Raw genomic sequence first — 109,931 nt, 5'->3', positions numbered from 1 at the left:
GTTCTGCTGTCTGATACAAGAGGATAAATTGAATTGATAGAACTCACCTTAAAAATATATAAGAAACAAGTAAACAAGCGTATTTTTTACACTTTTGTCGATATGGCATATCATTCCGTAGATAACCGGAACTGCTTTCCGACTATCTTCCCGTCTCGCCTCATCCAAAATGAAACGAAGAATCCCTTTTTCATCAGCATGGACAGAAAAAGAGATTCTTTACAGAAGAAAAATATATCCGTAGGTAAAATTCCCGGATTAAAAGCCTTCCGGCTTACCGTATGCCTTGAAAAGGCGTTTTATTTCTTTTTGAGTAACCGGCATGACAGTACCGTGGCGAGGATGAAAATCCATGCTGACGGCATGGTCTATTACCTTGAAATTGTCCAAATCGGAACTTTCCGTAAACTGGTATTTTCCTTTCATATAAACATCATACATCAGGATGTACTTATCCGTCCCTATTAACGGGAAAATTCCCGACCCTTCCACCGCTTCTTTTGTCTGCTGCTTATAGTCGTCCGACTCTGTCCATTGACCGGCAGTGAGGGAAGAAGCCGTGGCTTTCTTGATACCGTTTCCATTTCCCTCCGTTTTATAGAACAAATGGTACAGCCCGTCCTTATAGATAATGTCTCCATCGATGCACGACTTTCCGTTTTTCGGAAGGAATAACGGTTTCGGCTCGCCTTCTATATCCGTGAAATCCTTGTTCGCGTAGGCGTAATAGATGACATCCGGACCATTGGCATATTGCATTGACCAGTAAACCATGTATTTCCGGGCTTCTTTATCATAAATGGTTTGCGGAGCCCACACCCGTTTCAGGTTTTCCTGATTCGGATATTTCTTCTGGATATTGACAATATTGGACGTCCAGTGTATTAAGTCTTTCGATTTCAGTAACACCATAGCACGGTTGGAATCCCAGCCATTACCGGATACCATATCGGTAACCACCATATAAAATGTTTTCCCGTCCTCACCGCGCAGAATATGAGGGTCGCGTACCCCACCCGTCGAACTGATTACGCGGGAATCAAGCACCGGTCGGTTACCGTTCAAGGCTTTGTAATTATAGCCGTCAAGGCTGACAGCCATCCGGACCGCCTCCTCACTCATCCGGTTTCCGGTGAAATAAACAAAAAGATAACCTGCATACTGGCCATATCCGGCCGTTACTCCCACAAAGAGGAGTACTAAAAGGAATGCGTATTTTTTCATGTTCGTCCTTGTTTTCATCTTTTATTCTTTATCTGATTAATACTTGAAATCAACGGGTTTTACATATATGCGATATTCGCGAATCATACCCGGATACCCTTTCTCTGCACGGGGAAGATAACGGAATCCCGTTACGGTCTCTTCTTTGTTCAAATCAATAACTAACTGGTGAGGATAGGGCACATTGTCCACTGTCATCCAGAAGGTGGATTCCTGCAGGTCGAAAATCTTATCGGCAGTACGGTTACCGCTGCGCGTCTCTTCACTGTCGGCATAACGGATTTTCCAATGCTCGCGGGAAACCGGCTTACCGTCAGCACCTAGTACGTCCAGCTCCGCAACAGCCGCGATATTGTCATTTGTTTGCGGAGAGAGCGCTTCGAGGCAGAAATAACGTCCTTTCACCGGGGCGTCGAAACAGACCTCTTGCCATCCGTTCCCTGGAGTAAAGATGCCTTCGCACACCACTTTTTCACCTTCCAGCTTCAATTTCTCCCCGTCTTTACGGTGAGTTTTCGGTGCTTTCTCACGTAGCAGGTCGAGAATCGGTTTCTTCAAGCCTTTAACAGAGGTTTCTTCAGGGCCCTTCAAATCCAGAACCAATATTTCATTTTCTCCTTCTTTCAGCCAGCAACCCGGCATAAAAAGTGTCTGTTGAGGACCTATTTCCCAAAAACGCCCCATCGCATGGCCATTTACCCAGACCATTCCTTTTCCCCATGTACTCATATCAAGAAAGGTATCCCCAGTCTTATTAAGTTTGAAAGTACCTTTATAATAAGCCGGCATGGCAGACGGAGCTTTTATTTCATCGTATTTTTTATCTTTGGCAAATGAATAGTCTACCGGGAAATTATATACCGTCCAGTTTTTCAATTCCTTTGCCCGGTTTCCCGAAATGAGTTCCACTTTTTCCGTGACACCTTTACGGTCATGGATAGACTTGTCAAAATTTACACGTCCCATCGCTTCTACGAGAATATCCAGCCGTGTTCCTTTTTCCAGAGCGGGTAAGGTTAAGGTAAACTCTCCCTTGCGACGGTCTAAACGCGCCAATAGCTTGCCATCGGCATATACCTGTGCCCAATCATGCACTTCTGTAATTTTCAACGTGCTTCCTGCAGTAACGGCGTCGGATAAAACGGTCCGGTAAAGGATAGTTCCCCAACCCTGATTGAATTGTTCCATCGGCTGGATGTCTACCGTCTGCCGGGACTCCGGCAGGTTTGAGAAAAGCGGGGCAACTTGGGTCAAACGGAATTCGGGAATCTCGATTACAGGTAAGGCAGCAGGCACTTCCGGCAAAGTGTCACCCGAAGGGAGATAGTTTTTCAACAAATCGCGGAGCAGGAAGTATTTTTCCGTGGTCCATCCCGCCTCGCTTATCGGGGCATCATAATCATAGGAGCTGCACATCGCAGAATATGCCGGATTATTGGCGCCTCCCCAATGCCCGAAGGTGGTTCCTCCGTGGGTCATATAGAGGCTGAATGAGATATTCCGATCGAGCATATCTTTGATGCCTTGTACCATATCTTCCGCAGGGCGGGTTTCATGCTTGCGTCCCCAATGGTCGAACCATCCGCTCCAAAATTCGCTACACATCAGTGGAGTTTCAGGACGAATTTCTTTCAGTTTCTTGAATTGCTGGTCAATATTGGCACCTGTTCCGAAATTAATCGTCCAAATCAAGTCATCGAGCGCGTTATTCGTGAAGTTGCTGCTCCAATCACACTGGAACAGGGGTACACCGGTAAAGCCCGACTCGCGGACCAAATCGCGTACGGCAGCCACATAAGGCTTATTAACGCCGTAAGAACCATATTCATTCTCTACCTGTACCATGATGATGTTTCCTCCTCTGTTTACCTGCAAGGGAGCCAATTGTTTACCGACTTCTTTCATAAAGATACCGACCCGTTCCATATAATAGGGGTCGAGTGTCCGAAGAGCGATGTCTTTTTTCTTCAGCAGCCACCAAGGCAGTCCTCCCATCTCCCATTCCGCACAGACATAAGGTCCGGGACGGACAATAACATACATCCCGTGTTTCTGTACGAGTTTGCAGAATGCGGCAATATCATTCTGACCGGAGAAATCGAACTTCCCCTCTTCCTGCTCATGGATATTCCAAAAGATATAGATGCAAACGGTATTCATTCCCAACGCTTTACACATTTCTATCCGGTGTTCCCAATAAGCTTGGGGAATACGGGTATAATGCAACTCCGCCGCCTTCACGACAAACGGTTTTCCGTCTAACAGGAATGTATTCTTACCGACCTCGAATTTACGGGCTATGGCCTGCGCATGCACACTAACACTACTAAAGAAAATAACAGTAAAAAGTACCAGTAAAGCAATAATTTTGTTTTTCATGGTTTATCTCTAAAATAGAATTTTAATTATATACGGCAAAGGTAGGTGATTCACCTAAAAGAGGAGGGCTAATTATCATTCAAAAAAGGATGGAAATAAAGCAAAAAAAGGCTCGAATGAGCCTTTTTTTGCTTTATACTGTTCCCGGAATCAGGGACAACGGGTTTACAATGAATCAATCTTCTTTCACTAACAAACTTTCCAACTCTTCCGCATTCAAACGGAGATAGAACTGTCCGCGATAGGCTACGGAAATGGCTCCTGTTTCCTCCGATACGATAATGGCATGGGCATCCGACTGTTGAGAAATCCCCATCGCTGCCCGATGGCGCAAACCAAGTTCTTTCGGAATATTCAAATCGTGGGAAACCGGCAGAATGCAGCCGGCCGCCTTAATCCGCTTCTTGCTGATAACCATCGCCCCGTCATGCAAAGGACTGTTCTTGAAAAAGATATTCTCTATCAGGCGCTGGTTGATAGCAGCATCGATTACTTCTCCCGTACGGACTATTTCATCCAGAGGAGTATTATGTTCTATCACTATCAATGCACCGACTTTTTGCTTTCCCATGCTCAGACAGGCCATCACCACAGGCATTATGTCATCATGCTTCAACTCTTCTTTCTTTGACCCGCTAAAAAAATGGGCAAGCGCACTGATATGCCGGTGAGAACCCAGAGTCAACAAGAAACGACGGATTTCATCCTGGAACAAGACAATCAACGCAATTACCCCCACATTCATCAAGGTGTCGAAGATAGAACCCAGCAACTTCATTTCCAGCACTTGGGTTACCACCAGCCAAATCAGGATAAAAACCAGAATGCCGGTGAATACCTTGATGGAACCGGAAGCCTTCATTAATTTGTATGTATAATACAACAGAAAAGCAACCAGCAGGATATCAATAAAATCTTTTATGCCAAACTCAAAAAACACGGTAACAGTTACTAATTACAAATTACTAATCACGAACAAGAAATACCGGCAACCAATATCCGCCTCCTCTTCTCCTATTCGTCATACCCACTCTCTTCTTTTATTTTTTCCGTAATCCGGACAGCTTCCACCGCCTCACGCACATCATGCACCCGCAAGATATTCGCTCCTTTCATTAATGCAACGGTATCCAATACGGTTGTCCCGTTTAAAGAATCCTGCGGAGTTCCTCCCAATAATTTATAAATCATCGACTTTCGGGACACTCCGACCAGCAAAGGGAGCTCAAATATACGAAACTCTTCAAGATGCGCCATCAGCTCGTAGTTATGCTCCAATGTCTTCCCGAAACCGAATCCCGGATCAAGTATGATGTCTTTCACCCCCAAATCACGCAATTGCTGGACTTTACGGGAAAAATACAGGAAAACTTCCTTTATCAAGTTCTCATAACGGGGCTCTTTCTGCATGTCCTGAGGAGTTCCCTGCATGTGCATCATGATATAAGGCACCCCCAGCCTTGCCACCGTCCGGAACATCCGGTTATCCATCTCGCCGGCGGCGATATCGTTAATGACGGCAACACCGTATTCCTTCACACACCATTCGGCTACATCGGCGCGGAACGTATCTACGGAAATTACGGCATCCGGATGATTACGATTCAGAATCTCCAACCCCGTACGCAATCGTTTCATCTCTTCCTCCGCCGATATGTGTTCCGCATTCGGACGTGAGGAATAGGCGCCTATATCAATAATGGAAGCACCTTCGGCAATGATTTGGCGGGCACGAGCGGCAATGTCTTCCTCCGTCTGCATCCGGCTGCCGGCATAAAAGGAATCGGGAGTTACATTCAGGATACCCATCACCTTCGGGACGGAAAGGTCGAGCAACTGCCCTTTTACATTAATATAAGTAGGAAACATCGGTCTCATCATTGATTGTATTCTTTTAGATTGTTGCAAATGTAGAGAAATAATCCGAAAGAATAATCTATCTTTGCAGCGTTTTTAAATAAAAGAAGGCCTATGGAACTTTCTGCTCTCTACCAAATTTTTCTGGATTGCCAATCGGTAACCACCGACAGCCGGAACTGTCCGGACGGTTCGCTGTTCATTGCCTTGAAAGGCGAATCATTCAACGGCAACGCATTCGCCGAGTCCGCATTGCAGAACGGTTGCGCATTCGCTGTTATCGACGAGCCCGAATACGCCATAGAAGGCGATTGCCGATATATCCTTGTAGACAATTGCCTGCAAACCATGCAACAACTGGCGAACTATCATCGCCGGCAACTCGGTACACGTATCATCGGCATTACCGGAACCAATGGAAAGACCACGACCAAGGAGTTAATCTCTTCCGTTCTCTCCCGGACATACCACATACTTTACACTCAGGGAAACTTAAACAACCACATCGGTGTGCCCATGACATTGCTGCGGCTGAAACCGGAACATGAGATTGCCATCATAGAAATGGGCGCCAGCCACCAGGGAGAAATCCGGTTTCTCTGTGAAATCGCCGAGCCGGACTATGGCATCATCACCAACGTAGGCAAAGCACACCTGGAAGGTTTCGGGTCCTTCGAAGGAATTGTCAAGACTAAGGGAGAATTATACGACTTTCTCCGAAAGAAGGGTAATTCCACGATTTTCATCCACCACGACAATCCGTATCTGACGAGTATAGCCGAAGGACTCTGCCAAATACCTTACGGAACTCAAAACAATCTATATGTCAATGGGCACATCACCAGCAATTCTCCTTACCTGACTTTCGAATGGAAAACCGGCGGAAACGGTGAGCCTCATCAGGTACAAACACAGTTAATCGGGGAATACAACTTTCCGAACGCTCTGGCAGCCGTCACAATAGGATGTTTTATGGGAGTGGAAGCCGACACGATAGATAAAGCGCTGGCCGGGTATGTCCCCCAAAACAACCGTTCCCAACTCAAGAGAACCGAGGACAATACACTTATCATCGACGCATACAACGCCAATCCTACCAGTATGACAGCCGCCTTGGAGAATTTCCGGAACATGGAAGTTCCTCACAAAATGCTGATATTGGGAGATATGCGCGAGCTGGGTTCCGAAAGCCTGAATGAACATCAGAAAGTGATTGATTACATACAAAAGAATAATTTCGAGAAAGTGTGGCTGGTTGGGGAACAGTTTGCCGCCGCCCGCCATTCTTTCAGGACTTATACAGATGTGCAGGAACTGATAAAAGACCTGAAAACCGGCAAGCCTAAAGGACATACCATTCTCATCAAGGGTTCCAACGGGATTAGGCTAAGTTCCATAGTGGATTATTTGTAGAAAAACACATCCGCAGGAACGGCCCTTCCGACACTTACCGCTGATTTGATTTCATCATACGGGGACGGACAACGTAATACGCAATCAGGCTCGCAAGTATCGCCCCCGTGGAATTAGCGGCAAAATCCAGCCAGTCTCCCCCGCGGTAACTGGTGCAATATTCCTGCAACAGCTCTACACAGCCGCTGAACAATACGGGACAAAGAAACGCGCCTACCCATGCATGCCACAAAGGCGCTTCATCACGACGGTGCGCACGTAAAAACTCCAGCCATAACATCCCCGACATACCGAAATACATGCCGATATGGACCAATTTGTCAAAGTTGGGAATCTCGCTCAAATCCGTTTCAGGCGGTTTAAAAAACGAAAGATAGATTACTGTCAGGATTATAAAAAGTGAGACAGGGTATTTCTTAATATACGATAGCATATCTAAATAATATTACAGATTATGTGCAAATATAAGTATCATTTTCTATATTTGCACAATTATACGTACATTTTATAACGATTTGTAAGAGAAAACAAGATTTATGGCAAAAAGTGACAGAGCAAATTTCGGAAGTAAATTAGGCGTAATACTTGCTTCTGCCGGTTCGGCAGTAGGATTAGGCAATATTTGGCGGTTCCCCTACGAAACCGGAAACCACGGAGGCGCCGCCTTCATACTTATCTATCTGGGATGTATCTTTCTGCTGGGGCTCCCCATCATGGTTGCCGAGTTCCTGATAGGACGCCGCTCAAGAGCCAATACGGCAGGAGCTTATCAAAAACTGGCTCCCGGCACTCATTGGCGTTGGGTAGGACGAATGAGCGTACTCGCCGGATTCCTGATTCTCAGTTATTACACAGTAGTGGCAGGCTGGACGCTCGAATATATCTTTGAAGCTGCCACTAACGGTTTTTCGGGGAAAACGTCCGAAGAATTCATCACTTCTTTCCAAGCATTCTCCAGCAATCCCTGGCGACCGACCGCTTGGTTGGTCGCTTTCCTGCTGCTCACTCATTTCATCATCGTGAAAGGGGTGGAAAAAGGCATTGAAAAGTCTTCCAAGATAATGATGCCTACACTGTTTATCATCATAGTCATCCTGGTTGCCTGTTCGATTACCCTGCCGGGAGCCGGCGCAGGTATCGAGTTCCTGCTGAAACCCGATTTCAGCAAAGTGAACGGGAATGTATTTTTAAGCGCTATGGGACAGGCCTTCTTCTCTCTGAGCCTGGGAATGGGATGCCTCTGCACATACGCTTCCTATTTCAGTAAAGAGACTAACCTGACAAAGACTGCTTTCAGCGTGGGAATCATCGATACCTTTGTCGCGGTACTAGCTGGATTCATTATTTTTCCAGCGGCTTTTTCCGTCGGCATACAACCGGACTCCGGTCCAAGCCTTATTTTCATTACCTTGCCCAATGTATTCCAGCAAGCATTCGGGGGAATACCGGTATTGGCTTACCTGTTTTCCGTAATGTTCTACGTATTGCTGGCAATGGCTGCATTGACTTCCACCATATCCTTGCACGAAGTAGTGACCGCCTATCTGCACGAAGAGTTTAACTTCTCCCGCGGGAAAGCAGCCAAACTGGTTACCGGCGGATGTATCTTCCTCGGCATTTTCTGTTCGCTGTCACTCGGAGTAACCAAAGAATTCACAGTCTTCGGGTTGGGCATGTTCGACCTTTTCGATTTTGTCACAGCCAAAATCATGCTTCCGCTCGGTGGGCTCTGCATCGCCCTCTTTACCGGATGGTATCTCGATAAAAAAATCGTCTGGTCGGAAATCACTAACGACGGTTCAATAAAAGTGCCCGTGTACAGGCTGATTATCTTTATTCTAAAATATGTTTCCCCGGTTGCTATTTCACTGATATTCATCAATGAGCTGGGATTAATCAAATTATAATGTGGAAAGACTTTTTTTATTTCACTAAAACAGAACGACAAGGAGTTATCGTCCTTGTCGTTCTTGTTATAGGGGTATTTTCAATTCCCCGCCTATTACAAACAGATTCTGTTTCCTCAAAAGACCCGTTTGAGGAAGACGAGAAATTCAAGCAAGATTACGAACAGTTCATTTCATCCGTCAATGAGTTGAAGTCCCGGAAAGAGGCTGCCGGAAACTCGCTGCAAACTCGTACGTTCCCTGAAACCAAGCTCGTACGGTTTGACCCGAATACCGCGGATTCTCTGACTTTCCTGTCACTGGGATTACCTCCCTGGATAATTAAGAATATCCTGCGCTACCGCAACAAACAGGGGAAATTCCGCCATCCGGAAGACTTCCGGAAAATATACGGCCTTACAGAAAAACAATATCAAAAACTATCTCCTTACATCCATATTGCCACACATGCCGCAACCAAAGATACGGTACGGTTATTAACCGTAAGAGAGGTGCCGCGGGATACGGTTTTCAAATATCCGTCCGGTACTGTAATCGAGCTCAATGAAGCTGATACCACCGAACTTAAAAAGATTCCCGGCATCGGAAGCGCCATCGCCCGGATGATTGTAAATTACCGGAAACGCCTGGGAGGCTTTTACCGAATAGAACAGTTACAGGAAATTCATCTAAAAACGAATATATTGCGTCCCTGGTTTTCCATCAATCCCGGACAAATCCGCCGTATAAACGTCAACACGGCAAGTATAGAACGAATGATGCATCATCCGTACATCAATTTCTACCAGGCCAGGATTATCGCAGAATACCGGAAGAAGAAAGGAAGACTGAAAAACATGAAGCAACTATCATTGTATGACGAATTCCTTAAGACTGATTTTGAACATCTCGAACCTTATATTTGTTATGATTAATAAAAAAGATGCATTCCTATCACACCAGACAAGAATGCATCACACACAAACAAAACAAACACTCTACTATCATCTTCACAGACTTCTGTAGAGAAGCGACTATAAATATATAGCTAAAAGGCAGAATACATACAAGCATCTCCCTCTTTGGTATATATTTTTAGAAGTTCCGTTCTTTTATTAATCTTTTTTAATCATGCCGTCTACGATATGCACCGTCCGGTCGGTAATCCCTGCAAGTCCCTCATCATGGGTCACTATCACGAAAGTCTGCCCCAGCCGGTCACGCAAGTCAAAAAACAATTGGTGTAAATCTTCTTTATTATGCGTATCCAGGCTGCCGGAAGGTTCGTCCGCCAGAATAACGGCCGGCTCATTGATGAGGGCGCGTGCCACCGCCACCCGCTGTTTCTCGCCTCCCGAAAGCTCGTTCGGTTTATGGGAAGCCCGATTGGCCAAACCCATAAAATCCAGTATTTTGACAGCACGTCCATTGGCCTCTTTTGAAGAGATGCCTGCTATGAATGCAGGAATCATCACATTTTCCAAAGCTGTAAATTCCGGCAGGAGCTGATGAAACTGAAAGACGAAACCGATATTCTTATTGCGGAAAGCGGAGAGTTCTTTCTCTTTCATCCGGCTGACGAGGGTTCCGTCAATCTGTACGCTGCCGGTATCCGGCTTGTCCAACGTCCCCATTATCTGCAATAGGGTAGTTTTGCCTGCACCGCTCGGTCCGACAATACTGACTATTTCACCTTTGTTTATCTCCAGGTCAATACCTTTCAAGACCTGCAACGTTCCGAAACTCTTCGTTATTCCTTCTAATTTTATCATGGTAATCTACAATCGTTTAATGACGTATTCGGCCAGGTAACAGCCAAACACTGCCGGCATATAACTTACTGTTCCGCAGGTCGACTTCTTATTCTGTTCATCATCGGTCAGCAACACAGCCGCAGCATCCGCCTGTTCCGTGCTGAATACCACCGGTAGTTTCCGTTTCACGCCCATCTTCTGCAAACGTTTCCTGACGGCTTTGCTAAGACCGCAATGGTACGTATCCCAAATATCGGCAAAGCGGACCTGAGTAATATCACTCTTCGCCCCCGCCCCCATGCTGGAGACAATCCTGATATGCCGCTTCATCGCCTCATATATCAGAAAGCACTTCGGGCTGATTGTATCAATCGCATCTACGATAAAATCATACCTGTCCGCATCCAGTAATTGCGGTATATTCCCGTCTTTCAGATAGACAGGCAAGACGTTCAGTTCGATATCCGGATTGATATCCTTATACCGGACAGCCAGGACCTCCGTTTTCAGCATTCCCAACGTAGAGTGCATAGCGGGTAACTGCCGGTTTATATTCGTGGGTTGCACAGTATCGGCATCCACAATGGTCATTCTGCCGACTCCTGCACGGCAAAGCATCTCGGCGGCATAAGCTCCTACTCCGCCGAGTCCGGCCACTAATACATGCGCCTTCCGGATACGGTCCGCTTTTTCTGTCCCCAGCAGGAGTTCCGTTCTTTGTCGCCAGTTTTCTTCCATCAGTTTTTCTTCAACCATTTGTAGAACCATTTGCCGACCTTCTCATAATGCTGAGACTCGTTATACCCGCGCGGATCGGAGAAAGACACAATTTCCTGTGGTTCTCCGAACTGGTCCGGATACAAGATTATCAGGCTGTTGTTCGAGAAATATTTTCCAAGTTGCGAGGGCAGACGCTCAAAAGAAGTATCATAAGAAATAGAACCGCGACGGGCGGAGATAATGACCAGCAAATGGTCGTAGTTCACTTGCCCCGTTAACAACAGGAGGTCGTCCCACTCATCCAGAAGAGTAAACTCCGTAGGGGTTCCCGCATACTTTTTCTTTACCAACTGCTGGAGGCGCGCCAATGTACGTTCGTTCGCAAAAAAGTGCACGCGGCATCCCAGAATACTTCCCATCCGGCAGAAATGTTCCACCCATTTGGAGAAACCGGTCTCATATTCGGCTTTCGGGGGAACAGCAATATTTATCCGTCGTAACGTATTGACCGGCATCAAGAATTTGGCTATCATAACCTCCCGATGCGTCCCCTTCAACAGGCTTTCCGCCAGATGCCCGAAAAAAGAATCGACAATATTCGCTTTCCGGTGCAGACCGATTACTATATCCGTAGCCTCATATTCCTTAATGGTATGGATAATCCCCGAAGCAATGTTCAAATCATAACGGCTCACCATATTTACCGGCACATCGGCAGCAGCGGCAATCATCGCGGCTTTTTCGAGGTTGCGTTTTCCCTGCAGTTCTTTCTTTTCCGAACTGTTGCTGTCATTAATGACATTCAACGCTATCAACCCGTTCTTCTGCTTGGAATCCTTTATTACCAAGGCCAGATTAATCAAATCCTCTATTGTATCCGGATTAGCGACCGGAATCAATATCTGCTCGACAGTTTTCTTGCCGCCTTGCTCTTCCGGATGGACGTCTTCATCCATAGCGAAACGACGGGCGGAACGTTCCGTTACCAAAGAACTGATAACACAGGTGAAAAGAATCATCACCACAGTACCGTTCAGCACGTCATCATTCAGCAACCGTTCGCCGTTTTCCATTATTATCTCGTGCCCAATCAATACCGCTGCAAGCGTAGCGGCCGCCTGTGCGTTACTAAGCCCGAACATCATGCTCCGCTCGTTAGGCTGCATGCGGTAAATTTTCTGCGTCATCCAAGCAGCCAACCATTTGCTTAGGGTAGCTACTACCGTCATGACAACGGCAACTTTCAACGCTTCCCCTTCGGTAAACAAACTCCTCACATCGATAATCATCCCGACTCCGATAAGAAAATAAGGAATGAACAAAGCATTCCCGACAAATTCCAGCCGGTTCATCAAAGGCGACACGTGGGGAATCAAGCGGTTCAACACCAACCCGGCAAGAAAAGCTCCCAGAATCCCTTCCATTCCGACAAACTCCATCAATCCGCCTCCAAGGAAGACCATCGCCAACACGAAAACGAACTGCATGACGTTATCATCGTACTTACGGAAAAACCAACGGCCGATACGAGGGAAAAAGAAAACGATGAGGAAGCCCAAGAAAGCGACTTTCACCACCAGGAACAACCAGAAAAATCCATCGACCGTCCCTTTGAACATCCCCCCTATGACAGCAAGGATAATCAGGGCAAGGGTCACGGTAACCGCCGTTCCTCCAATCGTTATGTTGACGCTACGCAGACGGGACAACCCATATCTGCTGATGATAGGATAAGCAATCAATGTATGGGAAGCATACATGCTGGCTAACAAGACCGAAGTAAGAAAACCGTACCCCAGCATGCTCATACTGCTCCAGACTCCCAACACCATAGGAACCAAGAAGGTGAGCCAGCCGAATACGAAACTTTTTGCCCGGTTTTTCTTAAAATCCTCCATATCCATTTCAAGTCCGGCAAGGAACATGATATAATAGAGCCCCACCTTGCCGAATAATTCGAAACTGCTGTCTCGGTCTAACACGTGAAAACCGTATTCACCGATTACCACACCCGCCAGAATCATACCTATAATATGAGGGATATGAAGACGCCCTAAAATCATCGGAGCAAAAAGGATAATAATCAATACCAAAAAAAACACCCAAGTCGGATCGGTTATTGGTAACGTAAAGTCAAAGTCAAACAGGTTCATAGGCTGTATTTTTAGGAATTCCCTGCAAAGGAACAAAAAAGTTCTCATACCTCCAATATATTCTAAGCTTTGAGCTTATAACTTTTTTCTCCCAAAATGCTAATTATATGGCAAAATGTTATAATTTTGCAGCCAAGTCTTTTCTATTCGACAGAATAAGGAGAGTATTACATTATTCACATTATAATAAAAGAAAAAGATGAAAGTAGCTATTGTTGGCGTAAGCGGAGCCGTAGGACAAGAGTTCCTGCGTGTGCTCGACGAGAGAAATTTCCCGTTGGACGAGTTAGTTTTGTTCGGTTCCAAACGTAGTGCCGGAACCACATACACTTTCCGCGGTAAACAAATCGAGGTCAAACTCTTGCAACACAACGATGACTTTAAAGGGGTAGATATCGCTTTCACTTCCGCCGGTGCGGGAACATCGAAAGAATTCGCGGAAACCATCACCAAGTACGGCGCTGTCATGATTGACAATTCCAGTGCATTCCGCATGGACTCCGATGTGCCTTTGGTAGTACCGGAAGTAAATGCAGAAGATGCGAAGATACGTCCGAGGGGCATTATCGCCAACCCTAACTGCACAACCATCCAAATGGTAGTCGCATTAAAAGCCATCGAACAGCTTTCTCATATAAAAACCGTGCATGTGTCCACCTACCAGGCAGCCAGCGGGGCAGGCGCGGCAGCTATGGACGAGTTGTACGAACAATATCGCCAGGTATTGGCAAACGAGCCTGTGACCGTAGAAAAGTTCGCCTACCAACTGGCATTCAACCTGATTCCGCAGATTGACGTATTTACGGAGAACGGTTATACGAAAGAAGAGATGAAAATGTATAACGAGACACGCAAAATCATGCACTCCGACATCAAAGTCAGTGCAACGTGCGTACGTGTTCCCGCATTACGCGCTCACTCTGAAAGCATCTGGGTAGAAACAGAACGTCCGATTTCCGTAGAAGAGGCACGGGAGGCTTTTGCCAAAGGAGAAGGCCTGGTACTCCAGGACAATCCGGCGGAAAAAGAATACCCGATGCCATTATATCTGGCCGGTAAAAATCCGGTATATGTGGGACGCATACGCAAAGACCTCACTAACGAAAACGGACTGACTTTCTGGATTGTAGGCGACCAAATCAAAAAAGGTGCTGCATTGAATGCCGTACAGATTGCGGAATACCTGATTGAAGCGAAAGATATTTAAATTTTTCAACCCGTTGCCGGTAAAATAAAAACCGGGGTCTTTTACTCCGGCATCCGGAATAAATTAAAGGGACCGTATTAAAAACGAAAAGGAATAATGAACCTGCCGTTTTTTAATACGGTCCCTTCATTTGAATCGCCTTTTTAAAAAAGTCTCCCGTCTCCAAGGAATCACCTCTACGGAAAAGCACCTGCCTACTTTAGCCTGTTCCCCTTATTTCTATCAAGATAAAGTAACAACCAAAGTACTTTTCCTCTTCTGGAAGCATGGAACAGAATCCCCTATATTAGGTATTTTCCTCTCGTAAAATAACAATTTATTGCGATTGCCTATTTGCAAATTAATAATGACTTTTGCACAAAAGTTTTCTATGAAGTTTTGTTTGTTTAACATTATATTTTTAGGACTGGTATTCAGCAATTTACCTAAACTGTCCGCCCATCCGAATACTTACACAATCTCTGGCCGGGTAAGTGAATCCCAAGACAATACTCCTTTGCCCGGTGCATCCATTATTATAAAAGGTACCTATTTATGGGGAGTATCCAACCAAAAAGGAGAATTTACGATAGAAGGGGTACAAGAAGGTGACTACAACCTTGAAGTTTCTTTTCTCGGTTACATGCCTGCTACAATTTCTGTCAGTGTCCGCAAAAATATCAAAGGGCTTCATATCCGGTTAAAAGAAAATACGCTTGCATTAGAAGACGTGGTAATCACAGCACAGGCTCCTAAAAATGAGCTGAATACCAAACTCGTGATTGGCAGCAATGCGCTGGAACACCTTCAGGTTTCCAATGTAAGTGACATATCCGCCTTACTCCCCGGAGGAAAGACGCAAGTGCCGGACCTGACAACCAACAACGTATTCTCATTGCGCAATAGCGGTTCAAGTGTTGGCAACGCAGCTTTCGGAACCGCTATTATGGTAGACGGCATGCGCATCGGGAATAATGCCTCATTCGGTACCATGAGCGGTATAGACACGCGCAGCATATCCGTTGCCGATATAGAATCGGTAGAAGTCATTACCGGAGTCCCCTCGGCAGAATATGGCGACCTGAACAGCGGTATGGTTAATATTCGTACGCGAAAAGGCAAGACACCGTGGAACATCTTATTATCCGTCAATCCACGTACAGAACAGCTTTCTTTCCTGAAAGGGCTGGATTTGGGCAATGACAGAGGGATTCTGAATATCAGTGGAGAATGGACAAAAGCAACCCGGAAACTATCTTCTCCCTACACTTCTTATACCAGAAGGGGATTTTCCGTCGGCTACAACAACCTGTTCCGGAAAAACCTTAAATTCGAGATAAACGCTTCCGGAAACATCGGGGGAATGAACTCCGAGGATGACCCGGACGCATATACCGGAGAATATACAAAGGTAAGGGACAATGTATTCCGGGCAAACACCGCACTGGCATGGTCGCTCAACAAGCCTTGGATTACCAATCTGAAATTTGACGCTTCCGTCTATTACAACGACAATAAGTCACATGCGCATACCCCCTACTCTTATGCATCGGAGCAACCGGCCGTACATGCCGAACAAGAGGGTTATTTTCTCGCCGGCAAACTGCCGTACTCATATTTTGCCGACCAAATCATAGATTCCAAAGAACTGGATTATGCCGCTTCCTTGAAATACGAATGGAACCGCCGCATCAAAAGCATAAACAACAATCTGAAAGCGGGCATACAATGGAAAGCGACAGGCAATGTAGGAAAAGGCGAATATTACCAAGAACCTTCCCTGGCTCCGAACGGCTACCGCCCCCGCCCGTACACATCTTACCCGTACATGCACAATATCTCGCTTTACGCAGAAGAGAACCTGGCATTACCGGTGGGCAACACGACCTTGAGACTGATGGCCGGTTTACGATGGGAACACCTTTCCATCAGCGGAACGCAGTATAAGAACCTGAATACGCTGTCGCCGAGGTTCAATGTCAAATGGGAATTAAACAAATACATATCTGTCCGCGGCGGATGGGGAATAACCGAAAAACTGCCGTCTTACTATGTGCTCTATCCCCAACAGGAATACAGGGATATACAAACGTTCGGATTCTCCTATAACAACAATGAGTCTTCCTACATTTACTATACGCAACCATATACAATGTTGCAAAATGAGAATCTGCGCTGGCAACGTAACCGGAACGCGGAAATCGGGATTGATATCGATATAGCCCGTACCAAAATTTCATTGGTCGGATATTTCAACCGTACAAAATACCCGTATAAATACAGCAATTCCTATACTCCGTTCTCGTACAATGTCCTGCAATTGCCGGAAGGATTCAGCATGCCCGCCAATCCGCAAATCAACGTAGACAACCAGACAGGCATGGTTTACGTCCGAGAAAACGAATCCGCCTATTGGACACCGATGGATGTGCTGGTGACCAACCGGACATTCGTCAATGCCATTTCACCGGACAACGGCCCGGACATCACCCGGAGAGGAGCAGAAATGATTATCGACTTTCCGGAGATTGAACCCATCCGCACACAACTACGCCTCGATGCCGCATACGGTTATACCAAATATATCGACAACTCGTTATCATCCTATTATCAAAACGGATGGTCACACACCAGCCTTCCGAACCGTTCCTACCAATATGTAGGTATTTATGCCAACGGAGGAGGGTCGTCCGCGACAGCCAACGGCAAACGCACGCATTCATTGGACGCTAACCTCACAGCTACCACCCATATTCCGAAAGCGAGGCTAATCATCTCGTTCAAGCTGGAGGCATCATTGCTGAAACGTTCGCAGAATTTGTCCGAATACAATGGAAAAGAATATGCTTTCAATGTCAGTGAAGACAATAACACCCCGACAGGAGGAAGCATTTATGACGGGAACTCTTATACCGCTATCTATCCTGTAGCATACCTTGATTTGGACAACCAGGTGCACCCGTTCACTGAAAAAGAAGCGCAGGACGAAACCTTCGCCCACTTAATACGCAAATCGGGAAATGCCTATACATTTGCCGCCGACGGATATGACCCTTATTTTTCCGCAAACATCAATATCACCAAAGAAATAGGGAATCATGTTTCACTGGCATTCAACGCCATCAATTTCACAAATTCGAGGAAATACGTTACGTCATACGCAACGGGGATAAGCACCATCTTCATACCCGATTTCTATTATGGTTTAACTTGTCGCATCAAATTTTAGAATTATGAAATATACCGCTTACATATTATTCGCTATTAGCCTCCTCACCATAGGAAGCTGTACGGACATCGACAACGGGAATCCTTACGACAACCAATTATACACCCTGAAAATCAATACGATATATCCGGATGACTATACCGATTATCTCCGTGAAGGGGTTACCGTTAAAATTGAGGATATCGACCGGGGAAATTCCTACTCGGTACAAACCGACGGGAAAGGTTCCGCACAATTTCACTTAACGAGCGGCATCTACCGCATACAGGTCAGCGACAAAGTAGACAAAGAAATATTCAACGGCCTGGCAGACAAAGTGAGAGTGTCTGACCAGAACATTTCCCTGGACCTCCCCTTGCAACATTCCAAAGCGGGAAGCATCATCATCAAGGAAATTTACTGCGGAGGATGTACCATGTTGCCGTTTGAGGGAAATTACCAGTCGGATAAATACATTATCCTGCACAACAACGATTCCGAAGTGCAATACCTGGACAGCTTGTGCTTCGGAACACTCGACCCTTACAACTCGCAGGGAACTAATGTATGGATTTCACAGGACGCATCAACGGGGACAACCATTTTCCCGGAATTCCTCCCTATCGTACAATGTATCTGGCAATTCGGAGGGACCGGCAAATCGTTCCCGCTCGCACCGGGTGAAGATGCCGTACTGGTCGTTTGCGGCGCTATCGACCACACGGCACAATACCCCCTGTCCGTCAACCTGAATAAACCCGGTTATTTCGTCTGTTACAGTCCCGTATATTTCTGGAATACCCGCTACCATCCCGCACCGGGCGACCAAATCACTCCTGACCATTACTTGAATGTTGTCATAAAAACCGGACAGGCAAACGCCTACACATTCTCTGTATTCTCTCCCGCCACCGTGATATTTAAAGCACAAGGGACTAGCATACAGGATTATATACTTGAAACAGGCAATGTCATACAAAAACCGGGAAGTACTGTCGACCGGATTGTCAAAATTCCTCTCGAATGGGTATTAGACGGTGTGGAAGTGTTCTACGGAGGTTCCTCCAACAATAAAAAAAGGATTCCTCCAACCATCGATGCCGGCAACATCACTCAAAGCGCGCTTTACGACGGACGAAGCATGTACCGCTACGTAGACGAGGAAGCTACGCAAGAAGCCGGTTATGAAATCATGGTGGATACCAACAATTCTTCAAACGACTTCTACGAAAGAGAAAAACAATCTTTGCATGAATAGAATGAAAACTCTATATATAATAGGTGTAGCAATAACGGTTATCCTGTCTGAAACCAAAGCGCAAACTTATGAGCTTATAGAAAGGCGGAATCCGTGGAATGCCGGAAGCAATGTAACCGGCATCCTGACGGACAGTACGAGTATATCTTATGCCGAAGCTTATGGGGAAAACGGGCACGGAGATTTCCGCAATTACTACGAAGCAGATAAGACATGGAGCGCCGGAGCGCTGGCCAAGTCCGTCACTCACCTGAAACGTTACTCACTGACCGGTTCATTCTCATTCGACCATACGTCAGGAAACAATATGAGCGGCTCAATGTTTATCCGTCCGGGATTCTATCCTGTGGACATACTCGAATTCACTCCCGGGCGTAAAGACTTGCAGAGCTACTCCTTTATGGGAGGAATAGCGGCGGACATTGATTCCCGTTGGCGCGTAGGCGGAAAGATTGATTTCACTTCCGCCAATTATTCCAAACGTAAGGATGTGAGGCATACCAATTACCGGCTGGAATTAAGCGTAGCCCCCAGTGTGATGTATCATTCGGGCGACTGGAGCATCGGGTTCTCCTATTTATTCAACAAAAATAGCGAGTCCGTCTCAGCGGAGGTGATAGGAAGCACAGAAGCGTCTTACTATGCCTTTTTAGACAAAGGGTTGATGTACGGTGCTTATGAGACATGGGACGGTAGCGGCATCCACCTGAATGAATCGGGTGTCAGCGGTTTTCCAGTCAAGGAACTGTCGCATGGTGGCGCCTTGCAATTGCAATGGAAAGCATTTTACGGCGATATTGAATATCTCCGTTCTTCGGGTTCTGCCGGTGAAAAGGAAACCATCTGGTTTAAATTTCCGGCAGACCGGATTCAGTCGCATTTGAGTTACCGTTTCACAAAAGGCGGGAATGAACACTTCCTGCGATTTCACTTGTCATGGCTGCATCAGACCAACAATGAACAAGTCTTGGGAAATGAAACCGAAAACGGTATCACCACTACATATATTTACGGTTCGAACCGGATATTTGAAAGAGATATTTTCTCCGTCCGTCCCGAATACGAATTCGTATCTCCCCGCCAGGAAATCCGGACCGGAATAGAAATGGTATTTTTCAAACGGCAGGCTACCCAGATGTATCCTTATATATTCTCGGAAAAAATGCATCAAGGGAAAGCTTACGTATCAGGGACATTCCATCTCGGAGCATTCGACCTGAAAGCAGGAGGAAGTTTCTCTTTCGGAGATTTCACCGAGGAAGACAGGATGATAGATACCGACATGGAAGCGGGAGCCCCTCCATACCGTCTGACGGAATATTACCTTCTGCAAAACGAATACGCTACAGCTTCACAAATTAATATACATCTGGGAATACGCTATAATTTCCGGAACGGGATTTATACGGAACTGGCAGCGGAATACACACATGGTTTTCACTTGAAATACATTACAGGAGCAGACCGGTGGAATGAAAACATAAAAGTGGGATATTATTTTTAAATAGACATTACATTGATTTAATTAAAACAGTTAGAAAATGAGAAAGTTTTTATTTTTTATGCTGGCAGCGACATTTATGGCATCCTGTCAGCAGGAAGAAGAAGGAACGCCTTCGGTAAGCAACAACAGAGTGACTATTTCCCCAATCGTCACCCGTGCCACAGAAGTAAACTTTGAAAATGAAGATGTTATCGGTTTGACCATCACAAAAAGCGATGAAACGGTTTATGCAAATAACGAAGCCATGACATTCAAAGACGGTGTATTTTCCGGAAATGTGCTTTGGTACCCGGAAGGTACGGAAGAGTCAACCCTAACCGCTTATTATCCTTATGCTTCCGAAGGAACTCCAAGTTCATTCACAGTGCAAGCCGACCAGAATGCCAATAAAGGATACGAAGCATCCGACTTCATGGCTGCCAATAAAACGAATGTGACGCCTTCAACAAGTGCGGTTACAATGATTTTCAAACACATGTTCACCAAACTTCTCCTTAATGTAGAGAACGAAAGCGGTTCGGATATTTCTTCCATCGTCCTGCAAGGTAGTATTCCGACAGCCGATATCGATTACAGCACACTGACTACAACCGCCAACAGCAGTACAGTGGCAACGGATATCACTGCCCAACAGGTTACGGCAAACGAAACCTACCGCGCCATCATCATCCCGCAAACCGTTGCCTTTAATCTTGTAGTAACGACGGCAGACGGCAATACGCTGGAACAAAAACTCGCATCCACAACATTGAAACAGGGAGGACAATACGAAGTAAGCGTACGGATACTGCCAGATGGCCTCCAAGTGTTATTAAGCGGAGAAATAGAGAACTGGACAGATGAAGGCAATATTCCGGCAGCTCCCGCCGAAGTAGATTTTGAAGAACATCTCGAAGAGAATTATTTCATCTATGACGGCGAAACATACAAAACCGTAAAACTTGACAACGGAAGCATCTGGATGGCTGAACCACTTCGTTACGTACCTGAGGGATATACTCCGTCCGATGACCCGACTGCAGATGCACATATCTGGTATCCGTATAAATTGATAGATAACGACGGCGTCATTAACACCGTAAGCGCCGATGGTGCAGAAGCGTTAACAGATTCGGAATCTATCAAAAAATTCGGTTACCTGTACGATATGTCCGTAGCGCTCGGCGGTGTAAAAATCACAGAAGAAAACATTCACAATTACGAAGGAGTGCAAGGGATATGCCCGAAAGGATGGCACATTCCGACTCGTGCAGATTTTTATGCCCTTTGCGGACTTTCCAATAAAGACGATTCCGGTACAGAAACAGGAAACCAAGTTAATGAAAACGCCCTCTTCTACGATGAAGAATATCAGGGAGGGAAATGGACCAAGTATAACGATGCAGGTTGGAATTATGTAATGTCCGGTGTTAGAATGAAATCCAACAAAGATGCAGCACCCAGATATCAATTGACAAGATTCTATTCAGGAAATACCACTGCAGCCATGTTGGAAAAATACGAGGGAACACCGGCACTAACCTATATGATGTCTTCCACAGGTTACGTATCAACAACCAAGAATCTTCAGTTCTTCGGACAAATGACAACTTTCAGTAGCGCATATCGTGAAGGACGCATCAATGTTGCATATTACTACAATGAATGCGGAGTACAAATCCGTTGTATAAGAGACCAGGCTGACAACTAAATGCCGTTTGTTCTATTGCCGTGAAGCCGTTTGTTTCCCGGTAAGGAACAATCAATTTCCCGTTATGAAACGATTTGTTTCATAACGGGAAACCAAAAACTCAAGCAAGGTCGGGAATTACTCTACCCAGAGTGACTGACGATTAAAAAACAAACCGTAACTAAATTACAAACCATAAAACGAAGCTATAAACAATGAAAGTAAGAAAACTGACAATTGCGATTGCCATCACAGCAATAACCGTTACCGGAACTTCATGCGGTAACAAACAACCCCAAAATACATCGGAAGCGACAACGGAACAGTCCGCATCTTCCGCTTTGGAAATCGACTCTCTCCTTGCAAATGCAGAAAGCCTTGCCGGACAAGAAGTTACCATAGAAGGTGTTTGTACGCATACCTGTAAACACGGCGCTAAAAAGATTTTCCTGATGGGCAGTGACGATACGCAAGTAATCCGTGTAGAGGCAGGAACATTGGGAGCATTCGATACCAAATGCGTAAATTCGATTGTCCGTGTAACCGGAACATTGAAAGAACAGCGTATTGATGAAGCTTACCTTCAAAACTGGGAAGCGCAGCTCAAAGCACAGGTTGCCGAAAAACATGGTACGGGTGAAGCCGGATGTGATTCCGAAAAAAAGGCACGTGGCGAAACGGCTAGTACCCCTGAAGCCCGCATTGCCGATTTCCGGGCAAAAATTGCCGACCGAAAGGAAAAAACGGGAAAGGACTATTTATCTTTCTATTTTATGGAAGCCAGCTCCTATGAGATTGAACAATGAAATTCGTAAGTGGAGCCGGACGATACACCGTGACCTTTCATTCTTCTTTTCCGGAATGGTTTTAATTTACGCCATTTCCGGAATTGTCATGAATCATCGGGATACTATCAACCCCAATTTCTCCATCGAACGGAAAGAATACAAAATCAATGAGAAATTGCCGGATAAAACCGGCATGGACAAGAAGAAAGTACTCACATTGCTGGAGCCGCTAGGGGAGACGGATAATTATACCAAACATTATTTCCCGCAAACAGATGTAATGAAAGTATTTCTGAAAGGCGGTTCCAATCTGCTGGTAAATGTAAAAACCGGAGAAGCAATCTATGAATCCGTCACCCGCCGCCCGCTCATCGGAGCCATGGCGCGTCTGCATTACAATCCGGGCCAATGGTGGACCTACTTTGCAGACATCTTTGCGGCCGGTCTCGTTGTCATTACACTTTCCGGCCTTGTAATGCTGAAAGGGAACAAAGGCATTACCGGCAGAGGAGGGATAGAACTTGTCGCCGGAATCCTGATTCCGGTTCTTTTCCTTTTCTTCTTTTGAACAGAATAACAGATAAAACAGAATGGAACAAATTATAGAATGCAGTAACCTGACGCATTACTACGGCAAACGGTTGATTTACGAGAATCTTAGTTTTACAGTTCCCAAAGGGCGTATCCTGGGATTGCTGGGAAAAAACGGTACGGGAAAAACCACAACTATAAATATCTTAAGCGGTTATCTGAAACCACGCTCAGGAGAATGCCGCATCTTCGGACAGGAGATACAAACCATGTCGCCGGCGTTGCGCCGCAACATCGGATTATTAATCGAAGGGCATGTGCAATACCAATTTATGAGTATCACGCAAATAGAGAAATTTTATGCGGCTTTCTATCCCGGCCAATGGAAAAAAGAAGCATATTACGAACTGATGGACAAATTAAAAGTCGCTCCGGGACAACGTATCTCACGCATGTCCTGTGGACAACGTTCGCAAGTGGCACTCGGATTAATCCTTGCACAGAACCCGGAACTGCTGGTACTGGACGACTTCTCTCTCGGACTGGACCCCGGTTACCGCCGCCTTTTTGTAGACTATCTCCGTGACTATGCCCGTTCCGAAGGAAAGACCGTTTTCCTGACATCACACATCATCCAGGATATGGAGCGTCTTGTAGACGACTGCATCATCATGGATTACGGGAAAATATTAATCCAGAAACCGGTCACCGAATTATTGGAAAAAGGACGCCGCTATACATGCAATGTCCCCGAAGGTTACGAATTTCCGGTATCCGATGATTTCTATCATCCTTCCATCATGCGAAACAGGCTGGAAACTTTCTCCTTCCTTTCACCGGCAGAAGCGGAAGCCCGATTAAAATTAATGGCAGTGCCCTATACAAACCTCATTTGTGAACAGGTGAATCTGGAAGACGCCTTCATCGGACTGACCGGCAAATATTGATTCTGCAATCCGAAATTCATAATTCATCAATCGTAACTATTCAAAAATGTACGCTATATTTTACAAAGAATGGATAAAGACACGGTGGTATTTCTTACTTGCCGTAATTACTACACTCGGTTTTACGGGTTATTGCATGCTCCGCATCAACCGTGTCATAGAAATGAAAGGAGCCGCACATGTATGGGAGGTCATGCTGCAACGGGACACCATCTTTATCGACATGCTCCAATATATTCCTCTGATAACCGGAATTCTGATGGCAATCGTACAATTTGTTCCTGAAATGCAACGTAAATGCCTGAAACTGACTCTTCATCTTCCCTATCCCGAATTGAAAATGACAGGCAATATGTTACTTTCCGGCTTCATTCTGCTTTTAGTCTGCTTTGCTTCCAATTTCTTATTAATGGAGATTTATTTAGACGGCATACTCGCCCATGAATTGAAAAACCACATATTGCTTACTGCCCTGACCTGGTATCTTGCCGGCATATCGGGGTATCTGCTGATTGCATGGAGCTGTCTTGAGCCGGCATGGAAACGCCGCATCATAAACCTAATCGTCACGATACTGTTATTAAGGATTTTCTTTCTGTCGCCCACACCGGAGGCTTACAATAAATTCCTTCCTTATTTATTGCTCTATACCTTACTGACAGCCTCTTTCTCATGGCTCTCCATTGTACGTTTCAAAGCCGGGAAACAAGACTAGGCAATCAGGAGCCTTATCACTAAACATAACCAAGAAATGATAAAATAAAAATGAAACGTTTCAGTACAATATTGTTATATGTAACTATCGCATTCCTGCTTCTTTGGCAAGTTCCCTGGTGTTACAACTTTTTTGCCGTAAAACCGGCAAAGACTCCTTTCACCTTATATAGCTCCGTTATCGGAGATTTTACAATGATGGGACAAGAAGAGGGAAAGACTATTCGCCGTGACCTTGCCGGGAATATTTACTCCGAGGCCGCTTTCGACAGTATTCTGCCGATGTTTTATTTCCGCCAGTTGATGTCCGACGAACGTTTTCCCGATACCATTAACGGAATCGCCGTCACTCCCAAAATCGTACAGACAGAGAATTTCAATTTCCGCAGCGTCCCTTCAGACATCAACACCCCTTCTATCGGACTATATCCCCTGATGGAATCCATGTCCGGCCGTGTGGATTTGAAAATGCCTGACGATGTACTCCGTATCACCGCCCAAGGCATCGAGTTTATCGACATGGCTTCCAATAGCGTGAAGACTGAAAAAAGCCTTTTATTCACCGAAGCCATGACTAAAAAAGGATTCCGCTTTCCCGCAAGGGAAATAGCGGGAAACCCGACCGTGAAGAAAGAGTATGACGAGGGGTATCTCCTGCTGGATACGGACTACCGCCTATTTCATCTGAAACAAGTAAAAGGCAGGCCATACGTCCGCGCCATCGTTCTGCCGGAAGGGCTGAAAATAAAACATCTGTATCTGACAGAATTCAGGAATAAGAAGACTTTAGCTTTCATGACTGATACCGACAATGCTTTCTGGGTTCTGAAAAGTCGTACATACGACATCGTCAAAAGCGGTATTCCCTCATTCAATCCCGAAACGGACGCACTGACTATCATCGGCAACCTGTTTGACTGGACAGTCCGAGTGACAACTCCGACCCACGATAACTACTATGCATTGGATGCCGGCAACTATTCGCTAATAAAAAAGTTAGAAAACGAGTCGGACGTTTATTTCATGCCGGGTATCACTTTCACCTCCTATTCGGACAAATATGTAATGCCCCGCTTTGAATAAGCATTTAAATTCATATATAAATATGGCAAGAAACTGCCGAGAACGGCGTATTTACCGTTCTTCGACAGTTCCTTGCCATTATTTCCTCCACCCGCAAAAACAAACGGCGATAAATTTCATTTATCCGGCAATTAACCATATCTTTGCCACTGTAACAGATTGAGAACAAACCGCAATTGTCCCTGCGTCATACATAAACAAATACGGTTGAAAAAACAATTATATCCGGAACCGTATGGAAACCTGCAGAACATTTGCATTCATGAGCCTTCTCTTTTTCCTGCTTCATAGTTGTACAATACCCGCGGACAATGAAGACGGGAGCAACGAAGGAGACGACAATATGACCTCCGAACTCCCGTGGGAAGGAGAAACAGACAAATTCAAGATTAGTTCCAAAGAAGGAGTACGCTTAAATGATTTACAGGAAGATGCGGGAACCGCCTACATTGCCTTTCCATCCTCTTCCGTAAAAAATACCCGCTGGGAATTCGGGGTCCGCCTCACATTCAATCCTTCCGCCAATAATTATGCGCGTTTCTATCTGGTCTCATCCTCCAACGTACTTTCCGGCAATTTAAACGGTTATTACCTTCAGATAGGAGGAGTCAAAGACAATGTGGCCCTTTACCGGCAAAACGGGAACCAATCCAAGCTGTTAGCTTCGGGCAGAGAAATCATGAAAGGAAACAGTTCTCCGAAATTGTATATAAAAGTAGAATGTGACAATGACAATAACTGGACTTTCTGGACACGGCCGGAATCAGAAAACGGATATACTCTGGAAAAACAAGTAAAAGACAACAGCATTCCGGATTCCCGATATTGCGGACTCTATTGCGTCTATACCAAAAGCCACTGCAAAGGTTTCACATTCCGCCATATACAATTGTCCGACGATGTAGGGACTACCGTCAATCCCGACATAACACCCGATAAACCGAAAACCGACATTCCGGACACCCCTGAAATTCCCGATTTGCCGGAAGATGTCAGAGGCATGCTACTCTTTAACGAAATAATGTATGACAATGCAACCGACGGAGCCGAGTATTTGGAAATTTACAATCCGGCCAAACAGGAAATCACCATACAGTCCCTTTATCTGTACAAAATGTATGAAGACGGTACCATATATGGCACTACGGCACTTTGTAACGAAGACTTCGCCACACCTCTTGTTTTCCCTGCCGAAGGTTATCTCTGTTTCACCAAATATGCCAACAAGGTCATTCAGAAACATCAGGCGGACGAAAAAAACCTGATAGAGATACCCAAATTCCCCACCCTCAACAATAAAGGGGGATATCTGGCTCTCTCCTGTAGCGAAAAACCGGGCAAAGGCCATACGTTTGATACTTGCCGTTTCAGAGATGAAATGCACGACAGCACTTCCCAAAAGACCACCGGGGTTTCGCTTGAGAAAAAATCACCGGAATTACCCTCCCTTAACAAAAACTGGCGTTCGTCCCGGCACGCCACCGGAGGAACACCCGGAATAAAAAATGAATAGAAGCCGTATCAAGATAAAACCCGGTTTATCATCTCCCACATTCAGGCCAAGCGTTTTCCCTGTCTGCAAAGAGAAAAGATTTCCGCTTGCCCCCGAATCATAGTTATCAGATCGGTTCTTTACCTTTGATACGGCCTCTGCTATTTACTCAAACTACCTTTTCCTAAAAAGAATAGCGTTCATTAACGGACATCGAAAGCAGCATCAATCAATGCCTGTAAATTCAAATAATGGCTTTTAACAATACCGGTGGAAGCATTCGCCATCCTAGCCAACTCTTTCTTCAATTCAACCAATTGCCCCCGGGCAATAGCCGGTGCTTCCGAAGGGAACTCAAGAGAAACCAACGAATATCCTCCAAGGCTGCCTAATGAACCGGAACCGCTTTTGGGTTTGTCAAGCATCGCAATTAACGCATTTACATACGTCTTTTGCAAGCTGCGTTGAGAAGCATCCGGCCTTTTTCCTCCCTGCAGGTCACTCCAAATACTCTTTTTCAAATCCCTGAACAAATCATTGGCCGTATAAGCATTCGTTCCGTTTGTCAACTCATTATCCATCATCTTATCCAATGTACGACGGTTGAGCAGTTGCTTCAATATGCTGCTTTGCACGCGATAAATCGAGTTGAAAGTATTAATGCCTGTCTTTTCCGACAGTTTTTCATCTTTCAGCCAAGTCGGAGTAGTGAACAACTCCTTATTCAGAAAATCGACCGCTCTTTTCTGGATTTCTTTCGGCACGTATTCCACAGCCTTCATTTCAGTCTGTTCCACTGAGATAGGATTATGATAGATACCGGCTATGTTAGTAGCGACATGTCCCATATACAAATCGAATTGTCCAAGCACATTCTGATACAGGCGGACAGCTTTCATATAGCCTTCATTCGGTTCATAAGTCCAATTCATGATTTCAGGCATAATGCGTTTCAGGTTCTTGATACCGTACTTGCTCGCCAACATCGCATCATCTCCCAAATCTTCACTTTGATTACGGGGATCATTGCTGTCGAGTTCAGTACCAAACGTATAACGCTTGTCCTCACGCAACTTCTCTACAATCCATTTATTCAAATGAGGAATCTCCTCTTCGGCTGTCTTATATTCAGGCATCCAACGATATCCCCATTCAATCGCCCATTTATCGTACATTCCGATACGGGGGAAAATGCCGGCACGCGAGATGCTGTCTTCCGGTTGCGCGACGTAATTGAAACGTGCATAATCCATGATAGAAGGAGTGTGCCCGTTGGCTTCCACCCATGCCTTATCCCTCAATTTTTCTACCGGAACCGTATGAGAAGAACCGAAATTATGTCGTAATCCTAACGTATGTCCGACCTCGTGAGAAGACACAAAACGAATCAGTTGTCCCATAAGTTCATCGTCAAACATAGGTTTACGCGCTCCCGCATCAACGGCTCCCGCTTGTACCACATACCAATTGTAAAGCAGGCTCATTACATTATGATACCAGTTGATATGTGTCTCCAGGATTTCACCGCTACGCGGGTCATGCACATGAGGACCGCTCGCATTCGGTATATCGGAAGGCTTGTACACAATGGCCGAGTGACGTGCATCTTCCAGACTCCAAGTAGGATCGTCCGTAGGCGCTTCCTTACCGAAAATCGCATTTTTAAATCCGGCTTTTTCAAAAGCGGCCTGCCAGTCATTCACTCCCTGAATCAGGTAAGGCACCCATTTCTTAGGAGTGGCAGGGTCAATGTAAATGATAATCGGTTTCTTGGGTTCAACGAGTTCTCCTCTCAAGTATTTTTCAACATCTTCCTCTTTGGGTTCAAGACGCCAGCGGGTGATTTTTGCCTTATATTCCACTCCTTGCGGGTTCTCGTCGAAATCTTTATAACTGACAGCAAAGTAGCCGACTCTGTCGTCATGCATCCTCGACTTCATCGGTTCTTTAGGCAGTAAAAGCATAGAGCTGTTCAGCTCATAAGTCAGCGGAGACGTGGAAGTAGCGAACAAAGCTGCCAATAATTTTTCCAAACCGGTCGCCATTGACTTCTTTCGCTGGTAAGTACGCACTGTGCGAATCTCGATATTCTTCGGAAAAGCTTTCAGCGTATCGATATAACTTGCATCATCCACCATACTGCCGGCGCCGACATTGTCTTTTATGCGGCTCGTAAATGAAAACATTTCATTATCTTTACGGATATAATCCGTCATGTCAACCACATAATTGTTTGTTCCGGCTTCCTTACGGACCGATTTCAGAGGGAAAGTAGCCACAATAGGCTGCACGTTCGAATTCAACACAGCCTGATACATTCCCAAAGTGTCTGAAGAATGTTCCAGATAAGAAATCTCGCGTACAAACAACTTATTTCCGCGTCCCTTCTCAAAACGGATAACTTCATCACTTATATAGTCTCCGGGATAACCGACCTTACGTTTCTGCATATCCGCCGGAGCCTTCACAATTCTATTCACTATCAATATATCACGTCCGAACAATGAATCCGGAATTTCAAAGAAATATTTACCTTCTACATAATGTACCTTGAAAAACCCGTTCATCGTCTTGGCCTTACCGGTGATGACCTTTTCATAAGGCTGAAGAGCGTCTTTCTTTTTGTTAGCAATAGAATCGGCCTTCGCCTTGCTTACCGCTTCCGTCTTGCTTTTCTTTTTCTTCCTCTTGAAAATGTCTGTAGATTGGGCCTCAATGGACGGTACTAATACCGCCAGAACTGTCAGAATTGAAATTAATTTTTTCATGCTTTTTATTTTTTACGGTATATATTTACAAATATAATACTCATTCGCCAATACCTGCAATACCATACATATTTAAATTATTGAAAGGAAACGACATTCCTTCATTCGGTTTCCCCGTAACGGAATACTCTTCTCCGTCAATAACGAAGGTAAATTTATAGGTATAAGTCAGTCCCAGGTCAAAAGGAACGGCAATCACAATAAAACAAGTCTCTACGGAAGCACCGAGAAAACTGGAAGTTACCTCAAAACCTTCAGGGAAATTATAAGTGATACTATACAAAGGAGTACCGGTAATCTCACCTGTGGACAAATCGACGGTAGCCCCTTCTTCATAAGCTATCGGATGCTCACAAGAAACAATCAATTTAGTATATTTTTTCCCTACCAGATTTTCCGGGCAACTTACGCTCGGCAAAGTAATCTGTGAAAACAAAGGTTCGAACTCGCCCAATGAAAGCGTAGCGGCTGAATAACTGGAAATAGTTGCCGAAGCATATGCAAAAGTATAATCTCGATAGGGTGTAGATTCCAACGCATTATGTTCCTGTACGGAAATATCAGGCAAGACCACGGTTTTATAATCCTGCGAAGCAGCATTATAAGGAGAATATGCATAAATTGTATGATCACCGCTTTTAAATCCTGCAGATATTTCCGTAGAAGGCTTTAAAGTCGCATCAGTCACCTCCTCGTTGTATACAATCATCGTCTTGCCTCCAACGTCTACCGTAGAAGGTTCCGCAACTTCCGAAGGCACATATAACATATTATTTTGAGGCTTGCCGTCAGACAACACATATACCCCGACTTTATCTTCTTTAATCCAACCCTGAGTTCCGTGTGAATATGCATTATAAATTCCGGAAATCGAAATTTCTCCGACAACAGGTACATCTACATCTTCTTCGACGTCATCATTACTGCAACCCGCGGAAGATAATGCCAAAGCCACGCATGCGGCTACATAAAACAGTCTATTCTTCATACTTTTCTTGATTAAATGATTAATTGTTAATTATAATATTCAATATTCTCCCTGATAGTTAGTACACCAAACAACCCCTTTGACATTTCCGAAACCACTGAAAGTTTTCAATTCCAAATCGGGAGCAAACCCCTCAAACAGCCGCACCATTTTGGTTTTGTCCACATCAATCACGGTTATGTCTCCGTTCTCCTGCGAAAGCGTAAGACGATAGTTCGGTTCTGTGCTATTGCCTCCGTAACCGTAAAATTCACAGACCACCGGACTCCCGCTAATATGAGTAATCCGGCTTCCGGCGGTATAAGCAAGTACATGTTGCCGCATTTGCATACTATACACATACAAGTTATTCCCTCCATCCGTAAAATAAAAATACGGGTTCTTCTCAAAGTTGGAAGACATCTTGATGACGCTCTGCGGAGTCAACAACGGACCGCCGCTAAATTCATACTGCTCCGTAGCGGTTATCAAATGAGACTTAGCACTCATCCCCTTTACTGAAAACTCATGTATATTATAAGTCCCCGTTCCCTGGACGTCAATCACCGATACATAGTTCGACCAATGGGTCAATCCGCCATATTCCGGGTCAACATCCGTCTTTTCATAAGCTCCCAATGCCAGACAATATTTTTCACGATTCTTCCGGACGATGATTTCCCACAACCGCGTCATCATCCATTTACCGGGACATAAAGCGCCCCGTTCCGGTTTGCCAACATGAAAACAAACACGAAGAAATGTGAACGGACGCTTATTTCAAAGAAACACGGCAAAATCCCATTATAACTTAGGATTATCCTATAAAAACAGTTATATTTGCTACTCATTTGTCGGAAACAGACGGAACTCCTGCATTTGGCAGATATGAAAATAAAGTAGAAACCCCATTTCAAACAAATAAAAACAGCAGACATGAGCCCGATTGTTTTATCTATTACTATTGTGGCATACTTTATAATCCTGTTCGCTATTTCTTATTTAGCAGGGCATAAAGCAAACAACGAAGGGTTCTTTGTCGGAAATCGCAAGTCGGTATGGTATATCGTCGCTTTTGCCATGATTGGTTCCACGATTTCCGGAGTGACTTTCGTTTCCGTTCCGGGTATGGTACAAACCGGTAATTTCTCCTATCTTCAAATGGTATTAGGTTTCATCGTCGGACAGATTATCATAGCATTCGTACTCATTCCTCTTTTTTACCGTATGAATCTGGTATCCATTTACGAATACCTGGAAAACAGGTTCGGAAGTTCATCCTATAAAACAGGAGCCTGGTTTTTCTTCATTTCAAAGATGCTGGGGGCAGCCGTCCGGCTCTTTCTGGTTTGCCTGACCCTGCAATTGCTTATTTTCGACCCATTTCACCTCCCGTTTCTGTCGAATGTCATTCTCACGGTACTTATCGTATGGCTCTATACCTTCCGCGGAGGCGTGAAGTCATTAATATGGACGGACGTTCTGAAAACATTTTGCCTGATTATATCAGTAGTACTCTGTATCTATTATATGGCTTCCGGCCTGCATTTGGATGCCAGCAGCCTGGCAACGACAATCTCGGACAGCGAGTTCTCCAGAATATTCTTTTTCGACGATATCAACGACAAGCGATATTTCTTCAAACAATTCCTGGCAGGAATATTCACGGTCATTGCCATGAACGGGCTCGACCAGGACATGATGCAACGCAACCTCAGTTGCAAAAACTTCCGGGACTCCCAGAAGAATATGATTACCAGCGGAATATCCCAGTTCTTCGTCATTCTGCTCTTCCTGATGCTGGGAGTATTGCTCTATACGTTCACTGCCGGGCAGGGTATCGAAAATCCGGAGAAAAGCGACGAACTGTTTCCGATGATTGCCACCGGCAACTACTTTCCCGCCATCGTCGGAATATTATTCATTATCGGACTGATAGCCTCCGCCTATTCCGCAGCAGGTTCCGCCCTGACAGCCCTGACGACTTCCTTTACCGTAGACATCCTGAAAGCCCAGAACAAAGGAGAGACGGCGTTGCGCAAAACACGCCAACAAGTACACATCGGTATGGCAATTGTGATGGGAGCGGTCATTTTCGTCTTCAACCTGTTGAACAACACCAGCGTAATCGATGCTATCTACACATTAGCCGCCTACACTTACGGTCCCGTCTTGGGATTATTCGTTTTCGGCATTTTCACTCAAAAACAAGTTCATGATAAATATATCCCATTAATAGCGATTGCCTCTCCCATACTCTGTTACATTCTGCAAAGAAATTCCGAGACATGGTTCAACGGCTATCAAATCAGTTATGAATTACTGATAATCAATGCCCTGTTCACTTTCCTCGGCCTTTGTGCGCTCACCAAGAGACAACGTAACAGCCAGTATGAATGCATGCACTAAATAAAAAACAATCATGAAAACAACCATCAATTGCTTCCTTCCTTTCAGTACAATGGAAGAAACGGCACAAACAGTCAAAGAGTTAAGGACATCGGAATTAATCGATAAAATCTATTTACTGGCGCCGTCCGCCGCCAATGTCTGCATCTCCGGCTGTGAATTTATCCCAGTACAAAAAATACAGTCTACGCAGGCAATGCAATCCATCGCGGCCTATTCCGACAGTACGTACATTTTGCTCTATACAAAACATACCGTACTGAAATTAGGGATGTTCGCTTTGGAAAGAATGGTCCAAATAATGGAAATGACCGGTGCAGGCATGGCATATGCAGACCATTACCAACAGACAGACGGGATACAAAAACCGGCTCCAGTCATCGACTACCAACCCGGCAGCCTCCGGGACGATTTCGATTTCGGTTCGGTATTGCTGTTTGATACCGCCATTTTCAAGAAAGCGGCAAAAACACAAACAGAACAATATCAATACGCCGGCCTGTACGATTTGCGCCTCAAGATTTCCCGGACAAGCCAACTGATACACATCAACGAATATCTGTACACAGAAATAGAAAACGACAAACGGAAAAGCGGCGAGAAACAGTTTGACTATGTGGCTCCTGAAAACCGCCGAATACAAATAGAGATGGAACAGACTTGCACCGACCATCTGAAAGAGATTGGCGGATACCTGCTCCCGCCATTCAATCCGGTGGACTATTCCGATTCATCCTTTGAATATGAAGCCTCCGTCATCATCCCTGTACGCAACCGTGTCCATACCATTAAAGACGCAGTCTGCTCAGCCTTAAACCAACAAACGGATTTCTTATTCAACGTCATAGTAATCGACAACCATTCAACGGACGGAACCAGCGAAATACTCCGCGAGCTAAGCACGGACAAACGGCTGGTCCACGTGATTCCCGAAAGAGACGGGCTCGGCATCGGCGGTTGCTGGAACGTAGGCATCCATCATAGAAAATGCGGGAAATTCGCCGTACAGTTAGATAGCGACGATATATATAAGGACGAGCACACGCTGCAAATAATGATTCAGGCATTTTACGAACAAAACTGTGCTATGGTTATCGGCACTTATATGATGACGGACATCCATTTGAAAGAAATAGCTCCCGGCATCATCGACCACAAAGAATGGACACCCCATAACGGGCACAACAACGCCCTGCGTATCAACGGGCTCGGAGCCCCAAGGGCATTTTACACCCCTATCCTCCGGAAAATCAACATGCCCGACACAAGTTACGGAGAAGACTACGCACTCGGATTAAGGATTTCACGCGATTACCGGATAGGACGGGTATATGATGTGGTTTACCTTTGCCGCCGCTGGGAAGGAAATTCGGACGCCGCACTGTCCATTGAAAAAATCAACCAGAACAATCTATACAAAGACCGGTTACGTACCTGGGAGTTGCAACAAAGGATTCAATATCGAAAAAGAATGCAGCTTTCTCCCGAAACCACACTCGAACAACTGATTGAGAGCCAAATCAATTCATGGGAACTGGCCGGAAAGAACTACGAAGCCCTGGAAGAATACCGGGAACGGACGAAAAAGGTGGAAACATGGAACAAAAGCCACAGCTTCTATATGAAAGTCCTCACATACCTGAACCCGAACCGCATTCTTTCCGTTACCGCACAAACAGACGCCGCATCCATCCAAACACGGCCCTGTTTCCTCTGTCCCGACAACCGTCCCGACGAACAGAAATTTATCATCCATAAAGAGTATCAGATATTACTCAATCCCTATCCCATCTTCAATCCTCACTTGACAATTGCCGACAAGAAACATTCGCCGCAAGCCATTGCCGGCCGTTTTGAGGACATGATAGACCTTGCAGACAGGATGAGAGACTATTTCATCATGTACAACGGACCGGAATGCGGTGCTTCCGCTCCCGACCATGCCCATTTCCAGGCTACCAGCAAAAAAGAATTTTTAGACGGTGCGACAGGACACATCGACTGGCATGAAAAAACATGCGTCGAAAAAGACAATCTGGAAGTCACCTATATAGATGAGCCGGTCAGCGCAATCTATATCCGGACAGCCGGCAAAAAGAACATGTCACGCACATTCAAGCAAATCTACGGCATCCTTGCAACGGGCAGCAACGGAAAAGAACCGATGATGAATATTATTTCCTGGAACGGGGCCAATGAGCCCCTGGAGTCCCTTCACGAACTATACGATGAAAATGAGATTCAGGAAATGGCATCGGAATACCACTGTCTGATTTTCTTGCGCAGCAAGCACCGTCCGGATTGTTATTACGCCCAAGGAGACGAACAGATTCTTGTCAGTCCGGGTATTGCCGAGATGAACGGAGTATTCCCCGTAATCCGTGAAGAAGACCTGCCCAAGCTGACTCCCGAAAAAATATATGAAATCCGAAAAGAAGTATCCATCTCAAAAGAAGAACTGCAAAATATAGTAAACCGCATCAGAACTGTGTTATGCAAGAACCTCAAATAACAGTCGGCATCCTTTCCGGGAAAGAGATTGAATTCTTTTTTCCGGAAAGATTCATTTCCTCCGACGGGACGGAAAGCTCCGGTGTGCAGAAAGCAGTTTGCCGGAACGGTAAAATCTGCTGGCAGGAAAAAGAATACGCCGAATTATCTTTCATCCCCCGGCAAGAAACCGCCCGCACTTTCTTTGAACTGAAAAACGTCACAATCGGCATCAACTTCCATTGGGAACGCAAAGAACCCCAGAAATTCAAAGGGAAACTAAAGATTATCGTCGAAAAAGAGCAACTGACCGCAATCAACGTGATTCCGGTCGAAGAATACCTTACCAGCGTGATTTCATCGGAAATGAGTGCGACAGCCTCATTGGAACTATTGAAAGCCCATGCCGTCATTTCCCGAAGCTGGTTGCTTGAAAAACTGAAACCGAAAGACGGAAAAGGGAAAAACAAAGAACTGAAAACAAGAAATGAAGAACCGGCAAAACCTTCGTCCGCCCGCAACGTAACCGATATCCCGCCTTCAATCCCCGGTTCCCAAATCATCAAATGGTACGGCCGGGAGGCACACACCCACTTTGACGTATGTGCCGACGACCACTGCCAACGCTATCAGGGAATTACGCGAGCCTCAACGCCGCAAGCCGTCGAAGCAGTCACCGCTACCAGGGGAGAAGTGCTGACGTATGAAGGTACGATTTGCGATACCCGGTTCTCCAAATGTTGCGGAGGAGCTTTCGAAGAATTCCAGAATTGTTGGGAAAACGTGAAACACCCATACCTCGCCGGACAACGGGACAGCCAGACAGAAAAGCAACTTCCCGACCTGACCGTCGAAGCAGAAGCAGACAAATGGATACGCAGCTCGCCCGTCGCGTTCTGCCACACACAGGATAAGAAAATCCTAAGCCAGGTATTGAACAACTATGACCGGGAAACAAGCGATTTCTACCGTTGGAAAGTCTGTTACTCCCAACAGGAGCTTTCAAGACTGCTCCGCCGGCGTTCAGGAATCGATTTCGGACAAATCACAGACCTAATCCCCGTAGAACGGGGAACTTCCGGACGCCTCGTCCGGTTGAAAATAGCAGGAACCCTGCGGACGCTCACCGTCGGGAAAGAACTGGAAATACGCCGTATCCTGTCGGATTCCCATCTTTACAGCTCCGCTTTCGTCATCGACAAAGAATACGGCGAAAAAGACGAAAAAAGAATACCGTCCCGGTTCATCCTCACCGGAGCCGGCTGGGGACACGGGGTAGGACTCTGCCAAATCGGCGCTGCCGTAATGGGAGCGCAAGGCTATAAATATGAAGAAATACTGTCCCACTATTATCCCGGCAGTACCTTGGAAAAACAATACGAATAAAATCCGAATGAATGACATGGCAACACACCCTATAAAAAGAAATCCCTGGAGCTGGATTCCGACCCTCTACTTCGCGGAAGGATTACCCTATGTAGCCGTAATGACTATCGCCGTTATCATGTATAAACGCCTGGGACTGTCCAATACCGAAATAGCCCTTTACACCTCCTGGCTCTATCTTCCTTGGACCGTCAAACCGCTTTGGAGCCCGTTCGTCGACTTGGTAAAGACCAAGCGTTCCTGGGTTATCGCCATGCAAGGGTTCATCGCCGCCGGATTTGCAGGCATAGCCTTCTTTATCCCCACCGCACATTACGTACAGTTCACCCTTGCCTTTTTCTGGCTGCTCGCATTCAGTTCAGCCACACATGACATCGCTGCGGACGGATTCTACATGTTCGGGCTCAACAACAAAGAACAATCTTTCTTCGTCGGCATCCGGAACACATTCTACCGGCTTGCCAACATCTTCGGACAAGGCATTCTCGTCATGCTGGCAGGATGGTTGGAAACATCCCGGAACAATATCCCCCTTGCCTGGAGCGTCACCTTCTATCTCCTTGCAGGATTATTTCTGGCCCTTACCCTCTATCACCGGTACATCCTCCCCCACCCCGATTCCGACATCAAACGTCCCGGACTTACGGCAAGCAAGCTATTGGAAGACTTTCTCCTGACCTTCGTCACATTCTTCAAAAAAGGGAATTCGGGCCTTATGCTCTTTTTCCTGCTCACCTACCGGCTGGGAGAATCGCAATTAGCCAAAATCACCTCCCCGTTTTTACTGGATACACCCGAAAAAGGCGGGCTGGCACTATCAACTTCGACAGTCGGAATGATTTACGGCACGATAGGCGTCATAGCCCTGTTAGCCGGCGGAATCATCAGCGGCTTCCTCGTTTCGCGCGACGGGTTCAGAAAATGGATATTACCCATGGCACTGGCTATCAACATCCCCGACCTGCTATACGTATGGATGGCCGCCGCCACTCCGGACAATGCCTTATTCATAACTATCTGCGTAGCCGTCGAGCAGTTGGGCTACGGTTTCGGCTTCACCGCCTACATGCTCTACCTGATTTATATTGCAGAAGGCGAACACCGGACCGCCCATTATGCCATCGGAACCGGATTTATGGCACTCGGCATGATGCTTCCGGGCATGCCCGCAGGATGGATACAGGAATACCTCGGATATACCGGTTTCTTTATATGGGTTTGCATCTGCACCCTTCCCGGCATTGCCGCCTCATTAATGATTCGCAACCGGTTGGACGAGTCTTTCGGAAAGAAACAATAAAACCTACTTACCGATTCAACACACTAAAAAATAACAGTCATGAATGTAACAAGCAACAAACGTTTACTGGCACTCGACGTAATGCGGGGCATCACCATCGCCGGAATGATTCTGGTCAACAACCCAGGGTCATGGGAATATGTATATGCACCTCTCCAACATGCCCGGTGGAACGGCCTGACCCCCACAGACCTGGTTTTCCCTTTCTTTATGTTTATCATGGGAATCTCCACCTATATCTCACTTAGAAAATATGATTTCATATTCAACACCCCCGCCGCCCTGAAAATCATCAAAAGAACCGTCGTCATTTTCTGCATCGGAATCGCCATCAACTGGTTCGCCCTGTCTTGTTACACCCACGACCCGTTTCCGTTGGAACAGATACGTATTCTGGGAGTGATGCAACGGCTCGCGCTATGTTATGGCGCAACGGCTTTCATCGCCTTACTCCTCAAACACAAATACATTCCTTATTTAATCATTGCGCTTCTGGCAGGCTATTTCATCATTCTCATTACCGGCAACGGATTCGCCTATAATGAAACCAACCTACTTTCCATCATCGACCGCAGCATCTTGGGAGACGCGCACATGTACCAGGACAACCACATCGACCCGGAGGGATTGCTAAGTACCATTCCTTCCGTCGCCCATGTATTGATAGGTTTTTGCGTAGGCAGACTACTGATGGAAACAAAAGACATAAGAGAAAAGCTGGAACGGCTTTTCCTCATCGGAACAGTCCTCACCTTTGCCGGTTTCCTGCTCAGTTACGGATGTCCGTTCAATAAAAAGATATGGTCTCCTACTTTCGTTCTGGTCACTTGCGGATTGGGTTCCAGCTTTTTAGCCCTGCTCGTATGGATAATCGACATCAAAGGATATAAGAAATGGAGCCGTTTCTTCGAATCATTCGGAGTAAATCCCCTCTTCATCTATGTACTGGCAGACGTGCTCGCCATCCTACTCGGCATCATCACCGTCACTAGCCGGGGAGAAAGCCTCTCTTTACAACAGGCTTTTTATGCAGGCGCCCTCCAGCCCGTTTTCGGAAATGCAGGCGGTTCTCTTGCCTACGCTTTATTATTTGTCCTGCTCAACTGGGTAATAGGATACTTACTATATAAAAAGAAAATATACATTAAGATATGATACTCATCGCAGACAGCGGTTCTACCAAAACCCATTGGTGCGTCATACTCAATAATACGCCCGTCAAGCAAATCCGGACGAAAGGAATTAACCCTTTTTTCCAGTCGGAAGAAGAAATACGGCAAGAACTGGCACATGCCCTTTTGCCTCAGTTACCGGAAGGAACCATCCATTCAGTCCATTTCTACGGTGCGGGATGCACACCGGAAAAAGCGCCCGTCCTCCGGCGGGCAATTTCCGGCAGCCTGCCTGTTACCGGAAATATCAAAGCTCATTCGGACATGTTGGCCGCCGCCCGCGGACTATGCGGCCGTGAGGCGGGTATCGCCTGTATTCTGGGAACCGGTTCCAATTCCTGCTTCTACGACGGAAAAGAAATCGTGAACAACATTTCCCCTTTGGGATTCATACTAGGCGATGAAGGCAGCGGGGCAGTCCTGGGGAAATTACTGGTAGGAGACATTCTGAAAAACCAACTTCCGGCCGCCGTCAAAGAAGCTTTTCTGAAACAGTTCGGGCTGACACCCCCCGAAATCATAGACAGGGTTTACCGTCAGCCCTTCCCTAACCGCTTTCTGGCGAGCCTCTCCCCTTTTCTGGCGCAACATCTGGAAGAACCCGGCATCCGCCGGTTAGTCCTCGACAGCTTCACCGCTTTCCTGCGAAGAAATGTGATGCAATATGATTATCTGCATTATCCCGCCCACTTCATCGGCTCGATAGCCTACTGTTACAAGGAAATATTGCAGGAAGCCGCCCAAGAAACCGGGGTCATGACCGGCAAGATTCTCCAAAGCCCGATGGAAGGATTAATCCGGTATCATACCGGTCTAACCGGACAGCCATAATCAATAATCGGTAACCACCAACGTGCTGACAACCGGGCAAGCGTCATTTTACAGACAAATAAGGGGAACGGAAGTTTCAACGGCGAGAAACTATAGTTTCAACAGTTAGAAACTGTAGTTCCATAAGCAAGAAACTGTAGTTTCCTCTTAAACGAAACTAAAGTTTCAAGCGCATGAAACTCTAGTTTCAAGCTATTGAAACAAGTGTTTCATAGAATAGGATAAAGTGTTCCAACAGGATGAAACAAAATACGGTCCACAGCAAAAGCGTTTTTCAGTGCAGTGCACCGATTAAGGACGGCTACTTGCCTGTTAATAAGAATCTCCTTGCCTAATCCCGGCTCATCATAATGCCGGAAACAGACAAGGAGACTTTATCCTGAAAAAGCAAGCCGTAAGATTTTTATCCTCAAAATCCATTCGAGCCTTCCTTTGATGTATTAATTCAATAATACACATCCAATCACAATCCGCCGCTTTCCCAGAGGCGTCTCAAGTTCAGCACATTTGCCCCGCTTGAAACAGACGAATCAGAATTCCACCAAAATACGGAACACTTTTCCCGGATTGGCAGTCCACTCTTTCATGGCATCCAAGGCGTTCTCCGGCTTTACAATCTTCGATATCAATTCTTCTACCGGGCAATTTCCTTCTTTCATATAATGAATGACCGCACGAAAATCTTCCGGCAACGCATTTCTGGAACCGCGGATATCCAATTCTTTCTGTACAAAGAGCTTCGTTTGAAAAGCCACTTCACTCTTGGCATAACCGATACAGACCACACGTCCCGTAAAACCGGCTTCATCTACCGCCATTACGTAAGTCACCGGGCTGCCGACAGCTTCAATCACGACATCGGCCCCCAATCTTTCCGTTATCTCCTGCATTCGCTCATGCACGTTCTCCGTTTTGGAATTAATCACATAAGACGCACCGACTCTCTTCGCCAGTTGCAGTTTCTCATCATCCAAATCGACAGCAATCACCGTTGCCCCTCTCAAAGCGGCACGCACAATCGCACCGATGCCAATCATGCCGCAACCGATTACCATCACATACTCATTATCGACCACCCGCGCACGGGAAACCGCATGAAACCCGACACTCATAGGCTCAATCAGCGCACAGTCACGCGAAGAGATATCGCCGGCCGGAATAATCTTCGTCCAAGGCAAGACGGCATATTCACACATGACCCCATTCCGCTGCACCCCCAACGTCTCATTGTGCTCGCACGCATTGACACGCCCATTCCGGCAGGAAGCGCACTTGCCGCAATTGGTGTACGGATTCAACGTCACACTCATCCCTTTTTCAAAACCGGCCGGAACACCCGGTCCGACCTCCTCGATTACCGCACCGACCTCATGTCCCGGAATCACCGGCAACTTCACCATCGGGTTACGTCCCAGAAAAGTATTCAGGTCGGAACCGCAAAAACCCACATACTTGATTTTCACCAACACTTCACCGGAACCGGCAACCGGTTTCTCCAGCTCAACCACCTTCATCTCGGAGGGATTGACAATTTGAACTGCTTTCATTTTATATGTCTCAAATAAATTTAATTAATCAACAACTTTATAGCCTTTCCAACCGTAAAAAGCGCAAAAGGCAAAACAGACCATCGGCACACCATACGCCACATAATAAACATGTTCGTTAGCGTGCATGAAATAAGCCGTCAACTGGGGCAAACAAGCATTGCCGACAATAGCCATCACCAGAAAAGCCGAACCGCTCTTCGTCTGGTTCCCCAATCCTTTCAGGGCCAATGAAAACTGCGTGGGATACATGATAGACATGAAAAAAGAAATAGCCAACATCGCATACAGCCCGACCATACCTCCCCATGCCATTACGACTCCGCACAAAAGAATATTCATCAAAGCATAAACCAGCAACATATCCTGCGGACGGAATTTCACCATCAGTCCCGTACCTATCCAACGCCCCAAAAGGAAAGCAAGCATATACAATCCGAAGAAAGTGGTTGCCGTGTCTTCCGGCAACCCGGCATAAGTACAGCAGTAAACCAGAAACAGGCTGTTTATCGCCGTCTGCCCTCCGTTATAAAAGAACTGGGCAATCACTCCCCAACGCAAATGCGAGCGTTTCAACACATTAAAATCAATCAGTTTTTCTCTCTTCCCGGCAAGTTCCGCCCCCTCCGAAGCATCCGTCCCTTCATCTCCAATCTTAGGCAACTTTGAAAAGACGAACACGACGGCGATGGCGATAAGCAGCAAAGCCAGTATCAGGTAAGGAAGCTTCATGGCATCCGTTTCCAATTGAATATAAGCCTGCCACCCGCCCGGATAATCGGCAGGAAGCGTCTCACGTGTATAATGGTTCCCGCTAAGAATCAGTTTACTCAGGAACATGGCGGCTATAAAAGCTCCCAACCCGTTGAAAGACTGCGCCAGGTTCAACCGGCGAGGGGCTGTTTCGGACTCCCCCAAGACCGTAACATACGGATTGGCAGCCGTTTCCAGAAAACACATTCCGGTAGCGATAATGAAGAAAATGCCGAGATAAGCCCAGTACTCTTTCAAAATGGCGGCCGGGAAAAAGAGCAAGCCTCCGATAGCCGCCAGGATAAGCCCGAAAATAATCCCCGCCTTATAACTGTAGCGTTTCATAAACATGGCTATCGGGATGGGAAAGATGAAATAGGCAAGCCAATAGGCGGTTTCCGTGAAAGAAGCCTCAAAAGTATTCAGTTCGCAAGTCTTCATCAATTGCCGTATCATGGTAGGAAGCAGGTTGCTGCTTATCGCCCACAGGAAGAAAAGGCAGAAGACCAAAGCCAGAGGTATCGTATATGTATTTTTTTTCATGGTATGACGGTATTCTTCTTATTCAGACATGTTTTTGATATAAGGAAGCACGGGAAGTTCTGCAAACCCGTAGAACTTCCGGGCATTTTCTCCCAGGAAAAGGCTCTTCTCGCCTTCCGTCAACTCGGAAGACTTCACCACAAAATCGTAAGACATCTTATAAGTGATAGCCGTAATCGTACGAGGATAATCCGAACCCCACATCAGCTTTTCCATTCCGACCAGTTCCGCAGCCTCACGAATCGCCCGTACCGCTCCCTTAAAAGGATAGAACTCGTCATTGAAAAGCCAGGTGATTCCGCCGGATTCAATCCTGACATTGGGATGGCGCGCCAAACGGATTTGTTCTTTCCAACCGGGACGTGTCACCATGCCAAAATGCCCGACAGCAATTTTCAACCGGGGACACTCCTGGATAATTTCCTCCATCTCAGAGACCTGCGTAGCTCCATCCGCCAAATCGATGGAAAGCATGACGCCTTTCTCTTCCATATAGCGGAACATCTTCATCATTTCTTCATTATTCAGCATCACCCGCCCTTCTTTCAATAAAAGACGCTGTGCGGGGATTTTGATGGCTTTAAAGCCTTTTGCAATAAGTTCTTTCGCCTGTTCCAGAAATCCCGGTTTGCGGAACTCGCACATCCCGCAAACAAAGAAACGGTCAGGGTAACGGGCAACGACTTCCGCCAGATAATCATTCTGAATACCGTCGATAAACTCTTGCGTTATCACGGCGGCAGCTACCTGCGCATAGTCCATGTTCGACAGAAAGATTTCCGCGCTATTCACTCCGTCTGTCATAAAAGGCGGAACCATCTGCCGAATCTCTCCCATAAATTCCGAACGCCCGTTTTCCAGCGTACGGACAGGCAGCCCGTCTACGACCGTATCTTGCCGCAGCCACAAATGGGCGTGTGCATCAATAATTGTGTAGTCCATACCAACGATTCCGCTTTATGAGTTCGCCCAGCTTACCCGTTTCTGTTCTCCGATTATTTCCTGTACCTCCCGGACAAGTTCCCAATCGACAGGTTCTTCGATGAAAGCGACGTTTTTCTTCACATTCTCCGGACGGGTCGTACTAAACAAGGTAGTAGCGATACGGGGATTGCTGACAGAGAATTGCATAGCCAGCTTCTCAATCGGATAATTTTTCGCCTTGCAATGCTCCATGGCTTTACGGCAGGCTTCTACCAACGGTTGGGGAGCCGGATGCCAAGCCGGGACGCCGCGTTCGCTCAACAACCCCATTGAAAGCGGAGAAGCGTTAATCACGCCGATTTCTTTGGATTCAAAGTAATCCAGGAAATCCGTTAACTTATCGTCACACAAACAGTAATGGCAGAAATTGAGCACGGATTCAACCGTACCGCTCGGCGAATGGTCGATTACCCATTTCAGATTCTCCAGTTGCAAGTCTGTAATCCCGACATGTCCTACCACTCCTTTCTCGCGCAACTCCACCAGAGCGGGCAAGGTTTCGTTCACGACTTGGCTCAAATCGGCAAACTCAATGTCGTGCACATTTATCAGGTCGATAAAATCTATATTCAAACGTTCCATGCTCTCATACACGCTTTCTGTGGCGCGTTTTGCCGAATAATCCCATGTATTTACGCCATCCTTTCCGTAGCGTCCCACTTTGGTGGAAAGATAATAACAGTCGCGAGGGAGTTCTTTCAACGCTTTCCCCAATACCGTTTCCGCCTTATAATGCCCGTAATAAGGAGAAACGTCTATAAAGTTCATTCCCGACTCAACGGCGGCAAACACAGCCTGGATGCCTTCTTTTTCTTTCAAATCATGGAAAACTCCTCCCAAGGAAGAAGCTCCGAAGCTAAGGGACGAGACCTTCATCCCTGTCTTTCCGATTTCATGGTATTGCATACTTTTAGGTTTTAAATAGTTTATATGCGGCAAAAATAGGACAGGAACGATTTCCATATAGCAGGGAAGCCCTTAAAAAGCGACGTAACGGTTTACGTAAAAAATATTGCTCCGGATGCTTTTATTTACCGGGGAATGTACTTTCTTTGTAAAAAAATCAAAGTTGGAGACCTTCAAATGGAATACCGGAAACATACCTCACTCAAAGACCTCGCTAAAGTATTGGGGGTTTCGATTCCCACCGTGTCCAGGGCATTGAAAGACAGCCCGGAAATCAGCCGCGAACTTTGTGCCAAAGCAAAAGAGCTGGCTAAGGAAATGAACTACCGTCCCAACCCTTTTGCCATGAGCCTACGGAAAAACGCCCCGCGCATCATCGGGGTGGTTGTTCCGGATATCGTGACTCATTTCTTCGCTTCCATTCTGAACGGAATAGAGAACATGGCCATCGCCAACGGGTATTTCGTGATTATCACCACATCGCACGAGTCCTACGAACATGAGAAACGGAACATCGAGAATCTGGTAAATATGCGTGTCGAAGGCATCATCGCCTGCCTGTCGCAGGAAACCACGGACTATTCCCATTTCGCCGCCCTGAAAGACATCAATATGCCGCTTATCTTATTTGACCGTGTCTGCCTGACGGAACATTTTTCGTCGGTGGTGGCGGACGGGGCGCAATCCGCACAGATGGCGACACAGCATCTTCTGGACAACGGCAGCAAGCGGGTGGCCTTTATCGGCGGAGCCAACCATCTGGACATCGTAAAAAGAAGAAAACACGGTTATCTGGAAGCCCTGCGCGAGAACCGGATACCTATTGAAAAGGAGTTGGTGGTCTGCCGGAAAATCGATTATGAAGAAGGCAAGATTGCCACAGAGACTCTGCTGGCACTTCCACAGCCTCCCGATGCCATCCTCGCAATGAATGACACACTGGCTTTCGCCGCTATGGAAGTTATCAAGAGCCACGGGCTCCGCATTCCGGACGATATTTCCATTATCGGATACACGGATGAGCAACATGCCAACTATGTGGAACCTAAATTATCCGCCGTATCGCATCAGACGTACAAAATGGGGGAAACCGCTTGCCGGCTGCTTATAGACCGGATAAAAGGGGATAAGGCTGTCAGGCAAGTAATCATTCCCACCCATTTGCAGATTAGGGAAAGCAGTATCAAGCGGCAGGGGTAATTACGGTTTATCCATAACTACGGTATATCCAGCAGTTCCTCAATAAGGGATTTCAATTCTTTTACATTTACCTTTTCCGGCTTTTTCCACCGAACCGGCAGGTAGATTGCCTCACTGTCCAGGGATTCTTCGGGTTGGATAACGCTTCCCTCCGACCAGAAAATATTCTTCCGAAAACAGGCATCATTCTTGGTATGGTCTCCCGTAATATAACACTTCCCGCCGTTAGTGAGACAAAACCGGTTATTCTCGAAACGTAATCCCTGCGAATAACCCGTCTCAAAATGAACCGCCCCGCCATAACTGCTTATTATTTTATTTCCATAAACCCGCGTATTACGCAAAGGCTCCGACGTATAACTTTCCTCACACCAGACAAAAATACCGGCATGGGAATTCTTAGAACCATCATCAATACTGATATTGTATCTTATCTCATTATTGTTCCATACACCGCCACCTCCATATTGGAATAGTCCATAACCGGCTCCCTCGTTATTCATAGACAGATTATATTGCAATACACTGTTGGTAATACCGCCGTCAAAATCGAAGCCGCCTCCATCTTTGCCTGAGGCGGAAGTTTTATTATCATGGGAATAACAATACTGAATCGTTATGCAATCAGCCTCATATGCCCAGATTCCCACAGGACCATTCCCGCCGCGAGGCATCGCCCAACCATTATTCATGGCTTCACAATATTCTACCGTAGCAGATGTGACCTGTCCCAGAAGAATACCGCTGCCGCTATGATTGTCCGTAATCTGGTAACAACCGGGATTGTTCTCAGCGATACAAGAACTTATATGAACATTCCGGGTCCTGTTCTTCGAATCGGGAGCCGTGACAAGAATTCCGCAATAGCCATTCTCATGGGCATAAACACGGGTAACCCGATAATCGCTCCCGCCCTCAATAAGCAGGCCATTCCAGAGAAATCCGTAACATTCCAAACGGTCAACCGTAACAAAGCGACAATCTTTACAATGGAGGCCAGAACCGTTATTTGCATCCTCTTCCCGATACCCGTTACCGTAAATAATCAAATCATGAACATTCACATGTTCGGAATTTGCAATCAAAATTCCCGTACCTTTCCCCGCATGCAGGATAGCATTGCCCGTTCCATACGAAGTAATAACGAAAGGACGGGACTTTTCAGCTTTTACTCCTTCGATAGAGAGAGTTCCCCGATGTTCCACACCACCTGCCAAAAACAACGTATCCCCTTTTCCCCATGTCACCCGTTCTAACTTTGAAAGACTTTTATAAGGATGTTCCCGGCTTCCGTCTTCTACGAGTGACCGGCTTTCCGGATTGACATAGTAATTAACGCCGTTTTTTGCCGGATAACCCTGCAAATGAACGTATGATATCAAAAACAACAGAAAAAACAACTTTCTCATAAATCTTATTTCAACATAAGTTTATACTCAGGAAATACCTCGAACGTTTTCACTTCCGTCCGGTTATATCCGGCTTCACCCGGTACTATATCAAAATAGATTTTTGTTTCAGGAGAAAGAGGATAGAGCACCAACCGCATCTTATGTCCCTCGACAGGGGTCTCCAAACGATTTAGCCCGACAGTCCATGTCGTATTATTGTTAAAATCGTCGGCCTCAAGCCTGTAGTTTGAATACAGTTCCGCACGGTCACCGATATAACGGGTACGCATATATATATTATTCACATCCTTCAAAACACCGAAAGGGATATCCAACGACCACTCATTAAAGGAATGAACGGATATAAGATTCGCATTCTCCGGCGCATCGACAACGACCGGTGCCTCCGGACGGTTATAACCGCGTGTCAGTGAGGGATTCGTGTACATATCTGTCGCTAACCAGGAACTATCGGTAGCAAATTCGACCCTATCATTATTATAGTACTCTACAATAACCCGTGCTGCCATTTTCTTCTGTCCCTCAACGAAAGGGAAATCAATGAAAAGCATATTTTCTCCCTTCCGCACATAGCCTGTCAAGTCAATGGTATTCAATATGCCAGGAGTTATTTCCTGACGTATCCAAGTGTCATTCAGATTCAATTTACAATCACTTTCCGGATATAGATAAAGCATGACTCTACGGAAACGGGAAGGATTGTCCAGACTGAACTCTTTGAAAAAGAACCTGTGATAACATTGCATGTAGGGTTCTATATTCTTAAAATTGGCGGTTTCCAACCATTGGGCATTTGCCAACAACGGAACCGGAGTCAACCTGATTCCGCTGCATTTTGCGGAAGTGGCGACACACAACTCTTTAAACCCTCCTTTTTCAGGTTCGAACAAACGTGCCCTGACCTCCGGCTGCAAGGAAGTCCCCCATACATGTCGCCCGTCATGATACAGAGCTGAGGACGAAAGAAAAAAAGACGGATCCGTATCCCCAAGCAACCAGCAATCATCCGCCTGTTTCTCCGTCAATACAATGATTCTCTTTTCAACACCTGCTTTATCCGTCAGACGAATGACACAATCTTCTCCGGAAATCAACTCTGAAACGATAGTCATCCCTTTACAAGTATCGACTTTTCCCTTCAACGCCTCAACCCGGTCTACCGTCTTTGTATCAAATGCGAACTCCGCTGCAATCTCGCCGTTCTGAAAAAAGAATGTGGTATTTCCTACGGTACAGATTGGTTGTACTGTGGCATATTTTATTACAGCACCGCCTATCGGCAGGTTCAAGGGCCATACAAATACCGTACTGTCGGGAATATCCAGTTTACTTTTTACCGGCAAATGAATTTCTTCTCCCTGGAATTTTACGGAAAACCGTACATCGGAACGCTTTTTCTTGGGAGCAAAACGGCAATAATTAATGCCGAACAAGTATCCCTTTTTATTATCGGAACGGACGGCAACCTGCATATCATCCTCCGTAGAAGAAGCCACGACAGACATCATAGGCGCCAGTTTTTCAGCAGATTCAGTTACAAAATAGTGAAATTTTTTCAGTTTACGATATGCTTCCGAAACTTCTCCCGATTCACGGATACCAGCTTGAAAGTCATAAGATTTTGCAGTTACACGGCTCCAATACCCGGTCAACTCCTGTTCTTCCTCCATCGAGGTCAACAGTCCTCTGGGTTGTGTGGCTCCGGCAAAAGGATAGTACCCAAGCAGGTTGCTGCCGGACCCCAGTCTGGCTACAATCATTCCCAAGCCGTCGATATTGCTTATCTTCAGCCGCCGATGATACGTTGTCTGCACTCCTATTCCCATTTCACAGGTAAAAAACGGGTAGAGCTCATAACTCATATATTCCCCTTTATGTTCAATCTGGTCGTTTCCTATATGCTTATTGTCCCGGAAAGGATTAAATCTAAAGTTCTCCGGCTGATATTCCACTCCTACATGTTCCACCCAGGGAGCGTCCGGATAACCGCCCCACAGAGGTATCATTTCCAATGGAGGAACAGAACCGCCTCCCCATCCGGTAACGGTGTACATCGGAACATCAGCCCCCAATTCTTTTACCAGACTTTTCAGCCATGCCATGTGGGGTTCTCCTTTTTTCGCATACCAGTATTCATTTTCAAGCTGAATGGCTACGATATTTCCTCCGTCCTTATAATATAAGCCTTCAAACTGATGAATCATCTGGCTGAAATAACGACGGACATAATTCTGATAAACGATATCGTTAGAGCGGTCTACCAGATATTTTTTCCGGAGTATCCAATCCGGCGTTCCTCCATTACGCGCTTCTCCATGTACCCAAGGGCCGATACGCAGGCACACAAAAAGGCGATGCCTGGCACATAACTCGATAAAAGCCCGGATATCTTTATTACCCGTCCAATCGAACTGCCCTTCTATCTCTTCATGATGATTCCAAAACAAATAAGTAGAAATGATATTCACGCCTCCCGCTTTCATCTTTAAAATACAGTCTTCCCATGCAGAACGTTTGATACGGGAAAACTGCATTTCTCCCATAATCGGCAACACAGGCTTCCCTCCTACGGTCATATAGAGGCTGTTTATCTCTATTTTTCGGTTGTCAGGCCCCGGATTTCCCATTTTCAAATGCCCCCTTACGGGTTCCATCATCACATCAGAGGCGTCTATCTCATAAGTTTTTTGAGCAGATACTCCAAACACGAACATCATCCCCAAAAAGGTAAAAAATATCTTCTTCATCAAATCTCTGTTTTTATCGTATATATTTAATCTGTCAAATCCGTAATCTTCCAACTATCACGCCACGGAATTTCAAACGTTTCTGCAGAAGTAAAGCAAACGGGAAGCCACACATAGGAAGAGTGCATCAAATCGGCTTTATTCCAACGGTCGAACATCGCTATATATTTTCCCGGTTTACCTGCAACAGGCAATACGTAAGTACTTTGCGAATAGAATGTTTTCTCTGCACCGGGGCCCGTACAAGGGTTACCTATGACGGTCCATTCTCCCAGCATGGAATCAGCTACCGCATACTCCGCCACATTCGGGTCCCAACCGGTACACCCGGAACTAATCAGATAATATTTGCCCTGATGTTTAAATACCGCAGGAGCTTCTCGCGACTTATTTATAAAGTTTCGTTTGAAAACGCCTGTATGTTTGGTATAAGAGTCATCCAGCAGGCTGATATAAAGTGTCCTATTCCATTCTGACGAATAGATATGATAAGCACGTCCGTCATCATCTTTAAAAACTGTCTGGTCCCGGCTATCCTGTCCGTTAGGCCTCATCGACCCCAGATACTTAAAACGTCCGGTAGGAGAATCGCATATAGCGACTCCCGCATGGGCTTTCTCATAATCCGGGCTTTCTATATGCATCCACATTACAAATTGAGAATCTTTTTCATTATAGATTACTTTCGGGCGTTCAATCACTTGTGAAGGATGCAATTCGGACGAATCATTTTCAGGAGTAGAAGGAAGGACAAGCCCTTCAAATTTCCAATTCACTAAATCTGCAGAAGAATAGCAACTGACCCCGCCGGCTTCCGTACGCCAACATTCCCAGGAAGTGACCCAGTCAAGACGATAGGTCGAATCGCCTTTATATTCTCCATACCAGTAATAAGTACCGTTGTAAAAAAGGATTCCTCCTCCGTGGGCATTTATCAGATTTCCGTCAGTATCCATCCATGAAGTGCCAGGCACGATAACTTTCGATTGCCGGGAATTTGTGCAAGCCATTGCAAACATCAGGATAAAAACAATCGGCAAAATATGAAGTCGTTCCATATATCTTATTCTTAATTTATTCATTTTTTATCAAAACCAACTACGACGGCACACGTTCCATCTCTCCGCCCTAAACAAAAACCAACAATTCCTTCTTATTCCTCAAGGTGTATATGTGTCATCCCAAAAACAATCTGTTTTACCCTATTGATAAATCGGATTCTGTATTAACGCCGCATTTTTCTGTATCTCGCTGCGTTTAATCGGAATCAGATAATGCGAATCTTTCCATGCGTGTTTTTCAAAGGAGAAAGACGAATAGGTCCCGGACTCCGCATCATACTTCACCCCCATTGCATCCGTGTAAGCGGAAGGAGCCACCAACCAACGGCGGACATCAAAGAAACGGTGTCCCTCAAAGGCAAGTTCCACCCTACGTTCGTTCATATAGCGTTTCCAAAGGGCATCTCCCGTTTCCGAATCAGGGATTGCAGGCATACCTGCCCTCAGACGTATATCATTCATTTTTCTACGGGCAGATTCCTCATCTCCCAAACCCAGGCATGCTTCCGCATAATTCAATAAAACTTCCGCATAACGAATCTGGATATAAGGTTGCGGCTGGCGGAGAGAACCGTAATAACCGTCATTCTCTTTCGGAGATATAAACTTCTTCATGTAATATCCTGTCGTAACTCCCTTATTATTATCTTCTCCATTAATATCTATGTAAATATCTTCAAAGTAAGTTCCCCAATATTTATTGGCATACCACGGTGAACCGTGATGTAGAATAATTGCATCAAAACGAGGGTCACGACCGATATACGGGTCATTCTTTTGCGCCACAAAATCGAAAACGGTACCATCGATATTTTCAAAAGCATCCGCCAGATTAGCAGTCACCTGATTCAATCCGTATCCGCCATAAGAAGGCGTTCCGCATACCCAAGCCACCCAATCGGTCATATAATCAGGCGTATTAATCTTATCATACGTAGATATGAATATTTGTTCCTGCGAATCCATCTGCAAAAACAAATCCTGATAATTCTTTACTTTATCCGCATCTACATCATAAAGGGCATACCCCAGTTCCATACACTTTTCGGCAGCCTCTTTAGCGTCTTCGTACAGTTGGGTGCGTTCACCGCCGACATACCCGATTAATTCGGGGTATTCATATCCGGCAGCCCATGATAAATCATGATGCATTTCACTGGCTGCATAAAGCAATACACGGCTTTTAAGAGCATAAGCAGCCCCCAAAGTCGCACGATGTTTATCCGATTGCGCTTGAATGCGTTCATTATTGATGGCTGCATCCAAATCCTTAACAATGAATTCGACCGTCTCTTCAAAAGTATTACGAGGATATTCATATCCTTTTCCCAAATCCACAGGTTCTTCCAGCAAAGGCACTCCTCCATACTGAGCCATCAGCATAAAATACATATAGGCACGCAAAAAGTGTACCTCGCCCACCAACTGCTCTTTCTTTTCAACATCTGTGAATAAGGTTGTCCCTATATTCTTAAAGAACGTGTTACAGGCACGGATATTCGTATAGGCACTCTGCCACCACCAACCATCCATACAGGCTCCCCAGTTACTGGAAAAAGCTCCTAACTCATCTGGAGTCAACAACGAAGATGTCACATTCGTAATCGTCCCGTCGCTCTGGATGGGAACTTGTTCGTCAACCAATGTTCCACTCATATACCATTGATAAGGATAAGGGATGCCCAAATATATTTTATACACAAACTGCTCTACCAGAGTCGGATTAGCCCAGAACGTGTTATCATCATATTTATCTCCAGGTTTCGTATCCAAAAAGTCGCTGCACCCTTCAAGTATGAATACGGAAATTAATGCTAATGTTACAGTATATATTTTCTTCATATCTAGTTTGATTTAAAATTGAATGGAAACGCCTAATGTCAACATCTTCTGAATCGGATAAGCTTCACCGGCATATCCGCCGTCAAAATCAAGTTCCGGGTCAAAATCAGGCATGTCAGGAGCAAATGTAAACAGGTTCGTCGCCGTAAAGCTTAACCTTAAATTCTGAAGGCCGATTTTCGATACAGCCTGAGCCGGCAATGTGTACCCTAACTCGAGATTCTTTAAACGGATAAAGTCTGTTTTCCGAAGCCAAAAGGTATTCGATCCGGACGAACTCATCCAATATTCCGTATCACGGTCAAATGTTCTGGGATAACTGGCATAAGGATTATCTTCCGTCCAACGTTTATCGTAGAATGACTTGAAATAATTAATTTCAGCCGTAGCGCTTCCCAAAGGTTTCACATATCTAACAGCGCCTGCCTGTCCCTGGAACAAAGCCGATAAATCCAATCCTTTGTATTTAAAATAAAGATTCAAACCGCCAGTCCAGGTCGGAACGCTGCTTTTATGGATTCTTACCATATCCTCCCCATTAATCTGTTTGTCGCCATTCACATCTTCAAAGATAATATCGCCGGGACGGGCATTCTCCATGTGCGGATACTTGTCTATATCTTCCTGTGTATGGAAAATCCCAATAGCTTTATAATACAAACCGGAATGCATCGGATGTCCTGTATTAGTCTGCCAAGGAAGTCCATTAGGAGCCTCATCGAAAAAGATGACCTTATTCTGGGCATGCCCGCCATTAAGAGTTATACTATACGTAAAATCCCGATGCGTATCCATCCATCCCAACTGGAAATCAAACCCGCGATTACGTACTTTACCGAGATTAATATCCGGCAAAATTCCTGTCAGACCTGTAAATTCAGGAACAGAAGAAGTCTGCGGAATCAAAATCTTCGAACGGACATTATTAAAATAATCCGCAGTCAGAGTCAACCGCTTATTTAAGAAAGACATATCCACACCGATATTAAATTGGTTAGCCTCCTCCCATTGGGCATATTTGTTAGGAGCCAGGCTTTCCATGTATGTCGGATTATTTCCGCTGCCTGTTACAAAATTCTGGGTAATATAATTTTTCTGGTAAAGATCATATTGGGCCAGAAACTGATACGGTTCAATCAGGTCATTACCTGTACGTCCCCAAGAAGTACGAAGCTTAAAATCATTCACGATTTCAGACACCTTGCTGTTTTGCCAGAAATCTTCTTCGGATATACGGTAAGCCAACGATACTCCGGGGAAAAATCCCCAGCGTTTGTCCAAAAACTTACTGGAACCTTGATAACGCCATACAAATTCAACAATGTATGTATTGTCCAACGTATAATTCAAACGTCCGAAATAGTTCAACCAATGGTTTTCTCCCGGATTAGAACCATTGGCGTATTGTTTGGTCGGATCACCGAAGTTCATTTCATCCGGAAAGTTAGTTGTAAAATTACGTCTTTCGGCACTATACCAGTTAGACGTTTCCTGAATACCTTCGACACCCACAACCCCGCTTACATTATGGATTCCAAAAGTGCGGTTATAGTCCAGCAATGCACTTAACAGACTTCTTTTGCTAAAAGTCGTAGACTGAGTCAGGGCAGGCGAACCGCCATAGATTCCCTCTGTCAATACCGGAATGCCATTTTCCATGGTAGTGCCATCCCAACTATAAAGCGTATATTGCTTGCTGAATTTCTTCGAATAGTCAATTCCCCGGTCAAATGCCGCCTTACCTGTCAGTTTCAGTCCTTCCACCCACGGAATCCGGATATCAAGTTTGCCGTTTACATTAAACACATAACTCTCATTGTTATTATATCCGTTCGCTTTTGTTCCTTGAATGACCGGACTACTTTTGGTCTGAAGGTCCAACGGAGGACCTATACGTCCGTCAGGCCAATAAGCCGGCAACGTTGGATTCGCCATCATAATGGAACGAAAGATACTGGCAGAATTAGTGGAAGGGGCATCGGTTTCTCCCAAGCTGAAACTGGCATCTACCGATAAACTTATATACTTGTTTATCTTTCCGTCAATATTAGCACGTATGTCATGCTGCGCATACTTGCTGGCACTGTCATAGAAAACCCCATCCTGGGAACGGGTGGATAAAGAGACATAGGCTTTCAAACGTTCATTCCCGCCAGACATCGTAACATTCGCATTATGCTGCAAATTCCAAGGTTTAAGTATTTCATCGAACCAATCCGTATCGGGATGTCCCCACGGGTCACTCCCGTCAGCATATTTTCTGATATCTTCGGCCGAGTAACGGGCGTACTTGCCCTCTCCTTTATATTCATGGACTTCATTTACCAACGTAGCATATTCCGAAGCGCTTGTCAGCTCAGGAATACGTGTCGGACGCGCCCAAGTGGCACGATAACTTGCATCGATTGTAAGTTTTCCTTCTTTTCCGCGCTTGGTCGTTACCAAAATGACGCCATTAGCAGCCTGTGACCCGTAGATAGCCGCAGAAGCATCTTTCAAAACACTGATACTTTCAATCGTAGACGGATCGATATGGTCCAATGAACGGTTAGGTACTCCGTCAACGACAATCAACGGACTGTTATCATTCAAACTGCTTTGCCCACGTATGTAAATAGTAGAACCGTCTTTACCCGGTTCACCGCTTTTTCCTACCACCACCAATCCCGGCATTGTACCTGCCAGCGAATTGGAAATGTTCATTTGAGGCGATTTTAAGATTTCACTTCCTTTTACTGAAGTCACCGAACCGGAAAGAGTCGCTTTTTTCTGTGTACCGTATCCTACTACTACAACTTCATCCACCAATGTCCGTTCTTCCTGCAAGACTATTTCCAGTCCTTTTACCATACTCCGGTCTACAACACATTCATGTGTCTTATATCCTATAAAAGAAATACTCAACGTGCTTCCTAACGGCACTTCAATAGAAAAAGCACCGGATAAGTCAGAAGTAGTCCCCAATGTAGCCCCTTTTACAATCACGGTAGCACCTGTCAACGGTTCTCCATTAACATCTTTGATGTTGCCGTTTACTTTGATTTTCTTCTGCTGCATTATTGTCCGTTCTCCACCCTGCACCGTATCCCCTGCATACACAAAAGATAACGGAACTGTAACCAACACAAGTAACAGCAACAAGCAGTTTTGTAATTTCGAATAAAGTTTCATCATACTAAATTAGAATTTGAATGTTTAACAAAAGGTATTTTCGCCTGTTTCACGGAAGCAAAAATAGACTATCGTCCCTCAATGGAATAGCACAATACTACCATTTCATAACAGAATCATTCGTATTAACATTGTGCTATAAGACACCGCAAAAATGCTATCATATCCGTTCCCTCAAACTTCAAATACGGTAGTGGCGACGAATGAATATATACCGCTATCTTACAAAAAATAAAGGAGAGCTTTTAGCTCTCCTTTCCCATCCTCTTCCTGAAATTGTTGGGAGTTTCATTGTACTGCTCCTTGAAACATTTTATGAAATAATGAGATAGATTAAATCCTGTCAGATAAGCAATCTCGGCAATTGTCAAATCGGTAGTCTTTAACAAATGGGCGGCCTTATATAAACGGATGTTCCGGATAAACACATTCGGAGTATCTCCGATTAACATCTTAAACTTGCGATGCAACACTGTTTTGCTCACATTCATTTCCGCTGCGAAATTATCAATCTTAAAACCGTCATCCATGAGATGTTCTTCAATAACTTTCACTGCCTTACGTAGAAAATCATCTTTAGCATCGACTTCGATTCCTTCATTCTGCGGAGAAAACAATTCTGTAATGATTTGCTTTTTACGTTTCTTACGAGTTTCGTACACATTCATCACATGATTAATAAGAATCTCCATATCAAAAGGTTTCTTCAGATAGAAATCAGCCCCGGCTTTATATCCCGCCAACTCATCTTCCGGAGACGACTTGGCGGATAACAAGATGACAAATATATCAGAAAGCAACGGTGTCCGCTTAATTCCCTCACACAATGCCAACCCGTCCATTTCAGGCATCATAACATCAGAAATCACCACTTCCGGCAATACTTTCTGAATGATATTCAACGCCTCCCGACCGTTAGAAACAGCAATTACACGGAAATTAGCAGAAAATTCCTTTCGCAAATAATCACATAACTGGACATTATCCTCTACTATCACAATTGTAGGATTTTCATCCATTTCAGCAACCTGTTCATCATTGTCTTCTACAGAAACGACCTTTTCCGGAGATTTTAACGGAAAACATACCTGGAAGGTTGTCCCTTTACCCAATTCAGAATCGACACGTATTGTCCCGCCTAATATCTTCACGAACTTTTGCACAATGTACAGTCCCAATCCCAGTCCTTTCATCCCCTCTTCTTCGGGCCTGGCTTCCTGATAAAACTTACCGAAAACCTTATCCAGATTTTGTGGGGCGATTCCACTTCCCGTATCGCTGATTTCCAGTGTATAACTTCCGGTATCTCCCTGATAAAGCTTCACCTGCACACTCCCTTTCGACGGTGTAAATTTCACAGCATTGCTCAACAGATTGTACATAATACGTTCCAGTTTCACCGAATCAACCAGCACATCTAATCTGGAAAGTCCGGTCTGGAAAGTAAGATGCAATTCTTTCGTTTGGGCAATGTAAGCGAAAGAATTGACTACAATACGGATAAATGATACCAGCTCTATATTTCTTTCCTTCAACTCCACATTTACCGCCACAGTACGTTTATAATCCAATATTGTAGTAAAAATGTCCGAAAGGAAGTTCGCGTTCTTACCGATAATCCCCAATTTGTCCTGCAAATCTTCCGGTAAATCCTTTCTCCGGAGCAAATCATTAACCGGAGCTATAATCAAAGAGAAAGGAGTCATCAAATCATGTGACAAACTGACAAAAAAACTCTCTTTCTCTTGCAGCAGTTCTTCTTTTTTACGTTTCTCAATAACGTCGGTACGTTCCAACTGCCGTTTCCTATAATAATTACGGATATAGAAGATTGCCAGAACTATCACAAACAGAGTTCCCAAAACCTCAACCGTATGAAACCAAACCGTTTTCCACCACGGGGGGAGGATAGTCATATCCAAATGATAACAAGGGACATTATTTTCAGCTCCCAGTTGCCGAATCTGAAGAACATACTTTCCCGGTTGCAATTGTGAGAAAGTAATCGGTTTATCTATATCAATATATTGCCAGTTATCGCTGAACCCCTTGATATAATACTGGTATTTATTACGATAGTTGCCCAGGCCAATTTCCTTAAATGCCAAACTAATCCACTTACTCTGGTAAGGTAGCGTCAATGCCTGAATATATTCCGATGCTTTATCCAAAACCACTTTTCCCCCAATCTCATCTCCCACTCTCACCTGCCGGTGATTTATTTCCAATCCGGTCAACAACAATCGGGTTGCCTGTGATTTGTTGAGTACAACAAGCGGTTCTACCAACAGCAACTTATCCGTTCCGCCAAAAGCTACCATCCTTTTTCCATTTTCGCTTACGATTCCGGCACAGGTGAACACCTGTTTCCCATAGGACAAGACATTGAGTTCCTGCAATTTTTTACTCTGGCTACGCAAGCAATACACCCTGTCGGCAATAGAGAACCACAAATTATTGTCCGAGTCCAATATCAAAGTATGAACGGCACCGGACGGAAGCAGATTAGAAGGGAAATAAGGTTTTACCGCTTTATCCCGGTAACCGACACGTTTCAATCCTGTCGAAGTTCCTAACCAAAGACACTCATTCAGAGGATCATCCACCATCCTATAAACCATATCAGAGACATGTTCTTCCTCAAATGTCTCAACTTTCCGGGTCACCGGATTGAACAAGTACAACCCGCTGTGTGTCGATATCCACAAACGCCCGTCCTGGGCTTGTGCAAAACCTGTTATCTCATCATTCTGACCGAAAGAGTTGTAGTACGTTATATGTGAAAAGACACCGCCTGCCGGTTTATTTTGATAGCGTAAGGAAACAAGCCCGTTTTGCTTCGTTCCAATCCAGAAAAGAGAATCACGATCACGGTAAATAGAAGTAACTTTACCTAAACGCTGGTCAGGTTGGAAAGACTTTAATTTAAAATTCATCCTATTCTCATAAGGATGTTCCACATAACAAAAGCCTAAATGGTCATGCCCCACAATCAAAAGTTCTTTATCAAGATATATCGTTTGGATGTAGTTCAGATTAGGGACTTGTTCCGAATCACTCATCGGTTTAGGAAACAATTCCCCATTTTTCTGATTGCATACAAAAAGCCCATTTCCCTGAGTACCAATCAACATCTTATCTTCTCCCAGCTCATGCAATACCGTCGCGGCAGAAATATTATCCTGATTAATCGGAGCAATCTGTTTGATGCCGCGTTTTTCATTGTCGAAACAGAAAAGGCCATTGCCATAAGTGCCAATCCAAAGACGGTTATATTTATCCCGAAAAAACGACTCGATGGCTAATGCCTTCACCTGCGGGTCGGTGACCGTAATCAAATGATTCCCATTTTCCGCACACGCAAGCTCGGCCTTCCTCATTCCTCTTCCCCAAGTACCTATCAAAATCTGATTGTCCGCATCAGAAGCGAGGCTGTAAATATCACCCGCATCGGTAGTAATGAGTTTTTCTTCAAATGCTGTCAACTCATCATTCCAAGTTATCTTAAAAAGTCCTTCCGACCAGGCAGAATACCATAACGTATTCTTCTCTCCTCTATCAAGAAACTGGGAAATAGTATGCTCATTATGTCTCGTCTCCACATTGCATTTCTTATGAATATCATATAAGTAATAGCCGTAATAAGTGCCAATCCAAAGATAACCTTCCGGTTTCTCCACTAAAGTAGAGACAATAGTGCCGGGATAATGTTTCAACACTTCATATTTTCCTTCTTCCTTTATTGAAGGAACCAACTGATAAAGTCCCGAACGCCAGCTACCAAGCCAAATAGAATGTTGTGAATCCTCAAAGATACAAGTCACCCGTTGAGGATAATCGTCTGCTAACTCACTAATATGGGTAAACCGGTCCTTGCCGGGATTATAAATATCAACACCACCCGTCTTCAGCCCAATCCAAAGAAGTCCTTTAGAATCAAACATCAGACTCTCGATATTATTCTCGCTCAAACTATTGTCTGAATTACTGCCTTTCCTATACGTTTTAAACTCATGCCCGTCAAATCGGCACAATCCCTCATTGGTAGCTAACCAAAGAAAATACTCATTTTCACAAATTGCAGTCACATCACTTCCCGGAAGCCCGTCATTAACGGTATAATGGCGATATTCCTGCCCTTTCACGGATTGAAACAGAAAAAAGAGTAAAAGACAAGTGAAATATCTCATCATAAGAATCATTTAGAGAACAAATATAAATAAAAAACTTCCCAAAAAGAATTTGGGAAGTCCTTTTAACAAGGTGCAAACCTTACTTCCTCATCCTCAATTCCGGAATGGTTCTTGTCGGTTGTAATGCTTTATGACATAGTTCCGCAATCACGGTTTTCTCCAGATTAAACTCCGAAGAAACCCGTATATCTGTAGAAGATGCTCCTATATTCACCGTATAACGCCCTGCATCAGCAACCCAGCCGGACAAATCCTCATCATAAGAGGCCAAGCTCTTCAAATCCAACGTCCAAGCCAATGTTTGTGTTTCTCCGGGCTTCAATAATTTTGTTTTGCCAAATGCTTTCAACTCATTTACCGGTTTATCCAGCTTTCCTTCCGGCGCACCTAAATACAATTGCACCACTTCTTTTCCGGCAACCTTGCCCGTATTTGTAATCTGTACGGAAACCGTAATCGAATCATTGAAACTATCAGAACTAAGTTTCAAACCCGAATAATCAAATTGCGTATAGGAAAGACCGAAGCCAAACGGAAAAGAGGTTTTTATACCAAAAGTATTATAGTACCGATAACCGACATAGATTCCCTCCTCATACAAAGAAAAAGTCGGTTTTACAGCGTTTTTAGGAGTTCCCGGAAAATTATTATATGAAGGCACATCCTTATAGTCCACAGGGAATGTCGTTGCCAGTTTGCCGGAAGGATTAACATCACCGCAAAGAATATCGGCAATTGCATTTCCTCCTTCCTGACCGGGTTGCCATGCCAACAAAACCGCATCCGCATAGTCTATCCAATCAGCAGTCTTGATAACATTGGATATATTAAGTACGACCACGACCTTCTTACCTTTGGCATGAAACGTTTCGCTCACTAATTTCAGCGTAGCCAATTCCTCTCCGGAAAGCTTGAAATCTGCTTCTTTCCTATCAGCACCTTCTCCCGCATTCTTTCCGATTGTAACAATTGCCACCGCAGCCTGTTCCGCCATCTGATTCACCAAATTAGCATTGAGCTTCATTTCAGGCATGGCCGGAGGGGTCACCAAGGGGTTATTTACCGTATATTTATGTTTGAAATCAGCAACATACCGTTCATAATTGCCTTTCATCTTATCATTCAAACGATATCCTACATTACGCAACCCTTCGCTCAAAGATATGCTATAAGCCTTATTTACCCCACCGCTACCGGAACCACCGGCGATATTATCATAAGAAGCAGCGCCAAAAAGCGCAACATAAAGATTCTTTTTCAGAGGAAGAGTCGAATCGTCATTCTTCAAAAGTACCATGCTTTCAGCCGCTGCCTTCCGGACAAGCTTTCCATTCTTTTTTAATTCAGGAGCATTCGAATAAGGATATCTTTTAAAAGAAGGACATTTTACTATCAAATTTAAAATCCGTTCCACATTCTTATCCAATACGGATTCTTCCAGCTTGCCTTCTTTTACCGCATCAATAATAGATTGTGTCTGTTCCGCCCATCCCGGCATCAACAAGTCATTGCCAGCTTTCATCATGGCAATGGCATCTTTGCCGCCGAACCAGTCAGTAACCACTACTCCTTGAAATCCCCATTCATCACGCAAAATCGTTGTTAACAATTCCCTGCTTTCAGCGGTGTAAACACCGTTGATTAAATTATAGGAACTCATTACCGTCCAAGGCTGAGCTTCACGCACTGCAATTTCAAATCCTCTCAAATAAATCTCACGTAAAGTACGTTCCGTAACCTCACTGCTTACTTCCAACCGGTTGGTTTCTTCGTTATTTGCAGCAAAATGTTTGATTGACGTGCCTACGCCATTGCTCTCAATGCCATTAATCATGGCGGCAGCAATACGTCCGGAAACCAAAGGATCTTCCGAATAATATTCAAAGTTGCGTCCTCCCAAAGGATTGCGGTGAATATTCATGGCCGGAGCCAGAAGAATGTCTACTCCATATTCATGCGCTTCATGTCCAAACGCTTTTCCGACTTGTTCCACCAGCTCGGTATCCCAGGAAGAGGCTAGCAGAGTGGCTACGGGAAAAGCCGTTGCATAATAAGAACGGGACATATCGTTATTCCGGTGGACATCAATACGTACTCCGGCAGGACCGTCTGCCAAAATCAACATGGGGATATTCAAATGCGGAAAAGGATTTGTCACTCCCGCAGCTCCGGGAACTCCTATTAAAGTATGTCCGACAACAGGTTCGGGATTTACCCGCAACTTTTTATCAATTCCTCCCATTCCTCCTGCCAAAGTGGCTTTTTCCTCTAAAGTCATTGCGGCAAGGACTTCTCTGACCGAAGCTTTTCCTAATTGCGGATATTCTTTCTCTTTTATTTGCGCCACAGAAAACAAACAGCACAAAACCGACACTAAACAAAATGTGAATCGTTTCATTTCTTTTATTTATTAGATTTATTTAGAGCAAAAGTAGTGTCCGGGTTATAAATCCAATAGCATAATCCTGCCAAATAATAGCATAATCCCCCGGAGACATGAATAAATAAAAGATAAACTGAACCCGACCCACACATGCAGAGGCATGAGAGCCACAATATCGCAAGAAAGGATTCTTTTCCTCACTCCCCTACCGACAAAGGAATTCCTTTTTTTGTTCCCTTATGAATTGCCCTTTCTTCTCCGTCCAGCAATACATACCGGGAGTATCCGCCACCAACGCCTTACCTTTTACAGCGATTGTACACGGATGATAAACTGCCGCCCAGCACTGTTTTTTTTCAGGAAGAAACAATACCTGGGCAATGCTGTCATTTTGTATGGCTTCTACCGATTTCAAATCGAAACTGCTGACAAATCCCTTATCAACTGCCGGACATACGATATAAAGATATTGCTTCTGCGCAGGACGTACCCCGTGACACAAATATAACGACGCCACTTCGCCCGCCACTTCCTCCGGCCGATACATCTTCATAAAATCAGACCACCTTCCCGTACGCCTTTCGGTACCCGCCACACAAGTATCTCCGCTCAAAACGATATATCCGGTCCGGTTATGGAAAAAACGCAAATCTTTTCCCGTATATGCATGACTTCCGTCTTTCTTCGCCCAGTTATTTCCGTTCCATACCTCGAAGTCTCCTTGTTTCAGGCTTTGTTCGATAGACGTCGTTACCGCAAGTGACGTATCGGCAGCGATGCCTGCCCCCATGCATACCACGAAGCGGTCTGTAAAAAGCCATGATTTATAGGCATGCAGCTTATCACGTTTCAGTTCCATAGCCGACATGCCGTTACGCCCGTCAGTCACTCCCCCCACTTTATAAGTGCGGTTCTGGGAATTTACACGGGCAATATCGGGAAGCGGAGCAGCGGCAGAATAAGCGGTCACACCGGGTATCTTCCGCCAGTCCCAAAAAGGAAAGACATTCAAATATTCATTTCCGTTCCTATAATAATATGTAGCCCCGTCCCCCAAGTAATACCCTTTCAGATTATCTTCATTCACCCGCTCGGTATTGATTACCCGACGCGAAGACATGCGGACGGAAGCCATCCATGAGGCGGTGCGGTGTACCGTATAATCGGAATAATCGAAATGCTTGTGCCCTATTAACAAATTGCCGTTTAACGGAAAAGCGTCTCCCAGTCCCAGAGTCGCCGCAGCAAACGCCAGCCCATAGGCCTTATGAAGCTGGGCATTATGAAAAAGCTGCCTGCCCAATGCATTGACATCCATACGGAGGTTCCAGATCACCCATTGATAACCGTCTTTCACCAGAGAAAACAAAATATCCGCTTGCGAAGAAGAAAAACGGTAATCGGTTTCCCGGAACAAACGGTAATAGAAACTCATACTCGTGACAAACGAAAGCCCGTAATTGCCAAACTGCATTTGCGGACCGTGCTGATGGAAACTCCAATCCGGCTGGATGCCTTCCTTACGTCCCAAAACCACCTCGGAGACAATTGCATCACGCGCCTCTTTCACCAATTGTTCATCCTTGTCGAGCAACGCGCGTATCAATACGTTTCCGGCAAGCCAGACCTTATTCTGTCCGGTCATGCCTATCCGGGCTACCTGCATAGCCCGGATGGCTTCATTTTTTTCTTCCTCGCTAAGTTGTTCCTCCAACAAAACAAAAGCTTCTCCCAACGCTTTAGGGACCCCAATCTGATTATACCACCAGTTTTTACATTGCAAACCTGCCTTAAACCAATACTGAAGTGCCCGGTGGATACAAGCTTTCACCTCTTCCGAACGGAAGTATGGAGTAGCCTCGGAATAATATAACTTGGAAAGTTCCAGAATACGGTCGACATGCCGTTTCGGCTCCCATCCCGAACGCTTCGTATCTTTGTAATTTATATCTTTCCATCCTCCTTCTTCCGTTTGCGAAGAAAGATAAAAAGATATCTTATCAAGGTCGAACGGATAACGTTGATGAAGCTCTATCACCACTTGGTCAGACATCTGCGTTTCAGGCGGCACCCGGATAAAGTCCTTCCATACGGCATCTTCCTCATTGCCGACAGTGGACAATAATAACAGGCGATACGTCCTTTTCAGCGAATCTAACTGCCCGCCATCCATTGCCTGGCAACACAACACGCTACACAGCAACAAGCAACCGCTTACAAATGTCTGTTTCAGTGCCATACACCCAATAAAATTATTTCTTATTTTTCTTTCCGAAGTGATGTCCCTCTCCATTATCTACCGGACGAATGCAAAAATCGGGCGATGTACCTTCAGGATAAACAACCATTGCTTCCCCTTTCCGCAAATCCACCTTCCAGGTATTCTCCCCGCAAGGTTCAACGTTGAATTGCCGCTGTCCCTTAAACAAAGGATTAGGAATATCCGTCACCAACACGCAAGGTTCTCCTGCAAGGCTTTTTATCTCTATAAATTCGGTTTTTCCGTCTTTTCTCTTTGCAGAAACCGTAAAAGCTCCTTCCGTCAGCATATTGCCATAAGCCGCATTCCGCCATGCATCCGGCATAGCAGGAAAGACACGTATTTTCCCTCCCCAACTCTGCAATAACATATCGTGGATGGACTGTGCGCCCGATAAAGGAGTTTCTATCACCGGCCCCGATTCACGATATAAAGTATTGACGCTCAAGAAACGTCCGAATAATTTATTCAGATAAGCCAACGCATCATTTCCCTTTCCCAGTGCGGACGAGATGGAAGAAGCGCCTGTCAATGAATACCCCTGGTGCGCTCCGGTCTTCTCCTGCCAAAAACGAAGGGAGTTTTCTATCAGTTCCACATCCTCCTTACGTTCCTTATTCAAAAGATACAAGGGATACGCGGCCAGCAGATGGGAATAATGGCGGTGAGAGAAAGCATAAGGCGTGTTACGTCCTATAAACAACCCGTTTTCATCCTGCGGATAAGGCGCCAGCTTTTCCAAAACATTCTTCCATGCCGGGAGAAGCGGGTCGTCCACATGCAGACGTCCGGCAGACTCTATCAATGTCCGGCAACCCCACCTCAACAAAGCGAGGTCGTAATTACAATCTTCGGCGCTACCGTATTCCGGCGAATAAGTAGCAGGAAGGTGAAGTTTGCCGTCCGGTTCTTCACGCAGGAAATGCAGATAATAGTTGACCGCCCCTTTCAACAGGGGAAAGAGCTTTTCGCGAAGCAAAGTATCGTCCATCTTGTGACGGTAAATCAGCCACAGGCTATGGCAGGCCCATGTCAGATTGCCCACTTCCGCTTTTTCGTCTACTCCGGGAATCCCGACCTGCTGTGAAGCACAATGGAAATTAGTGGTACGTCCCAGTCCCAAAGCGTCATGGCGATAGGCCTCCGGCAGATTGTTCCGCAACTGTTCGATATTGTTATACAATGCATTTTCCAATGAACCCGCCAGATGGAGGCGATTGGCGGCATTCAGCGGCCAGTATGTCAACTGCACATTCAAATTCCACCAGGCATTAGGCCAGGGTGTGACTGTCAGCCAAGGCCCGGTACAATCTATCAACGCCCTATCCCCTCGTGTGGCGGAAGCCAGTTTGTACATCTGTATCCAATAGAAATTTTCTTTCACTCCTTCGGGCAACGTAACGAAACTCTCCGGATAATAGGTATTCCACCATTTACGATGCGACTGCTGCAATTTTCCATAACCTTCCGACAAGGCTTCCTGCAATTCTTCGCGACAAATATCGGTCGCATTGCTTTGCGGATAAGCATGCGTCAGATTTACCCACAAGATTCGTTCGTTTCCTTTTTTCGTTTCTTTCCATCCCACGGCCGTTTCGCCTCCCGCCTGCAACTTCTGGAGAGACAGCCCTTCCACATCGGTCCCCGTAATTTCCGGTTCAGGGTTAAGGGGATAATTTTCAGGAACTTTAATCCATTTTCCAACGGTCTTGGCAAAAGTATAACGGGGGCTCACCGATGAAGCAGGAATCCATTTCCACGTGAAATCTTGTTCATCTCCTTCGGCCACAGCTTTGGTGACAATCACCATCTTGTCACTGTGTACAAAACTGCGCAAGTGTATTTTACCGCGAGTGGTTTTAATTTCGGCCGTTGTCTCGGCGTTCCACAAATCCAGCCGCATTGTTCCGCCCGTGATTTCACCTTTAGGATACAGAGCGAAATGCCCGGTCAGCAAACGCCCGATACTGAACAAATCATTATCGCCTTTACGGTGGTCGTGCACATCGCAATCTCCGGTTTCCAACCGGATGTAATTCTTGCCGGGTTCTTTGTAAATCATCAGTCCCAGCCTTCCGTTCCCCATATAAGCGGATTCATACCAATACTCAGGCAATGTTTCCCATATCATGTCTTGCCTGCCTATGAACTCTTTCCAGTTTATATCCTGTTTGACTGATAGAGGACTGGCAATTGCCGATGTAACAGCAAACACAACTCCAACTGCCAGCATACACATATATCGAAAAAATTTATTCATCTTTTATCCAGTTATCAATAAGAACTATTAACAGACAGTATTCGTCTATCCGGCGAATGTTCCATCAACAGATGCCAATCCACACAACTGTCAATTACTTTATTTTATAAATCTCACATCCTGCCATCAGGAAAGCGCCCACTCCGTACACTTCGCTCATTTCGCGAGTCACCTTACGGGGGTCAGCTCCTACCGGCTGTACGTAACCCAGCCTTCCGTCCGGTTCCAAAGCCGCTATCAAAGCCTTCCATCCCTTCTCTACTACCGGCAGATAAGTCGCTTTATCCAACAGGCCTTCGTTAATGCCGTAAGCCAGAGCATAGACGATGAAACCGGTAGCGCTCGTTTCGGGAGACGGATAAGACGCAGGGTCCAGCAGGCTGGCGTGCCAATATCCCTCTTTTCCTTGCAGGGCGGCGATACGGACGGACAATTCGATAAACAAATCTTCATAAAACTTACGTGAAGATTCACCCTCAGGCAACGCTTTCAGGATTTCCGCCAGCCCTGCGACTACCCATGCATTGCCCCGTCCCCAAAAGACTTTCTTTCCGTTGGCTTCGCGCTTTGTAAAATACCTCCAGTCCCGGTAAAACAAATGTTCGTCTTTATCGTACAAATAATTATACGTAACGTTGTATTCCTTATTCATGAAATCCAGGTATTTTTTATCTTTTGTCATGGCATAGAGCTTGGCATATACGGGAGGGGCCATAAACAACGCATCACACCACGACCAGCGGTCCAGTGTCTCCGCCTTCCCATAGTCCAACTCCAAAGAAGTGTCCAAAGGATGTTCCACAATCCAATTGGCGCGTGCCATTACCGGCGCAATCATCCGGCGGTCTTTATATTTCAGATAAAGTTCTATAAACGGTTGTCCCACCGCAATATGGTCTGCATGATACATCCATTTATCCATCTGGTAATGGTTACGCCAACCGATACGGTTCACCCATTTATAGTATTGGCTGTCACCGGTTTCCTTTTCCGTCAGTTCCGCCCAGTCCAGCATTCCCATATAAAGCGGGGCATTTGTCCAATTTAAATCATAGTAGTGTTGCGGTTTTTCGAAATGTTCGATTTGCCAGTCGGCCACACGTTTCATTTCACTTTTCACGGCATTCTTGTCGAATGTTTCTCCCATAGCACAGAAACAAATGCCACAGGACAACAGAACTGTTAGTGCGATTCTTCTCATTCTAAATTTTTCTTTAACTAGGTATGCAGATATATTTGATAAAAAACAAAGTACCTGCGAATTTACATAAACTATATCAAAATATTATACCCTGCTCATATTTTAACATTATCTTCCGACCGGAAGTCCGGTTCGGAAGACCGGCTCATAGCCGGCCGTTTCAAGTTTCTTCCCTGAAAACGGCCAACTATGACAATCTACCGGCATATTATTCAGAAACATCCCACAAGGGATTTTGAACGGTCAACTCGCTCTTCTGCATCTCGTTATAAGGTACAGGATAGAACAACATGGCTTTTTTCCACGGGAACTTATCCAACACCACGCGGTTGTAATAAGAACCTTCGCCAATTTTGTCATTGAAGGTTTTGGCCACTTTACGTGACGTATCGGTAAACTCTTCCACAGTGACATAGTCGATATCCATACCTCTGCGAATCAAATCCTTATCTTCATTGTCTTTAATCAAATTTCCGGACTCGTCGCGTGTCCATCCGGCACGCATCCAGCGGTGCATATCGAAATAATAATTGCCTTCGCCGAACATCTCGATGATGCGTTCGCGGTAAATAGCCTCACGCTGTGCATCCTGGCTACCTATGACATCCGTCTTTGTCCCGGCGTTTTGCAGTTCCTGATATCCCGGAATACCGGCACGTTCACGAACCATATCGAGATATTTGATAATGTTCGGGTCTCCCGGATTGATTTCATTACATACCTCCGCATAGTACAGATAGAAATCCGCCAGACGGAAATAAATCCACGGACGCCTCCAGGAAGTGGAATAGCTGCCGCCTTTCATCAAATTACGGTTATTGAACTTGTACAACAGATAACCTGAACGGGCATAGGTATCCGTACCTTTATAAGAAGACTTCTCGCTTTTTGCGAAATATGCTCCCCAATCGGCATAGCCCACCGGTTGTATATGCCAGCTTTTTCCCTGATAAGTGATGTCCGCATAGAAACGGGGTTCACGGTCAACATACATATTAAAGATATGCTTGTCGACATGTTTCTTTGAAATATTCCCCTTCTTCAGATTCGTACAGGGATTTTCAAAATTAGTGAAACCGTCTTCATTATATTCCGGGTCTTCATCAATCGGCAGGCCGTTCTTGGTAAAGAACAAATCCACCAATTCCTGGTAAGGGCCTACATTACCGCCGATAGAAGAGGCATATCCCAACGAATAAGGGGCCGTACGCGCTTCCATCAATGAACTAATCGAGGAATAATCGTTATTGGGATTCGCCCAGATAATTTCCCGGTTCATTTGCTGGAACAGTTCATAAACGGACAAATGCGGATTCAATGTACCATCGTCATCGTATGACTTATAAAGTTCCAATCCGTTTTGTCGGGCAAACTCCAGCAAATCTTCCAAGCGTTCTTTAGCCGTTTGCCATTTGCCCGCATCGTAATCGGGGAACAGCCGTTTTCCGCTTTTATCGACCAGCGATAATGCTTCCTCAAAACCGCCGTTATACAAAGGCGAAGCCGCATATACCCACAAACGCGCACGCAATGCCATTGCCGCGATTTTAGAAGGACGAAGCATTTCTTTATAATAATAGTCGGCGCCGTCGTCTCCATAAGTATAAGTATCGGGAAGAGCGCCGGCATATTCGCCGCTAATCACCGATTCCAGCAAACCGTCGATATATTGTACCATTTCATCGACAGACGCACGGGCATAATCCAGGTTTTCAGCCTCAGGGTCTGCAACCTCCTCTATAATCGGGGTAGGCCCGTACAACTCAAACATCAAGAAATAATTATAAGCTATCAGGAACACAGCATCCGCTTTATAACGGCGCATTGTCGCCTCGTCTTTATAATTGGTACGGTCACTGGGGTCTCCCACCGTATCCGGGCATCTATCCAGAAATATCATAGCCTGACGTATTTCCTTGTAACAGCTTGCCCAACGGTTGAATGGCGTATTGCTGGGGGTAAACGTATTCGTTCCATAGCTCAGCACACTGGGATGGGCGCAAACCAGCTCGCCGGAATAGATAGCCCACGACCCGACAAAACCACCCTGGGTTTTATACACATCCAATCCCGTTTCCGAATAGTTGGGCATTGTATTGTAAATTTCCCCATACCATTGTTTCAGATAATCCCAATTGGAAAAAACCTGGTCTTTGTTCAGATTTTGCGAAAGTTCCTTTGACACGTCCAGATAATCATTGCAGGAACTGAACGAAATACCTGTCACGGCAGCCAACGCTGCGGTATATATAATTTTTGATAGTTTCATAATTCTTCCTTTTCTTAATTGTTAAAACGTCACGTCCAAGCCCAAAGTCCATGTAGCATTAATCGGGTAGCGGGAACCGCTGTTTCCCACTTCCGGGTCCCAATACTTCACTTTATCAAACAACATCGCCACATTGGTACCCTGCACGTAAATACGCAAATTCTCCATCCTCATCCTACGTACTATCTTCTTGTCAAACTGATAACCTAATTCGACATTTTTCAGACGCAGATAATCTCCGCTGCGATACCACCACGTACTTGCCAAATTATTATTGTCGTTTTTGGTGGTATGCAAACGCGGGTACAGTACATCGGTATTACCCGGATTGCTGGCGTTCCAGTGGTCCACAGCTTCTATTCGGGCGGATGAAGCGTCTACTCCGTTGATGAACGGCATAAAATAGGCTGTCTGATAATTCAAGTTCAGCGAACGTTTGCCCACTCCCTGGAAGAACAGGCCGGCATAAATGCCTTTATACTGCACATTAATACCAAAACCATATACAATCTGCGGATTATTGGGGTGGTTACCCGCATAATAAGTCTGGTCATATTGGTCGATAACGCCGTCTTCATTCAAATCCTTATATTTGATATCTCCGGGCATTACATTTTTCGTAAAAGTCGGAATACCGTCTTTCAACTCATAACTATGGCTTCCGTCCGCATTGGTCGTAATATTAAAGTCGTCTTCGGTAAACAATCCGTCCGCCACATATATCTTATTCACTCCGATAGAAGAACCCGTTTGCTGTAACCAGGCATATTTTTGCGGAATTTCATCCTGTTCCACAATCTTATTCACGGCATAAGTGATATTTCCTCTGGCCGAAATCATCCAATCTTTGCCGATGTTGTGCTTGAACACAAGGCTTGCGTCAAAACCTTTGTTCGTCGTCACACCAAAATTCTGCCACGGAGTCTCGCGGAATCCGGTAGCCGAAGGAAGAGTAATACGCTGTATCAGGATATTCTCACGGCGATTGGTGAAATAATCGGCTGTAATGTCAACACGTCCGCGGAACAAACCCAAATCAATACCGAAGTTGGCTTTCTTTTCTATCTCCCACGAAAGATTGGGAGCGGCGAACGTACTCTCATATATTTTACCGTAATTATCAGTCAATGAGCCGCCGGCACCGGTCATTCCCAAATATTTATCTCCGCTGTCCGTCAACACTTCGCGGTAAATAAACCGGTCTTGTCCCGTATCGTCATTTCCGGTCAAACCGTAAGACGCCCTCAAACGCAGTTTATTGATAATATTCAACACGTTGTCTTTTTGCATAAATTTCTCGGCATGCACATTCCATGCGCCACCTACTGCAGGGAAAATACCCCAACGATGGCCTGAGGCAAAGTTTTCACTGCCTGTCGCACCAAAACTGGCTTCCAGGATATAGCGGCCGTCATAAGTGTACGAACCGCGCATCACGACATTCTGTTTACGGTAAGGCAACAAATCATCCCCTGATATGCTGGCTTTTCCGGCGGAAGTCCAAGAACCCTGTTTTTGCGTTTCTTTCTGGTTATAGACCAATACCCCCGTTACGGCATGTTTCTTGTTAAAAACACGTTCATAGTTCAACTGTGCTTCGATATAAATCTTTTTCGAACCGCTCGGAGTCCCCGCTTTGGGATTGCCCAAAGCTGTCTCATCCCCTATTTTTTCCTTAATCAGACTTCCGTCTTCATTACGGCCGGTAGCATTGTATTTAGCGGGAGTCATGGCACGCGAATAGCTGGAGGTGAAATTGGCGTCAAAGCTGATACTTCCCTGCACGGACAATCCTTTAGTGATAAAATCCAACTTTTGCCTTAAAGTGGCTTTTGACTGCAAGGCAGCGGACCATGATTTGGAATAACCGGAATAATTCAACAATGTGTACGGATTGTAACGCCCGTCTCCCTCACCGCTCATGGCAGAAGCCGAACCGTCCGAGTAGTAAAACGGAACCACATGTGTCGGCACACGGAGAATATGCGCAAATATCGTTTCCGAAGAATTTCCCGGATTGTTCTTTGTCCTGTACTGGCCGCTGATATCAACAGACAATTTGGTCGTAGGAGTCAAGTCCATATCCACATTGGAACGAAGATTATAACGCTTCAACCCGATATTGGCATTATAGTCTCCCAAAGGATTTGATTTGAAAATACCATCTTCACTGTAATAAGCGCCGGATACGAAAAACTTCGTTTTTTCCGAACCGCCGCGGAAGTTAATCGTATAACGCTGGTTCTGCGTATGTGATTTCAACATATCGGTCCAAATAGCATTCGGATACAAATCCGGGTCTGCTCCCGAACGGTATAAATCCAATATTTCCTGACTGTACGGGGCATCATTCGACATATAGGCATCCCAATCCGGATTTCCCGCGTCGTTCCATGCAGCCTCATTATACATTGAAAGGTAATCCCATGAATTCATCAGTTCAGGCATGCGAATCGGAGTGGCGATACTGTACTGGGCATTGAACGAAACTTTTGTTTTTTCAGCACGCCCGCGCTTGGTCGTAATCAGAACTACGCCGTTCGCACCTTCCGAACCATACACCGCCGTAGCGGCAGCATCTTTCAGTACGGTAAAAGATTCTATTTCATCGGTATCAAGGTCATTCATGCTACGCGGCACACCGTCTACCAATACCAACGGGCTGGTTCCTCCCGCATAAGAACTTTGTCCGCGTATCCAGAAACTGGCATCATCGTTACCCGGTTCGCCGGAAGTCTGAATGGAAATCACACCGGCTATCTGTCCTCCAATCATATTGGACAAACTACGGGTAGGCATGGCAATGTCCGCAACCTTGATGGAATTGACGGAAGATACCACACTCTCCTTTTTCTGTGAGCCGTAGCCGATGACCACGACATCGTCCAGATTGACATTGCTTTCTGCCAAAGCGACATTGATGACACTCTCTTTTTTTACTTTCTGTTCCACTCCGTTATAACCGATGTAACGGAATTCCAATGTCTCGCCCTCTGCGGCCTGGATTGAGTATTTACCGTCAAGATCGGTCAAAGTTCCGTTCACGGTTCCTTTCACCATGACGGTAGCTCCGATAACCGGTTCGCCGGCCTCGTCAGTTACCATTCCGGTCACAGTCTTGGCTTTCCCCTTCTTCACAGCAGTGACCTGTTTGGGTATTAGAAGAATCTGTTTTTTGGAAAATTTAAACGATAAGTTGGTCGGCCCAAACATACGGCGTAACGCCAGACGTATTTCTTCATTATTGGCCGTCAGGCTCACATGTTGTTCCAAATCGGTTTCCGTCGCATCATAAAAAAACGTATAAGCGGATACTTCCTCTATCATAGGCATAGCTTCTTTCAAAGAGATGTCCTTAAAAGAAACAGTGATTTTTTCCGTTCCGCTTTGTGCATATATCCCTACAGAAATAAAAGTCAGGATGGCTATTAAATAAATTCTTTTTAAATAATAATTCATAAGAGTAATTATCTTTATTGAGTTTTCAGTATTAGATACATATTTCCCTCTCAATGTGGCATTCTTCGTCCGTGAACGCACACAAGCTTTTTTCTATTGCTATACTTTCTTCTTATTTATATTCATGGCAGTTACATTTAAAGGATTAATTCTCTATTTTGTTACAACGATCGTTCCATCATTTTTCAAAGAATAGCGGATAGAATGGATGCTTGAAATCATCTCCAAAATCTCAACAATATTCTCATCATGCAAAGTAAATGTATAGGTATATTGGTCGCCCACTTCCGGAGCCACCTCGACATGAATGTCAAATCGGTGAGAAAGCACCTCACACACCTCGCGCAGCGTTTGTCCGGAGAAACGTACTGTAGGAGTCGCCCAAGCCGCATTCATTTCCACTTCATCCTCCGTAATCAGCACTTGGCGGCTTTTTTTGTCATAAGTGGCCCTTTCTCCCGGTTTAAGAAAGAACTTTTTATCTTTCGTCCGGGTGGTAAGCGCTACCGAGCCTTCCAACAAACTGACATTGACATTATCCGAACCGGGTATTGAAGCGACATTGAATTTCGTTCCGTACACCGTAATGTTCACATCTCCCGTATGGACGACAAAACGCTGTTCCGCGTTCTTCGCAACCTCAAAATAAGCCTCTCCTTCGAGATTGACAGAGCGGTCTTTTTTCCAGGAAGCTGAATTATACGTCAACTTAGTGCCCGAATGTAGCCAGACAACCGTTCCGTCCGGCAATTCGACCTTAGACTTTCCGCTGACATTCGTATAGCACTGTTCCAGCAACTCCTCCTGCATAAACAATTTCACACCTCCGTAGAAAGAGAACGAAAGCACTGCCAATACAGCAATACAAGCCGCCATCCGATAGAAAAGCTTCATGGAATAAAAACCCTGTTTCTTATGCGATGCAGGTAAATCCAGACGATTAGCCAAACGTTCCCAATAAAGTTCCGCACTGGGAGCATAGCTGCCCGAACGCTGTTGCGCCTTTTTCCATAAATCGGAAACTTCGTCAAACAACTTACGGTGTTCTTCCTCTTTCAGCCATTCTTCCAACTTACAATCCTCTCCGGAAGTAATCGTATTCTCCAGGCGGGCTATTATCAGATTCCACATTTCTCTTTTTTCCATATCTTTATTCCTTTTTAGAGGCTTTCACATACATAACACCTACACATTACGAATACCCTACGCTAAAAACGGAATTTTTTCAAAAGAATTTTAGGATACGGTTTTAAAACAGTGCCCGAACAGTCCGTTTTACCGTTTTTTCATTTCCTGTTTAGTTCCGGAATCCTGTTTTATATCGGAAGTTGTCTCAAACAGCAACCAAACAGTTGGAAGAAGATTGAAAAAAGAAAAGACGAAGATGTCAATCTCCGGAAGAGAATAAAAAGGCGCCGTAATTCCCCATCCAGTCCGGGAAAGAAAGCGCGAACCGGGAACGACAAGGAGATATGAAAACTGCATGCAAAGGAATCATCCGTTCATGCGCACTCCTCCCAAATGCAGGTTTACCCCGCTTACAACAAAAAGAACAACAGGTAATAATTATCCCCCAACACTTTACGGATGATTTTCAATGAACGGGTGATGTGTTTTTCCACCGTCTTTATCGAAATATCCAGTTCCTCGGCAATCTCACGGTTACTGAGATTTTCGTTCCGGCTTTTCAGGAATATTTCACGGCTCTGCACGGGGATGGCAAGAATAGCCCTCTGTATCAGTTCGTCCAGCTCTTCCGCCTCTATCAAAGCAACCGTGTCTATGCTCTCCTGTTCCTGCACATCATCCAGCGAACAAGTATCCTGCTTGCCCCGTATCAGGTTGAGGCATTTGTTACGTGCGGATTGAAACAAATAAGACTTTATAGACAGGTCAGGCTGTATTTTATCAGGATGCTCCCACAGATATATGAATATGTCCATCACCGCTTCCTCGATTTCCTGCTTATTATCCCAGTAGGCATACATATACCGGCACAAGGGGGTGAAGTAGGTATGAAAAAGATATTTCAATGCTTCTTCTCTACCTTCCTTGCACGCCAACGACGAACCGTTCCGAATCAATTTCATATCCTTTATTATAACAAGCTACATTCAAAGTACAAAATAAATACATTTATGATAAAATAAACCGTTTTCCTCCTTTTTTATTTCAAGAAAAAAGAAAAAGCAGTTCAGAGTGCCGATACACCGCTGAACTGCCTGAACTGTCGGAAACCGCATATTTCTCTTAATATTCCGGAATCCGTTTAAGTCAATGCTTCACGATATTTCTCCGTATTTCCTTGCGTATTTTCTATTCTCAGTTTGATGACAAACGGCCCGTCGGGACGCCGTTCCGGCACTCCCACATTATATTCGTTCCGAGTCGTCTCAACCACTTCCGCTTTCCCGCCGTCCAGCAAGGCCGCTTCCGTTACCCGCATCCCTTTCGGAGTCTTGACTGCCAGCCATTTTGAGTAAGGCACATTAAAAACCACCATATAGATATCGTCGCCTTTACGGGTATAATACCCCCAGTCCTGTTTTTCCAACCCAGCATAATCACAGGCATAAATACATTCGCCATTCTTCTTCATCCATTTTCCGACGGTTGCGGCAAGTTCCTTTTCCTCCGGACGAAAATCGCCGTCAGCCTGCGGTCCGAAATTAACGACCATGTTGCCACCCATAGATACGGCGTGAACGATACGCTCCAGCACCTCCACCGGATTCTTCACATAACTCAATGACCAGTCTTTATGATATCCCCACTGATTTTCCGGAATAGTCATACAAGCTTCCCAATCCCATTTTGTCACTTTCAAATCCTTTACCGGGTCGGGCAGACGGCGTTCATATCCCGATTCATAATCCCCCATCAGATGCCCGTTACTGTCGAAATGACGTTTTCCGTAATCGTCGGCACGCAAACGGCTGTTTATCGTGACGCCCGGAACCAACTCTTTCAGCATACGTTCGGCATGCGCCGTCCACCACGCATTCTTTTTCACGCTGGCATCCCAAGTCCCGTCAAACCAGAAATCCTTCACTGTAGGATAGCGGGTGGCAAGCTCCTTCAACTGGTTGTCCGTAAACTCCAGAAAACGCCGGAAAGCCGCTTCATCTTCAGCAGTCTTGATATCATACCGCCAGTCGGGATGGCTCCAGTCCATTACGGAAAAATAAAAATGCACATCAATCCCTTCATCGTTATACGCCTTCACCAGCTCCCCCAACAAGTCTCTCTTACAGGGCGTCTGCATGACCGTGTACCGGCTATACTTGCTGGGCCACAGGCAGAAGCCCTCATGATGCTTGGTTGTAATCTTCACATACTTCACCCCCATCTCTTTCGCCATTTTCGCCCACGTCCGGGCATCAAACCGTTCCGGATTCCACTGTTCCATCAATTTCATCCACTCGTCGCTGGAAACCTTCGCCCAGCTTTTCAACCATTCGGCCGCCCCTTCATACACCTTTCCGTTCCATTCTCCGCCCGGAATGGCATACAGTCCCCAATGAATAAACGCGCCCAGCCGGTTCTCCCGGAATTTCCGCATGGCCGCATCGTGACGCTTGCCCAGCCGGTCCGCTCCATAGCGCAACTCAATTTCCTGTTCAGCCGGCAACACCTTTCGGGGAGACTGTGCCGCCACCCCCAAAGCCGGCAATAAAAATAACACCAATACGTTTAAAACCTTGTTTTTCATCTATTGATTATGATTAATAAAAATAAGACAGCACGACCTATACAGCCAAAAGCATTCAAAAAAAATAACAGGCGCTATGTCCGCCCAGACATAACACCTATTATCTTTTATCATGTTATTATCAAAATTAACGTTCTACAATCTTAACCAGTTTAACATTATAAACCAATGCCGAATAAGGCTGCAGCGAACCGTCGCTGCCAGTACCGGAACCATACCCGCTTTGATAAGGAATATATAAAGTCCAATATTCCCCCTCCGTCATGTGCATCAGCGAATATTGCCAGCCGGAAATCAACTCACTCACAGTAAATTCCGACGGTGAATCAAAATACCCCGGTTCCGTCCCGGAAAAATTCTGCTGAACGACATCGCCGTTAAAATAAAACATGCGATAATACGCACTTATCGTAGAAGTATAAACAGGATATTTATTTATATCCTCTTCCTCTATGGGTATTATCTTCTTCACATATATCCATTGGTCATTCGTTTCATCCTTCAAAGCATGAATCTTTTCCGGGTCATCATCAGCTAATGCCTGATTCGCAGCGCTGTTACACACATTTGCGATGGAATCAATGAACGCTTCGCTGCGTGCCTGCCAGTTGTCGTAACGGCTTACCTCTTCGGTCTCGCTACAGGAAGCAAAAACCAAAGCCAGTAATACAAAGGAGAATAAACAGATTTTCTTACTCATTCGTCAAAGGTTTATTGTAAAGTTTTCAATAGAGAAGTAATACTTACTCTGTCCGCAATGATATTGTTCAGTTCGGAAATGGCGACACGTTCCTGCTGCATGGTATCGCGATTACGCAAAGTCACGCAGTTGTCTTCCAAAGTCTGGTGGTCTACCGTCACACAATACGGAGTGCCGATTGCATCCTGACGGCGATAACGCTTGCCGATACTGTCTTTTTCATCATACTGGCAGTGGAAATGGAACTTCAGGGCATCGATAATCTCACGGGCTTTCTCAGGCAGGCCATCTTTCTTCACCAACGGCATCACCGCCAGTTTCACCGGCGCCAAAGCGGCAGGCAATTTCAGAACGACACGGCTTTCCCCGCTTTCCAGTTGTTCTTCACAATAAGCCGCACTCATCACGCTAAGGAACATACGGTCTACACCGATAGAAGTCTCGATTACATACGGAGTATAAGACTCGTTCAGTTCAGGGTCGAAATACTTGATACTCTTGCCGGAGAATTTCTCATGCTGCGACAAATCGAAATTCGTACGGGAATGAATGCCTTCCACCTCCTTGAAGCCGAACGGCATCAGGAACTCGATATCCGTTGCCGCATTGGCGTAATGCGCCAGCTTGTCATGGTCGTGATAACGGTAGTGGTCGTCGCCGAAGCCCAGCGCCTTATGCCATTTCAAACGGATTTCCTTCCACTTTCTGAACCAGTCAAGCTCAGTCCCCGGTTTTACGAAAAACTGCATTTCCATCTGCTCGAACTCACGCATGCGGAAAATAAACTGGCGGGCGACAATCTCATTACGGAAAGCCTTGCCAATCTGGGCGATGCCGAAAGGAACCTTCATACGTCCCGTTTTCTGCACATTCAGATAATTCACAAAAATACCCTGCGCCGTTTCCGGACGAAGGTAAATTTTCATGGACCCGTCGGCGGTAGACCCCATTTCAGTCGTAAACATCAGATTAAACTGACGGACCTCCGTCCAGTTTTTCGTACCGGAAATAGGACATACGATTTCTTCATCAAGAATAATCTGCCTGAGCTCTTCCAGGTCATTATCATTCAAGGCTTTTGCAAAACGTGCGTGAAGAGCGTCCCTCTTTGCCTGATGTTCCAACACGCGCCCGTTGGTAGAGCGGAACTGCGCTTCGTCAAAAGCATCCCCGAATCTCTTGGCAGCTTTCGCCACCTCCTTATTAATCTTATCGTCGTATTTAGCCAGTTGATCCTCAATCAGGACATCTGCACGATACCGTTTCTTAGAATCCTTATTATCAATCAACGGGTCATTAAATGCGTCAACGTGTCCGGAAGCCTTCCAGATAGTAGGATGCATAAAGATGGCAGAGTCGATACCGACAATATTTTCGTGCAACAGCACCATGCTGTCCCACCAATATTTTTTGATATTATTCTTCAATTCAACGCCCATCTGACCATAATCATATACAGCGCCCAGTCCATCGTAGATATCGCTTGAAGGAAATACGAAACCATATTCCTTACAGTGCGATACAAGCTTCTTAAAAACGTCTTCTTGTGCCATTTTCTTATCTATATCTATTAATTTGAATTTGCTTTTTCCCTAAAAAGTGCCACAAAGATAGAGATTTATCTCATAAATAAGACAGGTAGGGTATTAATTTATCTTATTCCCTGACTTCTTCGCCGGTTTCCGGCTCCTTGCGCAACAAGTCTTGCCGCCCCGTTTCCTCTCTTTCTCCCGCCCATGCATTCCCGGACACATGGAAGCATGCCTTTTTTCTCTTTCTCCGGGAGAGGTTATACCCTTTTTAACATTCGGAATATTCCCCGTTTTTCGTCCGAATCTCTTTTATTTTTGTATTTTTGCGTGCGTATGCATTAAAATATAGTATATACGAATTTATGAGTGACGAAATCAACGAGATAACCGAAGGACATTCAGACTATAAACCGGCGGACGCACGGGACGAAAACGTAAAACATCAGCTTACAGGCATGTACCAGAACTGGTTTCTGGACTACGCCTCGTATGTTATCCTGGAACGGGCCGTTCCCCACATCAACGATGGCCTGAAACCTGTGCAACGCCGCATCCTGCACTCCATGAAACGCCTGGACGACGGACGATATAACAAGGTGGCGAACATTGTGGGGCATACCATGCAGTTCCATCCTCACGGAGACGCCTCCATCGGCGACGCCCTGGTGCAATTAGGGCAAAAAGACCTGCTGATTGACTGCCAGGGTAACTGGGGCAATATCCTGACCGGAGACGGCGCGGCCGCTCCCCGTTACATCGAGGCACGCCTTTCAAAATTTGCGCTGGATGTTGTTTTCAATCCCAAAACGACCGAATGGAAATTGTCATACGACGGACGGAACAAGGAACCGGTCACTCTTCCCGTAAAATTCCCGTTGCTGCTGGCACAGGGAGTTGAAGGCATCGCTGTGGGACTCTCGTCCAAAATATTGCCGCACAATTTCAACGAACTTTGCGACGCATCCATCAGCTACCTGCGCGGCGAAACGTTCCAGTTGTATCCCGACTTCCAGACAGGCGGTTCCATCGACGTATCCAAATACAACGACGGCGAACGCGGCGGAGTAGTGAAGGTACGCGCGAAAATCAACAAACTGGACAACAAGACACTTGCGGTCACGGAAATTCCTTACGGGAAAACCACCTCCACTGTCATCGACTCCATCCTGAAAGCCGTTGACAAAGGAAAAATCAAAATCCGGAAGGTAGACGACAATACGGCCGCCAGCGTAGAGATACTGGTCCACCTGGCTCCCGGCACTTCATCAGACAAAACGATTGACGCCCTATATGCCTTTACCGACTGCGAAGTCAGCATCTCTCCCAACTGTTGCGTGATTGACGACAGGAAACCTCACTTCCTTACCGTCAGCAAAGTCCTGAAGAAATCGGCGGACAACACAATGGCACTGCTCAAACAGGAACTGGAAATCAAGAAAGGAGAAATACTGGAAGCCCTGCATTTCGCCTCCCTCGAAAAAATATTCATCGAAGAACGCATTTATAAAGACAAAGAATTCGAACAGTCCGAAAATATGGACGCGGCCTGCGAACACATCGACGAACGCCTGACCCCGTTCTATCCGCAATTTGTCCGTGAAGTGACCAAGGAAGATATCCTGAAACTGATGGAAATCAAGATGGGGCGCATCCTGAAATTCAATTCCGACAAAGCCGACGAACAGATTGCCCGGATGAGAGAAGAAATAGCCGAAATAGACAATCATCTGGCAAACATCATCGAATATACCGTCAACTGGTATCAGATGTTGAAAAACAAATACGGCAAAAACTTCCCGCGCCGCACCGAACTGCGCAACTTCGACACCATCGAGGCTACCAAAGTGGTGGAAGCCAATGAAAAACTATACATCAACCGTGAGGAAGGATTTATCGGGACAGCTTTGAAAAAAGACGAGTTCGTAGCTAACTGCTCGGACATCGACGACATAATCGTCTTCTTCCGCGACGGGAAATACATCGTCACCCCGGTAGCCGACAAGAAATTCGTAGGCAAGAACATCCTGTACGTCAACGTATTCAAGAAAAATGACAAACGTACCATCTACAATGTCACCTACCGCGACGGAAAAGAAGGAACGACATACATCAAACGGTTCGCAGTCACTTCCGTTGTCCGCGACCGCGAATACGACGTCACGCAAGGCACTCCCGACTCGCGCATCACTTATTTCAGCGCCAACCCGAACGGAGAAGCTGAAATCATCAAAGTCACCCTAAAACCGAATCCGCGCGTGAGGCGTATCATCTTCGAACGCGATTTCAGCGAAATCAGCATCAAGGGACGACAGGCGCAAGGAGTAATCCTGACCCGGCTGCCGGTACACAAGATTGCCCTGAAACAAAAAGGAGGTTCCACGCTCGGAGGACGCAAAGTATGGTTCGACCGCGACATCCTCCGCCTCAACTATGACGGGCGCGGCGAATACCTGGGCGAATTCCAGAGTGACGACGCCATACTGGTTGTTCTGAACAACGGTGACTTCTACACCACCAATTTCGACCTGAGCAACCACTACGAAGACAACGTGAGCATCGTCGAAAAATACGACTCCAACAAAGTATGGACAGCCGCTCTCTATGATGCCGACCAGCAGAACTACCCGTACCTGAAACGTTTCTGCCTCGAAGGTTCCGGCCGCAAGCAAAACTATCTGGGCGAGAACAAAAACAACCGCCTCATCCTTCTGACCGATGAATACTATCCGCGTCTGGAAGTCATATTCGGCGGTCACGACAGCTTCCGGGAGCCGCTGGTTATCGATGCCGAAGAATTCATTGCCGTGAAAGGGTTCAAAGCCAAAGGCAAACGCATCACCACCTACTCGGTGGATACGATTAACGAACTCGAACCGACCCGTTTCCCGGAACCGGTACAAGAGACGCCGCAAGAGACGGAAGAAGAACCGGAAAATCTGGACCCGGACAGCAACAAGAGCCAAGGAGATATTATTGACGAGATTACCGGACAGATGAAGTTGTTCTGACGAGCATCTTCCTGCGGTAAAAAAACATCCCATGTGCCAATGAAGAAACAATTAATCCATCTGGGACTTACAGGTTGCATCCTGTTCGCCCTCTGCATAAAATCGCAAGCGCAGATTGACAGCCTGCAGACCCATCGTTACCTGACACGGGCCATCATGTACGGTATCGGGTTCACGAATGTGTTCGATACCTACCTTTCACCGCAGGAATACAAAGGAATCGATTTTCGCGTTTCCCGTGAAACCATCCGGATGACGAAGTTATTCGACGGAAACATCTCCGTACAGAACTTCTTCCAGGCGGACATCGGCTACACGCATAACCGGGTAGACAACAACAATACATTCTCCGGACTTGTCAACTGGAACTACGGATTACACTACCAGTTCCGCCTGACCGAGAATTTCAAATTGCTGGCAGGAGGATTGATAGATGCCAACGGCGGTTTCGTCTATAACCTGAGGAACGGCAACAATCCGGCCTCCGCACGCGCATACGTCAACCTGGACGCCTCCGGCATGGCTATCTGGCATCTGAGAGTGAAACGCTACCCGATGGTATTGCGCTATCAAGTCAACCTGCCGGTCATGGGAGTCATGTTCTCCCCCCATTACGGGCAGTCTTACTATGAGATTTTCTCATTGGGAAACTCCGCCGGCGTCATAAAATTCACCTCTCTCCACAACCAGCCCTCGCTCCGGCAAATGCTCTCCGTCGATTTTCCGATAGGATATGCCAAAATGCGTTTCAGCTATCTGGCAGACCTGCAGCAATCCGACGTGAACAAGATAAAGACCCATACTTATTCACACGTATTCATGGTGGGCTTCGTGAAAGAACTCTATACCATCCGGAAAGCCAAAGGAGCCTCTCCTTTACCTTCGTCGATAAGAGCATATTAAAAAGAAACGGAAACAAAAGGTTTGCCATCATATATAATAAATAAGAGATTCGAAAAATGGGAAATAAACTGATACATATATTGGGGTTGCTTTGCTGCCTGCCTGTACTCGCCGGATGCATCAGAGAAGAAGAGTACGCCAATGACCCCGTAGGAAACTTCGAGCAACTATGGAAAATCATTGATGAAAGGTATTGTTTTCTGGAAGAAAAAGGAATCGACTGGGACGCCGTCCATGACACATACGGCAAACTGGTAAAACCCGGTATTTCCAACGACAACCTGTTCGACATACTCAGTGAAATGTTATACACCCTGAAAGACGGGCATGTCAACCTTTCTTCCGCCAGCCGCATCTCCTATTACGATGCCTGGTATCAGGGATATCCGTGGAATTACAGGGAAGACATCCTTTACAATTACTATCTGGGAAGCGCCAGTTCCGGTTACCGCACTTCCGCCGGCCTGAAATATAAAATATTCGACAACAACATAGGATACATCCGTTACGAAAGTTTCAGTGACGGAGTCGGAGAAGGCAATCTGGACGAAGTTCTTTACTATCTCCAAATCTGCAACGGCCTCATTATCGACGTCCGTGACAACGGAGGAGGGAATCTGACGAATTCCACACGCATCGCCTCCCGTTTCACCGAAGAAAAGACATTGACCGGATACATCAAACATAAAACCGGACCGGGGCACAACGATTTCTCGGAAATGGAACCGATTTACCTGGAACCCTCCAACAGCATCAGATGGCAGAAAAAAGTCGTGATACTAACCAATCGCCGCTGCTACAGCGCCACCAACGATTTTGTCAACGCCATGCGCAGCATCAACAAAGACGACGGGAATATCCGGGATAAAAAAATCATCCAGATAGGCGACCGGACCGGAGGAGGTTCGGGACTGCCCTTCTCATCGGAGCTGCCCAACGGATGGGGCGTCCGCTTCTCCGCAAGCCCCCATTTCGATAAAAACAAGAATCCTTTGGAAAACGGCATTGAAGCGGACATCTACATCAATATGGACCAGATTCTGGAAGACGGAATCAAAGCAGGAGACGAAGAATCACAGAAAAAAGACCCGCTTATCGAAGAAGCTTTCAGAGTCTTAAACGAATAACTTTATCGCCGAATTATTTGTCAAATCAGAAAATCTTCCTATCTTTGCACCGCTAAACAAAAAGCGGCACATGCGGATGTGGCGTAATTGGTAGCCGCGCCAGACTTAGGATCTGGTGCCGTGAGGCGTGTAGGTTCGAGTCCTATCATCCGCACTGGAAAACAAACTGGAAAGCCTTCAAGAAAATTTCTTGAAGGCTTTTTAATTGACAATGAAATGAAGAGACATCAACTTTGCTGCATCGGACACATCACTCTGGATAAGGTAGTCACTCCCCAAAGCACCGTTTATATGCCGGGAGGAACCGCTTTTTACTGCTCACACGCCATCAGCCATTTCAACGACATCGATTATGCACTGGTCACGGCAGTCGGAGCCACGGAAATGAACGTTGTGGAAGAGTTGCGCAAGGCAGGCATCGACGTGACCGTATTGCCGAGCAGGCACTCCGTCTATTTTGAGAATATCTACGGCTCAAACCCTGATGACCGTACCCAGCGCGTATGGGCAAAAGCCGATTCATTCACCGTCACGCAACTCAAGGAAATAGATGCGCAGGTTTACCACCTCGGTTCTCTTCTAGCTGACGATTTCTCATTGGAAGCCATCAAAGAGCTGTCTCAAAAAGGGCTGGTTGCCGTAGATTCGCAAGGCTACCTGCGTGAAGTGCGCGAAACCCGCGTATATCCGGTAGACTGGACGGACAAACTGGAAGCCCTGCAATACATCCACTTTTTAAAAGTCAACGAGCATGAGATGGAAATACTGACCGGGCTTTCCGACCCTCACGAAGCTGCACGCCGGCTACACGAATGGGGAGCGAAAGAAGTGCTGGTTACGCTCGGAAGCATGGGCTCGCTCATCTTCGACGGGACGGATTTCTACCGTATTCCCGCCTATAAACCGGCACGGACAGTAGATGCGACAGGCTGCGGCGACACTTATACAATCGGGTATCTGTACCGACGGGTATCCGGCGCCGGCATCGAAGAGGCAGGACGGTTCGCAGCGGCCATGTCCACCCTGAAAATCGAGAAATCCGGTCCTTTCAACGGCAGCAAGGAAGACGTTCTCCGCTGTATGGAAACTGCGGAGAAAATGAAAGAGTCCCTTATTGCCGGCAACCAGGTTTCAGGCCTTTCCGATGTGTAACCGCCGGATAAACCACACCGGACAATCCGCCCGGTTTCCCATTCCTTTGCCCTTTCCCGTCTCCGCCGACAGGTTACCTCCCCACCATTGGAGTCCGGCAATGCCGCCCCTCAATCCCCTGACGGCAAGTACCGGCCTCTTATGTTAAAATCAAGCATTCCTCCTTTTTCCTAAATCTTTTTTGCATTTCGTTTGTTCACTTTGTTACTTTCGCCGACAACGGCGCAGAAAACTTCAACCTGAATAATAACAAATTGAAAAATTTAATGCAATGAGGACTAGACTTTTACAACATCTTCAGAAACAAACCGCCCGGTTTAAGAGCATAACGGCTCTCGCCTGCCTGCTACTTGTTTCCGCATCCGCCTTCGCACAGGCAAAAACAGTGACAGGTATGGTAACGGACGCCAACAACGAACCGTTAATCGGCGCATCCGTGCGTGTACAGGGTACTTCCACCGGAACCATTACGGATATGGACGGCAAATATTCAATCTCCGTTATCCCGGAAGACATACTGGTATTCTCATACGTAGGCATGACTACGCAAAGTATCAAAGTGGGAACACAAAACGTAATCAACGTCAGCCTGAAAGAAGACTCGCAGGTATTGGCTGAAACCGTCGTTATCGGATACGGAAGCGCAAAGAAAAGAGACCTGACAGGTTCCATCACCAACGTCAAAGGAGAGGAAATAGCCAATAAGCCGGCCATGAACCCGCTTTCCTCCTTGCAAGGAAAAGTGGCGGGCGTGCAAATCATAAACTCCGGACAAGCCGGCGCAGACCCGGAAATCCGTATCCGCGGAACCAACTCCATCAACGGATACAAGCCTTTATACATCGTCGACGGGCTGTTCAACGACAACATCAACTTCCTCAACCCGGAAGACATCGAATCCATGGAGATTCTGAAAGACCCCTCTTCACTGGCAATCTTCGGTGTCCGCGGTGCGAACGGTGTTATCATCATCACCACCAAAAAAGCCAAAGAAGGCCAGACGCTAATCAATATCAATACCTCCTTCGGTTTCAAAAAGGTAGTGGACAAAGTAAAAATGGTAAACGCCTCCCAGTTCAAGGAACTGTACAGCGAACAGCTCTCCAACCAGGGAGACGCCCCGTTTGACTATACCGGCTGGGACGCAAATACCGACTGGCAGGACGAAATCTTCCAGACGGCATTCGTCACCAACAACAATATCAGCATCACGGGAGCCTCCGCCAAACACAGCTTTTATCTAGGAGTCGGTTATTCTCATGAACAAGGCAACATCAAGCATGAGAAATTCAGCAAGGTAACCATCAATGCAAGCAACGATTACAAAATTACGGACTTCCTGAAAGTCGGTTTCCAGTTCAACGGGGCCCGCATGCTCCCTGCCGACTCCAAACAAGTGCTAAGCGCGCTCCGTGCAACCCCCATCGCCCCTGTGTACAACGGCGAGTACGGGTTATATACCGCACTTCCGGAATTCCAAAAAGCCCAAATCAACAACCCGATGGTGGACGTCGAGCTGAAAGCGAATACCACCAAAGCCGAAAATTACCGGGCATCGGGCAACATTTACGGGGAAGTGGACTTTTTGAAACATTTCACTTTCAAAGCCGCCTTCTCTATGGATTACAGCTCCAACAACGGACGGACCTACCTGCCTGTCATGAAAGTCTACGACACTACTGTCAACGGCAATGTCGCTACGCTGGGAACCGGCAAGACCGAAGTCAGCCAGTTCAAGGAAAACGAGACCAAGGTACAAAGCGACTATCTGCTGACGTACACCAACAGCTTCGACAACGGCAACCATAACCTGACTGCCACCGCCGGCTTCACCACTTACTACAATTCGCTAAGCCGGCTGGAAGGAGCCCGCAAACAAGGAGTAGGACTGATAATTCCCGACAACCCGGACAAATGGTTTGTCAGCATCGGCGATGCGGCCACCGCCACCAACGGAAGCACGCAATGGGAACGAAGCACCGTGTCCATGCTGGCGCGCGTCATTTACAACTACAAAGGAAAATACCTCTTCAACGGCTCTTTCCGCCGGGACGGTTCTTCCGCTTTTTCCTACACAGGCAATGAATGGCAGAATTTCTTCTCGCTGGGCGGAGGCTGGCTGATGTCTGAAGAAGAATTCATGAAAGATTTCCAATGGCTCGACATGCTGAAAATCAAGGCATCCTACGGCACGTTGGGAAACCAGAACCTGGACAAGGCATATCCTGCCGAACCTCTGCTGACAAACACCTACTCGGCCGTGTTCGGAACCCCCTCCATCATTTATCCGGGCTACCAACTGGCATATCTTCCCAATCCCACTCTCCGCTGGGAAAAGGTGGAAGCCTGGGAAGCAGGGTTCGAAACCAACCTGCTCCGCAACCGCCTGCACTTCGAAGGCGTGTATTACAAGAAAAATACCAAAGACCTGCTGGCGGAAGTGCCCGGCATTTCCGGAACGACTCCCGGCATCGGCAACCTGGGACAGATTCAGAACAAAGGAGTGGAAATGTCCGTAACCTGGCGTGACCGAATCGGCGACTGGGGATATTCCGTCAGCGCTAACCTGACGACCATCAAGAACGAGGTAAAAAGCCTGGTTCAAGAAGGTTACTCCATCATTGCCGGAGACAAACAGCAAAGCTATACGATGGCGGGATATCCCATCGGCTATTTCTACGGCTACAAGGTAGAGGGTGTCTACCAGTCGCAAACGGATATCGACACATCGCCCAAAAACAAGCTTGCCACAGTAACCCCCGGCGACCTGAAATTCGCGGATGTCAACGGCGACGGAGAGATTACGCCGGAAGACCGCACCATGATAGGGAATCCTACCCCGAAGGTGACTTACGGTTTCTCTCTGGGAGTCGATTACAAGAACTGGTCGTTGGGCATCGACATGATGGGACAAGGCGGCAACCAGATTTTCCGTACCTGGGACAACTACAACTTCGCCCAGTTCAACTATCTGGAACAACGTCTGGACCGCTGGCACGGCGAAGGCACTTCCAACAGCCAGCCGTTACTGAACTCCAAGCATTCCATCAATACCCTGAATTCGGACTATTACATCGAAAGCGGGCGCTTTTTCCGTATCCGTAACGTCCAGTTGGCTTACGCATTCGACAAAAGCCTGCTTGCTAAAATCCGTCTGCAGGCCTTGAAGGTATATGTCAACATACAAAACTTGAAAACATGGAAGCACAACACCGGTTACACTCCGGAACTGGGAGGCACGGCCACCGCATTCGGGGTAGACAACGGAAGTTATCCCGTACCGGCTGTCTATACATTCGGAATCAACCTGACCTTTTGACATCCGGCAAACGGCCGTTCCGTCTCAGGATTTCCGCAAAGGATTGACTTTAACATTAAAAACCATAATCGTATGAAACTCAATAAATACTTATTTTCAGTTTTTACCGTTGCCGCTGCCTTGTTCCTAAGCAGTTGCAGCGATTTTCTGGACCGCAGTCCGCAGGGGCAGTTCACAGAAGACGATAATCCCAACGCCCTTGTCAACGGCAAGATTTACAATGTTTACACCATGATGCGCAATTACAACATCACAGCAGGCCCTCCCGCTCTCGCCATCCACTGTTTCCGCTCGGAAGATGCGGAAAAAGGAAGCATCGCCAGCGACGGTTCCGATGTAGAACAGATGTACGACGATTTTCTCTACACTCCGGACAACGGACTGCTAGGAGCCTACTGGGGACAGAACTACGCAGTCATCTACCAGTGCAACGATATCCTCGGATCCATCGCCGCCAAAGAAACGGCGGGACAGACGGAATCCGAAGACATCGTCAACAAAGGGGAAGCCTCCTTTTTCCGGGCCTATTGCTATTTCAACCTGGTAAGAGCTTTCGGAGAAGTTCCGCTGGTTACTTACAAAATCAATGACGCATCGGAAGCCAACATCCCGAAAACCACCGTTGACAAACTTTACGAACAAATTGACAACGATTTGAAAACGGCGGAAGAGTCGCTGCCGGAAACCTGGAGCAGCGAATATACGGGACGCCTGACCTGGGGAGCCGCCCGTTCCCTTCACGCGCGTACCTATATGATGCGCAACGACTGGGACAATATGTACACCGCTTCTACCGATGTCATCAAAAAAGGACTCTACAACCTGAAAACTCCTTATGACGAAATCTTCACCGATGAGGGAGAGAACAGCGGCGGTTCCATATTCGAACTGCAATGTACCGCTACCGCCGCCCTCCCGCAAAGCGACGTCATAGGCAGCCAGTTCTGTGAAGTGCAAGGAGTACGCGGCTCAGGCCAATGGGATTTGGGCTGGGGCTGGCACATGGCGACGGAACTCATGGCACAGGCCTACGAACCGGGTGACCCGCGTAAAAACGCCACCCTGCTCTATTTCCGCCGGTCGGACAGCGAGCCCGTCACCCCGGAAAATACAAACGAGCCTTACGGCGAATCTCCCGTTTCCCAGGCGATAGGCGATTACTTCAATAAGAAAGCCTATACCGACCCTGCCATGCGCAAAGAATACACCAACAAAGGATTCTGGGTAAACATCCGCCTTATCCGTTATGCCGATGTGGTATTAATGGCAGCGGAATCCGCCAACGAGAAAGGCCTGCCGGGCGAAGCCGCCGACTATCTGGAACAGGTGCGTGCACGCGCCAGAGGCACTGACAGCGACATCCTTCCCAAAATAACCACGACCGACCAGAGCGAGTTGCGTGATGCCATCCGCCACGAACGCCGCGTGGAACTGGGAATGGAATTCGACCGCTTCTATGACCTTGTCCGCTGGGGTATCGCCAAAGAAGTGCTGCACGCTGCCGGTAAGACAAATTATCAGGACAAAAACGCACTCCTCCCGCTTCCGCAGACAGAGATTGACAAGTCGAAAGGAGTGCTCATACAGAACCCCGATTACCAATAAGAAGTTTCTCGGTGAGGAACGGTAGTTTCCTCGGTGTCGGAACTACCGTTTCCCGGTGTCGAACAAAGCCCTCCCCGGCACCGGATATCCAACATATAAAAAGGGCGTTACATTAAGAATCAAAACAGATATAATAATATGATATACAGAAAGTTAAGTTTTCTCATCCTGTTACTTGCCACAGGTCTCCAGAGCACCTCGGCCCAAAAATCACCGCAGGACATGGACCGTTTCATCGATGTATTGATGAATAAAATGACCTTAGAAGAAAAAATAGGACAACTAAACCTTCCCGTCACCGGAGAGATTACCACGGGACAAGCCAAAAGCAGCGATATCGCCGCCAAAATCAAGAAAGGCGAAGTGGGAGGACTGTTCAACCTGAAAGGAGTGGAGAAAATACGTGAAGTGCAGAAACAGGCTGTGGAAGAATCCCGCCTGGGCATTCCGTTGCTGTTCGGAATGGACGTCATCCACGGATACGAGACGATGTTCCCTATCCCGCTCGGACTGTCCTGCACCTGGGACATGACAGCGATTGAGGAATCTGCCCGCATCGCGGCCGTAGAAGCCAGCGCCGACGGTATCTCGTGGACTTTCAGCCCGATGGTGGATATCTCACGCGACCCCCGTTGGGGGCGTGTATCCGAAGGCAGCGGTGAAGACCCGTTCCTGGGAGCCATGATTGCAGAAGCGATGGTGCGCGGTTATCAAGGAAAGAATCTGGAGCGGAATGACGAAATCATGGCTTGCGTAAAACATTTCGCTCTGTATGGAGCCAGTGAGGCCGGACGGGACTACAATACCGTAGACATGAGCCGCCAACGAATGTTCAACGACTATATGCTGCCTTACGAAGCGGCTGTGGAAGCAGGAGCAGGCAGCGTAATGACATCGTTCAACGAGGTGGACGGAATACCCGCTACCGCCAACAAATGGTTGCTGACGGATATCCTGCGCGGGCAATGGGGCTTCAACGGATTGATAGTGACCGACTACACGGGAATTTCCGAAATGACCGACCACGGCATCGGCGACTTGCAGACCGTAAGCGCACGCGCCATCAATGCCGGAGTGGATATGGATATGGTAAGCGAAGGCTTCGCCGGGACATTGAAGAAATCCGTTCAAGAAGGAAAAGTCTCTATGGAAACGTTGAATACTGCTTGTCGTCGTATTCTGGAAGCCAAATATAAACTGGGGCTGTTCGACAATCCGTATAAATACTGCGACCCGCAACGTCCGGCACGGGATATCTTTACCAAAGCACACCGGGCTGCTGCCCGCAGGATTGCAGCGGAAAGTTTCGTCCTTCTGAAAAACGAGAGCCCCGACGGGAACCCGAACGGAAATCCGTTGCTGCCTTTCAACCCTAAAGGAAACATCGCGGTAATCGGTCCGCTGGCAAACACCCGGAGCAATATGCCCGGCACATGGAGCGTAGCTGCCGTACTCGACCGTTGTCCCTCCCTGGTAGAAGGCCTGAAAGAGATGACTGCCGGAAAGGCGAATATCATGTATGCCAAAGGAAGCAATCTGATTAGTGATGCAAGCTATGAGGAACGGGCCACGATGTTCGGCCGTTCCCTGAACCGGGACAACCGTACTGACCGGCAATTGCTGGACGAGGCATTGAATGTGGCGCGCCGGTCGGATATTATCATCGCAGCCTTGGGCGAGTCTTCCGAAATGAGCGGCGAAAGCAGCAGCCGCACGGACCTGAATATTCCGGATGTGCAGCAGAATTTACTGAAAGAGCTGCTGAAAACAGGGAAACCGGTGGTATTGGTTTTGTTTACCGGACGCCCGCTCACGTTGACCTGGGAACAGGAACATGTACCTGCCATCCTGAATGTATGGTTCGGGGGCAGCGAGGCTGCCTATGCCATCGGTGACGCGCTCTTCGGTTATGTCAATCCGGGGGGCAAGCTGACGATGAGTTTCCCGAAAAATGTCGGACAGATTCCTCTTTATTACGCTCACAAGAGTACCGGACGCCCATTGGGACAAGGCAAATGGTTCGAGAAGTTCCGCAGCAACTACCTGGATGTGGACAACGAACCGCTTTACCCGTTCGGTTACGGGCTTTCCTACACCACTTTTTCATACAGTGACATCGATTTGAGCCATACGGCGATGGATATGACCGGTTCACTGACCGCCGCAGTGGAGGTAACCAATACCGGGACATGGCCCGGAACGGAAGTGGTGCAGCTTTACATCCGCGATGTTGTCGGCAGCAGTACCCGCCCGGTAAAAGAGCTGAAAGGTTTCCAAAAGATATTCCTGGAACCGGGAGAGATGAAAATCGTCCGTTTCAAGATTGCTCCGGAGATGTTGAGATATTACAACTATGATTTGCAACTGGTAGCCGAACCGGGTGACTTCGAGGTCATGATAGGCACGAACAGCCGGGATGTGAAAACCGCCAGATTCACCCTAAAATGAGATGTGTCATGAAAAAAGATTATCAGAATGTCATAAGGACCGTTTTTTTCCCTCTCATGCTACCACTGCTTCTTTTCCTTATCCTAGGTCTGGAAAGCTGCAAAGGCAGAAAAGCCACGGCTTCTCTTGCTGCCGGCCAGGCGGACACACTGTCGGACGATGCTCTGATGGACACGGTACAACGGCGCACCTTCCTCTATTTTTGGGAAGGAGCGGAACCCAACAGCGGCCTTGCTCCCGAACGTTACCACACGGACGGCACATATCCGGAGAATGACGCCAATGTGGTGACCTCCGGCGGCAGCGGCTTCGGCATCATGGCTATCCTCAGCGGGATAGACCGCGGTTATGTCACCCGTGAAGAGGGAGCGGCACGTATGGAACGTATCCTTTCTTTCCTGGAGAAAGCAGACCGTTTTCATGGCGCATACCCGCACTGGTGGTACGGCGACACCGGAAAAGTGAAACCTTTCGGACAGAAAGACAACGGAGGCGACTTGGTGGAGACGGCTTTCCTGATGCAGGGACTTCTCGCCGCACACCAATACTACGTAAACGGAAACGAAACGGAGAAAACGATAGCCCGGCGTATCGACCGGCTTTGGCGTGAGGTGGACTGGAACTGGTATCGCCGGGGCGGACAGAATGTCCTTTACTGGCACTGGAGTCCTACATACGGCTGGGAGATGGATTTCCCGGTACACGGTTACAACGAATGCCTGATCATGTATATTCTGGCTGCCGCCTCGCCGACACACGGAGTACCCGCCGCCGTCTACCACGAAGGATGGGCACAGAACGGCGCAATCGTCTCTCCGCACAAGGTAGAGGGAATCAAGCTGCATCTCCGCTATCAGGGAACGGAAGCCGGACCGCTTTTCTGGGCGCAATACTCTTTCCTTGGGCTCGACCCCGTAGGGCTGAAAGACGAATATTGCCCCAGTTATTTCCACGAGATGCGTAACCTGACATTAGTCAACCGCGCTTACTGTATCCGCAATCCCAAACATTACAAAGGTTTCGGGCCGGACTGCTGGGGACTGACCGCCAGTTACTCCGTTGACGGGTATGCCGCCCATTCGCCGAACGAACGGGATGACAAAGGGGTCATCTCTCCTACCGCCGCACTTTCATCCATCGTATATACACCGGAATATTCCATGCAGGTGATGCGCCATCTGTACAACATGGGGGATAAGGTGTTCGGGCCTTTCGGATTTTACGACGCTTTCAGCGAGACGGACAACTGGTATCCCAAACGTTATCTGGCTATCGACCAGGGCCCTATCGCCGTTATGCTTGAGAACTACCGGACGGGATTGTTATGGAAGCTTTTCATGAGCCATCCCGATGTACAAGCCGGACTGAGCAAACTGGGGTTCAACATCCATCAGCGGAATGTGAAATAAAGGCACAGCCCAGCGGCAGTTCCGGCGGGCTGTCAGAGGTGGTCTTTACCGGCCGCCTCCGCCGGAACCGCCGCCTTTCACATCGTCATTCTCAATGCTGCGGGCAGCTTTTTTCACGCTGGCTTTCAATTCCCCGATTCGGTAACTGATGCTGAATCCGAAACGGCGGCTCGGCCATTTGCCGCTGCTCTTCGAGATAAAGTTGGCTCCTTCCGTGTAGCTATCGAAGGTTCTGTATTTCCTCCAGAAGTCATAACAATACAAATTTAAAGACAACCGTTCGTCTTTCAGGAACGAGCGGTTCAGGCTGACTCCGCAATACTGGTAACCGGAACGTTCCCCCTGCAAGCTGATATACGGGGTACTGGCCCCGCCGTTCACGCTCAACCGTATCTTTAAAGGAAGTGTATGCTGGATACCGGCATGGAAAGAACCGTTCCAGCCATAATTATGCAATCCCTGTGCCTCGCTTTTCATATCGCTGTAGTTTCCACGGCCATTTACATAAATACGGGTATTGGAAGAGGCGTTCCAGTTCAGATAAAGGGAGAGTCCGGTATTCCGGCTTTTCCCGATATTGGCATAGGTGCTGTACAAAGCGCCCTCCGGTGCAAGATGTTCCGGATTGCCGTCAAAAATCTCTCCGTCGGCATCGGTAATCAAACGGCTCACTCTCTCAATCCCGTTATTATTGAAAGAATGGCGCAGAGACAGGTTGATATTGAATTTAGCACCGAAACTGCTATATGCCAAGTCGAAAGTATGGCTTTTCTCGCTTTCAAGGTCCGGATTTCCCTGACTGATGGACATCGGATCCTGGTTGTTGAAATAGGGGTTCAGGTTCCAGATTCCCGGACGCCAGATACGCATGCTGTAACCGGCGCGTATGTTTTGTGTCTTGCCGATTTTCATTCCTAAGGAGACGGAAGGAACCACGTCGCTGAAATTCGTATGGAAGTTCTCTCCCGGCCCCACGATATATTTCACCCGCTGTATGGTCTGTTCGTAACGAACTCCCGGTTTGAAAGTGAAGCCTTTATATCTCAAGGTATATCCGGCATAAGCCGCCAGGATATGGTTCAGATGACGGTAGTCGCTGCTGCGGTCTTCGTTATACGCATAATCGTCGCTTCCTCCCGCCGCTTCGTAAAGCTTGTTGTCACTGGAGTTGCGGCGGAAAATATACTTCACTCCGGTTTCTATCGTATGTAGCTTGCCGATTGGGGTTGTATAGTCTGCCTGGAAGGTCTGTTCCATCGTATTCGTTTTCCCGTCCGAATGGTAATTGCGCAACAGCAGCCGTTCTACAAGTTCGTCTTTCTGTGCGTCCGGATAGATATCAAGATATGTGTTGTATGAATCATCGCTCTGCGGCTCCGTATCTACCTTGTAGGACAGGGTGAGCATTCTTTGTTTGTTCTTTCTGGAGACACGCTGGTAGTCTATGTTTCCATTCACCGAGAACCATGAGGATGTTCCATGATTGGCTGTCCGGTAGCTATAAGTAACATCTTCGTGGTTTGCCCCGTACATCACCGTATTGCCGTCGCTATTACTGTTACTGCTGTTGCCGTACATTCCGAAAGCCACGGTCAGCAGCCTCAACGTATCGATTTCATAACTCGCTTCCAGATTTCCATACTGGAAATTACCCTTCGACTTGGAGGAACTTCCGGACTCCAGGTATTTCTCCGTATCCGATTCATAATTTTCCCGGTAACTGTCGGAATAGCTGCGCGGGGAATTGTCGTAATTATAGTTATAATTGGCGGAAACCGTCAGTTTCCCTTGTTTCACCATCGCATAACCGCCGGCTCCCAGCCCGTTATTGCTCGCATTTCCGCGGAAAGTGGCCGTATAGCCCTCAAACCCGCTGCCCACAGTCACGATGTTGAGAATTCCTCCGACTCCTTCCGCATCGTACTTGGCTCCCGGCGAGGTGATTACTTCAATGTATTTGATGGAATTAGCCGGCATACTTTTCAACACTTCTTTCGGATTATTGCTCATCATGTTGTTCGGTTTCCCGTTGACATGTACCTTGAAACTGCTGCTGCCGTTCACCTGTATGTTGTCTTCTCCGTCTACCGTCACCAAGGGGACTTTCCGCAACATTTCCAGTATGCTATTCGATTTCGAGTCCGGGTCGTCTTCGATATTGTACTCTATCTTGTCAATATCGACCTTTACCAGGGGCTTTTGCGCTACCACTTCCACCCCTTTCAATTCGTTGTTGGCTTCTGCCGAGAACATGGTTCCCAAATCAAGCACTTTGACGGACGGCTTCAAAGTGAACTCTTTTATCACCGGCGCTTTTCCAATCGAAGAGATATTGATTACATAATCACCGGCCGGTACATTCAGCTTTTCCTGGAATTTGCCGTTCGCACCGGTTACAGCCATCTTTATCGCTTTTTCCGGAGCATTTTTCTTCGTAATTTTAATGGTTGCATAGGGTTCTCCTTCTTGGGTCAGGGAATCTAAGAGTACTCCTTTGATTGTGAAAGAAGGGACCGCCGTTTTTTGCGCCTGTCCTGTCACGGATATGGCAAATGCAAGTAGTAATAGTAGTAATAGTCTATGTTTCATGGCTAGAATTAAATTAGTCTTTACCTCTCAAGATGTAGTATTTTTCAATTGTGCGTAAATACGGCGGTAAAAGTAGATGGATTTTCAGTGGTTACGAAATGTTCGGAGTTAAGAATATAAAATTAATGGATAAAAAAGATTATACGGAATACATAGGTAACTCCGGAGTTTCCAGGAATTCCGGATATTTTATAGACTGTGTTTCTGTAAGTTTTAAGGTTTCACTAATCTCTCTTTGTTATGAGTTGCTTTAAAAAGGCAAAGAGACGGAAGATAGCAGAGGAAATCCGAGATTAGCCAAACGATAACTCTACTTTGTCTTATTTATGTAGGTCCGTTATTCATCCGGCAAGTCTTCAAAACCCGATATCTTTACCGGCTTATTAAAAAAATAGAACCTGTATCATCCGTTCTTACTTGTAAAAAGAGAGACTGGCGAATACAGGCATTAAGAATAGCCATCAAACGGTTATCCGTGCGTTTCCTCACTTTATCGTATCCTTAATCTAATCCCGGCCATGCTTTCGTCGAGTAGGTGGCTTCAAGCGCATTTTCCAATTTATCATTCAGGTTTGGAAAGAAATCAATTCCGGTCTTTTCTTCCAGCTCGTCTATCGATAATGCATAATCGGTAAGCTTCGACGATTTCGGGCTGTCCGTATGTTCCATCCAGAAAGCTATGGCCTTAAATGATTCTCCTTTTTTAAACAGCAAAGCCATGTAATAATATTTGGGAACGGGTTTACTAAGGTCGTTATCGATATATTTTATTATCTGGTCTTCTTTATCAATGGTTCCGCCTTTTACGACATACAAAGTATCGGAAGATGTGCAGCTACGTCCCCACGACTGTACCTGTCCTTCTAAAGTTAACCATATACCGGTATTGAAACTGTATCTTTGCGGGCTCATATTGGTGTAGTAGAAGGTTTGTTCATTCACCTCACGCGAATAAAGCCTGTCGGCAGAGGCGCAGAGATGTCCTCTGTTATAACCATGTTTCCCAAAATCCGCTTGTACACGCTGATACTGTGAACTTATAGCCGGGTCAACATCAAAAGGCTCATCACTACGAGAAACATTCTGCTGCTTTGTCTGATTGTCAAACCGAAACGCAACCCAACGAGAATGTTTCCTGCTCTTGTCATACTCCATGCTGAAAGAGGTTACTTTCCGTCCGTTAAAGGTGGTGGAGTGGGTTATAAATACGTCATTTGCGCTGTTACGGAGAGCGGGAAGCTCGACGATGCCGGTGGCAAAATTATCGGAGTTCTCTTTTTCGTCACCACTACATGAAAAGAAAAAAATGCATAAGAAAAGGAACTCACTATATACAAATACTTTTTTCATACTATCAACACATTAAATAAGAATCATACGATAAAAAATAAAAAAGTTGCTCTCCGGATTGAGCAACTTTTTTAATATATAAGTACTTCTCCAAACTATTCCACAGTATGTGAACCAAGCCCAGATATTCCAATAGTTTTATCTTCTTCTATAGATGTAAGTTTTGTTTCACTCCATTCAGCTAAAGTATAAATTACATTAGGGACAGTCACTGTAGGTACCCTCCGCAATACAACATTTTCACCAAACTTTTCTTGGATTCCTGGATAACCTACCAAATCAATCAAGGTTTCTCCTTTAAATAATCCAACAGCATCATCACCGTTAAAAGACATGTTAGAACACTCCACAACTTTTCCTTCGTAATTCACCGCTTGATTATTAGCAAATACTACGACTTTTCCTGGTTCAATACTTTCTGTAAAAGTTTTATTGTGAAGAGATGTCCAGACTATACTTTCACCTTCTTTCTTACCATTATTATTCATTTTCAATGAATATTCTGATAAGTCAATCGTTTCATTTGTAGGATTATATATTTCTATATACTTATTATTTCCCTTAAAAGACTCCACATATTCTGAAATAAACAACTCATTTCCAACAGGTTCAACACCTTCGCTTCCTTCTGAACGTAATATTTTAATATTAGCAAGACGTAAACCTGCAGTATTATCTTCAGCAGTTGTTGTAAATTTTAGTGTTGAATTTTCACTACCTGCTACTGCAATTTCAACAGACATTGTATAAAAAATATTCGCATCATCTTTTGCTACAGTAGCCGTTACAACTTTACTTTCGGCCTGTACTTCAACATCATTCAATGATACCTTCAAAGCATTTAAATCCGCAGTTTCTCCGACTGAATAGATATTTGCTGCAACTTCATAAACTACTTTAAATCTATTATATCCAGCCGTGTTTATTCCCGAAATAGAGAACCAATTTTCATAGCCTTTACTAAACCAAATACTGTTAATTTTTGCAGTCTCCGTTTTATTATCTTCTGTTTTATGAGCAATAGCACGAATATTTACTCCTTCATGAGACACGTTAAATTGACATTCTGGATTGTCCCATTTTAAATATTCACTGACATTAGTGTATTCCTCCACCGGGGTACCAAATGTTTCTGCAAAAATCTGCCCTTCCACAGGAGGAATAACAGCACTTTCGTCAGATTCGACCTTTACATCAGAAATTCGCCAAGTATTTGCAGATGTTGTATTATCATTATCATATATAAAGGCAAATTGTATAGACTTACCAACATAATCTTTTAAATCCACAGTCACAGTAGATTTATCAGCATGACTATTTCCCAGAGGCATTTCAATAGTAACCGCAGTCCAATCCGCAGCATCCTTATCCTTTATTTTTAACATAAATTCATTATCCTTGCCCTCAGTATAAGACGTTTGGGTAAAAGTCAATTTTGCAGATGTCAAAGCTGATAAATCTAATATAGGAGACATTAGCCAACTTTCAGCAGCATAATTCTGTCCATCCTTATATGCACTCGCCGAAGCATTTTTATAAGTGGTGCTCATACTCCAAACCCAACTCAAACCACCAATCTCTTTATTCTCAATAGTAAAAGAAAATGGTTCAGCAGAAAAATCTTCTGTATAAGGATTGTCCTTCGTTACAATCACAGTTTCACTAGGTTTATCTCCACCTTGCTCTTCACCAATTTCTTTATTATTAAATACCGCGGCTGTAGTATTAATCAATGCAGCTTTTCCAAAACCGGAACTTAACTCACCTTGAATCAATAAAACTCCTCCTTTATTTTCCGGATGGTCTTTCAGATTTAAAGCATTCGATAAATCACTTCCATTTTTTATCTTAACCGGCAAACATTTACTTTCGGTGGTCTCATCAGGACTTTCAGCTATCAGCACGTTGGAGGTTACATTAAAAGGAGCTGTAAAACTTGCCTTATTACCAGCAAACTCTCCTTCATCATCGTACACATTTTCCATAGCACCCACAATATAACCTTGTACCCAAGCAATAGAACCATCCTGTTTCTGTTGTGCTGCTTCTATATTATACGGATTCTCTTTCGTTCCATCACCAACCAAACCTGGAACATCACCCTCTTCCAATATCTCGTAAGGAGCCGGTACATCACTACATGAACTAAATGTGAACACTGCAAAGAGTGTCAAAAACAAAGCATTTAGAATCTTTTTCATAATTATATGTGTTAATTGAATTAATTATTTCGTTTAATATCGCTTAAAGTACGGACAATAACTTCCCATTGATTATTATAACGCAATAATATTCCCGTTATGTCCACACTTCCTTGCGGCATTATTTCCATTGAGAAGTTAGCATAAGCACTTGTATACAGGAAAAGGTTATTACCACTTTCCGTACCATCCGAATAAGTGAAATAACGTTTCACCGAACCTTCATCGCCCGGCGCATAGGTCGCTGTTCCATCTGCTTCCGAGAGTTTGACATTTTTAAATGTTGCCAAAACCGGCGCCTCTTTTAAATCTATGGCGTCAAGCTCGGCAGGAGTAGTTATTTCGATAGGTTTTAACTCTTCATAATATAATCTCGGTTCATTAATCAGACGTACATGTTGCTCCCAAACATAGTCAGGCATACGTCCCACCGAATTATTATAAACAGTTCCAATCTGCGCTTGCTTACGATAACTGCCGATTTGCAAACCTTCACAATCAATTACGACTTTCTGACCTACCGGACAAAAAGCATACAAACCGGTTGCATTAATTCCAATAACGATAGCGCCGGTTTCATCGGCTACGACAAGTTTTTTATACATGTTTCCGCTCTCGTCGTCACAAGTTATCACTCCTTCGATGCGGGTCTCACCTTCAATCGTTGTATAAGTATCTTTACTCGTATCAATGAAATCATTGTATTTCTCTTTTAACGCCGCTATCGAAATCGTACGTCCTTCCGGAATGGCATTATTGCCATAAGCATTTCCCGTCACCGGCTCATCGTAGTTTTCACATGACGTAAAAACCGTGCCGCACAACAGCAATCCGGAACATAATATAGATAGTAATTTCTTCATAATCATTTCTTCTTTTTTGTTTTGGATGGATAAATACATCTGCTTAAAATCTATAACCGATATTCAAGAAAGCATTGAACGGAAACGCATAAAAGTATTTAGAGTTCTTGGAAAATTTGTAAATACGCGCATCGCCGTCTTTGTAGTTATCATCACGGTTTTGTTCAAAACCGCCTGTACGAAGGTCCGTATTATTCAAGATATTAGTCAGATTCAGATTAAGGCTGATGCTCTTGCCATTACGCAGGCGGATGAATTTTCCAATCGAAGCATCCAGCATAAATCCGCCGTCGAGTTTCTCTTGTTCCGGCACATTGAGAATCGGATTCCCACTGGCATCCACACCTGCCCCATTCTTATCCAACACACTGCCTAAACGGCGATAACTTGAGAAGTCAATATATACACGGTGATAATAATTTCCAGTCAGATTGAAGAACCATCCGTTTATATTATAATCCAAGGCAAGGCTATAAGCGGAAAGCGGTGTGCCATTGGCACGCATCCCGTTAGCATAAACACGGTCGAGGTTCGACTCGTTTTCACTTTCATACGTCAGCACAGCATCGGGATTGTTTATGTATTTGGCATCACTCCAAGTACCGATAGCCGTCAGAGAAAGCTCGCTCGTCAACTTGAAGGTAGCGGCAGCCTCTATTCCCCAATGTTCTTTTTCTATCCCGTTCATGGAAAGATAAGTGAAACGCGCCTCACTGTCATTATAAAAAGCATCCATTTCCACTTGGTTCTGGAAACGTGTATAATAACCTGTCACACGTCCCATCACCCACGGGGTATTGAAATTATAGGTCAAATCTCCACCAATAATACGTTCTGTTTTCAGGTCTTTCACAAAATCATTCTTGATACGCGGAGCTATGAACGAGTTGTAAGCCAACGGCGCACGTTCTTCATATCCGGCATTCAACGTAAAGGAATGGTTGCCGTTGATTGCCCAGTTCAAGCCGGCTTTCACACCTCCTTCAAGGAATTTTGCCGTTCCGCTGCTCCCCAATGATTTCAACGGAGCACGCCCGTTTCTCATCTGTCCGTCACGAAACATCTGTGTAGAGCCCAATTTACCGGAGACAAAATAGTTGAGCGCTCCTCCGTTATCTCCTTGATAACGTACCCAGGCACTTTGTTTGTTGACATAGATATTATAATCATAACCGAACTTGTCTCCTTCACCGATGCGACGGTTGGGATTGTCAAGGTCATTTTGGGCCATACTGGAACTGACTCCATGATCGCGGATAGCAAATTTGTCAACATCCGTATAAAGCTGTCCTCCCAGCAGGTCTTTCATCTTTTTATAATGCATTCCTTTGGTCGTATTAACCATAATCCCGGCAATATAACTGTTATGCTCGTTCCATTGATGGTTAAATACCGAACTAAAGTTGAATGCCAACTGGTCGTCATGGCGCTCTTCCACATAATAAAGTGTTTCCTTGCCTAACGCATTCGCTTGTTTGTTGGCAAAATAGAGTGCGTCCCAATCCAACTGGCGATAGGCTTTATTATTCTTCCAGTTGTTAGTGACTTCATTAAACTGCTGTAGCTCATCAGCGGTAGGAACGGATTCCCATACATCAAAAATCGAACTGGGCAACTTCTTATAATAATCCGGACGCGGGTCGGCTGCATTGCCATTCCAGCCCAACGCACTTTTCCCGTAATTGGAATACTTGAATCCGGCACTCGTCACTAATTTCTTATTATCATCAATATTAAAATTCCATGAAGCGACAGCCGACGGTTCAAACTGACGGACAATCCGCGCATTCCGTTTCTTCCCGTTCTGATATCCCCAGTTGGGATTATAATAATGGCTGTTTGCCAAATAATAGGCTTCTTCCGTTGACGCCATTTGCTGGCCTCTTTCCGTAGGTGAGCCCCATGTTGCCAAAGACAGGCTGTGACGCTCATTAAATACTTTTTCCGCACCGAGGAAATAAGAAAAAGAATTATATTTGATACCTTCGATATTTCCTTCATTTCCCCAACGGTATCCTAAGGAACCGGTAAACGCCCATCCGTTATTCATCAGGCCTGTGGAATAAGTGTACATACCGCGCAGAATGTAATTACGGTTACTGCCGGAAACTGTCAGCTTTGATCCTGCCGCATACTGGCTGGCACGTAAATTGATATTGGTGGCGCCTCCTATCGCGCCGAAAGTAAAATTATTAATTTCAAAAGGACCGATACCTTCCTTATTACGGGTAGCATCATTCAATCCTCCGATTAATCCATAACTGAAACGACCTGTTTCTACATCATTGAACTGCACCCCATTGATATACATGTCACTGTACTGGGAATCATATCCCCTTACACGAAATCTCATCGGGCTGAACAGATAACCTACATTTGACAGATAAACATCATTGTTGGAAGTTACTAATGCAGCCGTACTTTGTGCTGCATCGTCATCTTCGTTCAATTGTGATTCTGTAAACATGAAAGAAGCATTGTCTTCACGGGCATTCTGCTTTATCTTCTGCTGTGCAAATAGTGTCGGAGTCAAGCAAAATAGCACGATCGCTAACCCTAATCGTTGTTTCATAATTTAATTTATATTAATGTTAATTGGTCTTTATTCTCGCAACACAAATGAAATAAGTCGAGAGGCAAAATAACAAAGAATTTTATAAATATCAATGTTTCATACAAAAAAAATCGCACTTTAGAGCTGTTTTTCCGTTTTCTTTTTAGATATTTGTCACACAAATGACAAATTACCCACTTTTAAAATCAATTTTAAAGATGAAAAAAAGTTTAATTACTTTAGGTGTACTTGCTCTTTTCGTCCTCATGGCTTACGGACAGGAAAAGAAATTCGCCCTCTACAGCGTAGCTTTCTACAATATGGAAAATTTGTTTGATACGATTCACGATGAAGGAAAGAATGACTATGAATATCTTCCCGACGGCACCAACCAATGGAATACGATGAAATATAAGGCAAAACTGAAAAACATGTCGGAGATACTAAGCATGCTCAGCACTGATAAGCTGCCATTGGGACCCGCCATCATCGGTGTCTCGGAGGTTGAGAATTACCGGGTTTTGCAGGACATACTGAAACAACCGGCCCTGGCGGACAGGGGATACAAATATGTCCACTATGAAGGAGAAGACAAGCGCGGCATAGACTGTGCGTTTTTTTATAACCCCAAACTGTTTGAACTTACCGGCAGCAAGCTCGTTCCTTATGTATATGTCAACGACACGGTACACAAGACACGTGGTTTTCTGATTGCCAGCGGCAACATTGCAGGCGAGAAGATGCATTTCATTGTCAACCACTGGCCGTCAAGGGCTGCCGCTTCCCCGGCACGCGAACGGGCAGGCGAACAGGTCAGAGCGATTAAGGATTCTTTACTAAAGGAGAACCCGACCGCAAAAATCGTCATTATGGGCGACATGAACGACGACCCGATGAATAAGAGTATGGCTGTGGCGCTTGGAGCTAAACGCAAGCCTGCGGACGTGGGTCCTTCCGACTTGTATAATCCCTGGTGGGATACGTTGAAAAAGGGATACGGAACTTTGATGTACAGGGGTAAATGGAATTTATTCGACCAAATTGTATTTACCGGCAATTTATTGGGAAAAGACCGCAGCACATTGAAGTTTTACAAACATGAGATTTTCCGCCGCGACTTCATGTTCCAGAAAGAAGGTAAATACAAAGGTTACCCTAAACGGACACAAGCCGGTGGCGTATGGCTGAACGGATACAGCGACCATTTACCCACCATTATCTATCTAATTAAGGAAGTAAAATGACAAAAACGTTATTTAAATCATTTTTTCTGTTTATAACTTGCAGCATAATTATATCCTGTAGCGAACAGGATATTCCGGCTCTTCCCCAAGGCCAGGAGAATACAAACCAAGGAATTGCATCTATCGACCAAACCCAGATTGATGCGAAAGGGGGCGGATTCATTATCCGCATAAAAGCCGATGGCGCATGGCAAGCTGCAAGCAGCGCCAGTTGGTGTACGCTAAGCAGGACGTCCGGTAGCGGCAACGGCTCTATCAGCGGTTATATGGAAGTAAACACCGATGCGGAACGCAGTGTCACTATCACAATTACGGCCGGAAAAGAAAATGCGAAGTTTACACTAAAACAATTGGCGGGTGACGGTTCGGACCCTTCTCCGGACCCGGAACCGGAAAAGCCTTCCAAATATGCGGGAAGAATCGAGATTCCCGCCTTACGTTCTGGAAATATGTATAAATTCGTCACTCATACCACCCAAGAGAACAATAAAGAAATTATTACTTACAGCTACGAATATGACTGTTACAAAATGCATTCCCGTTGGGTTGCATGTACTTTCAGTACTGCCACTCCCGACAAGAATGTTGGAAGAAATGAGAACTTTACAGAAGATATGTCATTACCTCCGGCATACAGGCTTGGAGCAAAAGCCTTTTCCGGTTCCGGCTACAATAGAGGGCATTTAATCGCCTCCGGAGACAGACAGTATTCCGTATCGGCCAATAAACAGACGTTCTATATGTCAAATATGAGTCCACAAATCCAAGACGGATTCAACGGAGGTATCTGGCTAAAGTTAGAAGAACAAATCCAACGCAAAGGGTATAACATCACTAATTCAAAAGATACGTTATATGTAGTAAAAGGCGGAACCATCAGAGATGACCAGATACTAAAATATATCTCGGACGGTTCTCACCAGATAGCTGTTCCCAAATATTATTTCGTGGCTCTTTTATCTCTCAAAGACGGAAAATATTCAGCCATAGGGTATTGGTTTGAACATAAATCTTATGACAACAAAGAGCCCGTCTCAAACTATGAGGTTACCATAGATGAGTTAGAAGCTAAAACGGATATTGATTTTTTCCCGAATCTTCCTCAAGACATAGAAACGAATGTGGAAAAGAGCAAAGACAATTGGAGATGGTGATTAAAAATCAAACTTCCGCTTACAGATATTTCATCCTTTAAAATTCAATGAAGGGTAAACGCCATAGAAGGTGGCATTTACCCTTCATTTTTAGGGACATTCAGTAAATAGTATAAAATTAGCCAACTAATTCATACTTAAAGTATTGCGAATTAGCTGGCTTTTTTGTATCTTTAGGTATTCCCCCGCAAACAAGGTTTGGTAGCCAAAACGGGGGAAATTCCCAAACCAAGATATGGCAAAGATACGAAATATTTCAGAAATTCACCCGACTTTGGGGTTTACAGAATTCGATATTCTGGAAAAATATCGCAAGAGTTTTAATGAGAGTGAGCTTGGCAGGCTTCATTCCGTATTCCCATTTGAGAGTATGGCAAAAGTTGCCGGTCTATCCCAGTGCCGTCTGGGACGCAGGAACTGTTTCAGTCCTTCGGCCAAAATCGCCCTTATGGTACTGAAGGCCTACACCGGGTTCTCCGACAGACAGCTGGTGGAACATCTTAACGGGAACATACACTACCAGCTGTTCTGTGGAATCATGATAGACCCGTCCTGTCCTATAACCAACTACAAGATAGTCAGTGCCATCCGTAATGAAATAGCCTCCCGTCTTGACATTGATTCCTTTCAGAAAGTGCTTGCCTCACACTGGAAACCCTATCTTGAGAACCTTCACGTGTGTATGACCGATGCCACCTGCTATGAAAGCCATATGCGTTTTCCGACAGACATGAAGCTCCTTTGGGAAGGTATCGTGTGGCTTCACAGGCATATCTGCCGGCATTGCAGGGAGCTTGGCATAAGGCGTCCGCGTAACAAATACACGGATGTGTCAGAGTCCTATCTGTCCTACTGCAAGAAAAGAAAAAGGAAGGCTTCAAGGACAAGGATGCTCAAGCGCCGTATGATCAGGCTCCTTGAAAAGCTCATCATACAAAGGGATGAGATTCACAGAACATACGGGTCTTCACTCACATATACACCGGATTATCAGAAACGGCTTTCCATAATCAGAAAGGTTCTTCTACAGGAAAAGGAACTGTTTGCAGGACGGAAGGTCAGTGACCGTATTGTCAGCATTGACCGTCATTATGTACGTCCCATCGTAAGAGGTAAGGAAACCAAGTCTGTTGAGTTCGGTGCAAAGGCGGGTAACATACAGATAGACGGTATCTCGTTTATCGAGCACCTCTCTTTCAAGGCGTTCAATGAGGGGATACGGCTGAAGGACTGTATCCGTATGCAGCAGAAGCTGATGAATGTGAGGGTAAGATGTGTGGCTGCCGATTCCATATACGCCAACAATGCCAACAGGAAGTTCTGTACGAAATATGGGATATCCACTTCCTTCGTACGCAAGGGAAGGGCGGCAAAGGACGAGGCATTGAGAAAGGTTCTCAGACGTGAACTCTCAAGGGAGAGAGCCACCAGGCTTGAAGGTAGCTTCGGCACTCAGAAACAGCATTACTCACTCTCAAGAATAAAGGCGCGGAACAGGAAGACGGAAATCCTGTGGATTTTCTTCGGAATACATACGGCAAATGCCGTACTGATGATAGAGAAAATCAAAAAAAGGCTGAATAAAGCGGCATGACATGATTTTACAGACAGAATCAGAAGAGGTCGTCGGACTTCTTCCGGAACGTCATGCCCTGCCGGATAAGTTTATCAGATAAAACACAGGAAAAATAAAATAAAAATAGCATATGAAGTAATTATGGCTTATCATCTTCATATGCTATTTTACTTTTTAGGGACATTTACTGAATATCCCTTTTTAT

The 109,931-nt window shown here is 45.8% G+C and carries 69 protein-coding genes and 1 tRNA gene; 33 read left to right on the top strand and 37 right to left on the bottom strand.

Annotated features, from left to right (window positions below; genetic code table 11):
• Positions 1-258: 258 nt before the first annotated feature.
• The 4 genes from Q5076_RS06305 to folP all read right to left on the bottom strand — a co-directional run bounded on the left by Q5076_RS06305 (position 259) and on the right by folP (position 5,484).
• Positions 259-1,224 (bottom strand): glycoside hydrolase family 43 protein, encoded by a 966-nt coding sequence (locus Q5076_RS06305; RefSeq protein WP_303011782.1) that lies wholly within the window; start codon positions 1,222-1,224, stop codon positions 259-261.
• Positions 1,225-1,260: 36 nt separating this feature from the next.
• Complete coding sequence (locus Q5076_RS06300) at positions 1,261-3,603, bottom strand: beta-galactosidase (protein WP_303011781.1); 2,343 nt, start codon at positions 3,601-3,603, stop codon at positions 1,261-1,263.
• A 175-nt stretch (positions 3,604-3,778) separates the two neighbouring features.
• A complete protein-coding gene (cdaA, locus tag Q5076_RS06295) occupies positions 3,779-4,543 on the bottom strand; it encodes a diadenylate cyclase CdaA (RefSeq protein ID WP_303011780.1) in 765 nt (254 codons plus the stop codon).
• Positions 4,544-4,617: 74 nt separating this feature from the next.
• Positions 4,618-5,484: a dihydropteroate synthase gene (folP, locus tag Q5076_RS06290; RefSeq protein WP_303011779.1), complete on the bottom strand. Its 867-nt coding sequence runs from the start codon at positions 5,482-5,484 to the stop codon at positions 4,618-4,620.
• A 90-nt stretch (positions 5,485-5,574) separates the two neighbouring features.
• Between folP and murF the strand changes: the two genes are divergently transcribed.
• Complete coding sequence (gene murF / locus Q5076_RS06285) at positions 5,575-6,873, top strand: UDP-N-acetylmuramoyl-tripeptide--D-alanyl-D-alanine ligase (protein WP_303011778.1); 1,299 nt, start codon at positions 5,575-5,577, stop codon at positions 6,871-6,873.
• Between the two features lie 34 nt (positions 6,874-6,907).
• Here murF and Q5076_RS06280 read toward each other — a convergent pair whose 3' ends face one another.
• Entirely contained in the window at positions 6,908-7,306 is a 399-nt protein-coding gene (locus Q5076_RS06280; RefSeq protein WP_303011777.1) for a hypothetical protein, read from the bottom strand.
• 103 nt (positions 7,307-7,409) lie between these two features.
• Between Q5076_RS06280 and Q5076_RS06275 the strand changes: the two genes are divergently transcribed.
• Positions 7,410-8,780, top strand: coding sequence for a sodium-dependent transporter (locus tag Q5076_RS06275; RefSeq protein WP_303011776.1), 1,371 nt, complete (start codon positions 7,410-7,412; stop codon positions 8,778-8,780).
• Entirely contained in the window at positions 8,780-9,694 is a 915-nt protein-coding gene (locus Q5076_RS06270) for a helix-hairpin-helix domain-containing protein (protein ID WP_303011774.1), read from the top strand. The genes Q5076_RS06275 and Q5076_RS06270 overlap by 1 nt, the downstream gene beginning before the upstream one ends.
• A gap of 180 nt (positions 9,695-9,874) precedes the next feature.
• On the opposite strand, the gene Q5076_RS06265 is transcribed toward Q5076_RS06270, so the two are convergent.
• The 3 genes from Q5076_RS06265 to Q5076_RS06255 are packed head-to-tail and all read right to left on the bottom strand — an operon-like array spanning position 9,875 to position 13,386.
• Positions 9,875-10,531 carry an ABC transporter ATP-binding protein gene (locus Q5076_RS06265; protein ID WP_303011772.1) on the bottom strand — a complete coding sequence of 219 codons (657 nt, stop codon included), beginning with the start codon at positions 10,529-10,531 and terminating at the stop codon, positions 9,875-9,877.
• A 6-nt stretch (positions 10,532-10,537) separates the two neighbouring features.
• Complete coding sequence (locus Q5076_RS06260; protein ID WP_303011771.1) at positions 10,538-11,269, bottom strand: tRNA threonylcarbamoyladenosine dehydratase; 732 nt, start codon at positions 11,267-11,269, stop codon at positions 10,538-10,540.
• Positions 11,251-13,386: a cation:proton antiporter gene (locus Q5076_RS06255; protein ID WP_303011770.1), complete on the bottom strand. Its 2,136-nt coding sequence runs from the start codon at positions 13,384-13,386 to the stop codon at positions 11,251-11,253. The genes Q5076_RS06260 and Q5076_RS06255 overlap by 19 nt, the downstream gene beginning before the upstream one ends.
• Positions 13,387-13,585: 199 nt before the next feature.
• Between Q5076_RS06255 and Q5076_RS06250 the strand changes: the two genes are divergently transcribed.
• The 11 genes from Q5076_RS06250 to Q5076_RS06200 all read left to right on the top strand — a co-directional run bounded on the left by Q5076_RS06250 (position 13,586) and on the right by Q5076_RS06200 (position 27,787).
• Positions 13,586-14,593 carry an aspartate-semialdehyde dehydrogenase gene (locus Q5076_RS06250; RefSeq protein WP_303011768.1) on the top strand — a complete coding sequence of 336 codons (1,008 nt, stop codon included), beginning with the start codon at positions 13,586-13,588 and terminating at the stop codon, positions 14,591-14,593.
• 370 nt (positions 14,594-14,963) lie between these two features.
• Positions 14,964-17,801 carry a TonB-dependent receptor gene (locus Q5076_RS06245; RefSeq protein WP_303011766.1) on the top strand — a complete coding sequence of 946 codons (2,838 nt, stop codon included), beginning with the start codon at positions 14,964-14,966 and terminating at the stop codon, positions 17,799-17,801.
• A gap of 4 nt (positions 17,802-17,805) precedes the next feature.
• On the top strand, positions 17,806-19,038 hold the full coding sequence (locus Q5076_RS06240; RefSeq protein ID WP_303011765.1) for a DUF4876 domain-containing protein: 1,233 nt from the start codon (positions 17,806-17,808) through the stop codon (positions 19,036-19,038).
• Positions 19,031-20,542: a DUF6850 family outer membrane beta-barrel protein gene (locus tag Q5076_RS06235; RefSeq protein WP_303011764.1), complete on the top strand. Its 1,512-nt coding sequence runs from the start codon at positions 19,031-19,033 to the stop codon at positions 20,540-20,542. Before Q5076_RS06240 ends, Q5076_RS06235 begins: the two co-directional genes overlap by 8 nt.
• A 37-nt stretch (positions 20,543-20,579) precedes the next feature.
• Entirely contained in the window at positions 20,580-22,232 is a 1,653-nt protein-coding gene (locus Q5076_RS06230; RefSeq protein WP_303011763.1) for a fimbrillin family protein, read from the top strand.
• A gap of 194 nt (positions 22,233-22,426) precedes the next feature.
• Positions 22,427-23,017, top strand: coding sequence for a hypothetical protein (locus Q5076_RS06225; RefSeq protein WP_303011761.1), 591 nt, complete (start codon positions 22,427-22,429; stop codon positions 23,015-23,017).
• A complete protein-coding gene (locus Q5076_RS06220) occupies positions 23,001-23,567 on the top strand; it encodes a PepSY-associated TM helix domain-containing protein (RefSeq protein WP_303011759.1) in 567 nt (188 codons plus the stop codon). The genes Q5076_RS06225 and Q5076_RS06220 overlap by 17 nt, the downstream gene beginning before the upstream one ends.
• Positions 23,568-23,589: 22 nt before the next feature.
• On the top strand, positions 23,590-24,477 hold the full coding sequence (locus Q5076_RS06215; RefSeq protein WP_303011758.1) for an ABC transporter ATP-binding protein: 888 nt from the start codon (positions 23,590-23,592) through the stop codon (positions 24,475-24,477).
• A gap of 46 nt (positions 24,478-24,523) precedes the next feature.
• A complete protein-coding gene (locus Q5076_RS06210; RefSeq protein ID WP_303011755.1) occupies positions 24,524-25,192 on the top strand; it encodes a hypothetical protein in 669 nt (222 codons plus the stop codon).
• A 50-nt stretch (positions 25,193-25,242) separates the two neighbouring features.
• The gene (locus Q5076_RS06205) at positions 25,243-26,274 is read left to right on the top strand and encodes a DUF4857 domain-containing protein (RefSeq protein WP_303011753.1); all 1,032 of its coding nucleotides are present in this window, start codon (positions 25,243-25,245) and stop codon (positions 26,272-26,274) included.
• 235 nt (positions 26,275-26,509) lie between these two features.
• On the top strand, positions 26,510-27,787 hold the full coding sequence (locus Q5076_RS06200) for a lamin tail domain-containing protein (RefSeq protein WP_303011752.1): 1,278 nt from the start codon (positions 26,510-26,512) through the stop codon (positions 27,785-27,787).
• A gap of 182 nt (positions 27,788-27,969) precedes the next feature.
• Here the strand turns inward: Q5076_RS06200 and Q5076_RS06195 are convergent, their stop codons facing one another.
• The 3 genes from Q5076_RS06195 to Q5076_RS06185 are packed head-to-tail and all read right to left on the bottom strand — an operon-like array spanning position 27,970 to position 32,200.
• Positions 27,970-30,534 carry a zinc-dependent metalloprotease gene (locus tag Q5076_RS06195; protein ID WP_303011751.1) on the bottom strand — a complete coding sequence of 855 codons (2,565 nt, stop codon included), beginning with the start codon at positions 30,532-30,534 and terminating at the stop codon, positions 27,970-27,972.
• 40 nt (positions 30,535-30,574) lie between these two features.
• On the bottom strand, positions 30,575-31,522 hold the full coding sequence (locus Q5076_RS06190) for a fimbrillin family protein (RefSeq protein WP_303011749.1): 948 nt from the start codon (positions 31,520-31,522) through the stop codon (positions 30,575-30,577).
• 39 nt (positions 31,523-31,561) lie between these two features.
• Positions 31,562-32,200 (bottom strand): hypothetical protein, encoded by a 639-nt coding sequence (locus tag Q5076_RS06185; protein WP_303011747.1) that lies wholly within the window; start codon positions 32,198-32,200, stop codon positions 31,562-31,564.
• A gap of 237 nt (positions 32,201-32,437) precedes the next feature.
• On the opposite strand from Q5076_RS06185, the gene Q5076_RS06180 reads away from it, so the two are divergent.
• From Q5076_RS06180 to Q5076_RS06155, 6 genes are read left to right on the top strand one after another with little or no spacing between them, the layout of a single operon-like run.
• Positions 32,438-33,910: a sodium:solute symporter gene (locus Q5076_RS06180; RefSeq protein ID WP_303011745.1), complete on the top strand. Its 1,473-nt coding sequence runs from the start codon at positions 32,438-32,440 to the stop codon at positions 33,908-33,910.
• Positions 33,911-33,923: 13 nt separating this feature from the next.
• The gene (locus Q5076_RS06175) at positions 33,924-36,422 is read left to right on the top strand and encodes a DUF4922 domain-containing protein (protein ID WP_303011744.1); all 2,499 of its coding nucleotides are present in this window, start codon (positions 33,924-33,926) and stop codon (positions 36,420-36,422) included.
• Entirely contained in the window at positions 36,404-37,786 is a 1,383-nt protein-coding gene (locus Q5076_RS06170; protein ID WP_303011742.1) for a SpoIID/LytB domain-containing protein, read from the top strand. Before Q5076_RS06175 ends, Q5076_RS06170 begins: the two co-directional genes overlap by 19 nt.
• Before the next feature lie 16 nt (positions 37,787-37,802).
• On the top strand, positions 37,803-39,086 hold the full coding sequence (locus tag Q5076_RS06165) for an MFS transporter (protein WP_303011740.1): 1,284 nt from the start codon (positions 37,803-37,805) through the stop codon (positions 39,084-39,086).
• Positions 39,087-39,125: 39 nt separating this feature from the next.
• Positions 39,126-40,241: an acyltransferase family protein gene (locus tag Q5076_RS06160; RefSeq protein ID WP_303011737.1), complete on the top strand. Its 1,116-nt coding sequence runs from the start codon at positions 39,126-39,128 to the stop codon at positions 40,239-40,241.
• Positions 40,238-41,089, top strand: coding sequence for an ATPase (locus tag Q5076_RS06155; RefSeq protein ID WP_303011736.1), 852 nt, complete (start codon positions 40,238-40,240; stop codon positions 41,087-41,089). Before Q5076_RS06160 ends, Q5076_RS06155 begins: the two co-directional genes overlap by 4 nt.
• A gap of 530 nt (positions 41,090-41,619) precedes the next feature.
• Here the strand turns inward: Q5076_RS06155 and Q5076_RS06150 are convergent.
• From Q5076_RS06150 to Q5076_RS06135, 4 genes are read right to left on the bottom strand one after another with little or no spacing between them, the layout of a single operon-like run.
• A complete protein-coding gene (locus Q5076_RS06150) occupies positions 41,620-42,636 on the bottom strand; it encodes a zinc-binding alcohol dehydrogenase family protein (protein ID WP_303011734.1) in 1,017 nt (338 codons plus the stop codon).
• 24 nt (positions 42,637-42,660) lie between these two features.
• A complete protein-coding gene (gene fucP / locus Q5076_RS06145) occupies positions 42,661-43,932 on the bottom strand; it encodes an L-fucose:H+ symporter permease (protein WP_303011731.1) in 1,272 nt (423 codons plus the stop codon).
• An 18-nt stretch (positions 43,933-43,950) separates the two neighbouring features.
• Positions 43,951-44,874 (bottom strand): amidohydrolase family protein, encoded by a 924-nt coding sequence (locus Q5076_RS06140; RefSeq protein WP_303011729.1) that lies wholly within the window; start codon positions 44,872-44,874, stop codon positions 43,951-43,953.
• Positions 44,875-44,889: 15 nt separating this feature from the next.
• The gene (locus Q5076_RS06135) at positions 44,890-45,822 is read right to left on the bottom strand and encodes an aldo/keto reductase (RefSeq protein ID WP_303011726.1); all 933 of its coding nucleotides are present in this window, start codon (positions 45,820-45,822) and stop codon (positions 44,890-44,892) included.
• Positions 45,823-45,999: 177 nt separating this feature from the next.
• Between Q5076_RS06135 and Q5076_RS06130 the strand changes: the two genes are divergently transcribed.
• Complete coding sequence (locus Q5076_RS06130) at positions 46,000-47,022, top strand: LacI family DNA-binding transcriptional regulator (RefSeq protein WP_303011723.1); 1,023 nt, start codon at positions 46,000-46,002, stop codon at positions 47,020-47,022.
• 17 nt (positions 47,023-47,039) lie between these two features.
• Here Q5076_RS06130 and Q5076_RS06125 read toward each other — a convergent pair whose 3' ends face one another.
• The 17 genes from Q5076_RS06125 to Q5076_RS06045 form a co-directional block, all read right to left on the bottom strand.
• Positions 47,040-48,431, bottom strand: coding sequence for a right-handed parallel beta-helix repeat-containing protein (locus tag Q5076_RS06125; protein ID WP_303011721.1), 1,392 nt, complete (start codon positions 48,429-48,431; stop codon positions 47,040-47,042).
• A 5-nt stretch (positions 48,432-48,436) separates the two neighbouring features.
• Positions 48,437-51,181 (bottom strand): beta-galactosidase, encoded by a 2,745-nt coding sequence (locus Q5076_RS06120; protein WP_303011720.1) that lies wholly within the window; start codon positions 51,179-51,181, stop codon positions 48,437-48,439.
• Between the two features lie 26 nt (positions 51,182-51,207).
• Entirely contained in the window at positions 51,208-52,239 is a 1,032-nt protein-coding gene (locus Q5076_RS06115) for a glycoside hydrolase family 43 protein (protein ID WP_303011719.1), read from the bottom strand.
• Between the two features lie 144 nt (positions 52,240-52,383).
• Positions 52,384-54,084, bottom strand: a complete 1,701-nt coding sequence (locus Q5076_RS06110) for a RagB/SusD family nutrient uptake outer membrane protein (RefSeq protein ID WP_303011718.1) — start codon at positions 54,082-54,084, stop codon at positions 52,384-52,386.
• A 12-nt stretch (positions 54,085-54,096) separates the two neighbouring features.
• Positions 54,097-57,258: a TonB-dependent receptor gene (locus tag Q5076_RS06105; protein ID WP_303011717.1), complete on the bottom strand. Its 3,162-nt coding sequence runs from the start codon at positions 57,256-57,258 to the stop codon at positions 54,097-54,099.
• 242 nt (positions 57,259-57,500) lie between these two features.
• Positions 57,501-61,448, bottom strand: coding sequence for a hybrid sensor histidine kinase/response regulator transcription factor (locus Q5076_RS06100; RefSeq protein ID WP_303011715.1), 3,948 nt, complete (start codon positions 61,446-61,448; stop codon positions 57,501-57,503).
• Positions 61,449-61,527: 79 nt separating this feature from the next.
• Complete coding sequence (locus Q5076_RS06095; RefSeq protein ID WP_303011713.1) at positions 61,528-63,846, bottom strand: glycoside hydrolase family 3 C-terminal domain-containing protein; 2,319 nt, start codon at positions 63,844-63,846, stop codon at positions 61,528-61,530.
• Positions 63,847-64,036: 190 nt separating this feature from the next.
• Entirely contained in the window at positions 64,037-66,070 is a 2,034-nt protein-coding gene (locus Q5076_RS06090) for a polysaccharide lyase family 8 super-sandwich domain-containing protein (RefSeq protein ID WP_303011711.1), read from the bottom strand.
• 13 nt (positions 66,071-66,083) lie between these two features.
• Positions 66,084-68,324, bottom strand: coding sequence for a glycoside hydrolase family 95-like protein (locus Q5076_RS06085; protein WP_303011786.1), 2,241 nt, complete (start codon positions 68,322-68,324; stop codon positions 66,084-66,086).
• A 121-nt stretch (positions 68,325-68,445) separates the two neighbouring features.
• Positions 68,446-69,498 carry a glycoside hydrolase family 105 protein gene (locus Q5076_RS06080; RefSeq protein ID WP_303011784.1) on the bottom strand — a complete coding sequence of 351 codons (1,053 nt, stop codon included), beginning with the start codon at positions 69,496-69,498 and terminating at the stop codon, positions 68,446-68,448.
• Positions 69,499-69,760: 262 nt separating this feature from the next.
• Positions 69,761-71,821: a RagB/SusD family nutrient uptake outer membrane protein gene (locus tag Q5076_RS06075; RefSeq protein ID WP_303011710.1), complete on the bottom strand. Its 2,061-nt coding sequence runs from the start codon at positions 71,819-71,821 to the stop codon at positions 69,761-69,763.
• Positions 71,822-71,842: 21 nt separating this feature from the next.
• Positions 71,843-75,280, bottom strand: coding sequence for a TonB-dependent receptor (locus Q5076_RS06070; RefSeq protein ID WP_303011709.1), 3,438 nt, complete (start codon positions 75,278-75,280; stop codon positions 71,843-71,845).
• Positions 75,281-75,433: 153 nt separating this feature from the next.
• Positions 75,434-76,426: a FecR family protein gene (locus Q5076_RS06065; RefSeq protein WP_303011707.1), complete on the bottom strand. Its 993-nt coding sequence runs from the start codon at positions 76,424-76,426 to the stop codon at positions 75,434-75,436.
• Positions 76,427-76,818: 392 nt separating this feature from the next.
• Entirely contained in the window at positions 76,819-77,370 is a 552-nt protein-coding gene (locus tag Q5076_RS06060) for an RNA polymerase sigma-70 factor (RefSeq protein ID WP_303011705.1), read from the bottom strand.
• 179 nt (positions 77,371-77,549) lie between these two features.
• Entirely contained in the window at positions 77,550-78,992 is a 1,443-nt protein-coding gene (locus tag Q5076_RS06055) for an alpha-L-fucosidase (protein ID WP_303011704.1), read from the bottom strand.
• A 127-nt stretch (positions 78,993-79,119) separates the two neighbouring features.
• Positions 79,120-79,692, bottom strand: a complete 573-nt coding sequence (locus tag Q5076_RS06050; RefSeq protein WP_303011703.1) for an FKBP-type peptidyl-prolyl cis-trans isomerase — start codon at positions 79,690-79,692, stop codon at positions 79,120-79,122.
• A gap of 11 nt (positions 79,693-79,703) precedes the next feature.
• The gene (locus Q5076_RS06045; protein ID WP_303011700.1) at positions 79,704-81,245 is read right to left on the bottom strand and encodes a glycine--tRNA ligase; all 1,542 of its coding nucleotides are present in this window, start codon (positions 81,243-81,245) and stop codon (positions 79,704-79,706) included.
• Positions 81,246-81,586: 341 nt separating this feature from the next.
• Here Q5076_RS06045 and Q5076_RS06040 point away from each other — a divergent pair, with 341 nt between their 5' ends.
• The 9 genes from Q5076_RS06040 (at position 81,587) to Q5076_RS06000 (ending at position 96,195) form a co-directional block, all read left to right on the top strand.
• The gene (locus Q5076_RS06040) at positions 81,587-84,232 is read left to right on the top strand and encodes a DNA gyrase/topoisomerase IV subunit A (protein WP_303011699.1); all 2,646 of its coding nucleotides are present in this window, start codon (positions 81,587-81,589) and stop codon (positions 84,230-84,232) included.
• Between the two features lie 39 nt (positions 84,233-84,271).
• Complete coding sequence (locus Q5076_RS06035; RefSeq protein WP_303011698.1) at positions 84,272-85,135, top strand: DUF3316 domain-containing protein; 864 nt, start codon at positions 84,272-84,274, stop codon at positions 85,133-85,135.
• 56 nt (positions 85,136-85,191) lie between these two features.
• Positions 85,192-86,262 (top strand): S41 family peptidase, encoded by a 1,071-nt coding sequence (locus Q5076_RS06030; RefSeq protein ID WP_303011697.1) that lies wholly within the window; start codon positions 85,192-85,194, stop codon positions 86,260-86,262.
• 72 nt (positions 86,263-86,334) lie between these two features.
• Positions 86,335-86,416, top strand: a tRNA-Leu gene (locus tag Q5076_RS06025).
• A 62-nt stretch (positions 86,417-86,478) separates the two neighbouring features.
• Entirely contained in the window at positions 86,479-87,414 is a 936-nt protein-coding gene (locus Q5076_RS06020; RefSeq protein ID WP_303011696.1) for a PfkB family carbohydrate kinase, read from the top strand.
• A 271-nt stretch (positions 87,415-87,685) separates the two neighbouring features.
• Positions 87,686-90,733, top strand: coding sequence for a TonB-dependent receptor (locus Q5076_RS06015; RefSeq protein ID WP_303011694.1), 3,048 nt, complete (start codon positions 87,686-87,688; stop codon positions 90,731-90,733).
• A gap of 72 nt (positions 90,734-90,805) precedes the next feature.
• Entirely contained in the window at positions 90,806-92,338 is a 1,533-nt protein-coding gene (locus tag Q5076_RS06010) for a RagB/SusD family nutrient uptake outer membrane protein (RefSeq protein WP_303011691.1), read from the top strand.
• A 138-nt stretch (positions 92,339-92,476) separates the two neighbouring features.
• Positions 92,477-94,786, top strand: a complete 2,310-nt coding sequence (gene bglX, locus Q5076_RS06005) for a beta-glucosidase BglX (RefSeq protein WP_303011688.1) — start codon at positions 92,477-92,479, stop codon at positions 94,784-94,786.
• 8 nt (positions 94,787-94,794) lie between these two features.
• Positions 94,795-96,195, top strand: a complete 1,401-nt coding sequence (locus Q5076_RS06000; protein WP_303011686.1) for a glucoamylase family protein — start codon at positions 94,795-94,797, stop codon at positions 96,193-96,195.
• 45 nt (positions 96,196-96,240) lie between these two features.
• On the opposite strand, the gene Q5076_RS05995 is transcribed toward Q5076_RS06000, so the two are convergent.
• The 5 genes from Q5076_RS05995 to Q5076_RS05975 all read right to left on the bottom strand — a co-directional run bounded on the left by Q5076_RS05995 (position 96,241) and on the right by Q5076_RS05975 (position 105,770).
• Positions 96,241-98,784, bottom strand: a complete 2,544-nt coding sequence (locus Q5076_RS05995) for an outer membrane beta-barrel family protein (protein WP_303011685.1) — start codon at positions 98,782-98,784, stop codon at positions 96,241-96,243.
• A 501-nt stretch (positions 98,785-99,285) separates the two neighbouring features.
• On the bottom strand, positions 99,286-100,134 hold the full coding sequence (locus tag Q5076_RS05990; protein WP_303011683.1) for a DNA/RNA non-specific endonuclease: 849 nt from the start codon (positions 100,132-100,134) through the stop codon (positions 99,286-99,288).
• A 95-nt stretch (positions 100,135-100,229) separates the two neighbouring features.
• A complete protein-coding gene (locus tag Q5076_RS05985) occupies positions 100,230-102,335 on the bottom strand; it encodes a DUF6359 domain-containing protein (protein WP_303011681.1) in 2,106 nt (701 codons plus the stop codon).
• A 20-nt stretch (positions 102,336-102,355) separates the two neighbouring features.
• A complete protein-coding gene (locus Q5076_RS05980; RefSeq protein WP_303011679.1) occupies positions 102,356-103,198 on the bottom strand; it encodes a DUF5689 domain-containing protein in 843 nt (280 codons plus the stop codon).
• A 43-nt stretch (positions 103,199-103,241) separates the two neighbouring features.
• Entirely contained in the window at positions 103,242-105,770 is a 2,529-nt protein-coding gene (locus Q5076_RS05975; RefSeq protein ID WP_303011677.1) for a TonB-dependent receptor, read from the bottom strand.
• A gap of 200 nt (positions 105,771-105,970) precedes the next feature.
• Here Q5076_RS05975 and Q5076_RS05970 point away from each other — a divergent pair, with 200 nt between their 5' ends.
• The 3 genes from Q5076_RS05970 (at position 105,971) to Q5076_RS05960 (ending at position 109,744) form a co-directional block, all read left to right on the top strand.
• Entirely contained in the window at positions 105,971-106,996 is a 1,026-nt protein-coding gene (locus tag Q5076_RS05970; RefSeq protein WP_303011676.1) for an endonuclease/exonuclease/phosphatase family protein, read from the top strand.
• Positions 106,993-108,150 carry a DNA/RNA non-specific endonuclease gene (locus tag Q5076_RS05965; protein WP_303011675.1) on the top strand — a complete coding sequence of 386 codons (1,158 nt, stop codon included), beginning with the start codon at positions 106,993-106,995 and terminating at the stop codon, positions 108,148-108,150. Before Q5076_RS05970 ends, Q5076_RS05965 begins: the two co-directional genes overlap by 4 nt.
• Positions 108,151-108,385: 235 nt before the next feature.
• Positions 108,386-109,744 carry a transposase gene (locus Q5076_RS05960; protein ID WP_303011674.1) on the top strand — a complete coding sequence of 453 codons (1,359 nt, stop codon included), beginning with the start codon at positions 108,386-108,388 and terminating at the stop codon, positions 109,742-109,744.
• Positions 109,745-109,931: the final 187 nt, after the last annotated feature.

The sequence above is a fragment of the uncultured Bacteroides sp. genome, assembly GCF_958445495.1.
In the GTDB taxonomy this organism is placed as follows: domain Bacteria; phylum Bacteroidota; class Bacteroidia; order Bacteroidales; family Bacteroidaceae; genus Bacteroides.
Note: the sequence above shows the minus strand (reverse complement) of the source record. Positions and strands in the feature narration are given on the sequence as shown.

Coding starts and splice junctions, on each gene's coding strand:
- Q5076_RS06305 (WP_303011782.1), bottom strand. CDS start 1,224: ATGAAAAAATACGCATTCCTTTTAGTACTCCTCTTTGTGGGAGTAACG.
- Q5076_RS06300 (WP_303011781.1), bottom strand. CDS start 3,603: ATGAAAAACAAAATTATTGCTTTACTGGTACTTTTTACTGTTATTTTC.
- folP (WP_303011779.1), bottom strand. CDS start 5,484: ATGATGAGACCGATGTTTCCTACTTATATTAATGTAAAAGGGCAGTTG.
- murF (WP_303011778.1), top strand. CDS start 5,575: ATGGAACTTTCTGCTCTCTACCAAATTTTTCTGGATTGCCAATCGGTA.
- Q5076_RS06280 (WP_303011777.1), bottom strand. CDS start 7,306: ATGCTATCGTATATTAAGAAATACCCTGTCTCACTTTTTATAATCCTG.
- Q5076_RS06275 (WP_303011776.1), top strand. CDS start 7,410: ATGGCAAAAAGTGACAGAGCAAATTTCGGAAGTAAATTAGGCGTAATA.
- Q5076_RS06270 (WP_303011774.1), top strand. CDS start 8,780: ATGTGGAAAGACTTTTTTTATTTCACTAAAACAGAACGACAAGGAGTT.
- Q5076_RS06265 (WP_303011772.1), bottom strand. CDS start 10,531: ATGATAAAATTAGAAGGAATAACGAAGAGTTTCGGAACGTTGCAGGTC.
- Q5076_RS06260 (WP_303011771.1), bottom strand. CDS start 11,269: ATGGTTGAAGAAAAACTGATGGAAGAAAACTGGCGACAAAGAACGGAA.
- Q5076_RS06255 (WP_303011770.1), bottom strand. CDS start 13,386: ATGAACCTGTTTGACTTTGACTTTACGTTACCAATAACCGATCCGACT.
- Q5076_RS06250 (WP_303011768.1), top strand. CDS start 13,586: ATGAAAGTAGCTATTGTTGGCGTAAGCGGAGCCGTAGGACAAGAGTTC.
- Q5076_RS06245 (WP_303011766.1), top strand. CDS start 14,964: ATGAAGTTTTGTTTGTTTAACATTATATTTTTAGGACTGGTATTCAGC.
- Q5076_RS06240 (WP_303011765.1), top strand. CDS start 17,806: ATGAAATATACCGCTTACATATTATTCGCTATTAGCCTCCTCACCATA.
- Q5076_RS06235 (WP_303011764.1), top strand. CDS start 19,031: ATGAATAGAATGAAAACTCTATATATAATAGGTGTAGCAATAACGGTT.
- Q5076_RS06230 (WP_303011763.1), top strand. CDS start 20,580: ATGAGAAAGTTTTTATTTTTTATGCTGGCAGCGACATTTATGGCATCC.
- Q5076_RS06225 (WP_303011761.1), top strand. CDS start 22,427: ATGAAAGTAAGAAAACTGACAATTGCGATTGCCATCACAGCAATAACC.
- Q5076_RS06220 (WP_303011759.1), top strand. CDS start 23,001: ATGAGATTGAACAATGAAATTCGTAAGTGGAGCCGGACGATACACCGT.
- Q5076_RS06215 (WP_303011758.1), top strand. CDS start 23,590: ATGGAACAAATTATAGAATGCAGTAACCTGACGCATTACTACGGCAAA.
- Q5076_RS06210 (WP_303011755.1), top strand. CDS start 24,524: ATGTACGCTATATTTTACAAAGAATGGATAAAGACACGGTGGTATTTC.
- Q5076_RS06205 (WP_303011753.1), top strand. CDS start 25,243: ATGAAACGTTTCAGTACAATATTGTTATATGTAACTATCGCATTCCTG.
- Q5076_RS06200 (WP_303011752.1), top strand. CDS start 26,510: ATGGAAACCTGCAGAACATTTGCATTCATGAGCCTTCTCTTTTTCCTG.
- Q5076_RS06195 (WP_303011751.1), bottom strand. CDS start 30,534: ATGAAAAAATTAATTTCAATTCTGACAGTTCTGGCGGTATTAGTACCG.
- Q5076_RS06190 (WP_303011749.1), bottom strand. CDS start 31,522: ATGAAGAATAGACTGTTTTATGTAGCCGCATGCGTGGCTTTGGCATTA.
- Q5076_RS06185 (WP_303011747.1), bottom strand. CDS start 32,200: ATGATGACGCGGTTGTGGGAAATCATCGTCCGGAAGAATCGTGAAAAA.
- Q5076_RS06180 (WP_303011745.1), top strand. CDS start 32,438: ATGAGCCCGATTGTTTTATCTATTACTATTGTGGCATACTTTATAATC.
- Q5076_RS06175 (WP_303011744.1), top strand. CDS start 33,924: ATGAAAACAACCATCAATTGCTTCCTTCCTTTCAGTACAATGGAAGAA.
- Q5076_RS06170 (WP_303011742.1), top strand. CDS start 36,404: ATGCAAGAACCTCAAATAACAGTCGGCATCCTTTCCGGGAAAGAGATT.
- Q5076_RS06165 (WP_303011740.1), top strand. CDS start 37,803: ATGGCAACACACCCTATAAAAAGAAATCCCTGGAGCTGGATTCCGACC.
- Q5076_RS06160 (WP_303011737.1), top strand. CDS start 39,126: ATGAATGTAACAAGCAACAAACGTTTACTGGCACTCGACGTAATGCGG.
- Q5076_RS06155 (WP_303011736.1), top strand. CDS start 40,238: ATGATACTCATCGCAGACAGCGGTTCTACCAAAACCCATTGGTGCGTC.
- Q5076_RS06150 (WP_303011734.1), bottom strand. CDS start 42,636: ATGAAAGCAGTTCAAATTGTCAATCCCTCCGAGATGAAGGTGGTTGAG.
- fucP (WP_303011731.1), bottom strand. CDS start 43,932: ATGAAAAAAAATACATATACGATACCTCTGGCTTTGGTCTTCTGCCTT.
- Q5076_RS06140 (WP_303011729.1), bottom strand. CDS start 44,874: ATGGACTACACAATTATTGATGCACACGCCCATTTGTGGCTGCGGCAA.
- Q5076_RS06135 (WP_303011726.1), bottom strand. CDS start 45,822: ATGCAATACCATGAAATCGGAAAGACAGGGATGAAGGTCTCGTCCCTT.
- Q5076_RS06130 (WP_303011723.1), top strand. CDS start 46,000: ATGGAATACCGGAAACATACCTCACTCAAAGACCTCGCTAAAGTATTG.
- Q5076_RS06125 (WP_303011721.1), bottom strand. CDS start 48,431: ATGAGAAAGTTGTTTTTTCTGTTGTTTTTGATATCATACGTTCATTTG.
- Q5076_RS06120 (WP_303011720.1), bottom strand. CDS start 51,181: ATGAAGAAGATATTTTTTACCTTTTTGGGGATGATGTTCGTGTTTGGA.
- Q5076_RS06115 (WP_303011719.1), bottom strand. CDS start 52,239: ATGGAACGACTTCATATTTTGCCGATTGTTTTTATCCTGATGTTTGCA.
- Q5076_RS06110 (WP_303011718.1), bottom strand. CDS start 54,084: ATGAAGAAAATATATACTGTAACATTAGCATTAATTTCCGTATTCATA.
- Q5076_RS06105 (WP_303011717.1), bottom strand. CDS start 57,258: ATGATGAAACTTTATTCGAAATTACAAAACTGCTTGTTGCTGTTACTT.
- Q5076_RS06100 (WP_303011715.1), bottom strand. CDS start 61,448: ATGATGAGATATTTCACTTGTCTTTTACTCTTTTTTCTGTTTCAATCC.
- Q5076_RS06095 (WP_303011713.1), bottom strand. CDS start 63,846: ATGAAACGATTCACATTTTGTTTAGTGTCGGTTTTGTGCTGTTTGTTT.
- Q5076_RS06090 (WP_303011711.1), bottom strand. CDS start 66,070: ATGGCACTGAAACAGACATTTGTAAGCGGTTGCTTGTTGCTGTGTAGC.
- Q5076_RS06085 (WP_303011786.1), bottom strand. CDS start 68,324: ATGCTGGCAGTTGGAGTTGTGTTTGCTGTTACATCGGCAATTGCCAGT.
- Q5076_RS06080 (WP_303011784.1), bottom strand. CDS start 69,498: ATGGGAGAAACATTCGACAAGAATGCCGTGAAAAGTGAAATGAAACGT.
- Q5076_RS06075 (WP_303011710.1), bottom strand. CDS start 71,821: ATGAAACTATCAAAAATTATATATACCGCAGCGTTGGCTGCCGTGACA.
- Q5076_RS06070 (WP_303011709.1), bottom strand. CDS start 75,280: ATGAATTATTATTTAAAAAGAATTTATTTAATAGCCATCCTGACTTTT.
- Q5076_RS06065 (WP_303011707.1), bottom strand. CDS start 76,426: ATGGAAAAAAGAGAAATGTGGAATCTGATAATAGCCCGCCTGGAGAAT.
- Q5076_RS06060 (WP_303011705.1), bottom strand. CDS start 77,370: ATGAAATTGATTCGGAACGGTTCGTCGTTGGCGTGCAAGGAAGGTAGA.
- Q5076_RS06055 (WP_303011704.1), bottom strand. CDS start 78,992: ATGAAAAACAAGGTTTTAAACGTATTGGTGTTATTTTTATTGCCGGCT.
- Q5076_RS06050 (WP_303011703.1), bottom strand. CDS start 79,692: ATGAGTAAGAAAATCTGTTTATTCTCCTTTGTATTACTGGCTTTGGTT.
- Q5076_RS06045 (WP_303011700.1), bottom strand. CDS start 81,245: ATGGCACAAGAAGACGTTTTTAAGAAGCTTGTATCGCACTGTAAGGAA.
- Q5076_RS06040 (WP_303011699.1), top strand. CDS start 81,587: ATGAGTGACGAAATCAACGAGATAACCGAAGGACATTCAGACTATAAA.
- Q5076_RS06035 (WP_303011698.1), top strand. CDS start 84,272: ATGAAGAAACAATTAATCCATCTGGGACTTACAGGTTGCATCCTGTTC.
- Q5076_RS06030 (WP_303011697.1), top strand. CDS start 85,192: ATGGGAAATAAACTGATACATATATTGGGGTTGCTTTGCTGCCTGCCT.
- Q5076_RS06020 (WP_303011696.1), top strand. CDS start 86,479: ATGAAGAGACATCAACTTTGCTGCATCGGACACATCACTCTGGATAAG.
- Q5076_RS06015 (WP_303011694.1), top strand. CDS start 87,686: ATGAGGACTAGACTTTTACAACATCTTCAGAAACAAACCGCCCGGTTT.
- Q5076_RS06010 (WP_303011691.1), top strand. CDS start 90,806: ATGAAACTCAATAAATACTTATTTTCAGTTTTTACCGTTGCCGCTGCC.
- bglX (WP_303011688.1), top strand. CDS start 92,477: ATGATATACAGAAAGTTAAGTTTTCTCATCCTGTTACTTGCCACAGGT.
- Q5076_RS06000 (WP_303011686.1), top strand. CDS start 94,795: ATGAAAAAAGATTATCAGAATGTCATAAGGACCGTTTTTTTCCCTCTC.
- Q5076_RS05995 (WP_303011685.1), bottom strand. CDS start 98,784: ATGAAACATAGACTATTACTACTATTACTACTTGCATTTGCCATATCC.
- Q5076_RS05990 (WP_303011683.1), bottom strand. CDS start 100,134: ATGAAAAAAGTATTTGTATATAGTGAGTTCCTTTTCTTATGCATTTTT.
- Q5076_RS05985 (WP_303011681.1), bottom strand. CDS start 102,335: ATGAAAAAGATTCTAAATGCTTTGTTTTTGACACTCTTTGCAGTGTTC.
- Q5076_RS05980 (WP_303011679.1), bottom strand. CDS start 103,198: ATGAAGAAATTACTATCTATATTATGTTCCGGATTGCTGTTGTGCGGC.
- Q5076_RS05975 (WP_303011677.1), bottom strand. CDS start 105,770: ATGAAACAACGATTAGGGTTAGCGATCGTGCTATTTTGCTTGACTCCG.
- Q5076_RS05970 (WP_303011676.1), top strand. CDS start 105,971: ATGAAAAAAAGTTTAATTACTTTAGGTGTACTTGCTCTTTTCGTCCTC.
- Q5076_RS05965 (WP_303011675.1), top strand. CDS start 106,993: ATGACAAAAACGTTATTTAAATCATTTTTTCTGTTTATAACTTGCAGC.
- Q5076_RS05960 (WP_303011674.1), top strand. CDS start 108,386: ATGGCAAAGATACGAAATATTTCAGAAATTCACCCGACTTTGGGGTTT.